The sequence below is a fragment of the Pseudomonas sp. H1_A03 genome, assembly GCF_054685145.1.
The window spans coordinates 2,177,400-2,291,780 of record NZ_CP162829.1 but is presented as its reverse complement, the minus strand read 5'-3'; the positions used below and the strand labels follow the sequence as shown (position 1 = coordinate 2,291,780).

Below are 114,381 nucleotides of genomic sequence, written 5' to 3'. Positions count from 1 at the left end.
GGCAGCCCTTTTTTGAGGTTCACGTCTTCAAAAGAGCGTGAAAAAACGGGTTTTCACAACTTCACAAGAGTGTGGCGAGCAAATGAATAGTTTGGCGTTTGTACAAGCACCATCAGCGTCTGGAACAGCCCAACCACACAGGACCGAGTACTCCTTGAAAATCGGAGCTTGAGCCTGTCCGCTACGGATTGATTGCACAGATCACACGTTTTGACCATAAGTCGAATTGCCACAGGCGCCCATGAATGCGTTCATAGGCAGATTAGCCCGGCAGGAAGCGTGTGCTGAAGTTGCAAAGAATTGCGAAACGGACATGGCGATCCTGGCCATGGGTAACCTGGGGCAACACGTGAACCGCCCCGTCACTCCTGGCAGCCATGCCGTCAATTTGGTGCTGCAGATTTTGGAGACGCGTTAAATGGCGCATAACGAAGCAGTCGACGTAGTATTGGTAGGGGCCGGCATCATGAGTGCCACCCTGGCCGTACTGCTCAAAGAGCTCGACCCCGGCCTCAAGCTGGAAGTCGTTGAGCTGATGGATTCGGGTGCCGCGGAGAGTTCCAACCCGTGGAACAACGCCGGTACCGGCCACGCCGGGCTGTGTGAGCTGAACTACACACCGCAGGCTGCCGATGGCTCCATCGACATCAAGAAAGCCGTGCACATCAACACCCAGTTCGAGGTGTCGAAACAGTTCTGGGCGTACCTGACCAAAAAGGGCACCTTTGGCTCGTCCAAATCTTTTATCAGTCCGGTGCCGCACCTGAGCTTCGTACAGGGCGAAAAAGGCGTGTCCTTCCTCAAGAAGCGCTTTGAAACCCTCAGCCAGCACCACGCGTTTTCGGACATGCACTACACCGAAGACCGTAGCGAGATGGCCAAGTGGATGCCGCTGATGATGCCGGGCCGCCCGCTCGACGAAAAAATCGCGGCGACCCGTGTCATGAACGGCACCGACGTCAACTTCGGCGCGCTGACCAACCAACTGCTCAGCCACCTGACCAGCTCGGCAGACGCCCAGGTCAAGTACAGCAAGCGTGTGACCGGCCTCAAGCGCAACGGCGCGGGCTGGACCGTCAGCATCAAGGACGTCAACAGCGGCAACAGCCGTGAAGTGGACGCCAAGTTCGTGTTCCTCGGCGCCGGTGGCGCGGCGCTGCCGCTGCTGCAAGCCTCGGGTATCGAAGAAAGCAAAGGTTTTGGCGGTTTCCCGGTCAGCGGCCAATGGCTGCGTTGCGACAACCCGGAAGTGGTCAAGCACCACGAGGCCAAGGTCTACAGCCAGGCCGCCGTGGGTTCGCCGCCGATGTCCGTGCCGCACTTGGACACTCGCGTAGTGGAAGGCAAAAAATCCCTGCTGTTTGGGCCCTATGCCGGCTTCACCACCAAGTTCCTCAAGCACGGCTCGTTCCTTGACCTGCCACTGTCGGTTCGCGCCGGCAACATTGGCCCGATGCTCGCCGTGGCCCGCGACAACATGGACCTGACCAAGTACCTGGTCAGCGAAGTGATGCAGTCCATGGAGCAGCGCCTGGAGTCCCTGCGCCGCTTCTACCCCGAAGCCAAAGCCGAAGACTGGCGCCTGGAAGTGGCCGGCCAACGGGTACAGATCATCAAGAAAGACCCGAAAAAAGGCGGCGTACTGCAATTCGGCACCGAACTGGTCGCGGCCAAAGACGGCTCGCTCGCGGCACTGCTGGGCGCATCTCCTGGCGCTTCGGTGACCGTTTCGATCATGCTCGACCTGATCGAACGCTGCTTCCCGGCCAAGGCTGCCGGAGAGTGGGCGGCCAAGCTGCACGAGATCTTCCCGGCTCGGGAAAAGGTCCTGGAAACGGATGCCGAGCTGTATCGCAAGATCAATGAGCAGAACAACATCAGCCTGGAACTGGTTGAGCCTGCTGCCGAGACCGAGAGCTACGCTTGAGGCCTTAAGGCAATAAAAAAACGCCCCGCTCTCGGCATGAGAACGGGGCGTTTTTTATTGCCTGGAGAATCAACCGCGAGCGTTGTTGATCAACTCGATGTACTCGTCTGCGTGACGCTGGTCCTTGATCAGGTCGACGAAGGTCTGGCCATGCTCATCCTTGCCGTCCAGGTCCAGGCCGGCTTCCTTGAAGAAACCCAGGAAGCGCTCAAAGTCGTCGATACGCAGGCCACGGTAGGCTTTGATCAGTTTGTGCAGGGACGGGGACGTCGCGTCAACCGGCTCGAAGTCGAGGAACAACTTGATCTGATCGTCGCCAATCTCGTCACCAATCACCTGTTTCTTATCTTTACGCATTACCGACTCCAGCCTGCAGACATTTACACGGGGTTTGAAGTCTACCTGTGAGACACCACCTTCGAAAACAACCAAACACTCATGTGGGAGCTGGCTTGCCTGCGATAGCGGTGGGTCAACTGGCCACTCTGTCACTGGTACAACAAGATCGCAGGCAAGCCAGCTCCCACATTAATTGCATCCACATAGCGGAATCTGTGTCGCCTGACTACTTCGCGCGAACGGCGCCAGTATGCAAATCCGCCCAGATATGCCCATTGGCATAACTCAGGAACTGCACGTACACCGCGTCATTGCGCAGCAGGTCGACGATCACTCGGTATTGGGCCACCGGGTAGGACAACGTCAGGGTCTTGCTCTTGTCGTCGTAGACCGGCTTCTTCAGGCTTTTGCTTTCGGCATCGAAGTTGAGCACCACCTGGCTGATGGTCGCGCCTTTGTTCAGGGATTTGCCCTTGAGACGGATCATCAGCGGCGAGGTCACCGGGATCGGTTGCTGGCTGGATTGGCGTTGGTTACCCACCACCACGGCGTACTCGGTGACTTGCAGCAATTGCTGCTGGTCCGGGGCTTCGGCGCGCAGGGTCAGGTCGTCGGAGGGCAGGAATTGGCTGTGCAACGGCGCAGGCGCGGCGGCCAGGGGCAAACTGAGGGTCAACGCCAGGGCGGCGCAAGTACGTATCAACAAGTTCATGGGCCGCTCCGTGCGAGATGGCCCAGCACTGTAGCTCAATCGAACTGGGCAAGCATCCAACGTTGATACGCGGCCACGCCAGCCTCGCCTTCACGCGGCGCCCAATCGGCCAGCTCACCCTCGCCTACCGGGCGATAAGGTCCGGCTTTGCACTCGAACATCACCGTGTCGGGCTCCAGCACCACCAAACCGTGAAACACACCGGGTGGCAGATCCACACCCGCGCATTCGCCCCCCGCCTGCATGACGCGCTTGGCCAGCACCTCGCCGGTTTCGCTGAACACCAGCAGACCCAGGCTGCCCTGAAGCACGAGCAAGGTTTCCGCCTTGTCCGCACTCAGGTGCCGATGCGGCGGCACATAGGTGCTGGACTGCAGGCCCACGGCCAGGCGATGGCAGGGCTCTTCCATCTGGTGGAAGTTGTGATGGTGCCGGCCACGGGGGCTGGCGCCCGCTTTCTCGGCCAATTCGGCAAACAGCGTCTGATCAAGAAAGCGGGTCATGGCTTACATCCCTTTGACGGCGTAGATCCCATTGGCGTTGCGCCAGTAGCCTTTGTAGTCCATGCCGTAACCGAAGATGTAGCGGTCGATGCACGGCAGGCCAACGAAATCGGCTTTCAGCTCTGGGCGGGCCTTGCGGTCGTGGTCTTTGTCGATCAGCACGGCAGTGTGCACTTTGCGCGCGCCAGCGTGCTTGCAGAAGTCAATGATCGCGCCGAGGGTGTGACCTTCGTCGAGGATGTCGTCGATGATCAGCACGTCGCGGTCGATGAACGAGACTTCCGGCTTGGCTTTCCAAAACAGGTCGCCGCCGCTGGTTTCGTTGCGATAGCGGGTGGCGTGCAGGTAGGACGCTTCGAGCGGGAATTGCAGGTGGGTGAGCAATTTGCCAGCGAAGATCAGACCACCGTTCATCACGCAGAAAACCACCGGGTTGGTTTCAGCCATTTCGCGGGTGATGTGCGCGCCGACCTTGGCGATTGCCTCTTCGACTTGCGCTTCGGTGTACAGGCAGTCAGCCTCGCGCATGATTTGACGGATATGCTCGAGATCAGCGGACATGGCGCTCTCCAAGGGGGTGCTGTGGCAAGAAAAGCGGGCGAAGGTACGCTTCTCGTGCGCTCCGGGCAAGCCTTAATGGACTAACGTACTAGATGTCTATAGGACAACACCCTCGGATAGATTAATCTAGGCCGGTTTTTTTGCCCGCCGCCGGAGCCATTCCCATGCCCACTCGCGAGATCCGCCATCCGCTGATCCGACACAAGCTCGGCCTTATGCGCCGCGCCGACATTAGCACGAAGAACTTCCGTGAGCTTGCTCAGGAAGTCGGAGCGTTGCTGACTTACGAAGCCACTAAAGATTTACCCCTGGAAACCTACGACATCGAAGGTTGGGCCGGTACCGTGCAGGTCGAGAAAATCGCCGGTAAGAAAATCACCGTCGTGCCGATCCTGCGCGCCGGTATCGGCATGCTCGAAGGCGTGCTCAGCCTGATCCCGGGCGCCAAGGTCAGCGCCGTGGGCGTGGCCCGCAATGAAGAAACCTTGCAGGCCCACACCTACCTGGAAAAACTCGTTCCGGAAATCAACGAGCGCCTGGCGATGATCATCGACCCGATGCTCGCCACCGGCAGTTCCATGGTCGCCACCATCGACTTGCTGAAAAAAGCCGGTTGCAAGGACATCCGCGCCATGGTGCTGGTGGCCGCGCCCGAAGGCATCGCCGCCGTCGAGAAAGCTCACCCGGACGTGCAGATCTACACCGCGTCCATCGATGAGCGCCTGAATGAACACGGCTACATCATCCCAGGCCTGGGCGATGCCGGTGACAAGATCTTCGGTACCAAGCAGAAGGACGGTTGAGCATGCAGGATGAATTCAACGACCCGCTTTGGCGCCAGATCCTGTCTGGCGCACAAATGCTCTTCGTGGCATTTGGCGCGCTGGTGTTGATGCCGCTGATCACAGGTCTTGATCCAAACGTTGCGCTGTTCACCGCGGGCCTGGGCACGTTGTTGTTCCAGGTGGTGACAGGGCGGCAGGTGCCGGTCTTTCTGGCGTCGAGCTTTGCCTTCATTACTCCGATCATTCTCGCCAAAAGCCAGTTCGGCCTCGCGGCGACCATGGGCGGGGTAATGGCGGCCGGTTTCGTCTATACCTTCCTCGGGCTCGCGGTGAAGATCAAGGGCACCGGTTTCATCGACCGGCTGCTGCCGCCCGTGGTGATCGGGCCGGTGATTATCTCCATCGGCCTGGCCATGGCACCGATTGCCGCCAACATGGCCATGGGTAAATCCGGCGATGGTGCCGAGCTGATTCATTACCAGACGGCAATGATGATCTCGATGCCGGCGCTGCTCACCACGTTGATTGTGGCGGTGTTCGGCAAGGGCATATTCCGCCTGGTGCCGATCATCTCCGGCGTATTGGTCGGTTTTGCCATGGCGTTCTATTTTGGTGTGGTCGACACAGCAAAGATCGCCGCCGCCCCCTGGTTCGCCCTGCCCCACTTCACCGCGCCTGAGTTCAACTGGCAGGCGATCCTGTTTATCGTCCCCGTGGCCCTGGCCCCGGCGATCGAGCATATCGGCGGTGTGATTGCAGTCGGCAGCGTGACCGGTCGCGACTACCTGAAAAAGCCGGGCCTGCACCGTACCCTGCTGGGTGACGGCATTGCCACCACGGCCGCCGGCCTGTTTGGCGGCCCGCCGAACACCACGTACGCCGAAGTGACCGGCGCGGTGATGCTGACCAAGAACTACAACCCGAAGATCATGACCTGGGCGGCGGTGTTTGCCATCAGCCTGGCGTTTATCGGTAAGTTCGGCGCATTGCTGCAGAGCATTCCGGTGCCAGTGATGGGCGGGATTCTGTGCCTGCTATTCGGCTCGATTGCCGCAGTGGGGATGAACACGCTGATCCGCCACAAAATCGACCTGGGCGAAGCGCGCAACCTAGTGATTGTGTCGGTGACGTTGGTGTTCGGGATTGGCGGTGTGCTGGTCGGCACCGGCACCGGCCCGGATGACTTCGGCCTCAAGGGCATCGCCCTGTGTGCGGTGGTAGCGATTGGTTTGAACCTGCTGCTGCCGGGCAATGATGGCTGGAAAAACAAGAAGCCGGATGAGCCGTTGCTCTAACTGACACAACGCAAATCAGTGTGGGAGCTGGCTTGCCTGCGATAGCGGAGTAACAGGCGACATAGTTGTCGTTTGATACACCGCTATCGCAGGCAAGCCAGCTCCCACATTTGATTTTCAGTGAACGTTAAAGCTCACCAAGCCCATCAATCAGCGCCTGGTTCTGCTCCGGCGTACCGATGCTGATCCGCAGGAACTGGGCAATCCGCGCCTGCTTGAAGTGCCGCACGATCACACCCTGCTCACGCAACTTGGCCGCCAGGCCAGCAGCGTCATGTTGAGGGTGGCGAGCAAAGATAAAGTTGGCCGCCGACGGCAACACTTCAAAACCTTTTGCCTCCAACTGCGCAACCACCTTGTCGCGGCTGTCGATGACCAACTGGCACGTCTTCTCGAAGTACTCACGGTCCTCGAACGCTGCCGCCGCGCCGACAATCGCCAGGCGATCCAGCGGATAAGAGTTGAAGCTGTTCTTGACCCGCTCCAGCGCCTCGATCAGGTCCGGGTGGCCCACGGCCAGGCCCACGCGCAAACCGGCCAGTGAGCGCGATTTGGACAGCGTCTGGGTCACCAGCAGGTTCGGGTAGCGATCCACCAGGCTGATCGCGGTTTCGCCGCCGAAGTCGATATAGGCTTCATCCACTACTACCACCGAGTCCGGGTTGGCCTTGAGGATCTGCTCCACCGCATCCAGTGCCAGCACGCAACCGGTAGGCGCGTTCGGGTTGGGGAAGATAATCCCGCCGTTGGGCCTGGCGTAATCCGCCACGCGAATCTGGAACTGTTCGTCCAGCGGCACCGGGTCGGACTTGATGCCGTAGAGGCCGCAGTAAACCGGGTAGAAGCTGTAGCTGATGTCCGGAAACAACAGCGGTAGTTCGTGCTGGAACAGGCCGTGGAAAATGTGTGCGAGGACTTCATCGGAACCGTTGCCGAGGAAGACCTTACTGGCGTCGATCGCGTAATACTTGGCCACGGCCTGCTTGAGCAGGTCGCTGTTGGGGTCCGGGTACAGGCGCAGGTTGTCGTTCAGCTCGGCCTGCATCGCGGCCAACGCCTTGGGCGACGGGCCGTAGGGGTTTTCATTGGTGTTGAGCTTGACCAGCTTGGTCAGCTTCGGTTGTTCGCCAGGCACGTAAGGCACGAGGTCTTTGACGAAGGGGCTCCAGAATTTGCTCATATCTCAGTTCCCCTCTTCAAGGATGCGGTATTCAGCGCTACGGGCGTGGGCACTCAGGGATTCACCACGGGCCAGTACCGAGGCGGTCTTGCCCAACTCGGAAGCGCCCTGCGGCGAGCAGAAGATGATCGACGAACGCTTCTGGAAGTCGTACACGCCCAGTGGCGAGGAGAAACGCGCGGTGCCGGAGGTCGGCAGCACGTGGTTCGGGCCTGCGCAATAGTCACCCAGGGCTTCGCTGGTGTGGCGGCCCATGAAGATCGCACCGGCGTGGCGAATCGATGGCAACCAGGCTTGTGGGTCGGCCACGGACAACTCCAAGTGCTCCGGCGCGATACGGTTGGCCACTTCGATGGCCTGCTCCATGTCACGCACCAGGATCAGCGCGCCACGGCCATTGATCGATTTCTCGATGATCTCGGCACGCTCCATGGTCGGCAGCAACTTATTGATGCTGGCCGCCACTTGGTCGAGGAACTCGGCGTCCGGGCTGACCAGGATCGCCTGGGCGTCTTCATCGTGCTCGGCCTGGGAGAACAGGTCCATGGCGATCCAGTCCGGATCGGTCTGGCCGTCGCATACCACGAGGATTTCCGATGGGCCGGCAATCATGTCGATACCGACCTGGCCAAACACGTGACGCTTGGCGGTGGCGACGTAGATGTTGCCGGGACCGACCACTTTGTCGACCTTCGGCACGCTTTCGGTGCCATAGGCCAGGGCGGCAACGGCTTGCGCGCCACCGATGGTGAAAACGCGGTCGACGCCGGCAATGCAGGCGGCGGCCAACACCAGCTCGTTGATTTCACCGCGCGGCGTCGGCACGACCATGACCACTTCGGTCACGCCCGCCACTTTGGCCGGGATCGCGTTCATCAACACCGACGATGGGTACGACGCCTTACCGCCCGGCACGTACAGGCCGGCGCGGTCCAGTGGCGTAACCTTCTGGCCCAGCACGGTACCGTCCGCCTCGGTGTAGCTCCAGGAGTCCTGTTTCTGCTTTTCGTGGTAGCTGCGCACCCGCGTCGCCGCCACTTCCAGGGCTTCGCGCTGCGGCGCGGTGATACGCGTCAGCGCCAGCTCCAGGCGTTCGCGCGGCAGGATCAGGTCGGACATGGATTTGACGTCCAGGCCGTCGAACTGGCGGGTGAAGTCCACCAGCGCCGCGTCACCACGCTCGCGCACGGCCTTGATGATGTCGAGCACCCGCTGGTTGACCGAATCGTCGGACACGCTTTCCCAGCTCAGCAGATGATCCAGATGATGGGCGAAATCCGGGTCGGCAGCGCTGAGTCGGGCAATTGCAGTGGACGTGGTCATAGCGAGGGCCTCATAGGATTGGCAAAAAACTCAGGCGCCCTAAACTACCGTTCGCTCCGCTTGGGCACCTGAGAATTCTGGCTATGAGGCGGATAGACGGGCGCAGCCTTTCAGCTACGCGGGTGAGTCAACCGCGGTGTCGCGACTCCACTGCCTTGCGCAGGGTGTCGATCAACGCCTGGATACGGGCGTGCTGCATCTTCATCGATGCTTTGTTGACAACCAGGCGAGAGCTGATGTCGGCAATGAATTCCTGGGGCTCGAGGCCGTTGGCACGCAGGGTGTTGCCGGTGTCGACCACGTCGATGATTTTGTCGGCCAGGCCGATCAGCGGCGCCAGCTCCATCGAGCCGTAGAGCTTGATGATGTCGACCTGACGGCCTTGTTCGGCGTAGTAACGCTTGGCAACGTTGACGAACTTGGTGGCCACGCGCAGGCGGCCCTTGGGCTCGACGTCACCGACGCGGCCGGCGGTCATCAGCTTGCACAGGGCGATACGCAGGTCCAACGGCTCGTAAAGGCCCTGGCCACCGTATTCCATCAGCACGTCTTTACCGGCGACGCCGAGGTCGGCCGCGCCATGCTCAACGTAGGTCGGCACGTCGGTAGCCCGCACGATCAACAGGCGAACATCGTCCTGGGTCGTGGGAATGATCAGCTTGCGGCTCTTGTCCGGATTCTCGGTCGGCACGATGCCCGCTTCAGCCAGAAGCGGCAACGTGTCGTCAAGGATGCGGCCCTTGGACAGTGCGATGGTCAACATGGAAGCGTCAGTCCTTCATCTGGCTATTGCTGTCCGGTCGCAAACGGCGCCAGACACAGATCGAGGCCATGACAGCCTCGATTTGAAACGAATTCAGCATACCGCTCATTTAACGGCAAACCTCATTGTAGTGAGCGGGCTTGCCCCGCGCTGGACTGCGCAGCAGTCCCATTTTTTGGGGTCGCTACGCAACCCAGCGCGGGGCAAGCCCGCTCACTACAAACAGCCCGGGACTAGCCCGGTACGCGGCGGATTTTAGCGCCGAGCATCTGCAGTTTTTCTTCGATGCACTCGTAGCCACGGTCTATGTGGTAGATGCGGTCGATCAGAGTGTCGCCTTCAGCGATCAACGCCGAGATCACCAGGCTCGCCGAAGCACGCAGGTCGGTGGCCATAACTGGCGCGCCCTTGAGTTTCTCGGTACCGGTAACGATGGCAGTGTTGCCCTCAACCTGAATCTTCGCGCCCATGCGGTGCAGTTCGTACACGTGCATGAAGCGGTTTTCGAAGATGGTCTCGATCACGGCACCGGTGCCTTCAGCAATGGCGTTCAAGGAAATGAACTGCGCTTGCATGTCGGTCGGGAACGCCGGGTACGGAGCGGTACGTACGTTGACGGCCTTAGGACGCTTGCCGTGCATGTTCAGCTCGATCCAGTCTTCACCGGTGGTGATTTCTGCGCCAGCTTCGCGCAGTTTTTCCAGGACCGCTTCCAGGATGGTCGGATCGGTGTCCTTGACCTTGACGCGGCCACCAGTAACGGCAGCGGCAACCAGGTAGGTACCGGTTTCGATGCGGTCCGGCATGACCTTGTAGGTGGCCGTGTGCAGACGCTCAACACCGTCAATGGTGATGGTGTCGGTGCCAGCACCGGAAACCTTGGCGCCCATAGCGTTCAGGAAGTTCGCCAGGTCGACGACTTCAGGCTCACGGGCGGCGTTTTGCAGCACGCTGCGGCCTTTGGCCAGGGCAGCGGCCATCATGATGTTCTCGGTACCGGTCACACTGACGGTATCAAAGAAGAAGCTGGCGCCACGCAGGCCGCCTTCCGGCGCCTTGGCCTTGATGTAACCGCCTTCGACGTCAATGGTCGCGCCCATGGCTTCAAGGCCACGGATGTGCAGGTCGACCGGACGCGAACCAATGGCGCAACCACCAGGCAATGCCACTTCAGCTTCGCCGAAACGGGCAACCATCGGGCCGAGCACCAGGATCGACGCACGCATGGTTTTCACCAACTCGTACGGGGCGATCAGGGTCTTGATGGTGCGTGGGTCGATTTCGACGGACAGCTTCTCGTCGATCACCGGCTCGATGCCCATGCGACCGAACAGTTCGATCATGGTGGTGATGTCGTGCAGGTGCGGCAGGTTGGCCACGGTGACCGGGCCATCGCACAGCAGGGTCGCTGCCAGGATCGGCAAGGCAGAGTTTTTTGCACCGGAGATGCGGATCTCGCCATCAAGGCGGGCACCGCCGGTAATAATCAATTTATCCATAAGAATCTCGACGCCTTGGGGGCTCAGGTGCGCTCGGCCCAGGCCGCGCGGCTGAAAAATTTCATAGTGACCGCATGGATGCTGCCATCGGTGATCCACGGGTTCAAATGGGCATAGATCTGCTGCTGACGCTTGACCGGGCTAAGTGCCGCCAGTTCATCGCTAATCACATTCAGCTGGAAGTTGCAGCCTTCGCCTTCGACTTCAACACTCGTTTCGGGCAGCTTTCCTTCAAGGAAGCTTTTAACTTCTAGGGCCTGCATGATCAACCTCTATCGGCGCCCAGTGCGCGCGGGTCGCACATCATACAAAAAAGCCCCGCGCCTGCGAACCCCGCTTAGCAGGACTCTGACGGGGGGCTTCTCTAATAATGTGTATTAAGGATGCGCCAACAGCTCGGTCAGCTCGGAAACTTCGGCAATTTCGCGCATGTCTTCGGGCATCGCACGGATGCTGACCGGCTTATTCGCCGCTTGGGCGTCACGCATAAAGCACAGCAGCAGTGACAAACCAACGCTGCTGGACTTGGTCACACCCGAACAATCCAGCACCAGTGCAGGCGCAGCGCTGGTGTTGATCAGTGCCTGGCCCTGCTTGCGCAGGTCAGGCCCGGTGCGGTAATCCAGCACGCCGCTGATGAACAGCTCGCCGGCGTCGCCGAGACGAACAGCCGACTCGGTCATTGTGCGGGTTTCCCCGGCAGCTTTATCGGTTTCTTCCTTGGCCTTGGCGACTTCACCGGCCCAACCATTGATGGTTTTGTCCAGGTCGTTGCCATTGCGTTGCATGGCATCAGCGAACTGATCACGGAATAGCTTGCCGATGTTGATGCCATTGATGATCACGTTACGCAGCTTCCACTCGCCGTTGACCTTCTCCAGCGTGTACTGCACAGGGTAGACAGCGCCATTGTTGCCCTTGACGCTCATGTTCACGCTGGTGCGATCACCTGATTCATCCCCGGCTGGAGCGACGGTAATCCCCTGGTTGTTGTACTCAAGCAGCGCGTTACCATAGAACTGAAACAGGCCTTTCTTGAAGTTTTCCTGAAAGGTCTGCATCTGCGCCGGGGTAGCCTTGCGCGAATACTTGACCGTCATGATGCTGCGGGAAATGCCTTCGGCATCTACAACAGGACCGACAATAGTATTGAGCGCGTTGTAGAACTGACTCGGATCTTGTTTGTACTTTTCTTTGTTGGCCGACAGGTCAGCCAACATCTTGTTGGTTGTGTCCTGCACCAATTCGTGGGCAGAACCTGCTGCGTTGGCCATCAACGGCAGCGCTGCAAGCAGTACCAGGAGGCCACGTCGCAAGGTAGAGATCATGTACAGATTCCTCATTTAGCGTCTTTATTGACCGTATTAAGCAGGAATTTACCGATCAGGTCTTCAAGCACCAGCGACGACTGTGTGTCGTGGATTGTCGAGCCATCCTTGAGCAGGGCCGTTTCCCCGCCCACGCTGACACCGATGTATTTCTCGCCCAGCAAACCCGCAGTGAGGATAGATGCAGTGGAGTCAGTTGGCAGATTATCTACCTTCTTATCCAGCTGCATGGTCACTCGCCCGGTGAAGCTGTCGCGGTCCAGATCGATTGCCGTGACCTTGCCGATGGTCACACCGGCCATGGTCACTTTAGCTCTGACAGTCAAACCGGCGATATTGTCGAAGTACGCGTAAAGTTTATAAGTATCGGCGGTGGGGCTGGCCGAAAGGCCACTGACTCGCAGGGCCAACAACAATAAAGCCAGGATGCCAGCCAGCAAGAAAAGGCCGACACCGATTTCCACAGTGCGGTTTTGCATCAGAAATCTCCAAACATCAAGGCGGTCAAAATGAAGTCAAGGCCCAGTACAGCCAGCGAGGCGTACACAACGGTCTTGGTGGTGGCGCGACTGATCCCTTCTGAAGTGGGCTCACAGTCGTAGCCTTGGAATACGGCGATCCAGGTCACTACAAAAGCGAAGACGATGCTCTTTATGATGCCGTTGAGCACGTCACCGCTGAAGGTGACGCTGTTTTGCATGTTGCCCCAGTAGGAGCCGTCATAGACGCCCAACCAGTCAACCGCGACCCACGAACCGCCCCAGATACCCACCACGCTGAAAATCATCGCCAGCAGAGGCAGTGAAATGAAGCCGGCCCACAGGCGCGGCGCAACGATGTACTTGAGCGGGTCCACACCGATCATTTCGAGACTGGACAATTGCTCGGTGGACTTCATGTTGCCGATTTCGGCGGTCAACGCAGAACCCGCGCGGCCCGCAAACAGCAAGGCAGTGACCACCGGCCCCAGTTCGCGCAAGAGCGTCAGCGCGACCATCTGCCCAACGGCCTGCTCCGAGCCGTAGCCGGAAAGGATATTGAACCCCTGCAACGCCAACACCATGCCGATGAAAATCCCGGAAACCACAATAATTACCAGGGACATCACGCCGACTGAATGCAGTTGCTTGATCAACAGGCCAAAACCGCCGCCAATGCCACCACGGCCGAGCAAGGCGTGGAACAGGAAGATTGTCGAACGCCCCAGCACTTCGATCATATCGATGCCGGAGCGACCGAAAAGGCGCACCTTCTCGAGTAAAGATGTCTTGCGCATCAACGCTTCCCCAGAAGATCTGAGCGGTAATCCGTTGCCGGAAAGTGAAAAGGCACAGGGCCATCAGGGTCGCCGGTCATGAATTGGCGAATACGCGGATTGTCTGCATTCATCAGTTCTTCAGGCGTGCCCTGCCCCAACACCTGGCCATCGCCTACTACATAGAGGTAATCGGCAATGCTCGCGGTTTCTGCAAGATCATGGGAAACCACGATGCTGGTGATACCCAGCGCATCGTTGAGCAGGCGGATCAGACGCACCAGCACGCCCATGGCGATAGGGTCCTGGCCGACGAAAGGTTCGTCGTACATGAGGATCTGCGGGTCGAGAGCAATGGCGCGCGCCAGGGCGACCCGACGCTTCATGCCACCGGACAGTTCGTCGGGCATCAGGTCGGTGGCACCGCGAAGGCCTACGGCCTGCAGTTTCAGCAACACGATGTCACGAATCATTTCGTCGGACAGCTGGGTGTGCACCCGCAGCGGAAAAGCCACATTCTCGAAAACATCGAGGTCGGTGAACAATGCACCGCTCTGGAACAGCACACCCATGTGCTTGCGTGCGTCGAACAGATCGCTGCGCGACAATGTCGGCAGGTTCTGGCCGTTGACCCACACTTCGCCGGCACTGGGCCGCAATTGCATGCCCATCAGGCGCAACAGGGTGGTCTTGCCACAACCGGAAGGCCCCATGATGCCCGTGACCTTGCCGCGCGGAATGCGGATATCGACGTTATTGAAGATGCTGCGCGTCCCGCGCTTGAAGGTCAGTCCCTTCAGCTCGACCGCGTAGGCGTTATCGGCACTCATCTAAACTCCTTGGGATGCAGCCTCTCACTCAGACACCACGCTTGCGACAAACGTTTGCAATGCTTGTGCAATAGTTGAACACATGGGCTGGGCGGACCGAACTGGCGGCGAACTATATCACTGCTGGTACGAGGCGCCCAAGGCCGGAACAGCGCTTGTTCAGATTGAGCACAGGGAAAAAACGTTGCTTCAGATGAATCTCAGGCGCGTCGCGCACAAACCCTGACGAACTTGCGTGAGGGAATTGATCATTACCGTTATAATCGCCGACTTTTCGTCAGGCTATACGATTCCAGACATGAGCCAATCCAGCGACCTTATCCAATCCGCACAACGCACCATCCGCCTCGAGCTTGAAGCCGTAGAAGGCTTACTGGCCCATATCGACGCAGATTTCGTACGCGCCTGCGAGATGATTCTGGCCAGCAAGGGCCGCGTCGTCGTGGTCGGCATGGGCAAGTCAGGCCACGTCGGCAACAAGATCGCCGCCACCCTGGCCAGCACCGGGACCACTGCGTTTTTCGTACACCCGGCCGAAGCCAGTCATGGCGACATGGGCATGATCACCAAGGATGACATCATCCTGGCACTGTCCAACTCCGGCACCACCAATGAAATCGTGACCCTGTTGCCACTGATCAAGCGCCTGGGCATCCAGATGATCAGCGTTACAGGCAACCCGGAATCAACGCTGGCCAAGGCCGCCGAAGTGAACCTCAACGTTCACGTGGCCCACGAGGCCTGCCCGCTGAACCTGGCACCAACCTCTTCCACCACCGCCGCGCTGGTCATGGGCGATGCCCTGGCCGTGGCACTGCTGGAAGCCCGCGGGTTTACCGCCGAAGACTTCGCGTTTTCCCACCCAGGTGGTGCCCTGGGCCGCCGCCTGCTATTGAAAGTGGAAAACGTCATGCACTCGGGCGACGAATTGCCCCATGTCCAGCGCGGCACTTTGCTGAAGGACGCGCTGATGGAAATGACCCGCAAGGGCCTGGGCATGACCGTTATCCTGGAAGCCGACGGGCGCCTGGCCGGGGTCTTCACCGACGGTGACTTGCGCCGCACCCTGGACCGCACCATCGACATCCACACCGCCACCATCGATGCGGTAATGACACCCCACGGCAAGACCGCCCGCCCTGAAATGCTGGCAGCCGAAGCCTTGAAGATCATGGAAGACCACAAGATCGGCGCGCTGGTGGTGGTCAATAGCGACGGCCACCCGATTGGCGCCTTGAACATGCACGACTTGCTGCGTGCGGGAGTGATGTAAATGACCGACGACCTGTTGCAACGCGGCAAAAACATCAAACTGGCGATTTTCGACGTTGACGGCGTGCTGACCGATGGCCGCTTGTACTTCCTCGAAGACGGCAGCGAATTCAAGACGTTCAACACCCTCGACGGCCAAGGCATCAAGATGCTGATGGCGTCGGGTGTGCAAACAGCGATTATCAGCGGCAGAAAAACCCCCGTTGTGGAACGCCGCGCACAAAACCTGGGGATTCCTCACCTGTATCAGGGCCGCGAGGATAAACTGGTGGTTCTGGACGAGCTTCTTGGCCAACTCAACCTAAGCTATGAGCAGGTCGCCTACTTGGGCGATGACCTGCCCGACCTGCCGGTGATTCGTCGAGTGGGCCTGGGCATGGCCGTTGCCAATGCGGCAGCCTTTGTTCGCGAGCATGCCCATGGCATCACCACCGCCCGTGGCGGTGAAGGTGCCGCCCGCGAATTCTGCGAGCTGATCCTGCGTGCCCAAGGCAGCCTTGAAGCGGCCCACGCCGCCTACTTATAGAGCGTTTTATGCTGAGCAAAAAGATTCGCAACTTCCTGCTATTCGCAGTCATCGCCGCACTGTTCCTGGCGGTGGGCTACTGGAATATCAGCCCGGAGCGCTTTCTCGACCAGCCTGCTGCGCAGGTTGACGAGGGGGTTATCGACTATTACGCCACCAATGCCAAAAGCGTGCAGTTCCTGCCCGACGGCAAGGTGCAGTACGAGATGACCTCGGACAAGGTCGAGCACGTGAAAGCCAGCGAAGTGACCCTGCTGACCAACCCGGACATGAACATTTACCGCGGTACCGAGTTCCCATGGCACGTCACCAGCAAGCGTGGCGAGGTCAACCCGGACGGTACCGAGGTAGAACTGATCGACTCGGTGCGCGTTGCGCGCACTGACGATAAAAAACGTGAGACCGTGATTACCACCAGTCGCATGACCGTATTCCCGCAGAAGCAATATGCGCAGACCGAGCAAGACGTTAGAATCGACGGCGCTGGCGGTGTATCGACTGGCAAGGGAATGAAAGCGTATTTGAAAGAAAGCAGGATACACCTGCTATCGAACGTAAGAGGACAGTATGAGGCTCGTTAAAACTCTCCCTATTTTGCTCGGCCTGGGCGCAGCACTGGGAAGCGTGAGCGCCTGGGCTCTGCCGAACGATAGCCAGCAGCCGATCCACATTTCGGCTGACGATGCGCAACTGGATGACAAGCAAGGCGTCGCCACCTACACAGGCGGCGTGATCATCACCCAGGGCTCGATGAAGATCACCGGCAACACGGTGACCCTGACTCGCACCCAGGCTGGCGATATTGACGTGGTCACTTCGGTGGGCAACCTGGCTTACTTCGAACAGAAGCAGTCCGCTACCGACACCGGCCCGATGAAGGGTTACGGCAAGACCATCCAGTATCACGCCCAGCAGAACCGCATCGTGCTGATCGACCAAGCCAAGGTGCTCAGCCCCGACGGCAACTCCACGGAAGGTGAGAAGATCACCTACGACACCGTGAAACAGATCGCTAACGCCGGTCGTGCCAATGGCAACAAGGTCACCGCACCGCGCCCACGCATCGACATGGTTATCCAGCCGAAGAAGAAGGCCGAGTAATGGCAACCCTGAAAGCCCAGCATCTGGCCAAGGCCTATAAAGGCCGTCAGGTCGTGCGCGACGTCAGCCTGTCGATCGACAGCGGCCAGATCGTCGGCTTGCTCGGCCCCAACGGCGCCGGCAAGACCACCTGCTTCTACATGATCGTCGGGCTGGTCCAGGCGGATCAGGGTCGCGTACTGATCGATGACTTGGACGTGAGCCACCAGCCGATGCACGGCCGTGCCCGCGCCGGTATCGGCTATCTTCCGCAGGAAGCGTCGATCTTCCGCAAACTGTCGGTGGCCGATAACATCATGGCCATCCTCGAGACCCGCAAGGAACTCGACCGTGACGGTCGTCGCAAGGAGCTGGAAAGCCTGCTGCAGGAATTCCACATCAACCATATCCGCGACAACCTCGGCATGAGCCTGTCCGGTGGTGAGCGCCGCCGCGTAGAAATCGCTCGTGCCCTGGCCACTGCACCGAAGTTCATCCTGTTGGACGAACCGTTTGCCGGCGTCGACCCAATATCGGTCGGCGACATCAAGCAGATCATTCACCACCTCAAGGCTAAGGGCATTGGCGTGCTGATCACCGACCACAACGTCCGTGAGACGCTCGATATCTGCGAAACCGCGTATATCGTCAACGATGGTCAACTGATCGCTGAAGGCGACTCCGCCACCATCCTGGCCAATGAACTGGTCAAGGAAGTGTACCTGGGTCACGAGTTCCGCCTGTAAACACCGTGGTGTCACGGCCGATTGCCAAGGTGCGCGGGAGTCAATGAAAACCTCTGGATTTTTATTGTTACCGCGCTCTAGGCAAAGCCCCCGATATCAGGCATATAATTTGCTTATGTTTGGCGCTCACGCGCCCTGTCGTGGATGGCGCATTGCGCCGGCGAATAAGGTGTTAAGCCCCTGCCATGAAACCATCGCTAGTCCTGAGAATGGGCCAGCAGCTGACGATGACACCGCAGCTGCAACAGGCCATCCGCCTGCTCCAATTGTCGACCCTGGACCTGCAACAGGAAATCCAGGAGGCCCTGGAGTCCAATCCGATGCTCGAACGCCAGGAAGAAGGCGACGACTTCGATAATGCAGACCCGCTGGCCGATAACATCGAGCAAAAACCCAACCCCGATGCGCAGGAACCCTCCTATCAGGAAACCGCCCCAACGGTGGATAACCTCGAGGAAGGCGACTGGAACGAACGCATTCCCAACGAGCTTCCCGTCGACACCGCCTGGGAAGACGTCTACCAGACCAGCGCCAGCAGCCTGCCCAGCAATGACGATGACGAGTGGGATTTCACCACCCGCACCTCCGCCGGCGAAAGCCTGCAGAGCCACCTGCTGTGGCAACTGAACCTGGCGCCGATGTCGGACACCGATCGCCTGATCGCCGTGACCCTGATCGACTGCATCAATAACCAGGGCTACTTGGACGAGACGCTTGAGGAAATTCTCGAAGCATTCGACCCTGAACTGGATATCGAGCTGGACGAGATCGAAGCCGTCCTGCACCGCATCCAGCAGTTCGAACCCGCTGGCATCGGTGCGCGCTCCCTCAGCGAATGCCTGCTGCTGCAATTGCGCCAACTGCCCGCCAAGACCCCCTGGCTCGCCGAGGCCCAGCGCCTGGTCACCGATTACATCGACATGCTGGGCAGCCGCGACTACAGCCAACTGATGCGCCGCATGAAGCTCAAGGAAGACGACCTGCGCCAGGTCATTGAGCTGGTACAAAGTCTCAACCCGCGTCCTGGCTCGCAAATCGAGTCCAGCGAAGCCGAATACGTGGTTCCCGACGTGATCGTGCGCAAGGATAACGAGCGCTGGCTGGTTGAACTGAACCAGGAGTCGGTGCCACGCCTGCGGGTCAACCCGCAATACGCCGGTTTTGTGCGTCGCGCTGACACCAGCGCCGATAACACCTTCATGCGCAACCAATTGCAGGAAGCTCGCTGGTTTATCAAGAGCCTGCAAAGCCGCAACGAAACCCTGATGAAAGTGGCCACCCAGATCGTCGAGCACCAGCGCGGCTTCCTGGAATACGGCGACGAGGCGATGAAACCGTTGGTACTGCATGACATCGCCGAGGCGGTTGGCATGCATGAATCGACGATTTCTCGGGTAACCACGCAAAAATTCATGCATACCCCACGGGGTATTTATGAACTGAAATACTTTTTCTCCAGCCACGTCAGCACCTCCGAAGGCGGTGAATGCTCGTCCACGGCGATTCGCGCGATCATCAAAAAACTGGTTGCCGCGGAAAATCAGAAAAAGCCATTGAGTGACAGTAAGATCGCTGGTTTACTGGAGGCACAAGGCATTCAGGTCGCCCGTCGAACCGTCGCCAAGTACCGCGAGTCCCTCGGGATCGCGCCTTCCAGCGAGCGTAAGCGTTTGATGTGACGGGCGGGCCACAGCGTTCCAGTGGCAGGCGCTTTCGCCTGTCGCTTTATGCACTGGCAACGAAGGAGAAGCTGTATGCAAGTCAACATCAGTGGACACCAGCTGGAAGTCACCAAACCCCTGCGTGAATACACCGAAAGCAAGCTGAACAAGCTTGCGGGGCATTTTGACAAGATCACCAACGTGCAGGTCATCATGGAGGTCGATAAGCTCAAGCAGAAAATCGAGGCCACCCTGCACGTACCGAATGCCAAGCTCGTCGCCAATGCGGAACATGAGGACATGTACGCGGCGATCGACTCGCTCTACGACAAGCTGGACCGCCAACTCATAAAGCATAAGGAAAAGAATCTGCACCTGATGCAAGGTACAGGTCGTTAACTCTCCCCCCATGATCCGACTTGAAACCATCCTGACCCCCGGCCGTTCCCTTGTGAACGTGCCGGGCGGCAGTAAAAAACGCGCCCTCGAACAAATTGCCAACCTGATCGGCCGTGAAGTGCCTGAACTGGAAACGCAAACTGTGTACGAGGCACTGATTGCTCGTGAAAAACTTGGCTCGACCGGTTTTGGTAACGGCATCGCTATTCCCCACTGCCGCCTCAAAGGCTGCGAGACGCCTGTCAGCGCCCTGCTGCACTTGGACCATCCCATCGATTTCGACGCTATCGATGGCGCCCCGGTCGACCTGCTGTTTGTTTTGCTGGTCCCGGAAGCTGCCACCGATGCACACCTGGAACTGCTTCGGCAGATCGCCAGCATGCTCGACCGCAAGGAAGTACGCGACAAACTGCGCAGTGCCAGCAGTAATGAGGCGCTGTATCAGGTTGTCGTGGACGAACAGAACGGGCAGTAATCATGCGCTTGATCATCGTCAGCGGCCGTTCCGGCTCAGGTAAAAGCACCGCCCTCAATGTCCTTGAGGACAGCGGTTTCTACTGCATCGACAATTTGCCCGCCGGCCTGCTGCCGGAATTGGCGGAACGCGCGCTGATCCATACTGAACTGGCGCAACCCCTGGTCGCCGTTTCGATAGATGCCCGCAACCTGCCCAGCCATCTTGAGCGATTTCCACAATTGCTCGAGGAAGTGCGGGCCAAGCACATTCATTGCGATGTGCTGTACCTGGATGCCGACGAAGAGACGCTGCTCAAGCGTTTCTCCGAAACACGCCGACGCCACCCCCTCAGCAGCCCTCACCGCTCCTTGGCCGAAGCCATCGAGGACGAAACCAAGCTGCTGGGACCGATCATTGACCTCGCCGACCTCAAGATCAACACCACCAGCCTTAACCTCTACCAGCTGCGCGATGCCATCAAGCTGCGCCTGTTGAACCAGCCGGAGCCAGGCACGGCGTTTCTCGTGGAGTCGTTTGGTTTCAAGCGCGGAATGCCGGTAGATGCAGACTTGGTGTTTGATGTGCGCTGCCTGCCGAACCCCTATTGGAAGCCGGAACTGCGCGAACAATCCGGGCTGGATCAACCTGTTGCCGACTACCTGGCTGCGCAACCGGATGTTGAGGAGATGTTCCAGGACATTTCCAGCTACTTGCTCAAATGGTTGCCACGCTTTGCCGCAAGCAATCGGGCCTATGTCACCATTGCCATTGGCTGCACCGGCGGCCACCACCGCTCCGTCTACCTGACCGAACGCTTGGGCCAGGTGCTGCAACAAACCCTCAAGAACGTCCAGGTCCGCCACCGCGACCTTAGCTGAAAGGAACACCCCCGCGATGCCCGCTCTGGAAATTGAAATCATCAACAAGCTGGGCCTTCACGCCCGCGCTTCGGCCAAATTCGTGGGTGTGGCTGGGCAGTTTCCCTGCCAGATTCGGGCCGGGCGCACGCCGGAATCCATGGTCGATGGCAAAAGCATCATGGCAATGATGATGTTGGCGGCCGGCAAAGGCACCAAGATTCACTTGAAGACAGAAGGCGAGCAAGAGCAGGAAGCGATGGACGCACTGGTTGCGCTAATCAACAACTACTTTGATGAAGGCGAATAACCCTTCGTAGCAGCCCGGCTTGCCGGCAATGACGTCATTGCGTTCGATGTAAGACTGGAGCCAATCACCGGCAAGCAGGCGCCTACAGAAAAGCGTGTTTATCCTAAAGCCGTGTCCATCACCATCATCAAGCAAAAACCGGTGCACAATCCCAAACTGGCGAGTTTTTCGTGACCATTGCGTCGCGATTCAGGGATGACTTCGTGAGTCACCACCAATAGCATCGCGCCAGCAGCCAAGGCCAGGCCCAAAGGCAACAGCACCTCAGCCAGGCTCACCAACCAGGCGCAGAGCACAGCAAACACCGGCTCCACCAAGCCTGACGCAGCACCGATCATAAACGCCTTGACCCGCGACATCCCTGCCCCGGCCAACACCAGCGCGATCACAAGGCCTTCAGGCACATCCTGCAAAGCAATGCCCATGGCCAGGCTATCGGCCTCTGGCATGCCGCCTCCGGCAGAAACGCCGACCGCCATGCCTTCGGGGATGTTGTGAGCGATGATGGCAAACACGAACAGCCAGATGCGCGGCGGGATCACCGGCTTATCCGGCGTGCCGACGAGCATTTCCGGGCTTGCGCCGGAAACCTTGCGGTCAACCAGGTATAGCCCGAACGCCCCAAGCATAATGCCGAAGCTGATCAAGCCACTGGCGCCCCAGGGCGACAATCCCAGGCTTTCAGCCGCGGCAATGCCTGGCACGATCAGCGAAAACGCCGTCGCCGCCAGCATCACCCCTGCCCCAAAGCCCAGCAGTGTATCGCTCAATGCCACCGGCATCCGCCGAATGACCAAGACTGGGACCGCACCGAGCGCCGTGCCGAGCGCGCAGATGGACCCGCCCTGCAGGGCACGCAGAATTCGCGGTTCCAGGTCAAGCCAGGCCAGCCCGTGGGCCACCAGCAATGCAGTACCTGCCAATAGCAGCAGCGAGCCAAGTGCATAACGAAACATCCGCCCGCTGCTGATCGCCAGTGTGTCAGTGCCCATAGTCGGCCTTAGATCTTGTTATAGAGGTGGATATCAGGCCACAGCGGCCTGATAGCGTGCGGCGACTTCAGGCCAGTTAATGACACTGTAGAACGCATTGATGTATTCCGGGCGACGGTTCTGATAAAGCAGGTAGTAGGCGTGCTCCCAGACGTCGAGGCCGAGGATCGGCGTATTACCGCTCATCAGGGGGCTGTCCTGATTGCCGCTGCTTTCCACCACCAGGGTCTTTTGCGGGGTGACGCTCAGCCAGGCCCATCCACTACCGAAGCGCGTCAACGCGGCTTTGGTGAAAGCATCCTTGAAGCTGTCGAAACCGCCCAATTGTTCCTCGATCGCCTTGCCCAGTGCGCCCTCGGGCTTACCGCCACCTTTGGGCGACATCACGGCCCAGAACAGCGAGTGGTTGGCGTGGCCGCCGCCTTGGTTAATCACGGCTGCACGAAGTTTTTCCGGCAACTGCTGCACGCTGGATACCAGTTTTTCCACCGGCCAGCCCGCAAACTCAGTGCCCTCAACAGCGGCATTAAGGTTGTTGATATAGGTTTGGTGGTGCTTGGTGTAATGGATCTCCATGGTTTGCGCATCGATATGCGGTTCCAAGGCGTCATAGGCGTAAGGCAAGGCAGGCAAGGTGTAGGTCATATCAATGTGCTCCGTAATGAGGAGTGGTCGGCTGCGCCGCAGTACCGCCCAGCAAGCGATGGGTACGCGGGTACTCGCCGTGATCGCTGATGAAATTCAGTAGCTCGACGTAGGTTTTGCTGCTCTGGCGCAAGGCCGCTTCCCGCAATTGCGGGCTCAGCCGCGAGTCCTGCAGGGTCTGTAAAAGACGCTGGTGAATAGCGCAAAGGTATTCCGCGCTTTCTTCCGGCTGGTTCAGGCGCAGGTGCAAGTCCGCCAGGTTATGATGAGAAATGACGCACGCCGCCACTGCTTCGTCGGCATCCGCCCAGCGCTCGAACAGCACCTGAGCCAGGGCCAGGGCTTGCAAATAGGCCTCGCGAGCGTCAACCAACTCGCCCGCCATAAAGCAGCGATTGGCCCGTTCGATCGTGCGTTTCCAGTGCTCCATGGTGAGCCTCCAAAGCAGGGTCGGTGATTACACGCCGCCGGCCGTCAGCTTTTCCGGATCCAGCAGGACTTCCAGCTGGCTGCGCGGCAGGTCGGTGTGCTCGAGGGCGACATCAATCACCGGACGGCCTTGCTGATACGCCTTCTTGGCAATTTCAGCGGCCTTTTGGTAACCGATAATCGGGTTGAGTGCGGTCACCAAAATCGGGTTGCGCGACAGCGCTTCCTTGAGCTTGGCTTCATTGACCTTGAAGCTGGCGATGGCCTTGTCCGCCAGCAGGCGGCTGGAGTTGGCCAGCAACTCAAGGCTGCTGAGCAGGTTCTGGGCGATGATTGGCAGCATCACATTCAACTCAAAGTTGCCCGATTGACCGGCGATAGTGATCACGGTGTCATTGCCGATGACCTGCGCGGCGACCATGGCCGTCGCTTCCGGGATCACCGGGTTGACCTTGCCAGGCATGATCGAAGAGCCAGGCTGCAGGCCTTCCAGTTCTATTTCACCAAGGCCTGCGAGCGGGCCGGAGTTCATCCAGCGCAGGTCGTTGGCGATTTTCATCAACGACACGGCGGTGGTTTTCAACTGGCCGGAAACGGCGACGGCGGTGTCCTGGGAGCCGATCAGCGCGAACAGGTTTTTGCCTGGGGTGAATTTGACACCGGTCAGGCTGCTCAACTGCTGGCTGAATCGCGCAGCGAATTCCGGGTGTGCGTTGATCCCGGTGCCAACCGCTGTGCCACCCTGGGCCAGCGCTTGCAGACTTGGCAGAAGGTCCTGCAAATGCGCGATATTGGCCTTGAGTTGCTGCGCCCAGCCATTGAGCACCTGGCTCATGCGTACCGGCATGGCATCCATCAAGTGAGTGCGGCCGGTCTTGATGAACGGGTGAACCTCTTCGGCCTTCTGCTCGATGACTTGAACGAGGTGCAACAGGGCCGGCAGTGTTTGCTCATGCAAAACCAGCGCGGCGCTGACATGGATAGTGGTCGGGATGATGTCGTTGCTGCTCTGGCCGCAGTTCACGTGGTCGTTAGGATTGACCGCCTCGCCCAGCAAACGGCTGGCGAGGGTGGCAATCACCTCGTTGGCATTCATGTTGGAACTGGTGCCGGAACCGGTCTGGAAGATATCCACCGGGAAGTGCGGCATGAAATCGCCTTCCAGCAGGCCTTGGGCGGCATCGACAATAGCCTTGCCCTGCCCCGCGCTGATTTGTTCGAGGTCGACGTTAACCTTGGCCGCCGCAACCTTGGCCAAGATCAGGGCGCGAATGAATTGCGCCGGCATGCGTTGATGGCTGATCGGGAAGTTGTTCACCGCACGCTGGGTTTGAGCGCCATACAAGGCTTCGGCAGGCACTTGCAGCTCGCCCATGCTGTCGCGTTCGATACGGGTGTTACTCATCGTTAGATCCTTGCACGAGGTCGGAGTGAGAAATAGACGGCAGCAATTCGCAGGTCGCCAATTGCCAGGCAAAGGTCTGCCAGCGCTTGAGACGGCAGGGACATTGAGAAAGCTGTTCCAGGTCACGCAGTGGACGCCAAGCCTGGTCCAGGCATACGGAACGCCAGTGCCACGGCAGCGCTATATCGCTGGCGGTGTCGAGCAGTAAACGCAATGAGGTCTCAGCGATCGTCCACGGATGGGTCGCGGTGCAGCACGCCAGGTATCGACCTTCGTTGAGGTAATGCTCGATCAGGCGAGGCTCATTTGGATCGAGTGCGCAGCGGATTTGACGACTCATCCAGCGCCAGCTTTCCAGATAAGGATCCTCATGCAGGACAGAACTCATGATCTACACTCGCTCGATAATGATATTCATTATTAAATGATATTAAGAATCAAAACAAGAGCACCAAAGGATTCGTCCCACGTCGTAGTTACAAAAAAAGGCGCGCCATCCGTGGGATGGCGCGCCTTTTTCAGGGAGCGTTGAAGGGTTAGCTGCCGGCGACGGTCATCCGCTCGATCAGCACAGAACCTGTGCGAATGTTGCTGCGCAGTTCCAAGTCATTACCCACGGCAACGATCTGCTTGAACATATCGCGCATGTTGCCAGCGATAGTCACTTCCTGAACGGCAAACTGAATCTCGCCGTTTTCTACCCAGAACCCCGCCGCGCCACGGGAGTAATCACCGGTGACCATGTTCAAGCCATGGCCCATCAATTCGGTGACTAGCAAGCCACGGCCCATGCGCCGCAGCAACGCCGCCTGGTCTTCATTGCCATGGGTGACAAACAGGTTATGCACGCCACCGGAGTTCGCCGTGCTTGGCAGGCCGAGTTTGCGACCGGAGTACGTGCCCAATATGTAGGAGACCAATTCACCTTTCTCGACGAATGGCTTGGCATAAGTCGCCAGGCCATCACCATCGAACGACGTGCTGCCCATGGCACGCATCAGGTGCGGGCGTTCATCGATGGTCAGCCACTCGGGAAACAGTTTCTGGCCAATCGCACCTTCCAGGAACGAGGACTTACGGTACAAGTTGCCACCGGAAATCGCCCCCAGGAAGCTGCCGAACAACCCACCGGCAAGTTCTGCCGAAAACAGCACAGGCACTTCGCACGTCGGCACCGGGCGCGCGCCCAGGCGGCTCGCGGCACGCTGCGCAGCACGCTGGCCAATGCTCACCGGGTCCGCCAGCAAGTCGCCCTGGCGATTCACGTCGTACCAGTAATCGCGCTGCATCTGCCCATTGGCTTCGGCAATCATCACGCAGCTCAGGCTATGACGAGTGGACGCATAACCGCCGATAAAACCATGACTGTTGCCATACACGCGGCAGCCCTGATGCGTACTCAACGTGGTGCCATCAGCATTCTTGATGCGCGCATCGGCGTCGAACGCCGCCGCTTCACAGATCAATGCCTGTTCGATGGCTTGCTCGGGCGTGATGTCCCAGGCGTGGAACAGATCGAAATCCTTAAGGTCCTTGGCCATCAGCGCCTTATCGGCCAAACCCGAGCTTTCATCCTCCGAGGTGTGCTTGGCAATCGCCAACGCCGCCGCCACCGTTTCGCGAATCGCTTCCGAGCCACTGGCCGACGTACTGGCCGAGCCTTTGCGCTGCCCGACATACAAGGTGATGCCAAACCCTTGGTCGCGATTGAACTCAACGGTTTCCACTTCACGCTGGCGTACCGACGTCGACAGCCCCTGCTCCAGCGACACCGCCACCTCACAGGCACTGGCCCCCTGGCGCTTGGCCTCGGCAAGGATCTGCTCGACTTGTTCCTGCAGTGCCGGTAACGCTTGCGGACCGACGCTTTGGGCTGCACTCATGGTTTTCTCCACTCAAATTCTGCTTTCGGTTAAGGCCATCGAGCGACCGGGCCGGACAAGCGGCCCCCGACTGGTTATCATGGCAGCGTTTCTTTGCGGACTGCCACCATGGTTGATTCTTACGACGACTCCCTCGATGGGGAGAAAAGCAAAACCCAGGTCAAACGCGAGCTGCATGCTCTGGTTGACCTTGGCGAGCGCCTTACAACGCTCAAGAAAGATTTGATTGCAAAACTGCCTTTGACCGACGAAATGCGCCGGGCCTTGGCCGATGCGCCCAAGCACACCGCGAATATCGCGCGTAAACGGCACATCATGTTTATCGGCAAACTCATGCGCGATCAGGACACTGACGCCATTCTGGCTTTGCTTGATCAAACCGATGCCTCCACTCGCCAGTACAACGAACGCTTCCATAACCTGGAGCGTTGGCGTGACCGCTTGATCGCGGGCGATGACGCCGTGCTGGAGAAATTCGTGCTGGACTACCCGGACGCGGACCGCCAGCAACTGCGCTCCCTGATCCGTCAGGCCCAGCACGAGCAGGCGCATAACAAAGCGCCGGCCACCAGCCGTAAAATCTTCAAGTACATCCGAGAGCTGGACGAGACTCAACGCGGCCTGCGCTGATCCTCTTCACCGGGTGGCGGTTTTCGCCACCCGAAGCTCCACCTTTCTTACGAGCCCGTGCCACCCACGGTGATCGCATCAATTTTCAGCGTTGGCTGCCCGACACCCACCGGCACCGACTGCCCGTCCTTCCCGCACGTGCCCACGCCGCTGTCGAGCGACAGGTCGTTACCGACCATCGACACCTTGCTCATGGCTTCCGGACCGTTACCAATCAACGTTGCTCCTTTGACCGGCGCAGTAATCTTGCCGTCTTCGATCAGGTACGCCTCGCTGGTGGAGAACACGAACTTGCCGCTGGTGATGTCCACTTGGCCGCCACCGAGGTTGGCGCAGTAGATGCCGCGCTTCACCGAAGCGATGATTTCCGCCGGGTCGCTTTCGCCACCGAGCATGTAGGTATTGGTCATGCGTGGCATCGGCAAGTGCGCATAGGATTCGCGACGGCCGTTACCGGTGCGCGCCACGCCCATCAAGCGGGCGTTGAGCTTGTCTTGCATGTAGCCCTTGAGCACGCCGTTTTCGATCAGGGTGGTGCACTCGGTAGGCGTACCTTCGTCATCGACGCTCAGCGAGCCACGACGCCCGGTCAGGGTGCCGTCATCGACGATGGTGCAGAGCTTGGACGCGACCATCTCGCCCATACGACCGCTGTAGGCTGAACTGCCCTTGCGGTTGAAGTCACCTTCCAGGCCATGGCCGACCGCTTCGTGCAGCAGTACGCCGGACCAGCCCGATCCCAGCACCACAGGCAAGGTACCCGCCGGCGCCGGAATGGCTTCCAGGTTGACCAGCGCCTGGCGCAGGGCCTCACGGGCATAGCCCATGGCACGGTCGTCGGTGAGGAAGTAGCGGTAGTCGGTACGCCCGCCGCCACCATGGCCACCGCGCTCGCGGCGACCATTCTGTTCGACGATTACACTGACATTGAAGCGCACCAGCGGCCGTACATCCGCCGCCAGGCCGCCGTCGGTGGACGCCACCAGAATGCGCTCCCACACACCGGCCATGCTCACGGTGACCTGCTGGATACGCGGGTCGAGGGCGCGGGTGGCCACGTCGATACGCTTGAGCAGCTCGACCTTTTCCGCACGACTGATGACTTCCAACGGGTTATCCGGTGCGTACAACTGCGCCACATCTTGAGTACTGAACGCCTGAACCGTGCCATTTTGGCCGGCGCGGGAGATTGAGCGCGCAGCACGCGCCGCGAGGCCCAAGGCTTCCAGGGTGATCGCGTTGCTGTAGGCAAAGCCGGTTTTTTCACCGGATTGCGCACGCACGCCGACACCCTGGTCCAGATTGAAACTGCCTTCCTTGACGATCCCGTCTTCCAGGGACCAGGACTCGGAGATCTGGCCCTGGAAATACAGGTCAGCCGCATCAATGCCCGGTCCGGCCAGATCGCCGAGCACGGTTTGCAAGCTTTCGATGGTCACGCCACCGGGTGCCAGGAGGTGTTCACTGACTGAGGACAACAACTCGCTCATAGGTATGACCTTAAATTCATCGTTCCGAAGCAGGCCGCTGTGCGCCCTGCGAGAAAAAGCGCCGATGGTTGACCACCGGCATGCGCGCCCGTATCGACGCCTGTTCACTGCTATCGCGCTCGGCCAGCAACACCGCTTCGCCTGTATCCTGTTGTGTCAGCACGCGCCCCCAGGGGTCGACAATGGCTGCGTGGCCATGGGTTTCCCGGGGGCCCGGGTGTACACCACCTTGCGCCGCCGCCAGCAGGTAGCACTGGGTCTCGATGGCCCGTGCGCGAATCAGCACGTCCCAATGAGCGGCGCCGGTCACTGCCGTAAACGCCGAAGGCGCCGTAATCAATTCAGCCCCCGCCGCGCGCAACTCGCTGTAGAGCTCGGGGAAGCGCAAGTCGTAACACACCGTCAAGCCCAAACGGCCGACGGGCGTATCTGCCACCACCACATTACCCCCGAAAGCATAGTCGTCGGATTCACGGTAACGACCGCGAGCATCAGCGACATCCACATCGAAAAGGTGCAGCTTGTCGTAACGAGCCACGATTTCGCCGCGATCATCAACCAGCAGCGAGCAGGCGTTGGACTTGGCGTGCGGTTGGTCCTCTGGCGGCAACGGCAACGTGCCGGCCACTATCCATAAGGTGAGGTCGCGGGCGGTCTGTTTCAACCACGGCAGGATCGGACCTTCGCCCAGCGCCTCGGCGCGGCCGATATCAGCCACATCGCGACGCCCCATGGCAGCGAAGTTTTCCGGCAGCACCGCCAACTTCGCCCCACCCGCAGCCGCCCGCTCCAGCAAGCGCCGGGCCTGGGCCAGGTTAGCCAGCACATCGCTCTGGCTGACCATTTGAATTACCGCAAAGGACATGGGCCGACACTCCATAAAAGGCATGCGGCCATGCTACTCCACAGGCCCTCAGTTTGGTTTTTCAAATGGCTTGTCGAAGGTGATTTTCGGGTCCTTCCACGGCCCTTCGACCTTGTATTGCACGCTCGCGAAGCGTGCAACACGATCACCAATCAGCTTGTCGATCAGGAACAGCGCGCCACCAATGGCGGGCGCCCCCACGATCAGCGCTGCGATCGGAAGGTTGTTGGTAACCGGCAGGGTGACCAGCAGCTTGGCGTCGACACGGTCTGCTACCAGGTCCAGGGTGCCGTTGAGCTCCAGGTTGGTAGAAGGCCCGGTCATGGTGATCGGTTCACGGGTTACAAATACACCGCTACTCGCCGCCAACAAGCCTTTGACTCGGTCATAGCTCAAGCCCTTGCCGAGCAAGTCCGAGAAGTCCAGACGCAACCGGCGCCCGATGGAGTTGAAGTTCAGCAGGCCAAATACCCGCAGGGCCTGGGCGCCACCCTCCACTTCCACGAACTGGCCGTTGCGGAACGCGGCATCCAAGCTGCCGGAGAAGCGCTTAGGCCCGACATAGGCTGGCGAACCAGGCCAGCGACCATCCACATCCAAGTGGAAATCCTGGCTGGTGACGGTGGGGGCATAGCCCCAGCCCTTGAGCACATCGGCGATATTCTTACCGTCCAAACGGCCCTTGTACCAACTGCTGCTGTCGCCCGCCGCACCTTCCCAACCACCGGCGCCCTTGAGCTGCATGCCCTTGAGGCCCAGGTCCAGGTTATTGAAGACCAGGCCTTTGGCGGTCGGGCGGATTTTCAGCGACCAGGCGCCCACCAGCTCCGGGCCCTGGAACAGCTGATCAATGGCGATATCCAGCGCCGGAATATCCTTGGGATCGATACTTGCCAAAGGGTCCGGCGCGTTTTCGTCCGCCTGCACCGTCGGATCCACCGCCGGCAGTTTCACATATTGCAGGTTGATCGCAATCGGCGCGCCCTTGGCGTCAGGCAGGTCGACTGTGCCCTTGGCCTGCTGGCTGTCGAGCTGCAAGCCCCAGGCCGCCTGTTTGCGGTTGAGTTGCAGGTTGACCTGATCGAACTGGGTGCCCAGACCGGTGAGTTTGCCGATTTTGAAGTCGGCACTGCTCAGCAGTTGCTTGGCACTCCCCCCCGGGTCATTGCCGGCGTACTGGTTCACCAGCTTTTTCCACGGATCGATGTCCAGCTCCGAGAGCACACCACGAATGCGCAAACCCTTGGCGCCCGGCAGCACGGCGTCCCCATCCCCGAGGAACAGTTCACCGCGGCCATCATTGAATCTGTCCGGCGGCGCAGCAAAGGTGAAGTTCGCCAGTTCGCCGTAATCGAACCAATAACGGCGCTCGGCGCCCTGCAAGGTCATGCGAAACACACTGTCACGCCCCTGGCTGGCTGGCATCCCGAACGGCGCGGGCAAATCCACCGCCACACCCTTGAGGTTGGAGCTGACCATCAGTTGGCTGTCGGCACCGTCCAGGGTCAATTGCAGTTGGTAGGGAATATCGCCAGACACCGGCAGCGGTTGGCTGACGTTCAACCAGTCCGTCAGCCGCTTGACCGTCACCTGACCCTTGGCAGCCACGCGGGTGCTGATGCTGCCCGGCTTGCCATCGGCGAAAATCTGCGCGGTGATCGGCCGGTCAAACGCTTGGGCCGTGATGTTCTGGCCACTGAGGCCTTTGGTGCTGTCAAAACGGAAATCACCCTTGAGCTGGGTCAGGTCCAGGGTCGGCTCAGCCAGTTGCAAGCGCGACTTATCGGTTTTGAAGTCCACCACGATTTTTGGATCGGCACCCTTGGTCAACGGAATATCCAGGTCAAGGCTGCCTTGCAAGTCGCCCTCACCCTTCCATCCGGCGAACGTCGATGCGGTGCCAATCGGCGCTTCCTGGAGGATTTTCAGACCATCGCCCAAGCCGCCGGCAAAATTACCGGTGAGCAACAGGTGACTGTCCTTGCCGGCAGGTGCGTGAGGGATATTGACGTAGATGTCCTTGACCTTCGTGTCGAGCAACTGGCCTTTGCTGGCCAGGATGCGCACACCGCTTTCCTCGACAAACACTTCGCCATTGACCTTGCTCACATGCGGCCAGCCCGGTTGAAAGGCCAGTTCAGCGTCATGCACCTTGAAAAACAGGCTGATATTGCGCGAAGCCGGCAGCGCGTCGTGGTTCAGCGAACCCTGGTACTGGAAGAACCCTTGATCCACCGCGCCCTTGAGAATCGCCGTGCGCAGCCATTCATCCAGTGCGGGGCTCAATACCGCCGGCAAGTACTTGGGAGTGAAGCGCCCATCACCCTCGACCAAGCCGACGCGCAGGTCCATGTAGTCTTCCTGGCTGTGGTCAAAATGCAGGCGAATCAGAAAGTCAGCAGCCACCTTGCCCTCTTCGCCCAGCACCTTGATATACGGGGCGATCAGGGTGAAGCCTTCTTTGTCCAGCTTCCACGTCAGGCGCGCATTGGCCTGGATGTACTGCCACGGCTTGGCAAAGATCGGATCGAGGTGCAGGGAAAAATCCTTGCTGTCCATGCGCAACTCGCCCTGGCCCAAGTCGCCGCTGATGCTGCCGGAAACGTTACGCGCGGCCGGGGCGCCAGAGTAGGCATCAAAACCGACGCGATCGAGGTTGGCAGCGAAGCTGAGTTTTTGATCGGTAGTGTCTTGAGGGCGAAAATCCACCAGCACGTTACGCAACAGGCCAGTGGCCTTGAGGTGCTCTACAGTCTTGGCGAACCCTTCCGGCAGCGGTGCCAGGGCGTTGAGCAGTGGCGTGATTGGCGTCAGGTCAAGGCGGTCGGCCTGCAGCTTCCAGACTTCCTGAGCCTTGTCGGTGGCCAGGGTTTGTTGCAGTTGCACGCGCGACTCCCAGCGCGTTTCCCCCAGGTTCATCGCCAGTGAGTCGAACAGCACCTTGAGGCCCGTGTCACTGCGTTGCAGGTAGGCGGTGAGCGCAAGGTTTTCGATATGCACGGGCTTACGATCGGCGTAGCTGCCCTTGACCTGCGGCGAGTTCAGACGCACCACCGCACTCTGTACGGTACCTTTGGCCCAGTTCAGCCAGAATTCGCCACCGGCCTTGAACTGAGTGAGTTTCCACTGCTGGGTCAGCTTGGCAGGAATCCATTTGGCCCAGTCGCTTTGCGGCAGGCTCAGATAGGCCTGGACTTCAGCGTCTTTCCACTGGCTGGCACGAATACGCGTGCGCAGGCTCATGGCAAGGGGCTGGCCGTCCGGCAAGGTCAAGCGCGCGTCCAAGCGTTGGCGGGTGATGCCGGTATGCAAGCTGAGGCCGACATACGTCAGGGTCACTGGCGCATGGTCAAACGGTTGCAACGTCACCTGGCTGTCGAGCAGCGACACACGCTTGACCAACTGCATGCGCTTGAGCAACTGCTCCGGGTCCAGCGGCTGGTCGTCCTGCACCGGCAGACCTTGCAGGACCCATTTCCCGTCCTTGTCTTCCTTGGCACTGAGCTGCAGGCCACTGACTTGCAAATGCGCAATGCGCACTTCGCGGGCCATCACGCTTGCCCAGATGTCCGGTACCACTTCGACCTGGTCCAGGCGCAAGCCACTGTTGCCCTCGCCCACCATCACATCATGGGCCAGCAATACCGGCGCGAAGCCGCTCCAGCGGCCTTCCAGGCTGCCGATGTGCACAGGCATGACCACCGCAGCCTGGGCCTTGGCCTCGACTTCCGCACGGTACTCGGCCACCAGCGGCGTCAATTCACGCCCCAGACTCACATACACCGCCGCCAATACCAGCAGCAAGGCACAAAGGCCAAGGCCCCAACGGGTCAAAGCGGCAAAAAAGCGTATCAGACGCTCCATGTCAGGCGACCCTCAAGGCGGTAGTCGGACGGCAGATCAAGGTCTGCCAGTCTCATAAAAAGAAAACGATTGGGGATCAGAGCAGCACCACGTCGTATTGTTCCTGGGAATACATGGTTTCAACCTGGAAGCGTATCGTGCGCCCGATAAACCCTTCCAGTTCGGCAACGTTGCCGGACTCTTCGTCCAACAGCCGGTCCACCACTTTTTGGTTGGCCAGCACTCTATAACCTTCGGCCTGGTAAGCACGTGCCTCTCGTAGGATTTCGCGGAAAATCTCGTAGCAAACCGTTTCCGGGGTCTTCAATTTACCGCGTCCCTGGCAGCTGCTGCACGGCTCGCACAGCACCTGCTCAAGGCTTTCGCGGGTGCGCTTGCGGGTCATTTGCACCAGGCCCAACTCGGTAATGCCGATGATGTTGGTCTTGGCGTGATCGCGCTCCAGCTGCTTCTCGAGGGTACGCAGCACCTGGCGCTGGTGCTCTTCATCTTCCATGTCGATGAAATCGATGATGATGATCCCGCCCAGGTTTCGCAGACGCAGCTGGCGGGCAATCGCGGTGGCCGCTTCGAGGTTGGTCTTGAAAATGGTTTCTTCAAGGTTGCGATGACCAACAAATGCGCCGGTGTTGACGTCGATGGTGGTCATGGCTTCTGCCGGGTCCACCACCAGGTAGCCGCCGGATTTGAGCGGCACCTTGCGTTCCAGGGCTTTCTGGATTTCGTCTTCGACGCCATACAGGTCGAAGATCGGCCGTTCGCCGGGGTAGTGTTCCAGGCGGTCGGCAATTTCCGGCATCAATTCGGCAACGAATTGCGTGGTGCGCTGGAAAGTTTCCCGCGAGTCGATGCGAATTTTCTCAATCTTGGGGCTGACCAAGTCGCGCAACGTGCGCAGGGCCAGGCCCAAGTCTTCATAAATAACGCTGGGTGCACTGATGGTCTTGATCTGGGCATCGATCTGGTCCCACAGGCGCCGCAGGTAGCGGATGTCCATGAGGATCTCATCGGCACCAGCACCTTCAGCGGCGGTGCGCAGGATAAACCCACCGGCTTCCTTGATGCCCTCGGCCGCCACGCAGTCGCTGACCACCTTCTTCAGGCGCTCGCGCTCGGCTTCGTCCTCGATCTTCAGGGAAATGCCGACATGCGCGGTACGCGGCATGTACACCAGGTAACGCGACGGAATCGACAGCTGAGTGGTCAGGCGTGCGCCCTTGGAGCCGATGGGGTCCTTGGTGACTTGCACCACCAGGCTCTGCCCTTCATGCACCAGGGCGCTGATACTTTCGACCGCCGGGCCTTCGCGCAGGGAAATCTCGGAGGCATGGATAAACGCAGCTCGGTCCAGGCCAATATCGACAAATGCCGCCTGCATCCCCGGCAATACCCGCACTACCTTGCCTTTGTAGATATTGCCGACGATCCCGCGCTTCTGGGTGCGCTCCACGTGCACTTCTTGCAGAACACCGTTCTCTACCACCGCCACGCGCGATTCCATCGGCGTGATATTGATCAGAATCTCTTCACTCATGGCTGGGTCTCGTTCAGGCGTTTTCACAATAGTGACCGGTCGCTTAAGGCTGGGCGCGCCAATAACGGCGTTCAGCGCGCGGTAAGGTTTTGCCAACAGGGTATGCCGAATTGGTCGAGCAGTTGCGCGGTTTCGCACACCGGCAGCCCTACCACGGCGGAATAACTGCCATTGAGGCCGGCGACAAACACCGAACCCAACCCTTGGATAGCATAGCTGCCTGCTTTGTCCTGAGGTTCACCACTGTGCCAGTAGGTTGTAGCCTCCTCGACAGAAATCCCACGAAAAAGCACACGACTGCTGACACATCGGGTTTCGCAACGCTGGCCGTCGGTAAGGGATATGGCGGTGAGCACTTCGTGTTCACGCCCCGACAGGGCCATCAACATCGCCAAGGCATCGGCCTGGTCCACAGGTTTGCCGAGGATCTGGCCATCGACGATCACGGCAGTGTCGGCCCCCAGCACACAGGCGCCAGCAGGGTGTTCAAGCGCAGCAAAACCCGCCGCTGCCTTGCCCCGCGCTAAACGCTCGACGTAGGAAACAGCAGATTCGTTTGTGAGAGGGGTTTCATCAATGGCGGCGCTGACCACGGTGAAAGGCACACCGATCTGGGTCAGCAGTTCACGCCGCCTCGGTGAGCCCGAGGCCAGGTAAAGCGAATTCATTGCAGACTCTCCCTGTAGGGTTCGATAACCAGGCAGAGCCTCGCAATCCATTCAATTGATCTTATAGCGACGACGCAACCCACGCAGGCCAAAACTGATCCACGGCCACAGCAAGGCGCTGACCAGGGCCGGCAATACCAGCGCCAAGGTCGGCTGCCGGTTACCGGTCAAGGCGCTGAGCCACAGCTGAACAAGCTGCGCCAGGCCGAAAATCACCAGGATCACCAGGCACTGCTGCCACATCGGGAACATGCGCAGACGCTGCTGCAACGACAGCACCAGGAAAGTGATCAGGGTCAGGATCAATGCGTTCTGGCCCAGCAAGGTGCCATAGAGCACATCTTCCGCCAAGCCCAGGAACATGGCGGTGACCATGCCGACTTTATGCGGCAGGTTCAGCGACCAGAAAGCCAGCAGCAACGCCAGCCAGAGCGGGCGCAGGATTTCCATGAACTGTGGCAGCGGCGAAACGCTGAGCAGCAGGCCGATGGCGAAGGTCAGCCAGACGATCCAGCCGTTTTGCGAATGAGTACCGGCCATTATTCTTCCCTCTGCCGCGTGGTTGCCGGGGCGGTAGCTGCCGGGCGCGTGGCCGGGGCAGCAGCAGGCGGTTTAGTCGCGGGTGTTGCGGCGGCCGGCGTCGACGCGGGTGGTTTGGTCGCGGCCGGTTTGACCGGGTGCGCAGCAGGCTTGACTGAGGTAGCAACAGGCGCCGCCACTGCCGGGGCCACCGCAGGCGTAGCCGGAGCAGGCTTGGGCACGGTGGCCGGAATGATCGGCGCAGTGCCGTTCTTTTGGTCTTCCGCTTCCTGAGCCTGGGCGGCGTCGTTGGCGCGCTCTTCCGGGGTGCGATTGTCGCTGAACACCAGCAGCAGGTAGCGGCTGCGGTTCAAGGCGGCAGTCGGCACGGCACGCACAATGGCGAACGGCTGACCGGAATCGTGGATGACTTCCTTGACCGTCGCCACCGGATAACCCGCTGGGAACCGCTGACCCAGGCCGGAGCTGACCAACAGGTCGCCTTCCTTGATGTCGGCGGTATCGGCCACATGGCGCAGTTCCAGGCGCTCGGGGTTGCCGGTGCCGCTGGCAATCGCACGCAGGCCGTTGCGGTTGACCTGCACCGGAATGCTGTGGGTGGTGTCCGTCAGCAGCAATACCCGCGAGGTGTAGGGCATCAGCTCAACCACCTGGCCCATCAGGCCACGTGCATCAAGCACCGGCTGGCCGAGGACCACACCGTCGCGCTCACCCTTGTTGATGATGATGCGGTGGGTGAAGGGGTTGGGGTCCATGCCGATCAACTCGGCCACTTCGACCTTTTCGTTGACCAGCGCGGAGGAATTGAGCAACTCGCGCAGCCGAACGTTCTGCTCGGTGAGGGCCGCGAGCTTTTGCATGCGCCCCTGCAACAGCAGGTTTTCGGTCTTGAGTTTTTCATTTTCGGCAACCAGCTCAGTGCGGCTGCCAAATTGGCTGGCCACGCCCTGGTACAGACGTTGCGGCAGGTCGGTGATCCAGTAGGTCTGCATCAACACCAGCGACATTTGGCTGCGCACGGGCTTAAGCAGTGCAAAGCGAGCATCGACCACCATCAGCGCGACCGAAAGCACGACCAGCACCAACAGGCGCACGCCCAATGAGGGGCCTTTGGCGAAAAGCGGTTTAATAGGCCGCTCCTCCCAGGCAAATGTTCTCTTTATTCATACGGCATCTAACCGGCCTGGATGCAGATTGAAGAAGATAAACGCCAACAGGCAGCACTGCAAAGTGCTGCCTGCGGGCGAAACATGGGCTTACCAGCAACGACTCATTCGCTGGAGAGCAGGTCCATGGTGTGTTTATCCATCATTTCCAGTGCACGGCCACCGCCACGGGCGACGCAGGTCAGCGGGTCTTCGGCGACGATCACCGGCAGGCCGGTTTCCTGGGCCAGCAGTTTGTCGAGGTCGCGCAGCAAGGCGCCACCACCGGTCAACACCAGGCCACGCTCGGCGATGTCGGAAGCCAGTTCCGGCGGCGATTGCTCCAGGGCGCTCTTCACAGCCTGAACGATGGTGGCCAGGGACTCTTGCAGAGCTTCCAGCACTTCATTGGAGTTCAGGGTGAAAGCACGTGGAACGCCTTCGGCCAGGTTGCGACCGCGAACATCAACTTCGCGCACTTCGCCGCCCGGGTAAGCGGTACCGATTTCCTGCTTGATGCGCTCAGCGGTGGATTCGCCGATCAGGCTGCCGTAGTTACGACGCACATAGGTGATGATCGCTTCGTCGAAGCGGTCGCCGCCTACACGTACGGATTCGGCATACACCACACCGTTCAGGGAAATCAGGGCGATTTCAGTGGTACCACCACCGATATCCACCACCATCGAACCGCGGGCTTCTTCAACCGGCAGGCCGGCACCGATCGCAGCAGCCATTGGCTCTTCGATCAGGAACACTTCCCGGGCACCGGCGCCGAGGGCCGATTCACGGATGGCTCGACGCTCAACCTGGGTGGACTTGCACGGCACGCAGATCAGCACACGAGGGCTGGGCTGCAGGAAACTGTTTTCGTGAACCTTGTTGATGAAGTACTGCAGCATCTTCTCGCAGACACTGAAGTCAGCGATCACGCCGTCTTTCATCGGACGAATGGCGGCAATATTGCCTGGTGTGCGGCCGAGCATGCGCTTGGCCTCGGTGCCGACGGCAACGACACTTTTCTGATTACCATGGGTCCGAATGGCCACAACTGATGGCTCATTCAGGACGATACCGCGCTCGCGCACGTAAATAAGGGTGTTGGCAGTGCCCAGGTCAATGGAAAGATCGCTGGAAAACATGCCACGCAGTTTCTTGAACATGGGAAAGGGACCCTAGGCAACGCGTGGGTAAAAAAGTGCGGCAAACTCTAACAACGACAGGGATTTTGGGCAAGGCGCCAATGTGCTAAATTGGCCGACTTTCTGTGCACCAACCCCCACAATCGCGGCCGTAAGACCGTAGAAATGCGGTAGTGTTCCGACAATCTAACACACGGACAGCCTCCGTTCTGTTTTCCACTGGAGATTCCCATGACACTTGAACGCTCCGACGTGGAAAAAATCGCGCATCTGGCCTCGCTTGGCCTTAATGATGCCGATCTTCCACAGACCACCGCAGCCCTGAACAGTATTCTCGGGCTGGTCGACCAAATGCAGGCCGTGAATACCGACGGCATCGAGCCCCTGGCTCATCCACTGGAAGCCAGCCAGCGCCTGCGCGCAGACGTCGTGACCGAGCGTAATAATCGCGAGGCTTACCAGTCCATTGCGCCAGCGGTCGAAAACGGCCTGTACCTGGTTCCGAAAGTCATCGACTAAAGGGAAAGAGCCTGCAATGCATCACATGACTCTGGCCGAGATCGCCCGCGGTCTCGCCGAAAAAAAGTTTTCTTCCGAAGAGCTGACCAAGACCCTGCTTGCGCGTATCGCCGAGCTTGATCCAAAGGTTAACAGCTTCATCAGCCTCACCGAAGAGCTGGCCTTGAGCCAGGCAAAGGCTGCCGACGCACGTCGCGCCAACGGTGAAAATGGCGCGCTGCTGGGCGCACCTATTGCCCACAAGGACTTGTTCTGCACCCAGGGCATTCGCACCAGCTGCGGCTCGAAGATGCTCGACAACTTCAAGGCGCCCTACGACGCTACCGTGGTGTCCAAGCTGGCCGCCGCCGGCGCCGTGACCCTGGGCAAGACCAACATGGACGAATTCGCCATGGGTTCGGCCAACGAGTCGAGCTACTACGGCGCAGTGAAAAACCCCTGGAACCTGGACCACGTGCCCGGCGGTTCCTCCGGTGGTTCGGCTGCCGCAGTGGCTGCGCGCTTCCTGCCCGCCGCCACCGCCACCGACACCGGCGGCTCGATTCGCCAGCCGGCCGCGTTCACCAACCTCACCGGTTTGAAGCCGACGTACGGTCGCGTTTCCCGCTGGGGCATGATCGCCTACGCGTCCAGCCTCGATCAGGGTGGCCCTCTGGCACGCACGGCCGAAGACTGCGCGATTTTGTTACAAGGCATGGCAGGCTTCGATAAACAGGACTCCACCAGCATCGATGAGCCCGTGCCGGACTACAGCGCCAGCCTTAACACCTCGCTCAAAGGCCTGCGCATCGGTGTGCCAAAGGAATACTTCAGCGCTGGCCTCGACCCGCGTATCGCGGAGCTGGTGCACAACAGCGTCAAGACGCTGGAAAGCCTCGGTGCTGTGATCAAGGAAATCAGCCTGCCGAACAACCAGCACGCGATTCCTGCGTACTACGTAATCGCCCCGGCAGAAGCGTCATCCAACCTGTCGCGCTTCGATGGCGTGCGCTTCGGCTACCGCTGCGAAAACCCGAAAGACCTCACCGACCTTTATAAGCGCTCACGTGGCGAAGGCTTCGGTGCCGAAGTGCAACGCCGCATCATGGTCGGCGCCTACGCCCTGTCGGCTGGCTACTACGACGCTTACTACCTGAAGGCGCAGAAAATCCGTCGCCTGATCAAGAACGACTTCATGGCTGCCTTTGAAGACGTCGACGTGATCCTCGGTCCAACCACGCCGAACCCGGCCTGGAAGATCGGTGCCAAGACCGGCGACCCGATCGCCGAGTACCTGGAAGACCTGTACACCATCACCGCCAACCTCGCGGGCTTGCCGGGCTTGTCCATGCCTGCCGGTTTCGTCGATGGCCTGCCGGTGGGCGTGCAATTGCTCGCCCCGTATTTCCAGGAAGGCCGCCTGCTCAATGTGGCGCACCAGTACCAGTTGAACACCGACTGGCACACCCGCACCCCTACCGGCTTCTGAGGACAACACTATGCAATGGGAAGTTGTGATCGGGCTGGAGATTCATACCCAGCTCGCCACCCAATCGAAGATTTTCTCCGGTAGCGCCACCACGTTCGGCTCCGAGCCCAACACCCAGGCCAGCCTGGTAGACCTGGGCATGCCCGGTGTACTGCCGGTGCTGAACCAGGAAGCGGTGCGCATGGCGGTGATGTTCGGCCTGGCGATTGACGCCGAGATCGGCCAGCACAACGTGTTCGCGCGCAAGAACTACTTTTACCCGGACCTGCCCAAGGGCTACCAGATCAGCCAGATGGAATTGCCGATCGTCGGCAAGGGCCACCTGGACATTCCTCTGGAAGACGGCACCATCAAGCGCGTCGGCGTCACCCGCGCCCACCTGGAAGAAGATGCTGGCAAGAGCCTGCACGAAGAATTCCCGGGCGCGACCGGTATCGACCTGAACCGCGCCGGCACGCCGCTGCTGGAAATCGTCTCCGAGCCGGACATGCGCAGCGCCAAGGAAGCCGTGGCCTACGTCAAGACGATCCACGCGCTGGTGCGCTACCTGGGCATCTGCGACGGCAACATGGCCGAAGGCTCGCTGCGCTGCGACTGCAACGTGTCGATCCGTCCCAAGGGCCAATCCGAGTACGGCACCCGCTGCGAGATCAAGAACGTCAACTCGTTCCGCTTCATCGAGAAGGCGATCAACAGCGAAGTGCGTCGCCAGATCGAACTGATCGAAGACGGCGGCAAGGTCATCCAGCAAACCCGCCTGTACGACCCGAACAAAGACGAAACCCGCGCCATGCGCAGCAAAGAGGAAGCCAACGACTACCGTTACTTCCCCGATCCGGACCTGTTGCCGGTGGTCATCGAAGACTCGTTCCTCAATGACGTGCGCGCCACCCTGCCGGAGCTGCCGCAGCAAAAACGCGAGCGCTTCCAGGAGCAGTTCGGCCTATCGGTCTACGATGCCAGCGTTTTGGCCTCCAGCCGCGAACAAGCCAACTACTTTGAAAAAGTCGTGAGCATTGCCGGTGACGCCAAGCTGGCGGCCAACTGGGTGATGGTTGAGCTGGGCAGCCTGCTGAACAAGCAGGGCCTGGAAATAGACGAAGCGCCAGTCACCGCCGAGCAACTGGGCGGCATGCTGCTGCGCATCAAGGACAACACCATCTCCGGCAAAATCGCCAAGACCGTGTTTGAAGCCATGGCCAGCGGTGAAGGCAGCGCGGACGAGATCATCGAGAAGCGTGGCCTCAAGCAAGTCACCGACAGCGGCGCGATTTCGGCCGTTCTGGATGAAATGCTCGCGGCCAATGCCGAGCAGGTCGAGCAATACCGTGCGGCAGACGAAGCCAAGCGCGGCAAGATGTTCGGCTTCTTTGTGGGCCAGGCGATGAAAGCCTCCAAAGGCAAGGCCAACCCGCAACAAGTGAACGAGCTGCTGAAAAGCAAGCTTGAAGGCTGATAGCAATGAATGGTCCGGGGGAGATTTCATGCTCTACTCGGACCCCCTGTGGGAGCGGGCTTGCTCGCGAATGCGGTGGATCAGTAAATGAATATTTAGCTGACACACCGCATTCGCGAGCAAGCCCGCTCCCACATTTGTGACGGGGGCATCTTGAAAATGAAGCGTCTACTCGGCCTACTGGCCTTGTTCTCTCTACTGGCCGGCTGCGCCAACGGCGTCATCAACCCCAACGGCTATGACGAAACCGGCACCGCCTCCTATTACGGCGCCAAACACCACGGCAATAAGACTGCCAGCGGTGAACCCTTCAACCAATACGGCCTGACCGCCGCCCACCGGCGCTTACCGTTCGGTACCCAGGTCAAGGTCACCAATCTCGACAACGACAAATCCGTGGTTGTCCGCATCAATGATCGCGGCCCGCACACCCGTGGGCGCTTGATCGATCTTTCACGCAAGGCTGCCGAGCAGCTAGGCATGATCAGCAGCGGTACGGCGCGAGTGCGCGTACAAGCCTTGAGCAACTGACGATGGAGCCCTGGCCATTTTTGGATTAACCGCCCTCTCGCCCTGGAGCCTGCTGGAATTGGTCAGCGGCCTGCTGCTACTGATCATCGGCGCCGAAATCCTGGTGCGCGCGGCCGTGCGCCTGGCCGCAAGCCTCAAGGTACGGCCGCTGATCATCGGCCTGACGATCGTCTCCTTCGGCAGCAGCGCGCCACAGATGACCGTCAGCCTGCAGGCCACCCTGGCGGGCAATACAGACATCGCCGTGGGCAGCGTAATCGGCAGCAGCATCTTCAACATCCTGGTGACCCTGGGCCTGTCGGCGCTGATCATTCCGCTGCGAGTCTCGCGCCAGCTGGTGCGCCTGGACATCCCAGTGATGATCCTGGCCGGGCTGCTGGTGTTTACCCTGGCGGCCAATGAAGAGCTTACGCCCACCGACGGCCTGTTGCTGCTCGTGGCCCTGGCTGCTTACCTCGGCGTTTTGCACTACCAGACCCGTCACTCTCGCCGCCCACGTACGCTGGACACAGTGGCCCGCGCACCCTGGCTGAGCAGCGTGCTGCAGATGCTCAGCGGGTTGTTGATCCTGGTGCTGGCTGGGCATTTGCTGCTGGGCGCGGCGGTGGATGTGGCGGGCGATCTGGGCCTGTCGGAGCGTGTGATTGGCCTGACACTGATCGGCGTCGGCACCTCGCTGCCGTGCCTGGCGACTTCGCTGATTGCCGCCCTGCGCGGGCAGCGGGAAATTGCCGTGGGCAATGTGATCGGCAGCAACCTGTTCAATCTGCTTGGCGTCTTGGGCTTGACCGCCATGCTCGCCCCTTCGCCGCTGTCAGTATCGCCCAACGCCCTGGACTTCGACCTGCCGGTGATGCTCGCTGTCGTGGTGCTGTGCCTGCCGATGTTCTATACCGGCTACCGCCTGACCCGCGCCGAAGGCTTGGTGCTGCTGGGCCTGTACCTGGCGTACGGGCTGCACGTGATGGCGTTCACCACCGGAATGCCCCTGGCCAACAAGCTCGAGCAACTGATGTTGTTTTATGTCCTGCCAGTGCTGGTGGCTTTTCTGTTGTTCAGCACGCTGCGAGCCTGGCGCCGCCAACACAAGAGGGAATCGCAATGACCGATCAGAAAAAGCCCGGGGTTGAAATGCGTCGCCAGGTCATGGGCGATGTGTTCGTCGACCGCGCCCTGGGCAATGCCACCGAGTTCACCCAGCCGCTGCAGGACTTCGTCAACGAACATGCCTGGGGCAGTGTATGGAACCGCGAAGGGTTGCCGCTGAAAACCCGCAGCCTGATCACCCTCGCCGCCCTGACCGCACTCAAGTGCCCGCAGGAACTCAAGGGCCATGTGCGGGGCGCTCTGAATAATGGTTGCACCGTGGAAGAGATCCGCGAGGCGCTGCTGCATTGCGCGGTGTATGCCGGTGTGCCGGCGGCGATTGATGCGTTTCGGGCGGCACAGGAAGTGATTGAGGCGTATCAGGCCGATAAGCAGTGACTTTTAAATAGCTATCGCAGGCAAGCCAGCTCCCACATTCTGATTTGTGAATACATTGAAAGTGTGGGAGCTGGCTTGCCTGCGATTGGCCCTGAACCACACCGCCACTCTCAGATCCAACCACCCGCCTGCAACACAAAAATCCCGATATTCGTAGTCACCGCCGCCATCAAGGTGGTGATCACGATAATCGCCGCCGCCAATTCATGGTTACCGTCAGCCGCCCTGGCCATCACGAAGCTTGCAGCGGCGGTTGGTGCGCCGAAGTACAGGAACAAAATCCCCAACTCTGGCCCTCGGAAGCCAAGCAACCATGCCCCCAGAGTGGCGACGACCGGGAGCCAGACCATTTTCATCAAGCTCGCGCTCAACGCCATGTTGCCGCTCTTGCGCAATGCCGCCAGGGACAACGTGCCGCCAATGCAGATCAACGCCAGTGGCAACGTAGTGTCTGCCAGGTACTGCAGGGATTTTTCCAGCCAGCCCGGCAGGCCGATTTGAAAATAGGCGAACGGCGCAGCCACGATCACACTGATGATCAGCGGGTTGGCCACCACACTTTTGAAAATGCTCCACGGGTCGGACTTGATCACCGGGCTGTACACCGCCAGCACAATGGTCGACAGCGTGTTGTAGAACAGGATCACCAGCGCCGCGAGGATCGCGCCGAGGGAGATACCGTAGTCGCCGTACATACTGGCCGCGAGCGCCAGGCCGATCACCCCGTTGTTGCCGCGAAACGCGCCTTGGGTGTAGATGCCTCGGTCTTCACGCTTGCATCGAAAGATCGCCCAGCCCCAGGCCAGGGCAAAGCTGAGCAAGGTGGCGACGGAAAAGTAAATCAGCAAGCCCGGCTTGAGCGCCGAATGCAGGTCGGCATGCAGGATGCCGAGGAACAGCAACGCCGGCATGGTGACGTTGAACACCAGGGACGAAGCCGTGTGGATAAAGTTGTCGTTGATCCAGTTGATGCGCTTGAGCAGCACACCGAGGAACAGCATGGCAAACACCGGCGCGGTGATGGTGAGGGTGGTGAGGAAAATTGCCAGCATGCCGGGGAAAACCTTGGTGACCGTCGTTAGGTGGCTAATGATAAGCCAGTGCGGGCCGCTTCGTCTGGTCCAGATACCTGTAGTGAGCGGGCTTGCCCCGCGCTGGGGGGCGAAACCGCCCCATCTCCGGCACTGAGTTTCTCCAGTTGGAACTCAGTCGCCTGGGTTTGGGGCGGCTTCGCCCCCCAGCGCGGGGCAAGCCCGCTCACTACAGTCAAGTAATCGGCGCAGGGTTAAACAAGGTGATGTCGTTATGCAGCTTGTGATGCTCCGCCCACGTCTGCTTTTTGCCGCTGGCCACATCCAGGTAGAAGTGAAACAACTCCCAACCCAACTCCTCGATGCTCGCGCGCCCGGTCGCAATACGCCCGGCGTCGATATCAATCAGGTCCGGCCAGCGCTGCGCCAGCTCCGTGCGGGTCGACACCTTTACCACCGGCGCCATCGCCAGCCCATAAGGCGTGCCACGCCCGGTGGTGAACACGTGCAGGTTCATCCCCGCCGCCAGTTGCAAGGTGCCGCACACAAAGTCACTGGCCGGCGTGGCGCAAAAGATCAGGCCCTTGCCCTTGAAACGCTCGCCCGGGCCCAGCACACCATTAATTGCGCTGCTGCCGGATTTGACGATAGAGCCCAAGGACTTCTCGACAATGTTCGACAAGCCGCCCTTCTTGTTGCCCGGCGTGGTGTTGGCGCTGCGATCCGCTTCGCCCTTGGCCAGGTAACGGTCGTACCAGTCCATTTCCCTGACCAGTTCCTGGGCAACTTCCTTGCTCTCGGCACGCGAAGTCAGCAGGTAGATGGCATCACGCACCTCAGTGACTTCGGAAAACATCACCGTCGCCCCCGCCCGCAACAGCAAATCCGAGGCATAGCCCAACGCCGGGTTGGCGGTGATGCCGGAGAATGCATCACTGCCGCCACACTGCATGCCCAGGATCAGCTCGGACGCCGGCACGGTTTCCCGGCGACGCTGGTCGAGCTTCTTCAAGCGCGTCTCGGCCAGCGCCATGATCTGCTCGATCATTTCGGTGAAGCCGTGGCTGGAGTCCTGCAGTCGATACAGCCACGGCTCGCTAAGGTCGACGGAGCTGTCGTTATCGTGCATGACCTGCCCGGCCTGCAATTTCTCGCAGCCCAGGCTGATCACGAGTGCTTCGCCGCCCAGGTTCGGGTTGCGCGCCAGGTTACGCACGGTACGGATCGGGATGTAGGCATCCGTCGCCGTGATCGCCACCCCGCAGCCGTAGCTGTGGGTCAGCGCCACTACGTCGTCGACGTGCGGGTACTTGGGCAGCAACTCATCCTTGATGCGCTTGACCGCATGGTCCAGCACCCCGGTGACGCACTGCACCGTAGTGGTGATCCCGAGGATATTGCGCGTGCCCACGGTGCCGTCGGCATTGCGGTATCCCTCGAACGTAAACCCTTCAAGCGGCGCCTGGGTCTCAGGCACCTCAGTGGACAGCGGCAAGCTGTCCAGCGGCGGCGCGGTCGGCATGCGCAGTTGATCTTCCTGCACCCAACTGCCGCGCGGAATCGGCGCCAAGGCGTAACCGATGGTCTGGCCGTAGCGAATTATCTGACCGCCTTCAGGGATATCTTCCAGGGTCACCTTGTGGCTCTGGGGGATGAAATCCACGGTCACCAGGCCGTCCGGGAACTCCGTCCCGGCCGGTACGCCCTGGTCATTGACCACGATCACCACGTTGTCGCGCTCGTGCAAACGAATCGAGCGCGGCGAGTCGGCATGTTCAATCAACTGCATTACATCGCCCCTCAGGAATGCGCTTCGGTAAGGTTGGTCAGCTCTGGGCCTTTGGCTGGCGGCTCTTTGAGCACCACACGCTTGATCGGACCGACGATGACCAGATAGCTGAATACCGCCACCAGTGCGTTGGCGCCGACGAACACCAGGGCCCACTTGAACGAACCAGTGGTGGCGATGATGTAGCCGATGACAATCGGCGTGGTGATCGACGCCAGGTTACCGAAGGTGTTGAACAAGCCGCCACTGAGGCCGGCGATTTGTTTCGGCGAAGTGTCGGACACTACCGCCCAACCCAGTGCGCCAACGCCTTTGCCGAAGAAGGCCAACGCCATGAAGCCCACGACCATCCACTCAACGTCAACGTAGTTACACGCGATGATGCTGCTGGAGACCAACAGGCCGGCAATGATCGGTGCTTTGCGCGCGAACGTCAGGGAATGGCCCTTGCGCAGCAGGTAGTCGGAAATCACCCCACCGAGCACGCCACCGATAAACCCGCAGATCGCTGGCAACGAGGCGATGAAACCCGCCTTGAGGATGGTCATGCCACGGTCCTGCACTAGGTACACCGGGAACCACGTCAGGAAGAAATAAGTGATGCCATTGATGCAGTACTGGCCCAAGTAGACGCCGAGCATCATGCGGTTGGTCAGCAACTGGCGGATGTAATCCCACTTCGGACCGTCGGTTTTCTTGCCCTTGCCTTTGTCCTGATCCATATCGACCATCGCGCCGTTGGCGGCGATGTGATTGAGCTCAGCTTCGTTGATCAGCGGGTGCTGGCGCGGGCTGTGGATAACTTTCAGCCAAATCAGCGAGAAGATAATGCCGATCACGCCCATCACGATAAACACGTGCTGCCAGCCGAAGCGGTAGACGATCCAGCCCATCAGTGGCGCGAACAACACGGTGGCGAAGTATTGCGCCGAGTTGAAGATCGCCGAGGCGGTACCGCGCTCAGCGGTAGGGAACCACGCTGCCACGATACGTGCGTTACCGGGGAACGATGGCGCTTCGGCCAGGCCCACCATGAAGCGCAGCATAAACAGCGCAACAACAGCGGTGGAGACACCGAACTCACCGACATAGCCTTGCAGCACAGTGAACAGTGACCAGGTGAAGATGCTCAGGGCATAGACTTTTTTCGAGCCGAAGCGGTCCAGCAGCCAGCCGCCGGGGATTTGCCCGGCCACGTAGGCCCAACCGAATGCGGAGAAAATGTAACCGAGGGTGACCGCGTCGATGCCGAGGTCTTTTTGCAGGCTGGAACCTGCGATGGCGATGGTGGCCCGGTCGGCGTAGTTGATCGTGGTCACCAGGAACAGCATGAGCAGGATCAAATAGCGGACGTGGGTCGGCTTGGTCGCTTGCATGTAGAAGTACTCCCACTAATTATTTTTTTTGCGGGTAATGGTTTTCTGTTTTTTTGTTGGGGGAGCCAGCAGGCATCTGGCCCCCACCTGGTGTCGCTGTTACGAACCGATGTAGCTGGTCTTCACCACGGTGTAGAACTCTTGCGCATAGCGACCTTGCTCACGCGAACCATAGGATGAGCCCTTACGGCCACCGAATGGAACGTGATAATCCACACCCGCGGTTGGCAGGTTGACCATCACCATCCCGGCCTGGGAGTGGCGTTTGAAGTGGTTGGCGTACTTCAAGGAAGTGGTGGCAATGCCCGCCGACAAACCGAACTCGGTGTCGTTGGCCATGGCCAGCGCCGCGTCGTAGTCCGCCACGCGCACAACGTTGGCGACTGGGCCAAAGATTTCTTCACGGCTGATGCGCATGGCGGCTTCGCTGTCGGCAAACAGCGTCGGCGCCAGGTAATAGCCTTCGGTATCACAGGTCACCAGGCCGCCACCGCTGACCAGCCGCGCACCTTCGCTTTGGCCGATGTCGATGTACTTGAGGTCCTGGTCCAACTGGGCCTGGGAAACGACCGGGCCGATATCGGTGCCGCTTTTCAAGGCGTGGCCGACTTTGATCGACTTCATGCGTTCAGCCATGGCCGCGACGAACTGGTCGTGAATACCGGCGGTGACGATCAAGCGGCTGGAGGCGGTGCAACGCTGGCCGGTGGAGTAGAACGCGCTCTGTACCGAAAGCTCGACGGCCTGCTTGAGGTCGGCATCGTCGAGGATGATCTGCGGGTTCTTGCCGCCCATTTCCAACTGCACTTTGGCCTGGCGCGAGACACAGCTGACAGCGATCTGGCGACCTACACCCACAGAACCGGTGAAGCTGATGCCATCGACTTTCGGGCTGTTGACCAGCACATCGCCCACTACGCGACCGCTGCCCATCACCAAGTTGAATACACCGGCAGGGAAACCGGCGCGCGAGATGATTTCGGCCAGGGCCCAGGCGCAGCCCGGTACCAGTTCAGCAGGCTTGATCACTACGCAGTTGCCGTAGGCCAGGGCTGGGGCGATCTTCCACGCGGGGATGGCAATCGGGAAGTTCCACGGGGTGATCAGGCCGACCACACCCAAGGCTTCGCGAGTGACTTCAACGTTGACGCCCGGGCGTACCGACGGCACGTAGTCACCGGACAAGCGCAGGCATTCGCCGGCGAAGAACTTGAAAATGTTACCGGCGCGAGTCACTTCGCCGATGGCCTCGGGCAGGGTCTTGCCCTCTTCACGAGCCAGCAAGGTGCCGAGCTCTTCGCGGCGCGCGAGAATTTCGCTGCCGACTTTATCCAAGGCATCGTGGCGCGCTTGAATGCCGGAAGTGGACCAGGCCGGGAACGCCGCGCGAGCAGCATCGATGGCGGCGTTGACTTGGGCAACATCAGCCTTGGCGTATTCACCAATGACATCGGACAACTCCGACGGGTTGAGGTTGACGCAATAGTCAGCGCCGGCCACCCATTGGCCGTTGATGTAGTTGTCAAAACGTTGGGCTTGGGACACGAATCTTCTCCTGACGCAAAAGGCCGCTGATTGCTCAGCGGCCTTATAGATAGGTTATTGCGGGCCTTGCTTGTCGATCAGCGCGGCCAGGGCTTCGTATTCTTCCGGCAACAGGTCGGTCAGCGGCGTACGCACCGGGCCGGCGTCATAGCCTGCGATTTTTGCACCGGCCTTGACGATACTCACGGCATAACCGGATTTGCGGTTACGGATGTCCAGGTATGGCAGGAAGAAGTCGTCGATGATTTTGCCAACGGTAGCGTGATCTTCGCGGGCAATCGCGTGATAGAAATCCATCGCGGTTTTCGGGATGAAGTTGAACACCGCCGAGGAGTACACCGGCACGCCCAAGGCCTTGTAGGCAGCGGCGTAAACCTCTGCAGTCGGCAGGCCGCCAAGGTAGCTGAAACGGTCACCGAGGCGACGGCGGATCGACACCATCAACTCAATGTCACCCAGGCCGTCTTTGTAGCCGATCAGGTTCGGACAGCGCTCGGCCAAGCGTTCCAGCAATGGCGCGGTCAGGCGGCAAACGTTGCGGTTGTAGACCACCACACCGATCTTGACCGATTTGCACACCGCTTCAACGTGGGCGGCAACGCCGTCCTGGCTGGCTTCGGTGAGGTAGTGCGGCAGCAACAGCAGGCCTTTGGCCCCCAGACGCTCGGCCTCTTGAGCGTACTCGATAGCTTGGCGAGTCGAACCGCCCACGCCGGCGAGGATCGGCACGCTGGTCGCGCAGGTATCAACGGCGGTTTTCACCACCTGGGAATATTCGCTGGCCGCGAGGGAGAAAAACTCACCCGTGCCGCCGGCGGCGAACAAGGCGGTCGCGCCATACGGGGCCAGCCACTCTAGACGCTTGATGTAGCCCGCCTGGTGAAAGTCACCCTGGGCATTGAAATCGGTCACCGGAAAAGAGAGCAGACCGTGGGAGAGGATGGACTTCAGTTCTTGTGGATTCATTATTCGAACACCCTGGGTAAAGACTTTCTGTCGAAAGGTTATTGTTGGTTTTGGTGATGTCGTACGTCATCGTACAACTATAAAAATATTCGTCAACTGCAATTCATCAAACTTCATCCGCAAGGTGTTTAGAGCCGCCTCCTTGACGTAGGAAATTTTTCCTCTAAGCTCGCTGTTGCTGTATGCATATACAGTCATCACGGAAGATTCCTACGACATAGCAAGGAGCTAACATGTCAGGTCTTGAACTCGCAGCACCCGAAAAAAACCCGCCTACCCTACGTTTCGAGGGCGGTGAACACACTGCCATCGGCGATGACACCCTGTTGCGCTTCGTCAAGGACGCACCGGCGATCCCCGCGCGCCAAGTCGAACTGCACCTGCCCAACGGCTTGGCGCTCACCTATGGCCAAGTGATCGCCCTGGGCGGCGACTTCTATGGCATCCCCGGCCAGCCCATCAGCGATGGCGCGTCGCCGGCCGAGCGCGTGCAGCGCTTCACTGCCGCTTTCAACTCGCTGGCCGTGCTGCCCGCTTCGCGAGAAGAAGCACACAAGATCCTGGCGGTGATGCAAAAGGAGATCACTGCGGTCAAGCAGGTGATAAAGGACGGCAAGCAAGCCCATGAGGCCTACGACGCCCTGGGCGATACGTTGTCTGAGGAATGGAACCGCATCACTGGCGGTGGCAGCGCGGTGTCGGCGCTTGTTCCGTTGGGCCGCTACCTGAAACTGGCGGCGGACAATGCCGACCACTTTGGCGAATGGGCGCTGTCGGCCTATTTGGCGGGGCATACGGCGGCGCTGCAACAAGCCGTGGCGGCTCACCAAACCGGCACCGACCAGGCCTTGGAACTGGCGTATGCCATGAACAGCTTTGCTGATCACTTTTTGACCGATCTGTTTTCCGCAGGCCACTTGCGGGTTCCGCGCAAGCAGTTGGCGGCAGTGGTAACGCCCGGTGAATTGGGCTCGCTGATCAGCCGTTTCATGCACGATGAAGACAGCAAGCTCGGGCTCAAGGTGCGCAATGCCCTGGGAGATCAGTGGCACGCTTATGGGGATAAACGCTACTTCGACGCCATCGACGCGGACAACCGGGGGCAGGTTAAACGCGCAGTGCAGGCTTCGGCGGATGAGGTCTTCGACACCTTTATCAGTGGTGTGGCGCCCTCCCCGGCCAACTTCAAGGCGCCGCTGTATGTGCCGGACCTGAATGCCGCGCAGAACCCGGCGAACAACTTCTCACCGCTGTTCAAGATGGAGGGGGACAAGGTGCTGCGTCGTAAGGATGTAAATGACTTGAACGACAAGCACTGGACGAATGATTGGTGGGGGTGGAGTACGTATTTGTTGTTGAAGGACTACACGCCGAACGCACCGCAGCCTTGAGTTAACAGAAATCCCATGTGTGTGTGCAGACGCGCGCATGGGACCGCTCGTCGCCACTGTCATTTCTGACAGTATCGCAGGTGAATCAACTGCCAGTAGCTTGCATTCGACCGCCGGGTTACCTCTTTCGCGAAAAGAGGCGCAAACACCTTGGAGGCCATTCACTCATCCTAAAATCAGTGAGGCATATCATGGCTACTAAAAAGTGCACCTTTAAATCCCGTTCCAACAAATCTAAATCGGCGACTCATAACGTTGACGCTACCGACCTGCCCAACATCGGGGACACGATTGAACTTGATGGTGATCCAGCTCTGGAGGTCGTAGCCAAGAACTTCGTAATCAACGGAGGCAATGTCGACCAAATCGACTTCACCCTCGCCTGAATAGTTAATTCACCGTTACCAGAATTACCCCCGCTGCGCCTCCGCCTCTTCATGAGCATGGCGCAGCCGCTCCCGACTATTCGTCAAATGCAACCGCATCGCCGCCCGCGCCGCATCTGAATCCCGGCGCGCAATCGCCTCATAAATCTCTTCGTGTTCGCGGCTCAAACGCCCCATGTAATGTTGCTGGTCATCATGGGCCAGGCGCGCAGAATTCAAACGGGTCCGCGGAATGATGCTGGTGCCCAAGTGGGTCATGATATCGGTGAAGTAGCGGTTGCCGGTCGACAGCGCAATTTCGAGGTGGAACGCAAAATCAGACGCCACCGCATCTCCAGCGTGGGCCGCGCTTTCATTCAGGGCATCGAGTGCCGCACGCATGGCTGCCAGCTGTTCATCGCTGCGGCGCAAGGCGGCCAAACCAGCGGATTCGACTTCCAGGCTGATCCGCAATTCCAGAATCGCCAGCACATCACGCAGGGTTACCACGGTGGCCGGGTCGATACGGAAGCCGCTTGGGCTCGGCGTATCCAGCACAAACGTGCCGATACCATGACGGGTCTCGACCTGCCCCGCCGCTTGCAAGCGTGAGATGGCCTCACGCACCACGGTGCGGCTGACCCCATGGGCCTCCATGATCGCCGACTCGGTGGGCAGTTTATCGCCACGTTTGAGCTGACCGTCGCGGATCTGCTCGGACAACACCGTGACCAATTCCTGGGCAAGGCTGCGACGCTTGCGGGGAAGACGAGGGGCGGTGGCGGCGTTATCCATGATGATCCATTTTTCTCGGCGAACTTGAACACGCATCATAGCCCATGGCGGTTGTACGATCACTGCCCGGGCACGACTTTCATTTATATCCTGCGCGCAAAAAAATGCCCCGACACAGGTCGAGGCATTTTTGAGGCTTACCCGAGGGTGAAAACCGGTTACTTCACGACTTTCAGGCTTGGCCGGCCGCTAGGGCGCGGCGGCTCGGAATCCGGTGGCGGCAGATCGTCGCCATCTTCTGCTTCGATCGCTTCGTCATCCTCGAAAGGCGACTCCAGATCGAACACCATGCCTTGGCCGTTCTCCCGGGCATAAATGCCGAGGATGGCGCCAATCGGCACGTACAGCGTATGCGGCACGCCGCCGAAACGCCCTTCGAAGCTCACGGCTTCGTTGTCCATGTGCAGGTGGCGCACTGCACTCGGCGATACATTCAGCACAATCTGCCCGTCGCTGGCAAAACCCTGCGGTACCTGAACCGCAGCAAATTCAGAATTGACCAGCATGTGCGGGGTGCAATCGTTGTCCACAATCCACTCATAGAGCGCGCGGACCAGGTAGGGTCGACTGGAGTTCATCAGCGGCTCCTTAAGCCTTAGCGCATATCGCGTTCGACACCAGACAGACTCGCCTGGAAAGCCTCACGCGCAAACTGGCGCTCCATATAATCAAGCAGCGGCTTGGCCGGCCGCGGCAGTTCAATACCGAGAATCGGCAAGCGCCAGAGTATCGGTAATAGGCAGCAATCCACCAAGCTTTGTTCCTCGCTGAGGAAAAAAGGTTTGTCGGCGAACAACGGCGAAACACCGGTGAGGCTCTCGCGCAATTCCTTACGCGCCTGCACGCGTGCCGGCTCTTTGCTGCGTGTGTCCAGAATCACATCCACCAGCCCGCACCAGTCACGCTGGATCCGATGGATCAGCAGGCGGCTGTTGGCACGCGCCACCGGGTACACCGGCAGCAAAGGTGGATGCGGGTAACGCTCATCCAGGTATTCCATCACCACGGTTGACTCCCACAACGCCAGGTCACGATCGACCAGGGTGGGCAAGCTGCCGTAAGGGTTCACTTCGATCAGTTTCGGTGGGTGACGACCTGCCTCCACACTGATGATCTCGGCGCTGACACCCTTCTCTGCGAGCACGATGCGTACTCGGTGGGAATAGTGGTCGGCGGGGTCGGAGTAACAGGCCAACCGGTTGGTCACGCCCATGGCGGTCCTCCTCGCTTGTTGAAATTATCGAAAGCTCAAAAACGAGCGCGCCCAGAGAGCATCTCTATAACGCCTGGTACAACCAGATCGCTACGTGTTCAGAGATGCCGCTGGGCGCGCAAGATTAACAGCAATTGCTTACGGTTGGATCAATGCACATCCTTCCAGTATTCGCGTTTGAGCAGATAGGCGAATACGAAGAAGAAAGCCAGGTACAGCAACACATACGTACCGATGCGCTGATGCTGCAATTTGACCGGGTTGGCAGAGTAGGCCAGGAAGGTCACGAGGTTCTTGACCGTCCCGTCGAACTGCTCCTCAGTCTGGGAACCTGGAGTCTCTATCGTCAGTTGATCGCACGCTTCATGAGTCAACGGCGTGCCGGTCAACGGATCGTATTGCTTCTTGCCGTCTTCAACGACCTGAATCTGCTTGCATCCTACCACTTGCTTGCCTTGCAGGCCGACCAGAACGTTAGGCATGCCGACGTTCGGGAACACGCGGTTGTTGACCTGGTAAGGACGCGCCGGGTCTTCATAGAAGGATTTCAGGTAGCCATACAGCCAATCGGTACCGCGCACGCGCGCCACCAGGGTCAGGTCAGGCGGTGCAGCACCGAACCAGGCCTTGGCATCCGCAGGCTTCATGCCGATGTTCATGTGGTCGCCGATCTTGGCCCCGGTGAACACCAGCTTCTCCAGCATCGTTTCATGAGGAATGCCAAGGTCATCGGCGACACGCTCATAACGCTGGAACTTGGCGCTGTGACAGCCCATGCAGTAGTTGGCGAACGTCCGCGCGCCGTCCTGCAGGGCGGCTTTGTCCGACACGTCGATATCGACTTTTTCCAGTTCCGGGCCGCCGTGTTCGGCAGCGAAGGACAGTAGCGGCAAGGCCGCAAGCATCAATGCAACAAATAACTTTTTCATCAGCCAGTCACCCTTTCCGGAACCGGTTTGGTCTTCTCGAGCCGGGTATAGAACGGCATCAGAATGAAGTAGGCGAAGTACAGGAAGGTGCAGACCTGCGACAGCAACGTACGCTCAGGCGTCGGCGCCAATACGCCCAGCACACCCAGGATCACGAACGAAATGCAGAACACCCACAGCCAGATCTTGCTCAGCCAGCCCTTGTAGCGCATGGACTTGACCGGGCTGCGGTCGAGCCAAGGCAACACGAAGAGCACCGCAATGGCCGCGCCCATGGCGATCACGCCCATGAGTTTGTCGGGGATTGCGCGCAAGATTGCGTAGAACGGTGTGAAGTACCAAACCGGGGCAATGTGCTCAGGCGTCTTGAAGGCGTTGGCCTGTTCGAAGTTAGGTTTCTCCAGGAAATAACCACCCATCTCCGGGAAAAAGAACACGATCGAGCAGAACACGAACAGGAACACCACGACGCCGACAATGTCTTTGACGGTGTAGTAAGGGTGGAACGGGATGCCGTCCAGCGGGATGCCGTTTTCGTCCTTGTGCTTCTTGATGTCCACGCCGTCCGGGTTGTTGGAACCCACTTCGTGCAGCGCCAGGATGTGCAGCACCACCAAGCCCAGAATCACGATGGGCAATGCCACCACGTGCAGGGCGAAGAAGCGGTTCAGGGTGATGCCGGAGATCAGGTAGTCACCACGGATCCACTGCGTCAGGTCGTTGCCAATTACTGGAATTGCCCCAAACAGCGAGATGATCACCTGGGCGCCCCAATACGACATCTGACCCCAAGGCAGCAGGTAACCCATGAAGGCTTCGGCCATCAGCGCCAGGTAGATCAGCATGCCGAAGACCCACACCAGCTCGCGAGGTTTCTGGTACGAGCCGTAGAGCAGGCCACGGAACATATGCAGGTAGACGACGATGAAGAACATCGACGCACCGACCGCATGCAGCAAACGCAGGATGGCGCCGTGGTTGACGTCTCGCATGATGCCTTCAACGGAAGCAAACGCCTCCTCCGCCGACGGCGTGTAGCTCATCGTCAGCCAGACGCCAGTGATGATCTGGTTGACCAGCACCAGCAGGGCCAGGGAGCCGAAGAAGTAGAAGAAGTTGAAGTTTTTCGGCGCGTAATACTTGCTGAGATGGTCTTCCCACATTTTAGTGGCGGGGAAGCGCGCATCCACCCAATCCATGAACTTACTCATGACGCGTTCTCCTTATCGAGGCCAATGACAATGATGTCGTCAGATTCGTACTCGTGCGGAGGAACCGGCAAGTTCAAAGGCGCAGGCTGGGATTTGTAGACACGGCCGGCGAGGTCGTAGTGGGAACCGTGGCAGGGGCAGAAATAACCACCGACCCAATCCTTGCCCAGGTCCACAGGAGCGACTTCCGGGCGGAAGGTTGGCGAGCATCCCAAATGGGTGCACAGACCAACCAGCAGCAGAATCTCTGGCTTGATCGAACGTGCTTCGTTCTTGGCGTAGGCGGGTTGGTCGGACTTCTCGGACTTGGGGTCAGACAACTGGCCCTCGATCTTCTTGAGATTCCCCAGGATTTCCTCGGTACGACGAACAATGAAGACCGGTTGGCCGCGCCATTCAGCAATCATCTGCTGGCCTGGCTCGATCTTGCTGATATTCACCTTCACCGGTGCACCTGCGGCTTTCGCCTTGGCACTGGGAAACCATGACCCCACGAACGGGACCGCAGCCCCCACCGCTCCTGCAGCACCCACCACGGATGTGGCTGCTACCAAGAAGCGACGCCGGCCTGCATTCACGCCGTCATTGCTCATTCAGTCCTCTCCCATCAGCTTTTTGGCCTGTTAAATCAGGCGTCTACTAAGTATTAAATCTGAACTTATAAAAATTTTGCCGAATGGTAATGAAAAGCCCCACGTATGACAAGGGAATTGCCCGGGGCTCCGCCTCCAGGCCTTGTAGTATAGGGGGTCTACGGATGTGGCAAGTTGTCACGGCGATTTTTATGCATAAATCGCAGGCAATAAAAAACGCCCAGCTCCGTGAGGAGGCTGGGCGCTTTTGTGGAACGTAAAGCGAATTAACGCTTCGAGTACTGCGGACGCTTACGCGCTTTACGCAGACCGACTTTCTTACGTTCAACTTCACGGGCATCGCGAGTCACGAAGCCAGCTTTGCGCAGAGCGCCACGCAGGGTTTCGTCGTACTGCATCAGAGCGCGAGTGATACCGTGGCGGATTGCGCCAGCTTGACCACTTACACCGCCACCGATAACGGTGACGTAGATGTCGAACTTTTCAACGGTCTCGGTCAGTTCCAGCGGCTGACGAACTACCATGCGGGCAGTTTCGCGACCGAAGAAATTTTCCAGAGTGCGGTTGTTGATCGAGATGTTACCAGTGCCCGGACGCAGGAAAACGCGTGCGGTTGCGGTTTTGCGACGGCCAGTGCCGTAATTTTGAGTCGCCGACATAATGAACTATTCCGTTAAAACTTCAGTTCTTGGGGCTGCTGAGCAGCATGAGGGTGTACAGCGCCCGCATAGACTTTCAGCTTGCGAAACATATCGCGACCCAGTGGGCCCTTCGGCAGCATGCCTTTGACCGCGATTTCGATCGGGGCTTCAGGCTTCTTGGAAATCAGACCTTCGAAGTTCGAAGACTTGATACCGCCTGGGAAACCGGAGTGACGGTAGTACATTTTGTCTTGCGCTTTGTTGCCGGTAACACGTACCTGCTCAGCGTTGATGATCACGATGTAGTCACCGGTGTCAACGTGAGGGGTGTACTCAGGCTTGTGCTTGCCACGCAGACGGCTGGCGACTTCAGTGGCCAGACGACCCAGGGTCTGACCAGCGGCGTCGACGACAAACCAGTCGCGCTGAACTGTTTCCGGTTTTGCAGTAAAAGTTGTCATTCTTTAATAGCCTCAGGGGCCGCCCTGTAAATTAGACGGCGGATCTTACTGAATAGTGCGTACTTTGACAAGTCAAAGGCAGCCGGATACAGACGCTATCGGGGGCTCGGGTCGGCGCGTCCGTTCAACGGCAAGATTCTTCGGCAGACGGCGCATCACTTCCACTGCAGAAAGAGGTGGGCAATTATGCAGATTGCGAAAAAAAATTCAACCTGCTTTTATGATTGTTTTCCCTGAAGGAGTACCCGATGGATTATCGACAGCTGGGCCGTACGGATCTGAACGTGAGCGCGATAGCCTTGGGCACCATGACCTGGGGCGAGCAGAACAGCGAGGCAGAGGCCTTCGCACAGATCGAACGGGCCAAGGCCGCGGGGATCAACTTCCTCGACACCGCAGAAATGTACCCGGTGCCGCCCAAGGCCGACACCTATGCCACCACCGAGCGCTATATCGGTAATTACTTCAAAAGCCGTGGCGACCGGGCCGACTGGATCCTTGCCAGCAAGATTGCCGGCCCCGGCAACACCATTGATTACATCCGCGACGGCCACCTGCGCCACAACCGCAAGCACATCGTCGAAGCCCTGGATGCCAGCCTCAAGCGCCTGCAAACCGATTGGATCGACCTTTACCAACTGCACTGGCCGGAGCGCAGCACCAACTTCTTCGGCCAACTGAGCTACAAGCACAAGGACGAAGACGACCTCACCCCTCTGGAGGAAACCCTCGAAGCGCTGGACGAGCAAGTGAAGGCCGGCAAGATCCGCCACATCGGCCTGTCCAATGAAACGCCGTGGGGCACCATGAAATTCCTCGCCCTGGCCGAAGCCCGTGGCTGGAGCCGCGCGGTGTCGATCCAGAACCCGTACAACCTGCTCAACCGCAGTTTCGAGGTGGGTTTGGCGGAAGTCGCGATTCGTGAACAGTGCGGTTTGCTGGCGTATTCGCCACTGGCGTTCGGCATGCTCAGCGGCAAGTACGAGAACGGCGCGCGCCCTGCAAAAGCGCGCCTGACGGAATACAGCCGCTTCAGCCGCTACTTCAACCCGCAGTCGGAAGCAGCGTGCAGCCGTTATGTGGCGCTGGCTCGGGAGCATGGTCTGGACCCGGCGCAGATGGCCTTGGCGTTTGTCACGCAGCAGCCGTTTGTGACCAGCAACATCATCGGGGCGACAAGCCTGGAGCAGCTGGACAGCAACATTGCCAGTGCTGATCTGAAGCTGTCGAAAGAGGTGCTGGAGGGGATTGAGGCGATTCAGAAGGATCATCCGAATCCAGCGCCTTGATTGATCGTTAGATCGCTATCGCAGGCAAGCCAGCTCCCACATTTTGATTTGTGAACACCGTCAAATGTGGGAGCTGGCTTGCCTGCGATGGCGACGTCAAAAGCACCACAAGATCAAAGCGCCCGCGCAATAATCTCCTTCATGATCTCATTGGTCCCCGCATAAATCCGCTGCACCCGCGCATCCGCCCAGGCCCGGGCGATCGGGTATTCCCACATGAAGCCGTAGCCGCCGTGCAGCTGCACGCACTCATCGAGCACCTTGCACTGCAAGTCCGTGGCCCAGTACTTGGCCATCGCTGCCGTAGGCACATCCAGCTTGCCTTCCAGGTGCAACGCCATGCACTTGTCCACAAACACGCGGCCGATCTGAATCTCGGTGGCCATCTCCGCCAGCTTGAAGCGGGTGTTCTGGAAATCCGCAATTGCCTTGCCGAACGCCTTGCGTTCGCGGGTGTATTCCAGCGTCCACTGCAAAGCGGCCTCAGCAGATGACAGGGCACCAATCGCCACGGTCAATCGCTCCTGAGGCAACTCCTGCATCAAGTACGCGAAGCCCATGCCCGCCTGGCCCAACAGGTTTTCCTTGGGCACACGCACGTCCTGGAAGAACAGCTCCGATGTGTCCTGGGCCTTCATGCCCACCTTCTCCAGGCGCTTGCCCTTGGCGAAGCCCGGTGTGTCGGCGTCCACCAGGAACAGGCTGGTGCCCTTGGCACCGGCCTTGGGGTCGGTCTTGGCGACGACGATGACCAACTCGGCCAGGTAGCCATTGGTAATAAACGTCTTGGAGCCGTTGATCACATACTCATCGCCCTCCAGCACCGCCGTGGTCTTGACCCCTTGCAGGTCGGAACCCGCCCCCGGTTCAGTCATGGCAATAGCCGTGACCCTCTCGCCGGAGATCAACTTGGGCAGGTATTTGTGCTTCAGCGCCTCGCTGCCGTAATGCAGGATGTAGGGCGCCACAATATCCGAGTGCAGGGAAAAACCGATGCCAGTGAGGCCCAGCCGGCTGATCTCCTCGATCACCACCGCGCTGTACAAAAAGTCCGCGCCCAGCCCGCCGTATTCCTCCGGCAGATGGGAACACAGCATCCCCGCCTCCCCCGCCTTGCTCCACAAGTTGCGGTCGATGTAGCCCTGTTTCTCCCATTGCCCATGGAACGGCGCGGCGTCTTTTTCAAGGAAGGTACGCACGCTTTCGCGGAAGAGTTCGTGTTCCGGGCTGAACAAGGTTCTGGGAATCATGGGTCACCTGCGTGGATTGTCGGACAAAGACGAACCCACAGAGACTATGCCGCGAAGGCATCACGGGACACTGGACACATGCGACAAAAAATAAGACGATCCAGCCGTCTGGTGACCACTTTCCCCTATAAGAATAAATGAAATTATGTCTAACCAAATCTCCAAGCCGTTGCGGCGCGTCAGCATTTTGGCCATTGATCGGGTATTCGCTTCAACCCTCATGCAAGCCAAAGATTTCTTCCACCTCGCCAGCCTGCGTTACGGCAAGCAACTGGGCCAGGGCCTGACCCCTCCGTTCGAGACCCGACTGGTCAGCCCCGACGGGCAATCGGTGCGCAGCTTCAGTGATGTGATCATGCCGGTGGACGGCGGCCTGGAAGACGCCGACATCATCGTATTACCGGCCTTCTGGGATGACTTCGACGCCTTGTGCGCGCGCTACCCTCAAGTGCTGCCGTGGCTGCGCGAGCAACACGCCCGCGGTGCGGTGTTGTGCGGCGAAGCCACCGGGGTGTTCTGGCTGGCGGAAGCCGGCCTGCTCGACGGCAAGGAGGCGACTACCTACTGGCGTTTCTTCAACGCCTTCAGCGAGCGTTTCCCCAAGGTCCAGCTCAACCAGGACAAGCACCTCACCGACGCCGACAACCTGTATTGCGCTGGCGGCACCACCTCGGCGTGCGACCTCTACATCTACTTGATCGAGCGTTTCTGCGGCGCCAACATCGCCCAGGCCGTGGCCCGCGACATCCTCTACGAAGTGCAACGCAGCTATGCACCTGGACGCATCGGGTTTGGCGGGCAGAAGCTGCACCAGGACGTGATCATCCTGCAGATCCAGCATTGGCTCGAAGAGCATTTCGCCGACAAATTCCGCTTCGAAGATGTGGCACGGGAACACGGCATGAGCATCCGCAATTTCATGCGCCGCTTCCAGACCGCCACGGGTGACAAGCCGCTGCATTACCTGCAACGGTTACGGATTGAGACGGCGAAGGGACTGCTCTCGGGCAGCCGCAAGAGCATCAAGACTATCAGTTATGAGGTGGGTTATGACGATGCGAGTTTCTTTGCCAGGCTGTTCAGGCAGCACACCGAACTGTCGCCGAACCAGTATCGCCAGCAGTTCCAGCAGGCTGCGTAAGCCAAGACAAACACAACGCTAATGTGGGAGCTGGCTTGCCTGCGATAGCGGTACATCCGTCAGTAAATAAGTGACTGACACGCCGCCATCGCGGGCAAGCCCGGCTCCCACAGTTGATCTGCATTGCTCAGAAGATCGCATGAAAAAAGGCCCGCATCGCTGCGGGCCTTTTTCATTTCGAACTCTCGTTTACGGTTTGTGACCGCGCGACAGGAACTCGTGGGACTGCATTTCCAACAAACGACTCAGCGTGCGCTGGAACTCGAAGTTCAAACGTCCACCGGTGTACAGATCCTTCAGCTCGACTTCCGCCGAAATGATCAGCTTGACGTTACGGTCGTAGAACTCGTCGACCATGTTGATAAAGCGTCGCGCAATGTCGTCGGTGGTCACGCTCATCTGCTCCACGCCGCTCAAGATCACCGCGTGGAAGATCTTGCCCAGTTCGATGTAGTCGTTCTGGCTGCGCGGGCCGTCGCACAGTTGGCGGAACTCGAACCAAGCCACATCATCGCAGGTACGCAGCGCGATGATTTCGCGGTTCTCGATCATCAGCTTGTCGTTTTCCACCGCCTGGGTGCATTCCGGCGTCAGCGCACGGAAGCTTTTTTTCAGGCTTTCATGGGCCGCTTCGTTCAGCGGGAAGTGGAACAGCTCCGCTTGCTCCAGGTGGCGCAGGCGGTAGTCGACGCCGCTGTCGACGTTGACGATCTCGGTGTTCTGCTTGATCAACGCGATGGCCGGCAGGAAGCGTGCGCGTTGCAGGCCGTCCTTGTACAAACCGTCAGGCACGATGTTCGAGGTGGCGACCAGCGTCACGCCATTCTTGAACAGTTCTTCCATCAGCGTGCCAAGGATCATGGCATCAGTGATGTCGGAGACGAAAAATTCATCGAAGCAAATCACCCGCGCCTCGTCAGAGAAACGCTTGGCGATGATGGTCAACGGGTTTTTCTCGCCCGGCAGGGTCTTCATCTCTTCGTGCACACGCTTCATGAAGCGGTGGAAGTGCGTCCGCACCTTTTCCTTGAACGGCAGCGCTTCGAAGAACGTATCCACCAGGTAGGTCTTGCCACGGCCCACGCCACCCCAGAAATACAGGCCCTTGACCGGCGTGTGGTCTTTTTTGCCAAACAGCTTGCTGAACATCCCTGGCTTGCTTTGCGAGGCCGCGACCAGGTCGTCGTACAGGCGCTGCAAATGACGCACTGCCGTTTCCTGGGCCGCGTCATGGAAGAACTCAGGGCGTTTCAAATCAGCTTGATATCGTTCTAGGGGCGTCATAATTTCGTTAGCAAGGCAACAAAAACGGGCCGTCACTGTAACGACGGCCCTGGATAATGGCAATCAACCCTTGGTCGGGTTAATCCTCGAGGGGGGTCAACGCGACGCGCAGCGCGGCGATGGCGGCATCGCGGGACGCTTCGTCGGCGAACTCGGCGCTGTCCGCCACCACGCTACCGTCCAGCCATACGCTGAAGCTCAGGGCCTCAGGGCGCACATCCAGCGCGTCACCGTTTTGCAGTTGCTTGGTCACGGCACCTGCGGCTTTACCGTCGGCGAAATGACGCGAAAGCAATAATTGCTCGCCATCGGCGGCCAACAGGCGGAAGCGGAAGCTGCCGTCGTCTTCGCGAAAGCTCACGAAGCGCGCGGCTTTTGCGGCTTTCTTCTTCGCAGCGACCGGCGCCGCAGCTTGCTCGACAAACGAACGCAGGCCAACGGCTTCACGCAGCTCGGCGAGGAACGGCGCTGCCACGGCACGGGCCTTTTTGGCGCCGACCAGCAGCAGGTCTTCCATGTCCGATGGGCGCGACATCAGCGCGTGGTAGCGCTCGCGCGCTTCGCCCAACTGGCCATCCAGCAGCTGGAACAGACGGCTTTTCGCCTCGCCCCAGCCCAGGCCTTGCTGCAGCTCGGCACGGAATTCCTCTTCCTGGGCCTTGCTGGCAAACGCCTGATACAAGGTGAACAGGTGCGAATTGTCCGGATCCTTGGCTTCGCCTGGCGCGCGGGAGTCGGTGACGATCCGCGAGATGGCGTCTTTCATGTCCTTGGCGCTGGTGAACAACGGGATGGTGTTGTCGTAGCTTTTCGACATCTTGCGGCCGTCCAGGCCCGGCAAGGTGGCGACGCTTTCTTCGATCAACGCCTCAGGCATGGTGAAGAATTCTTTGCCGTTGCCAAACAGGTGGTTGAAGCGCTGGCCGATGTCGCGGGCCATTTCCACGTGCTGGATCTGGTCACGGCCGACCGGCACCTTGTGCGCATTGAACATCAGGATGTCCGCCGCCATCAGCACCGGGTAGCTGTACAGGCCCATGGTGATGCCGGCGTCCGGGTCTTCGCCGGTTTCCACGTTCTTGTCCACCGAGGCCTTGTAGGCGTGGGCGCGGTTGAGCAGGCCCTTGGCGGCCACGCAGGTCAGCAGCCACGTCAGCTCGGGGATTTCCGGGATGTCGGACTGGCGATAGAACGTCACCCGGTTTACATCCAGGCCACCGGCCAGCCAGGTCGCGGCGATTTCCATACGCGAACGCTGGATGCGCTGCGGGTCATCGCATTTGATCAGGGCGTGGTAGTCGGCCAGGAAGTAGAAGGAATCGGCATTGGCGTCCTGGCTGGCAAGGATCGCCGGGCGGATTGCACCGGCGTAGTTGCCCAGGTGCGGCGTGCCGGTGGTGGTGATGCCGGTGAGAATACGGGTACGAGTCGTCATGGGTTATCGCTTATCAGACTGCTATCAATTCGAGAGGCGCGGCAGGACCAGATCCTTGAGATCGGTGAGCTTGCCATGAAAAAAGTGTCCGCATTCTGCCACTTTCAGCAGCTCATGGGGGCGTTTCAGGGCGGCAGACCAGTCGTAGACGAGTTGTGGGTCGACCACTTCGTCGGTTTCAGGCTGGATCAGGGTCAATGGGCATCCCTGGGGCAGCAGGTCGTTGTCGCTCAAGCGCATCACCGCAGCAGCCACCATGAACAGATGTGACAGTTTTTCGCCCTTGGCTTCCAGGCGACCGCCGAGGCTGGCAGCGACGTAGCCACCGAAGGAAAAACCAAGCAAGGTGATCGGCAGCTCGGGGTGTTTTTCCCGCAGCCAGTTGGCAGCCGCTTCGGCATCGTCCACTTCACCGGTGCTCATGTCGTGGGTGCCGGCACTTGCGCCGACACCACGGTAATTGAAACGCAAAGTAATCAATCCAGCATCGCGGGCAGTGCGCTGCAGGGTCGACACAACTTTATTAAGCATGGTCCCACCCTGCACCGGGTTAGGGTGACAGATCAGCGCTAGGCCACGCGGCTCGGGGTGATCCAGGTACAGGGCTTCCAATTGGCCTACCGGGCCATCGATCAAAACGGGGGTTTCACGCATGAGCAAGAGATGAACTCCGTGACCTCTCAATGGGTCGACTCGTCTAGCTAAAAGTCTGTGCATGGCATCATTGCGAGCTTAATCGCGGTATACAGCGCAGGTTTGAGCCGTTAACGTAAAGCAAAGCCGTTTATAGAGGAAGGACTCGTGGAACACTCGCTCTTAGTTTGGTTGTTGCCGACTCTTGCCCTGGTTGCCGGTGTCGCCATTGGATTCCTGGTTGCTCGCCTGCTGCCGAATGCCGCGCCTAACCGCACGCAGCGTCAGTTGGATGACATTCAGGAACGTTTTGACAGTTATCAGAATGAGGTGGTTACCCACTTCAACAGCACCGCGACCTTGGTCAAGAAGCTCACCCAGAGCTACCAGGAAGTACAGGACCACCTCGCCGATGGTGCCAACCGCCTGGCTCTCGACGACATTACCCGTCAGCGTCTGCTGGCCGCGTTGCATTCCGATGCACCGCAAGCGCCACGGGAGCGCCTGACCCCGCCGCGGGAAAACCAGGAGCCTCCACGGGACTACGCGCCAAAAACGCCGAACGCCCCTGGCATGCTGGATGAGCATTACGGTCTGAAGAAGTAACTCGTCTTCAAACAATAAAAAGCCCGGCTGATCGATGATCAGCCGGGCTTTTTTGTGAGTCTCACAAACAACATCAAATCAAATGTGAAAAGTGCAAGACCTTACGCCAATGGTTGTTCTTGCAAGCGCCCGCTTTCGATCCGCACATGCCGCCCATGGAAACGCTTGAGGCTGCTGCGATGCCCCACGCTGACAATGCTCAGCCCCGGCAGCTCATCAATCAACGTTTGGTACAGCGTTGCCTCATCCTCTTCATCCATAGCCGACGTCGCTTCGTCCATGTACAGCCATTGCGGCGCATACAACAACGCACGGGCGAAGGCCAGGCGCTGCTGCTCGCCCGGGGAGAGCATGCGCTGCCAGTGGTTGGCTTCGTCCAGACGACCCACCAGATGGGGTAAACGGCACGTCTCGAGGACCTGTGCATAACGTTCTGCCGGGTAGGCGCTGTCGTCCTGTGGATAACTCAACACCGCCTTCAGCGTGCCAATCGGCAAGTACGGTTTTTGCGGCAGGAACAAAGAGCGCTCGGCCGGCAGGCGAATATTACCGTGGCCGTTGGGCCACAGGTTGCCCATAGCCCGCAGCAAGGTCGACTTGCCGCTGCCGGAACGACCGCTGAGCATCACGCGCTCACCTTCGGCGACGACCAGGTCGGCGCTCTGCAGCAGATGGCGGCCGTCTGCGAGGTCCAGGCTCAGGTCCTTGACCTGCAAATCCCCGCCTTGATGTTGCAAGCCAATGCCCATGGTGCGGTTTTCGTTGTCGTGCATGGCCTGGCCGAAACTCAGCAGACGATCACAGGTGGCGCGCCAACTGGCCAGCATCGTATAGGCGTCGACAAACCAGCTGAGGCTGCCCTGCACACTGCCAAACGCCTGGGCCACCTGCATCAGTACGCCCAGTTCGATTTTGCCGGAAAAATAACGCGGCGCCGCGACCACAAAGGGAAAGATAATCGCGATCTGGGAGTAACCACTGGTAAAAAAATTCAGGCGCTTCTTGAGCTGCATGATGCTCCAGAAATTGCTCCACACCCGCCCGAAACGCGCACTCAATTGCTGGTGTTCGTTGCGCTCGCCATTGATCAGCGCGATGCTTTCCGCGTTTTCGCGCACCCGCACCAGGCTGAAACGCAAGTCGGCCTCAAACCGTTGTTGACGGTTGCTCAGGCCGATCAGTTTTCGACCAATCAAGTGGGTCAACCAACTGCCGACCACCGCATAAACCAGCGCCGCCCAGAACATGTAGCCGGGAATGGTGATGCCCCACACTTCGATACTGCCGGACACGCCCCACAGAATCACCGAGAACGACACCAGGCTCACCAGGTTGCTGATAAAACCCAGCCCCAAGTTGAGGGTGCTGCTGGTAAAAGCGTTGAGGTCTTCGGAGATACGCTGGTCGGGGTTATCGGTGTAGCCGCCGTATTCCAGGTGGTAGTAATTCTTGTGGCTCAACCATTGGGCAAAGTAGGTTTCCGTCAGCCAGCGGCGCCAGCGGATGGTGAGCATCTGTTGCAAATAGGAGGTGAACACACCGGTCACGATTGCCACCACCGCAATCACGCTGAAGTACATCAGTAGATGGGTGAAGGCGTCGTAGTCCTTGTGCTCCAGGGCGTTGTAGAAGTCGCGGTTCCAACTGTTGAACCATACCGACACAGCGACGCTGAACAGCGAAAGCCCCAGTACCACCAACAGCAGCAGCCAGGCCTTGCCCTTCTCTTCGCTACGCCAATAAGGCGTGATCAGCCCCCACACCCGCCGTAAAAATTGCCCACGCACCGCGTCGTTGACCGCGGAGTACTCAGCGTTCTGATTCATCGTTCAGGCTCGGTAGGGATTAGGTCACAGGCGTATGAACCGATCATAGGTGATCGGTTCATACGCCTGTGCGGCCTGAAGCAGACTGTTCAGCTTAGGTTCAGCGACGTACCGGGCGCTTCTGCAACTTACGCTGCAAGGTGCGGCGATGCATGCCCAGGGCACGGGCAGTGGCGGATATATTGCCTTCGTGCTCGGTCAGCACGCGCTGGATGTGCTCCCACTGCAAGCGGTCCACCGACATCGGGTTTTCCGGCACCAGGGTGTCGAGGTCAGCGTGCTCGGACAGCAAGGCGGCCAGTACGTCGTCGGCGTCTGCCGGCTTGCACAGGTAGTTGCACGCGCCGCGCTTGATGGCTTCGACCGCAGTGGCAATGCTGGAGTAACCGGTGAGGATCACCACACGCATTTCCGGGTCGAGTTCCAGCAACCTGGGCAACAGCACCAGGCCGGAGTCGCCGTCCATTTTCAGGTCGAGCGCAGCGTAGTCCGGCAGGTCGGCCTGGGCGATGGTCAGGCCCTCTTCGGCGGAACCTGCGGTGCTGACGCGGAAACCACGACGGCTCATGGCACGCGCCATCACGCGGGTAAACGTGGCGTCGTCATCTACCAGCAACAGGTGCGGCAGTTCTTCGCCTTCGACTTGGATCTCGTCACTCATCGATATCTCCTCGTGCGACACGGGGCAGGCGCAGCTCGGTGAGCGTACCGCCTTCCTCATGACTATAGAGTTTCACTGAGCCGCCCGCGCGGGTCACGCTGGCCTTGCTCAAAAACAGGCCGAGGCCGAAGCCTTTGCCCTTGGTGGTAAAGAACGGTTTACCGATCTGCTCGGCAATCGCCAGCGGCACACCCGCGCCGTGGTCACGAATGCTGATAGTCACGTTTTCGGCATCCCAGTCCAACTGTACGCCCAGGCCTTCGGGGCAGGCGTCAGCGGCGTTGTTCAGCAGGTTGAGCAGGGCCTGGGTCAAATCCGGTGGCGGCGCCATGCGCGGCACGCTGCCCTGCCCCAGCAGATGAAAACGGTAACTGGCTTCGGGGCGCATCAGGTGCCAGCGGTTCAGGGCTTCGTCGAGCCACTGGGTCACGTCCTGCATCTCCACCGCCAGGCGGCGATTGGCTTCGGCGGCGCGTACCAACTGCTGAAGGGTCTGCTTGCACTGCTTGACCTGCTCACGCAGCACGCCGAGATCTTCTTGCAACGCCGGGTCGTGATGGTCCTGGGTCATTTCGTTGAGCAGCACGCTCATGGTGGCCAAGGGTGTGCCCAGCTCATGGGCGGCGCCGGCTGCCTGGGTGGCAACGGCCAACAACTGCTGGTCGCGCAAGCCTTCTTCACGGCGAATGGCGCGCAGTTCTTCCTGGCGGCGCAGTTCTTCGGCCATGCGGGCAGCGAAGAACGTAATGACCGCAGCGGACAGAGCAAAGCTCAGCCACATCCCGTAGATCTGCAGGTTTTCCCGCGCGATCGGGAACGTTTGCAGCGGATAGAAGCGCGCCAACAGCAAGGTGTACAGCGTCAACGCGATGCCCGACAGCACCACCGAATAGCGCCACGGCAGGGTCACGGCGGCGATGGTCAGTGGCACCAGGTAATAAGAAACAAACGGATTGGTGGAACCACCGGAGAAATACAGCAACACACTGTGGATAAACAGGTCGCACGCCAATTGCAGGGCGTATTCCAGCTCGGTCACCGGCCACGTGGTGCGCAACCGGATGGCGGTAAACACACAGAGCACGATGGAGAAACCCAGGGTCACGCCCAATTGCAGCCATGGCAGCGGCAACAGGTCGAACCAATAGGCGAGCCCGACAGAGCCGGCCTGTGCGGCCAGTACCAGGGTACGGATGAACGTCAGGCGCCAGAGGTTCTGGCGGGTGGCGGAAGTCAGTTTTACGGCGGCGAGCATGAGCTCTCCCGGTGAGCGCTGCAGGCGGATCGGCAGGAGTATAAACGAAGCCGGCAGGCTGGCACGGCGCGTGTGGCTCTTTGCCGCAGGCCGGGCAAATGACCGTTCGTCGGCGTCGCCGCAACTTGTAGCTAATGTGTAAACCCGAAGAACCCAACGCCATCGTCTACAGTCTTACCGAACACGAACATCCCAAGGAGCTTTCATGTCTCGTTTCACTCGCAGTGCAGCCGTTATCACGCTCAGCGTCAGCGCCCTGGCCAGCCTTCCGGCCCTGGCCGCCGATGAGCTGCATTACAACCAGATTTCCCTGCGCGCCGAGGCCAGCCAGGAAGTGGCCCGCGACAAGATGATCGTCACGCTGTACACCGAATCCCAGAACAGCGACCCGGCCAAGCTCGCCGCCGAAATCACTGAAACGATGAACAAGGCCCTCGGCCAGGCCCGCGAAGTCAAAGCCGTGACCCTGCGCCAAGGCAGCCGCAACAGCTACCCGATCTACGACAACAAGAACCAGAAGATCACTGGCTGGCGTGAGCGTGCCGAACTGCGCCTGGAAAGCGCGGACTTCCCGGCGCTGTCCAAGCTCACCGGCGAACTGCTGACCACCCTGAAGATGGACAACATGGACTTCGCCATCGCCGACGCCACGCGCAAGTCCAGTGAAGATGCGCTGCTCAAGGATGCGGTTGCCGCCTTCAAGGCACGCGCGCAACTGGCCACCGATGCGTTGGGCGGCAAGGGCTACAAGATCGTCAACCTGAACTTCAACACCAACGGTTACCCAATGCCTTATGCCCGTGGCGGCATGATGATGAAGGCAGCGATGGCCGATTCGGCACCGACACCGGAAGTAGAAGCCGGCACCAGCCAAGTCACCATGAGTGCCGATGGCGTGATCGAAGTGCAGATGCAGTGACCCCTACCTGACAAACCTGAACGGCGTTACCCTCGGTGACGTCGTTTTCGTTTGGGCAGCTTATGTATGCCTGCCACTTCAGGGGGTCTCCATGGAAAGAATCGCCTTAAAACCGCTCCTCCTCGCCGCAGGCCTGCTGGCCTTTATGCCGTTGGCCCAGGCGGCCAGCACCCTGGTCTACTGCTCCGAAGCCAGCCCCGCCGGTTTCGACCCCAGCCAGTACACCAGCGGCACCGATTTTGATGCATCTGCCGAAACCGTGTTCAACCGGCTGACCCAGTTCAAGCGCGGCGGCACCGAAGTCGAACCTGGCCTGGCGACAAGCTGGGATGTTTCCAAGGACGGCCTGACGTATACCTTCCACCTGCGCGATGGCGTCAAGTTCCACACCACGGATTTCTTCACGCCTACTCGCGACTTCAACGCGGATGACGTGCTGTTCACCTTCAATCGCCTGCTGGATGCCGAAAGCCCGTTTCGCAAAGCCTACCCTTCCGAGTCGCCGTACTTCACCGACATGGGCTTGAACACCACGATCAAGAGCGTCGACAAACTCGACGAACACACCGTGCGCTTCAACCTGAACAACGTCGATGCGTCGTTCGTGCAGAACCTGGCCATGAGCTTCGCTTCGGTGCAATCCGCCGAGTACGCCGCGCAACTGCTCAAACAAGGCACAGCCTCCGACATCAACCAGAAGCCGGTGGGCACCGGGCCGTTTGTGTTCAAGCGCTACCAGAAGGATTCGCAGATCCGCTACGTGGCCAACAAACAGTATTGGAAGCCCGAAGAGGTGAAACTCGACAACCTGGTGTTCGCCATTACCCCGGATGCCGCGTCACGCCTGCAAAAGCTCAAGGCCGGCGAATGCCAGGTCAGCGGCTACCCGCGCCCCGCCGATATCGAAGTGATGAAGCGGGACCCGAATCTGCGCGTGCTGCAGCAAGCCGGTTTCAACCTGGGCTTTCTGGCCTACAACGTGACCCACCCGCCGCTGGACCAGCTCAAGGTGCGCCAGGCGCTGGATATGGCGATCGACAAGCCGGCGATCATCAAGGCCGTGTACCAGGGCGCCGGGCAATTGGCGCAGAACGCTCTGCCCCCTGCGCAGTGGTCTTATGACCCGACCATCAAAGACGCGCCGCACGACCCGACCAAGGCTCGGGCGCTACTAAAAGAAGCAGGGGTTGCACCCGGTACCACCATCAACCTGTGGGCGATGACCGTACAACGCGCGTCCAACCCAAACGCGCGCATGTCCGCGCAGATGATCCAGCAGGATTGGGAAAAGGTGGGCATCAAGGCCAACATCGTCAGCTATGAATGGGGCGAATACATCAAGCGCGCCAAAAACGGCGAGCACGATGCGATGATTTATGGCTGGACCGGCGACAACGGCGACCCGGATAACTGGCTTGGCGTGCTCTACAGTTGTGCTGCGGTCAAGGGCAGCAACTACGCTAAATGGTGTAACCCGGCGTACGACAAACTCGTGCAACAAGCCAAGATCAGCAATGACCGCGAGCAGCGCATCAAGTGGTATCAACAGGCGCAGAAAATCCTTAAGGAACAGGTACCTATAACGCCTATCGCAAACTCGACGATTTTCCAACCCATGCGCAAGGAAGTCAAAGACTTCAAGATCAGCCCCTTCGGGTTGACGCCGTTCTATGGCGTGAGTCTAGATAAGTAACAGCAACGCCCCAACCGAGTGCGCCAGACGCCTCGGTTGGTCTTTTTTAGTGCGCTGCTTGCACCGAAAAAACCCTCGAAATATGCGCAAATATGTACAAACTTTCATAATTGCGACATTCCTGTACGTTCGTACCACTGTTTCACCCTCGTAACGGTTCAGCATCTTGCAATGGGTATGGCGCCTGCATAAGTATCCGCAGGCCGACTCACGAGGTCGCCCTCACCATCAAAAATGACAACAAATCATGAGGCCAACATGCTTAGAAACGCAGTCATTCCGTTAATTGTTAGCGCTGGCCTAATGGCCGCGGCGCCTTTCGCCCAAGCGGCGACTAACCTGGTGTTCTGCTCCGAAGGGAGCCCGGCCGGTTTTGATCCAGGCCAGTACACCACCGGAACAGACTTCGATGCCTCGGCCGAAACCATGTTCAACCGCCTGACCCAGTTCGAACGCGGCGGCACCGCCGTGATTCCTGGGTTGGCCACCAGCTGGGACGTGTCTTCGGATGGCTTGACCTACACCTTTCACCTGCGTGATGGCGTCAAGTTCCACACCACCTCGTACTTCAAGCCGACCCGTACCTTCAATGCCGATGACGTGCTGTTCACGTTCAACCGCATGATCAACAAGGACGATCCGTTCCGCAAAGCCTACCCCACTGAGTTCCCGTACTTCACGGACATGGGGATGGACACCAACATCAAGAACATCGAGAAAGTCGATGAGCACACCGTCAAGTTCACCCTTGGCACTGTGGACGCCGCGTTCATCCAGAACCTGGCAATGAGCTTCGCCTCGATCCAGTCGGCTGAATACGCCGCTCAACTGCTCAAGGAAGGCAAGCCTGCGGACATCAACCAGAAGCCAATCGGCACTGGCCCGTTCGTGTTCAAGAGCTACCAGAAAGACTCGAACATTCGTTACACCGGCAACAAGGACTACTGGAAACCTGAAGATGTGAAGATCGACAACCTGATCTTCGCCATCACCACCGACCCGTCGGTGCGTATCCAGAAACTCAAGAAAAACGAATGCCAGATCACCTTGTTCCCACGCCCGGCCGACCTCAAGGCGCTGGGTGAAGACAAGGACCTGAAACTGCCGCACCAGGCCGGTTTCAACCTGGGCTACATCGCCTACAACGTCATGGACAAGGTCAAGGGCAGCGACCAGCCAAACCCGCTGGCCGACCTGCGTGTGCGCCAGGCGCTGGACATGTCGGTGAACAAGCAGCAGATCATCGACTCCGTGTACCAGGGCGCTGGCCAATTGGCCGTGAACGCCATGCCACCGACCCAATGGTCATATGACACCACCATCAAGGACGCCAAGTTCGACCCAGAGAAAGCCAAGGCGCTGCTCAAGGAAGCCGGCGTCAAGGAAGGGACCGAAATCGTTCTGTGGGCCATGCCGGTTCAGCGTCCGTACAACCCGAACGCCAAGCTGATGGCTGAAATGCTGCAAAACGACTGGAAGAAGATCGGTCTGAACGTGAAAATCACCAGCTACGAGTGGGGCGAGTACATCAAGCGCTCCAAAGGTGGCGAGAACCAGGCCATGATCATTGGCTGGAGCGGTGACAATGGTGACCCGGACAACTGGCTGAACGTGCTGTTCGGCTGCGACTCGCTGTCGGGTAACAACTTCTCCAAATGGTGCGACAAGAAATTCGACGGCATCGTGAAAGAAGCCAAGGCCACATCGGACGTCGCCAAACGCACCGAGCTGTACAAGCAGGCGCAACATGTCCTCAAAGATGCAGTCCCGATGACACCTATCGCGCACTCGACGGTGTATCAACCCATGCGCACCACCGTGCAGGACTTCAAGATCAGCCCGTTTGGCTTGAACTCCTTCTACGGCGTGAGCGTCAGCGGCAAGTAAGAAGCCTTGGCGGCGACGTTGCATAACGTCGCCGTTATTGCATCCGCCCGACCCGTAGGAAACAGACCACGCTTGCAATCGTTGCGTCCTACAGCAGCGAACTGCGATGCGTGACTCCGTTGCCTACAAGGTCAATCCGATTTGGTGCATTTACTGCCAGGTCCGCGACCCATAACGTCGTAGGACAGCAGAAGCACCAACCTCGGAAGGGTACTTGCTGCGTGTGGGATCAGTGATGTCCCCCTGGCCGAACGCCAGGGTGATTGCTCGCTGATGACAACTACAAACAAGGATCGGGATCGTCATGCGCCATACCACCGTTCTATCCGCAATTTTTGGCACCAGCCTTCTGGCCGTGGCCACGATGGGCCAAGCCGCCGACAAGAAGAGCCTGGTGTTCTGCTCGGAAGGCAGCCCGGCAGGTTTTGACACCGCGCAGTACACCACCGCCACCGATAACGATGCGGCCGAGCCGCTGTACAACCGCCTGGTTGAGTTTGAAAAAGGTGAGACCAATGTGGTGCCGGGGTTGGCAACCAAGTGGGATATTTCCGAAGACGGCCTGACGTACACCTTCCACCTGCGTGAAGGGGTGAAATTCCATAGCAACAAAGAATTCAAGCCAACGCGGGACTTCAACGCCGACGACGTGCTGTTCACCTTCAACCGCATGCTTGACCCTGAGCACCCGTTTCGCAAGGCCTACCCCACCGAGTTTCCGTACTTCAACGGAATGAGCCTGAACAAGAACATTGCCAAGGTCGAGAAAACCGACCCGCACACCGTGGTGATGACCTTGAACACGGTCGACGCTGCGTTCGTGCAGAACATTGCCATGAGTTTCGCTGCGATCCTGTCGGCCGAATACGCCGAGCAGTTGCTCAAGACCGGTAAGCCGAGCGATATCAACCAGAAGCCGATCGGCACTGGCCCCTTCGTGTTCCAGCGTTATCAGAAAGATTCGCAGATCCGTTACGTGGCCAACAAACAGTACTGGGACCCGAGCCGGGTCAAGCTCGACCAGTTGATCTTCGCCATCAACACCGACGCTTCGGTGCGGGTGCAAAAACTCAAGGCCGGCGAATGCCAGGTAACCCTGCATCCGCGCCCGGCTGACGTGGACGCCCTCAAGGCGGACCCGAACCTGCAACTGCTGACCAAGCCAGGCTTCAACCTCGGCTACATCGCCTACAACGTGCGCCACAAGCCATTCGACCAGCTCGAAGTGCGCCAGGCGCTGGACATGGCGGTGAACAAGCAGAGCATTCTGAATGCCGTGTACCAGGGCGCGGGGCAACTGGCGGTCAACGCGATGCCGCCGACGCAGTGGTCCTACGACGACAGCATCAAGGACGCCGCCTACAACCCGGAAAAAGCCAAGGAACTGCTCAAGGCCGCCGGCGTGAAGGAAGGTACCGAGATCACCCTGTGGGCAATGCCGGTACAACGGCCGTACAACCCCAACGCCAAGCTGATGGCCGAGATGCTGCAAAGCGACTGGGCCAAGATCGGCCTCAAGGTCAAGATCGTCAGCTACGAGTGGGGCGAGTACATCAAGCGCACCAAGAACGGTGAGCACGATATCAGCCTGATCGGCTGGACCGGCGACAATGGTGACCCGGACAACTGGCTGGGCACGCTTTATAGCTGCGACGCCATCGGCGGGAACAACTACTCCATGTGGTGTGACCCGGCGTACGACAAGTTGATCAAGCAAGCCAAGGTCGTGACTGACCGCGAACAAAGGACTGTTCTGTACAAACAGGCGCAGCAACTGCTCAAGCAGCAGGTGCCAATCACGCCAGTCGCCCACTCGACGGTCAACCAGCCGTTAAGCACCAAAGTCGAAGGTTTCAAAGTGAGCCCCTTCGGCCGCAACGTGTTCTCGGGCGTCAGTATCACCCCATAAGAAAATAACCGGATTGCGCAGGGCGAACATCGCCTTGCTGCAAACGCGCGGCCTTCTATTAGGATTTTTCCTACGGCAAACGTTTGCAATGGCTTGAACGAGTTACACACCCAATAGCCGGATCACCAAAAAAGACCGGCATTAAAAAGAGAACCAAAGGAGCTTCATTCATGAAACTGAGCAGCAAAGCGCTTCTGGCCCTGGCCATCAGCAGCATCACGGCCACCGCCTACGCTGAATCCGTCAGCCAGGACTTCGTTCCGACTACCCTGGCCGGCACCAGCGCGCAAAGCGAAGCCAAAGGCTTTATCGAAGACTTCAGCCTGGGCGGCACCACGCGTAACTGGTACTCCCACGAAAGCAAATACCGTGGCGGCACCTTCGAATACAAAAAGCATGGCCAGACGCTGACTGACCGTAACCGTACCAACTGGGTACAGGGCACGATCATCAACGCCAGCTCGGGTTTCACCCAGGGCACCGTAGGCGTCAAGACTGAATTGGCGGTGTACAACGCCGTGGTCCTGGACCGCAGCAAGCGTGATATCAAGGGCGGCTCCAACCGTACCCTGGCTGACTCCGACGGTGATGCAGTAGGCCAATGGAGCAAACTGGGCCTGGCCAACGTGCAGTTCCGTGTGTCGAACACCACATTGACTGCCGGTCGTCAGAACTTCAGCAGCGGCATCGTCGACACCATCGGCAACCGTGCCCTGCCATCGAGCTTTGAAGGTGTGAGTTTCAACAGCGAAGAGTTCAGCAACCTGTCGTTCCAAGGTGGCGTGTTTGACCGCGTTTCGCCACGTACCGAACAGAGCCTGTCGAAATTCCGCAGCGAATACGGCAATGGCGCGGAAACCGACAAGGTGTCCACCCTGGGCCTGAACTACCAGCCGCTGAAAAGCCTGAAAGTCAGCGTCTTCGGCGCCAACGTGAAGGACTTCTGGAACCAGTACTACTTCGGCGCAACCCACGAGCTGGGTGATGCCCAGCAACTGGCGCTGACCACCGGTTTCAACTACTACAAGACTGTCGATGAAGGCAAAAAAGAGATGGGGGAAATCGACAACGATACCTACTCCCTGTCCCTGGGCCTGGCTCACCAGGCACACAGCCTGACCTTCTCCTACCAGGCTGTGAACGGTAACGAATACTTCGACTACCTGCACGAAACCAACGGCATCTACCTGGCCAACTCCCTGACCTCTGACTTCAACGGCCCGAACGAGAAATCGTTCCAGGTTGCCTATGGCATCAACATGGCCGAATACGGCGTGCCAGGCTTGAAGTTCAACATCTACTCGGCGCGTGGCTGGGGCATCGACGGCACTCACTACACCGGCAACAACGGTCGGGCCAAGTTCGCCTACGACGGCATCCAGAACCAGGACGGCGAAAAACACCAGGAATACGGTGTTGGCGGCTCTTACGCCATCCAAAGCGGCCCACTCAAGGCCACCACCGTGCGCGCAACCTATGTTGAGCACCGTGGCAGCGAGTTCCAGGCAGATGGCAGCATCAAAGAGTTCCGTCTGGTGACCACTGTTCCATTCAACATCCTTTAATTAGCGCCAGGTAGACGGCGGGCTCAGGACGAGCCCGCCGTCTACGTTTGTCTGGTCCCATCGATTGCAGAGGGCTCTGAATGAAAATGCTTCCACTACAAGCCGCCATGGCTGCCGCGCTGTTGAGCGTGGCGATCGGCGTTTCGGCCAAACCGCTGGTGGTCTGCACCGAAGCCAGCCCGGAGGGTTTCGACCCGGTCCTGTACACCACGGCCGTGACCGCTGACGCTGCTGCTGAAACCATGTTCAACCGCCTGGTGGATTTCAAGCCCGGCACCACTGAAGTGATCCCCGCGCTGGCCAAAGACCTGCCCGAGATCAGCGCCGATGGCCTGACCTACACCTTTCACCTGCGTGACGACATCAAGTTCCACACCACCGACTACTTCAAACCCACGCGCAACATGAACGCCGACGACGTGCTTTGGAGCTTCCAGCGCCAGCTGGACCCGAATCACCCGTGGCATAAAAAGTCCCTCGTGGGCTACCCGTACTTTGAAAGCATGGGCTTCAAGGAACTGCTCAAGAGCGTAGAGAAGACGGACGATCATACCGTCGTCTTTACCCTGACCCGTCCTGAAGCACCGTTCCTGGCCGACCTGGGCATGGCATTTTCTTCAATCCATTCGAAGGAATACGCCGACCAGTTGCTCAAATCCGGCAAGACCGAAGACCTGAACGCCAAGCCCATCGGCACTGGCCCGTTCATCTTCACCCGTTATCAGAAAGACGCCCAGGCGCGGTTCAAGGCCAACCCCGACTATTTCCGCGGCAAACCGGCAGTAGACCCGCTGATCCTGGCGGTCACCACCGATAACAACGTGCGCCTGCAGAAGCTCAAGGCCAACGAATGTCAGATCGCGTTATTCCCCAAGCCGGATGACATTCCAAGCATCAAGAAAGACCCTAACCTGAAAGTCGATGAGCTGGCAGCGATGACCACCAGTTACACGGCGTTGAACACCACCCACAAATACATGAGCGATGCGCGGGTCCGTCACGCGATCAACATCGCGTTCGACAAGGCCGGCTATACAGAAGCCCTGTTCGGCAAAGGCAATGCGGTGGTGGGCACCGGCCCTTATCCGCCGACCTTGCTGGGCTTCAGCGACAAGCTGAAGAATCCGCCCCGCGACCTGGACAAGGCCCGCGCCCTGCTCAAGGAAGCCGGCGTACCGGAAGGCACCGAATTCACCCTGTTCACCCGTAACGGCGGCGGCCCGACCAACCCTAACCCGATGCTCGGCGCACAGCGCATGCAGGCGGATCTGGCGCAGATTGGCTTGAAGGTCAATATCAAAGTTATGGAATGGGGCGAGATGCTCAAGCGTGCTAAAAACGGCGAGCACGACATGGTTTCGGCTGGCTGGGTAGGTGATAACGGCGACCCGGACAATTTCCTTACGCCAAACCTGAGTTGCGATGCTGCGAAAAACGGCGAAAACTACGCACGTTGGTGTAACAAAGAGTTTCAAGACTTGATCGATAAGGCACGTGCCGTCGCTGAACCCGGCCAGCGCGCTGCACTCTATGAACAAGCACAGGACGTTTTCGACAAGGACCAACCATGGCTTCCCATGGCTTACCCGAAACTGTTCACCGCCATGCGCAAGAACGTAGAAGGCTTCACCCAAAGCCCTCTGGGTACAAATAACTTCGCCACCACCCAGGTGAAGTAAATAAGAAAAACGCTCGGCGCCGTCGCTATTGACGGCGCCGGACCTGCCTAACCGGCTGATTGAGGTACACAACAAGATGTTTAGTTTTATTGCCCGCCGACTGGGGTTACTGATCCCCACGTTCTTCGGCATCACGTTGCTGACGTTTGCGTTGATTCGCATGATCCCTGGCGACCCCGTCGAAGTCATGATGGGCGAACGACGAGTCGACCCCGAGATGCACGCACAGGCAATGGAACGCCTTGGCCTTAACAAGCCGTTGTATGCGCAATATCTGGACTATGTCGGCAAGCTCGCCCAAGGCGACCTTGGCGAATCGCTGCGGACCCGGACCAGCGTGTGGACCGAATTCACCGCCCTCTTCCCGGCGACCCTGGAACTGTCCATGGCCGCCCTGTTGTTCGCCGGTATCCTGGGCCTGCTGGCCGGGGTGATCGCGGCACTTAAACGAGGATCCCTGTTCGACCACGGGGTGATGGGCATCTCCCTGGCGGGATATTCGATGCCGATCTTCTGGTGGGGCCTGATCCTGATCATGTTCTTCTCGGTGAGCCTGGGCTGGACCCCGGTTTCCGGGCGTATCGACCTGCTCTACGACATCGAGCCGCGCACCGGCTTCATGCTGATCGACACCCTGCTGGCTGACGAGCCAGACGCGTTCTGGGATGCACTGCACCACCTGATCCTGCCGGCCATCGTGCTTGGCACCATCCCGCTGGCAGTGATCGCGCGGATGACCCGGTCGTCGATGCTCGAAGTACTGCGCGAAGACTACATCCGCACCGCCAAGGCCAAGGGCCTGTCGCCGGCGCGCGTGGTATTCGTACACGGCCTGCGTAACGCGTTGATCCCGGTATTGACCGTGGTCGGCCTGCAAGTCGGCACGCTGCTGGCCGGTGCGGTTTTGACCGAAACCATCTTCTCGTGGCCCGGCATCGGCAAATGGCTGATCGAAGCCATTGGCGCGCGGGACTACCCGGTGGTGCAAAACGGCATTCTGCTGATCGCCTGCCTGGTGATCCTGGTGAACTTCGTGGTGGATATCCTCTACGGCTTCGCCAACCCACGCATCCGTCACCAGCGCTGAGATCAAGACCATGACCACACCTACTCCAGTGTCAGCAGTCGATCAAAGCCTGCTGTACCCGTCCCCGTACAAAGAATTCTGGCAAGCCTTCTCCAAGAACAAGGGCGCGGTTGCCGGCCTGTTGTTCATGTTGCTGATTGTGTTCTGCGCGATCTTCGCGCCCTGGGTTGCGCCGCATAACCCAAGCGAGCAATACCGCGACTTCCTGCTGACCCCGCCGGCCTGGCTGGAAGGCGGGCAGATGCAGTTCCTGTTGGGCACCGACGAATTGGGCCGTGATTTGCTCTCGCGCCTGATTCAGGGCTCGCGTCTGTCGTTGCTGATCGGTTTGTCGTCGGTGGTGATGTCGCTGATCCCGGGGATCCTGCTGGGTCTGTTCGCCGGATTCTTCCCACGCTTGCTCGGCCCGACCATCATGCGTTTGATGGACATCATGCTGGCCTTGCCCTCGCTGCTGCTGGCCGTTGCCATTGTCGCGATCCTCGGCCCTGGCCTGATCAACACCGTGATCGCCATCGCTATCGTCTCGTTGCCGTCCTACGTGCGTCTGACCCGCGCGGCGGTGATGGGCGAACTGAACCGTGACTACGTGACCGCCGCCCGCCTCGCCGGCGCCGGCCTGCCACGCCTGATGTTCATCACCGTGCTGCCCAACTGCATGGCGCCACTGATCGTACAGGCCACCTTGAGTTTCTCTTCGGCGATCCTCGATGCCGCGGCCCTGGGCTTCCTTGGCCTCGGCGTACAACCGCCAACCCCAGAGTGGGGGACCATGCTGGCGTCGGCCCGTGACTACATCGAACGCGCCTGGTGGGTGGTGAGCCTGCCTGGTTTGACCATTTTGCTCAGCGTGCTGGCAATCAACTTGATGGGTGACGGCCTGCGCGATGCGCTGGACCCGAAACTCAAGAACGCCGCCTGAGGAGATTCCCATGTCACTGTTAGAAATCAAGAATCTCAACGTCCGCTTCGGCGACAAGACCGCCGTGCCGGTGGTCGATGGCCTCGACATTTCGGTCGACAAAGGCGAAGTACTGGCGATCGTTGGCGAGTCGGGCTCGGGTAAATCCGTGACCATGATGGCGCTGATGGGCCTGATCGAGCATCCCGGCATCGTCACCGCCGACGCGCTGAACTTCGACGGCAAGGACATGCTCAAGCTGAGCAACCGCCAGCGTCGCCAGATCGTCGGCAAAGACCTGGCGATGGTGTTCCAGGACCCGATGACCGCGCTGAACCCCAGCTACACCGTGGGTTTCCAGATCGAAGAAGTACTGCGCCTGCATTTGAAGATGTCCGGCAAGCAAGCGCGCAAGCGTGCCATCGAACTGTTGGAAAAGGTTGAAATCCCAGGCGCCGCCAGCCGTATGGATGCCTACCCGCACCAACTGTCGGGTGGTATGAGCCAGCGTGTAGCCATCGCGATGGCGATTGCCGGCGAGCCGAAACTGCTGATCGCCGACGAACCGACCACCGCGCTGGACGTGACCATCCAGGCGCAGATCATGGAACTGCTGCTGGCCCTGCAGAAAGAACAGAACATGGGCCTGGTGCTGATCACCCACGACCTCGCGGTCGTGGCGGAAACCGCCCAGCGCGTGTGCGTGATGTACGCCGGCCAAGCCGTGGAAGTCGGCCAGGTGCCGCAGTTGTTCGACATTCCGGCGCACCCGTACAGCGAAGCGCTGCTCAAGGCGATCCCCGAGCACAGCCTCGGCGCCACGCGCCTGGCCACGCTGCCGGGTATCGTTCCTGGTCGTTATGACCGCCCGCAAGGTTGCCTGCTGTCACCCCGTTGCCCGTACGTGCAGGAATCCTGCCGCACCCAGCGGCCCGGACTTGACCCGAAAAGCCACAGCCTTGCACGTTGCTTCTACCCCTTGAACCAGGAGGTGGCGTAATGGCCGTCGTTCTTACCGCCCGCGACCTTACCCGTCACTATGAAGTGTCCCGTGGCCTGTTCAAGGGCCATGCCTTGGTACGGGCGCTGAATGGCGTGTCCTTTGAGCTGGAGGCCGGCAAGACCCTCGCCGTTGTTGGCGAGTCGGGTTGCGGCAAATCCACCCTGGCCCGTGCGCTGACGCTGATTGAAGAGCCGTCTTCCGGGTCCTTGAAAATCGCCGGCCAGGAAGTCGCCGGCGCCGACAAGGCCCAGCGCAAGCAATTGCGCAAAGACGTGCAGATGGTGTTCCAAAGCCCCTACGCCTCGTTGAACCCGCGGCAGAAAGTCGGCGATCAACTCGGCGAGCCGCTGCTGATCAACACCAACCTGTCCGCCGCCGAACGCCGCGAGAAAGTGCAGGCGATGATGAAGCAAGTGGGCCTGCGCCCTGAGCATTATCAGCGTTACCCGCACATGTTCTCCGGTGGTCAGCGCCAGCGTATCGCCCTCGCCCGCGCGATGATGCTGCAACCGAAAGTGCTGGTGGCGGATGAGCCAACCTCTGCACTCGACGTGTCAATCCAGGCCCAGGTGCTGAACCTGTTCATGGACCTGCAGCAGGAATTCAACACGGCCTACGTGTTCATTTCCCACAACCTAGCCGTGGTGCAACACGTTGCCGATGACGTGATGGTGATGTACCTCGGTCGCCCGGTGGAAGTCGGCCCCAAGGAAGACATCTACGCCCGCCCGCTGCACCCGTACACCCAGGCGTTGCTGTCGGCGACCCCGACCATTCACCCGGACCCGAACAAGCCGAAGATCAAGATCGTCGGCGAACTGCCCAACCCGCTGAACCCGCCGCCCGGCTGCGCTTTCCACAAGCGCTGCCCGTACGCGACCGCGCGGTGCAGCACCGAGGAGCCGCAACTGCGCGCCTTGGATAACCGCCAGGTGGCTTGCCACTATGCGGAGCAATTTGTCGCCTGACCCTGCAACAAAAATGCCCTGAGTCTTGAGCCCAGGGCATTGCACGTGTTCTACAGCCCTTCCCACCAGGTTGCGCATCAGCTTGGCGGGAGGGGCTTTCTTTTTGGCGATGCCTACGTTTGGCTGTCGCCTTCATCGTCAGGGGCATCGCTGTCGGGGCCGTCTGTGGTGGAGTCGTCGTCACCCTCGCTGCCGCCCTGGTCCTGATCGCCGGGTTCAGCTTCGGATTTGGCCAACTGCAGATCTTGGCTATGCCCCGAAGACACAAGACCGCTGTGCACCGGATTTTTCGCCCAGGCCGTCGACGTCCCTAACGACAACAGCACCAGCACCTTTATCAACAGCACGACTCGTTGAAAAATACTCATGGTTGATTCCGCCCAGTCAGTAGGTAAATCCCACGCGACAGCCGCTCACCGTCGCCAGCGTTGACGCTAGTCCCAATGCCGGGTTTACGCCAGGACTCAGGTGTCGCCGTCGTCGTAGGTTTCGCTGTCTTCGCCTTCGTTGTAGGGGTTTTCCTGGTCCTCCTTCGGGGCGGGCTGGGCTTGGGGCTGCCAGCTGCCGGAGTTGACTTCTTGTTGCTTACGCTTGCTGACAGGGCCGGTGTCTTTCCATGCAGGCGTTCCAGCGTCTGCGAGTGCCGTGGTGTGGGCCCAGGCGATGGAAAGTCCCAAGCCCCCCAAAAACATCAGACGGAGGGTGCGTCGAACACTTGGCAAGGAGGTCTCCTTTTCAGTCGTGGGTAAGGCCGCATCCGAAACGCTAGACCTGATGCACGGGTTGTGCAAATGGATACGTTCTCCCAGCCGAGCCTTTCAGGCGAAAATGGCGACTTAAGCAACCACACAGGTTCATCCGTTGGAGGAAGGATTCTGCGCCCCGGTGAAGCGGTCACAGTATACCCCCCCCTCAATGTCACGGGTTTCCGTCGGTGAGCCATCACGATGAACCGTGACCTTGAAACTGACGATTGCCAAGGCCCCTGAGTGGCTGATGACACCATTCAGAACACCCGCTCTCCCATTCCATTTACGCCCATTATCAACTCTTGGCATGTACTCAAATCTCAGCTCGGTACTCAATGGGCTACCGGATAACCATAGCTCCAACCCTGTCCAGAACAACTGAATAGAACCCGCGTTCTGATCGGGAGAACCGGCCGTTATTACACCGCCGCCCCCTGCGTCATACATATTAGACGCACCTTGAAATATCAGGTTTGCATGGCTGCTATCTTTGAACCTGACTTGCCCTGCATCTAATTGAACCGTCATGACCTTTCTCCTGTTGAAATGACCTGCGGAACGCGGGAACACATGTCTGTGAGTTCACAAACTAGTTCACCCCAAATCCAGCGTCTACTGTCAACTCTGACAGCGGACAGCCATGTCAACAGGCTCTTGCGCAGCCGAAAAAAAACCTCACAGACTCGCGCCTGTGAGGTTTTTTAGTCCACCCGATAAGAACTCAGTGGTGTTCGCGGGTCGCACGGAATTTCACATCCGGCCAACGCTCTTCCATCAGCGCCAGGTTGACCCGCGTCGGCGCCAGGTAGGTCAGGTGACCACCGCCGTCGATCGCCAGGTTTTCCACGGCTTTGTTGGAGAACTCTTCCAGCTTCTTCTTATCGCTGCAATCGATCCAGCGCGCGGAGTACACGGTGATCGGCTCGTAGGAGCATTCGACCTTGTATTCCTCTTTCAAGCGGCTGGCGACCACATCGAACTGCAGCACACCGACGGCACCAAGGATGATGTCGTTGCTGCGCTCGGGGAAGAACACCTGGGTGGCGCCCTCTTCCGCCAGTTGCTGCAAGCCTTGGCGCAGTTGCTTGGATTTCAGCGGGTCGCGCAGGCGCACGCGGCGGAACAGTTCCGGGGCGAAGTGCGGGATACCGGTGAAGCCCAGCGCTTCGCCTTCGGTGAAGGTGTCGCCGATCTGGATAGTGCCGTGGTTGTGCAGACCGATAATGTCGCCGGCGTAGGCTTCTTCGAGCTGTTCACGCTCGGAGGAGAAGAACGTCAGGGCGTCGCCGATGCGCACGTCCTTGCCGGTGCGCACGTGGCGCATCTTCATGCCTTTTTCGTATCGGCCGGAGCAGATGCGCATGAAGGCAATGCGGTCACGGTGTTTCGGGTCCATGTTCGCCTGGATCTTGAACACGAAGCCGGTGAATTTCTCTTCCACAGGCTCAACGGTGCGCTCGTTGGCGACGCGGGCCAAAGGCTTCGGCGCCCAATCGACGACGGCGTCGAGCACGTGGTCGACACCGAAGTTGCCCAAGGCCGTCCCGAAGAACACCGGGGTCAGTTGGCCGTCGAGGAATTCTTGCTGATTGAACTCATGGCAGGCGCCCTGCACCAGTTCCAGCTGGTCGACGAAGCGGTCGTACTCGTCACCCAGGTGGGCGCGGGCTTCGTCCGAATCGAGTTTCTCGATGATCTTGACGTCGGTGCGCTCGTGACCGTGGCCGGCGGTGTAGACAATGATGTAGTCGTCGGCCAGGTGGTACACGCCCTTGAAGTCGCGGTAGCAACCAATCGGCCAGGTGATCGGCGCGGCCTTGATCTTCAAGACGGCTTCGATTTCATCCAACAGCTCGATCGGGTCGCGGATGTCGCGGTCGAGTTTGTTGATGAAGCTGACGATCGGCGTGTCACGCAGACGGCACACGTCCATCAGCGCGATGGTCCGTGGCTCGACACCTTTACCGCCGTCGAGGACCATCAGCGCGGAGTCGACCGCGGTCAGGGTGCGATAGGTGTCTTCGGAGAAGTCTTCGTGGCCCGGGGTGTCGAGCAGGTTGACCATGTGGTCGCGATACGGGAATTGCATGACCGACGTGGTAATGGAAATACCCCGTTGTTTTTCCATTTCCATCCAGTCAGAGGTGGCATGGCGGTCGGACTTGCGGGATTTCACCGTGCCGGCCACCGCGATTGCCTTGCCCATCAGCAACAGCTTCTCGGTGATGGTGGTTTTACCGGCATCGGGGTGGGAAATAATGGCGAAAGTGCGGCGTTTCGCGACTTCGGCGGCCTGGTGGGTCATGGGAAATCGCCTGGCAGGTGAGTCAAAAAAGGGCGGCGAGTATAGCGCAAACCCGGGCGGCCAGACCACCGTTCAGCCCATTGGGGGTGGCTAAATGCTGCCAAGTGTGGAACCTTTTAAAAGGTAGAGACGTCCACTCCCCTGCTATCGCACTCGGAACAGGGGCTGATAAATCAGCAAGTTAGCCTGACGAGGCTGCGCTCATGGCTCGATCGCATACCGCGTTGCCGGTATCGGCGAGCTGCATTTCGCGACCACATTCAGAGGCAGCCAGGAATGGCATTGCCGCCGGAGAATGTGGGCGCCGACAGAAGAAAAAAGGAGTCCGCCTGTGGCTATTCGCTATGGCAAAGGGCTTATGGGAGGAGCGGTTGTCGTCGCTCTCCTGGCCCTGCTGATCCACTGGATCGGCATCAACACGATCGAACTGTACCGCGACGATTTGTTGTTTTACCTGCAAGCTCATTTGATCCTGGTTCTAGTCTCCATGCTGGCCGCCCTGATTGTGGGCATCCCCGCCGGTATCCTGCTCAGCCGACCGAACATGGTCGGGCGCGCAGAACGCTTCATGCAGATCTTCAACATCGGTAACACCGTCCCGCCCCTGGCCGTACTGGCCATCGCCCTCGGCGTCCTTGGCATCGGCAGCGGCCCGGCCATTTTTGCGCTGTTCCTCGCCTCCCTCCTGCCTATCGTGCGCAACACCTACGAAGGCCTGAAAAACGTTCAAGGCTCGCTGAAAGAAGCCGCCACCGGCATCGGCATGACGCCGCGCCAGGTGCTGTTTCGCGTGGAATTGCCCAACGCCGTGCCGATCATCATCGGCGGCGTGCGCGTGGCCCTGGCGATCAACGTCGGCACCGCACCGCTGGCGTTCCTGATTGGTGCCAACAGCCTGGGCAGCCTGATCTTCCCCGGTATCGCCCTGAACAATCAGCCGCAATTGCTGCTCGGCGCCGCGTGCACCGCGTTGCTGGCGTTGCTGCTTGACGGTCTGGTGACCATGGCCAGCCGCCTCTGGCTGGAACGCGGGTTGCGTCCGTCTTAAGGCTTGGCAAAGGAAATCACATGAAAAGACTGACTCTGATATTGAGCTGCGTGCTGCTGTTTGCAGGCATTGCGCAAGCCGCTGAAAAACCGTTGATCCGCATCGGCGCCCGGGTGTTCACCGAACAGACCCTGCTGGCCGAAATCACCTCCCAGTACCTGCGCACCAAGGGCTATAAAACCCAGGTGACCGGCGGCCTGGGCAGCAACCTGGCGCGCAGTGCCCAGGAAAGCGGGCAACTGGACCTGCTGTGGGAATACACCGGCGTGTCGCTGGTGGCCTACAACCATATCGACGAGAAACTCGACAGCGAACAGTCCTACGCTCGGGTGAAAGAACTCGACGCGAAAAAAGGCCTGGTCTGGCTCTCGCCGTCGCGCTTCAGCAACACCTATGCGCTGGCGTTGCCCGAGAACGTGGCCAAGGAATTCCCGCAGATCAATAACATCAGCGACCTGACCCAAGCCCTGGCGGAAAAAACCAAAGGCACGCGCCTGGTGGCCCTGGACACCGAGTTCGCCAACCGTTCCGACGGCATGGGTGGCATGGTCAAGCTGTACGACATGAACCTGACCCGCAAAAACACCCGGCAGATGGACGCCGGCCTGGTCTACACCGCGCTGCGAAATGGCCAAGTGTTTGCCGGCTTGGTCTACACCACCGACGGTCGCCTGAATGCCTTCAAATTGAAGCTGCTGGAAGACGACAAGCACTACTTCCCGGACTACACCGCCGCGCCGGTGATCCGTCAGGACTATCTCGACAAGCATCCGCAATTGGCCGCTGAACTCAAGCCGTTGGCCGATCTGTTCGACGATAAAACCATGCGCGAGCTGAACGCGCGGGTCGACGTCGGCCATGAAAGCCCATCCGCTGTTGCCGCCGATTTCCTGCGCCAACACCCCATCAACTAAAGAGGAGAAGACATGGAATTCCTGAACGCCTTTTCCCATCTTGATTGGGCCCAGGTCCTGCACCTGACCTGGCAGCACATCACCCTGGTTGGCATCGCCGTGATCCTGGCAATCGTCGTAGGCGTGCCGCTGGGCGTGCTGATGACACGCTTCCCGACGCTGGCCGGCCCATTGCAAGCCAGTGCCACGGTTTTGCTGACGGTGCCGTCTATCGCCCTGTTCGGCCTGTTGTTGCCGTTCTACTCCAAGTTCGGCCAGGGCCTGGGGCCAATGCCGGCGATCACCGCCGTGTTCCTCTACTCCCTGTTGCCGATCATGCGTAACACCTACCTCGCCCTCACCGGTGTGGAACCGGGCATCCGTGAAGCCGCCAAAGGCATCGGCATGACCTTCGGCCAGCGCCTGCGCATGGTCGAGCTGCCTATCGCCGTGCCGGTGATCCTCGCCGGTGTACGCACCGCCGTGGTGATGAACATTGGTGTAATGACCATCGCCGCCACCATCGGCGCCGGTGGCCTGGGTGTACTTATTCTGGCTTCCATCAGCCGCAGCGACATGTCGATGCTGATCGTTGGCGCCGTGCTGGTCAGTCTCCTGGCCATCTTCGCCGACCTGCTTTTGCAATGGCTGCAACGCTCGCTGACTCCAAAAGGACTGCTCAAATGATCGAACTTCAAAACCTGACCAAGACTTTTCAAAGCAACGGCAAGACTGTTTCCGCCGTCAACGACGTAAGCCTGACCGTCAACGAAGGCGAGATTTGCGTATTCCTCGGCCCTTCGGGCTGCGGCAAGAGCACCACACTGAAAATGATCAACCGCCTGATCAAGCCGACCTCGGGCAAGATTCTGATCAACGGCGAAGACACCACCGACCTCGACGAAGTGACCCTGCGCCGCAACATCGGTTATGTGATCCAGCAGATCGGCCTGTTCCCGAACATGACCATCGAGGAAAATATCGTGGTCGTGCCCAAATTGCTGGGCTGGGACAAGCAGAAATGCCACGACCGCGCCCGCGAGTTGATGAGCATGATCAAGCTGGAACCCAAGCAATACCTGCATCGCTACCCGCGCGAATTGTCGGGCGGCCAGCAACAGCGTATCGGCGTGATCCGCGCACTGGCGGCCGATGCGCCGCTGCTGCTGATGGATGAGCCGTTCGGCGCGGTCGACCCGATCAACCGCGAGATGATCCAGAACGAATTCTTCGAGATGCAACGCGCGCTGAACAAGACCGTGATCATGGTCAGCCACGACATCGACGAAGCCATCAAGCTGGGCGACAAGATCGCGATCTTCCGCGCCGGCAAGCTGCTGCAGATCGATCACCCGGACACTTTGCTGGCGCACCCGGCCGACGAGTTCGTCAGCAACTTCGTGGGCCAGGACAGCACCCTCAAGCGCCTGTTGCTGGTGAAAGCCGAAGACGCGGCGGATAACGCGCCGTCTGTGAGCCCGGAAACACCGGTGGCCGAAGCATTGGAATTGATGGATGAAACTGACCGCCGCTATGTGGTGGTCACCTGTGCCGAGAACAAGGCGCTGGGGTATGTACGACGTCGCGACCTTCACCGTCAGACCGGTACTTGCGGCCAATACCTGCGCGAATTCAACGCCACGGCGGCGTATGACGAGCATTTGCGCATCCTGCTGTCGCGCATGTACGAGTTCAACCGCTCGTGGTTGCCGGTGATGGATGCGGAGCGGGTGTTCCTGGGCGAGGTGACGCAGGAGTCGATTGCCGAGTACCTGAGTTCGGGTAAGTCGCGTGGGGGCAAGACCAGTATCGTTTCGCCTGCTGAAACTGCGCTGGCCTGATCAATCGCTATCGCAGGCAAGCCAGCTCCCACATTTGATCGCGTTGTCATGAATAACGCCGATCCCTGTGGAAGCCGGGCTTGCCCGCGATGAAGGCATCACAATTCACGCTGATTTACGCCATTCGGGGAACATCATTCCGTCACACCTGTCGGTTACATAAGTAGCTGTACCGGTCCTCACGACGAACGCGTGCAAAAACGCGACATTTTTAGTTGATCCCACGCCCATCAAGCCCTAAAGTTCGCGCCGAACGTCCATGCTGGAAACGATCCATCCGGCTCAAGTACTGACGACGAGACAGCAAGGCCAAGGGAAGCGGTTACGCCCATGGCCTTTTTGCTTTCGGCGACAAGCCTTGGGAAGTAGGCGAACCAAAGTGGGGATACGGAGGACGTTCATTTGCACCCATTGATCAAACCAGTTTGCCCTTAGGAGTTCCCAGCATGTCGATCAACGTCGAAGATTATTTCGCGCGCGCCACCTTTGACAAAATGAAGGCGTTCGCCGACAAACAGGAAACCCCATTCGTGGTGATCGACACCGCGATGATCAGCCAGGCCTACGATGACCTGCGCGCCGGTTTCGAATTCGCCAAGGTCTACTACGCAGTCAAGGCCAACCCGGCCGTCGAGATCATCGACCTGCTCAAGGACAAAGGTTCGAGCTTCGACATCGCCTCGATCTACGAGCTGGACAAAGTGATGGACCGTGGCGTCAGCGCCGACCGTATCAGCTACGGCAACACCATCAAGAAATCCAAGGACATACGCTACTTCTACGAGAAGGGCGTGCGCCTGTTCTCTACCGACTCCGAAGCCGACCTGCGCAACATCGCCAAGGCCGCGCCGGGTTCGAAAGTGTATGTGCGTATCCTCACCGAAGGCTCGACCACGGCTGACTGGCCTTTGTCACGCAAATTCGGCTGCCAGACCGACATGGCCATGGACCTGCTGATCCTCGCCCGCGACCTGGGCCTGGTGCCTTACGGCATCTCGTTCCACGTTGGCTCGCAACAGCGCGACATCAGCGTATGGGACGCGGCGATCGCCAAGGTCAAGGTGATCTTCGAACGCCTGAAAGAAGAAGACGGCATTCACCTCAAGCTGATCAACATGGGCGGTGGCTTCCCGGCCAACTACATCACCCGCACCAACAGCCTGGAAACCTACGCCGAAGAAATCATCCGTTTCCTCAAGGAAGACTTTGGCGATGAACTGCCGGAAATCATCCTTGAGCCGGGCCGTTCGTTGATTGCCAACGCCGGTATCCTGGTCAGCGAAGTGGTGCTGGTCGCGCGTAAATCGCGCACCGCCGTCGAGCGTTGGGTTTACACGGACGTGGGCAAGTTCTCCGGCCTGATCGAAACCATGGACGAAGCCATCAAGTTCCCGATCTGGACCGAGAAGAAAGGCGAGATGGAAGAAGTGGTCATCGCCGGCCCGACCTGCGACAGCGCCGACATCATGTACGAAAACTACAAGTACGGCTTGCCGCTGAACCTGGCGATTGGTGATCGTTTGTACTGGTTGTCGACCGGCGCTTACACCACCAGCTACAGCGCGGTTGAGTTCAATGGGTTCCCGCCGTTGAAGTCGTTCTACGTGTAAGCGTACTGCCAATAAAAAACCCATGACGTGTCATGGGTTTTTTTATGAGTAAAAATCATCGAGCTTCGCGGACGCGCCACAAGCGCAAGATATAGATTGTGGATTCTTGAATCTCATACCTCATCTCGTACCGGCCCACTAAAAGCCCTCTTACATCGCGTGGTTCGAATTCTTCGACTCGCTCACCTAGACTTGGATTAGTCAGCAAACTCGTAGGTGCTTGGGACAGAGACTGCACGGTGCGTGCCGCAGCCTGTCGATTGACCACAGCGAGGAAGTCGAAAAGCCGAGCCAGGTCTGATAAGGCTCTACTAGTCCACTTCAACTCCATCAACGCGGCACCGGCAACGGCGTATCGGTGCTCAAACTGTCAACCCAAGCTTGCACTGCCTGCTGGTCAATCACACGACCAGCGTCAACATCGGCCATAGCCTCCCGCGTGAGCCGGCTGCGCTCCTCTTCAAGATCAACCCAATCGGCGAGGGCTTGCTTGACGAGCCAACCTCAAGAACGATCCATTCGCGCCGCCATCTGATCGACCTTTTGCGCCAGCGCCGTGGGGACGTGAGCTGTCAGTACTTTGGTGTCCGCCCCCATAAACCCTCTCTCCGCATCGATGCGAGATACATGATTAAAACTGAATCACACCTAATCATAGTGATTTACGCTCGGACAACAACCTCAATGCTCGGCCGCTCATCGTTTAATCGAGCAATTTGCACCTCAAACTCCTCTGCTACGGAGTGGATCTCTGGTTGCTTTGCTTTTAAAAGCGCTTTATGCGCCACCCGCAAAAACCTCAGATTCCCGCCCGCCAACGCCTTGCGCAACCACACTAACGCCGCATCGATCTGGCCTCTGTCCGCCAGCACCGCCGCGTAGCTGAACTGCCCGCGAAAATCCCCGCCTTCGGCTGAGCGTCGGTACCAGCCCACGGCGTATACGTACCGTCCTACACCCGCTACGACGTTCTTGGCCAGCTACGAGCTGACCAAGAACGTCGACCTTCAATTGAACGTGCAAAACCTGACCGACAAGGTTTACTACGACAAGGCATTCTCGACCCACTTCGCCAACCAGGCGGCCGGTCGTACGGCACTGTTGACCACCAGCTTCCACTTTTAAACAGCAGCGCCACGCAGCAAAAAGCCCCACGCATCAGATGCGTGGGGCTTTTGCGTGTTACACAGAATGTTTCTCGACAAGCCACGGCATAATGCGCGCCGTGCCCTACATATTCAGATAGACGAGGCGGTCAGACGTGTTGAAGAAAACCCTGTTCCAGTTGCACTGGTTCTTTGGCATTACTGCCGGGCTGGTGCTGGCCTTGATGGGGACCACCGGAGCTGCGGTCTCGTTTCAGGATGAGATTCTGCGGGCGCTCAACCCCACGGTACTGAGCGTCGAGAAACGCGAAGCGGGTGTGCTGCCGCCCGCCGAGCTGGTGCGCAAGCTGGAGGCCACTGAAGGCAAGACCGTGTCCATGCTCTGGGTGGAAAGCGAAAGCGGTAACGCTGCACGCGTGTTCTTCACCCCGCCGCCCGGCGAGCGCCGTGGCCAGATGCGCTACTTCGACCCCTACACCGGCGACTACATGGGCGACGCCGTCGGCCAGGACGCGTTCGGTTTTATCCTGCAACTGCACCGTTTCCTGGTCATGGGCGAAACCGGCCGGCAGATCACCGGCGCCTGCACGCTGATCCTGGTGTTCTTCTGCCTCTCCGGCTTGTACCTGCGCTGGCCGCGCCAAGTGGCGAGCTGGAGGGCCTGGCTGATGTTGGACTGGCGCAAAAAGGGGCGCAGCTTCAACTGGGACCTGCACTCGGTATTCGGCACCTGGTGCTTGCTGGCCTATCTGCTGTCGGCGCTGACCGGGCTGACCTGGTCCTACGACTGGTACAGCCAGGGCCTGACCAAACTGTTGTCCGACGCGCCTCACAATGAAAGGGTTCGCAAGCGCGGCCCGGCGCCCGACGGTGCGGCGCCAGTGGCCAACTACGACGCAATCTGGAGCAGTATCTACAGCAACGCCGGCCCAGGTTTGAGCGCCTATAACATCCGCATGCCAGCGGTCGCGGGGCAACCCGCCACGGTCTACTACCTGCTGAGCAACTCGCCCCATGACCGCGCGCTGAACCAGATCAACCTGGACCCGGCCACCGGCGAGGTTAAATCCCACGACCAATACGCCAGCAAGACGCTCGGCGCCCAATTGCTGACCAGCGTTTATGCGCTGCACACCGGCAGCTACTTTGGCCTGACAGGGCGGATTATCCTCACGGTCAGCTCATTGCTGATGCCGTTGTTCTTCATCACCGGCTGGCTGCTCTACCTGGACCGTCGTCGCAAAAAACGCCAGGTGCGCGATGCACGGCAAGGGCTCACGGCCAATACCAGCGATGCCCCGGCCTGGCTGATCGGCTTTGCCAGCCAGAGCGGTTTTGCCGAACAACTGGCCTGGCAGACCGCCGGGCAACTACAAGCGGCAGGCTTGCCGGTGAAGGTGCAGCCCCTGGGCAGCGTCAGCCAGGATGACCTGCGTCAGTCAGAAAATGCGTTGTTCGTGGTCAGCACCTTCGGTGACGGCGAAGCCCCCGACAGCGCCCGTGGTTTCGAGCGCAGCGTGCTCGGCCAGGACCTGTCCCTCAAAGGCCTGAACTACTCGGTACTGGCCTTGGGTGACCGCCAATACGAACACTTCTGCGGTTTTGCACGGCGCCTGAGTTTCTGGCTGACCAACCAGGGCGGCAACCCCCTGTTCGCGCCCGTGGAAGTGGACAACGGCGACACCACCGCCCTGCTGCACTGGCAACAACAGCTTGGACAACTCACAGGCCACGCCCCCGTGGCAGCCTGGCCGACCGCCCAGTACGAAAACTGGACGCTCAGCCAACGCACCCTGCTCAACCGCGACAGCAGCGGCTCGAACGTGTATTTGCTGGGCCTCACCTCGCCTTCGCCGCAAAGCTGGCAAGCCGGTGATCTGGTGGAAGTGCTGCCACGCAATTGCCCCTGGGCCATCGAACACTTCCTCGCCGGCCTCGGCCTGGCCGGCAGCGATGGCGTATTGATCGACGGCATGCCGCAGTCCCTCAACCAAGCGCTCGCCACGCGCCAACTGCCGGACAACCGCACCCACTTGGTCGGCCTGCACGCCCAGGCCCTGGTGAACGCGCTGGTGCCCCTGGGCATGCGCGAATACTCCATCGCCTCGATTGCCAGCGAGGGCGTGCTGGAGTTGATCGTGCGCCAGGAACGCCACCCCGACGGCAGCCTGGGGTTGGCCAGTGGCTGGCTCACCGAGCACGCCGCCATCGGATCAAGCGTCAGCCTGCGCCTGCGTCGCAACAGTGGCTTCCACCTGCCGGAGGCACCGGTGCCACTGATCCTGCTGGGCAACGGCACCGGCCTGGCAGGCCTGCGCAGCTTGCTCAAGGCGCGGATTGCCGATGGGCAGCAACGCAACTGGCTGCTGTTCGGCGAACGTAATATCGCCCACGACTTCCTCTGCCAGGACGAATTGCAGGGCTGGTTGGCCAGTGGTGATCTGGCGTTGCTGGACCTGGCGTTTTCCCGCGATCAGGCAGAGAAAATCTATGTGCAGGATCGCCTGCGTGAATCGGACGATGTGCTGCGTAAGTGGCTGGCGGATGGCGCGGCGATTTATGTGTGCGGGAGTTTGCAGGGGATGGCGGCTGGGGTGGATCAGGCGCTGGTGGATATTCTCGGCAGTGAAGCTGTAGAGCGGTTGATCGAGCAAGGTCGCTACCGCCGGGATGTCTACTGATCCCTCATAGACAATGAGATCAATGTGGGAGCTGGCTTGCCTGCGATAGCGATAGTGAATTCACGACCGCTATCGCAGGCAAGCCAGCTCCCACAGTTTTGATTGCATTCCACGTCAGGCTGGTTGGAGTTTTTGCTCGAACACTGATACGCCATCCAAATCACGAAGGATGACCGTCAATTCCGCCGTCCGCCCATCAATCTGCACCTCGCCAAAAAACTGGAACCCGGCAAACGGTGAGGTGTTTTGCGCCGGTGGTGCCTTCTCGAACACCACCTCGGGCCCAAAGGTTTTATCCAGTGGATTAGGCCCGAAACTCCCTGCGTTCAGTGGCCCGGCGACAAACTCCCAGAACGGCTCGAAATCCTGGAACGCCGCGCGATCCGGGTGGTAATGATGCGCGGCGCAGTAGTGCACATCCGCTGTCAACCACACATGGTTGCGCACCTTCTGAGCCCTTAAAAAGCCCAGTAATTCGGCGACTTCCAACTCGCGACCTTGCGGCGCACCCGGGTCGTTGTTGGCGATGGCTTCCCAACGCGCTACACCGGGGTTCAATTCACCGTCAGGCACGCCAAGACCGATGGGCATGTCGGCGGCGATCACTTTCCACTGCGCCTTGGACGCCTTGAGTTCGCCCTTGAGCCAGTCCAATTGCTCACGACCGAGGAAGGGTTTTTCGCCGCCCAGGTTGTCATCGTTGGGGCCACGATAGCTGCGCATATCCAGCACGAACACATCCAGCAACGGACCATAACTGAGCTTGCGATAAATCCGCCCACCGCCATCTGCGCTTTGCCGGCGCATCGGGGAATATTCCAGCCAGGCCTGGCGTGCGCGGCCGACCAAGGTGTTGATGTCCTTGGTCTGGTAACGCTCATCGAGCTGCTTGCTCGGCGACCAGTTGTTCACCACTTCGTGGTCGTCCCATTGCCAGATCTGCGGCACCTCGGCGTTGAAGCGCCGCACGTTTTCGTCCATCAGGTTGTAGCGGTAATTACCGCGATACTCATCCAGGGTTTCGGCGACTTTGCTCTTGGCTTCGGTGGTGATATTGCGCCAGATACGCCCATCTTCAACCTTAAGCTGCGCCGGTACCGGGCCGTCGGCGTAGATGGTGTCGCCGCTGTGGATAAAGAAATCCGGCAGGCGCAGGCGCATGGCTTCGTAGATGCGCATGCCGCCGATGTCCGGGTTGATGCCGAAGCCTTGGCCGACGGTGTCGCCGCTCCACACAAAACGGATATCGCGGCGCTGTTGCGGCACGCTGCGCAAGTGGCCGAACCAGGGTTCGCTGGCAACACCGGTCTGGGCGTCTTCGAAATGCACACGGTAGAAAATCGCCTGGTCGGCGGGCAACCCGGTGAGTTCGACGCGGGCGGTAAAGTCTGTGCGGTTGTCGGCAAGCGGCGAGATGAATTTGCGCGGGTTGCTGAATACGCTGCGGGTGTCCCACTCCACCACCATGCGCGCGGGGCGGTCGCTGCGGCTCCAGATCATCGCGCGGTCGCCGAGCAGGTCGCCGGACTGCACACCGTCAGTGAGTTGCGGGCGGTCCTTCACGGAGGCGATCACTGCCGGGGCCAGGCCCGGTAATAACAGCCCGGCACCGACAGCTTGCATCACGCGGCGGCGGCCGAGATCGAAGTGGCTCATGCAGGTGCCCTCTTGAGGATCAAAAGGGAAACTAAACCACGGCGGCATGAAGCAGATATGACACCAGCCCCACAGACAATGAAGATCAAATGTGGGAGCTGGCTTGCCTGCGATAGCGGTGTATCAGTAACAAATTTGCAAGCTGACCCACCGCTATCGCAGGCAAGCCAGCTCCCACACTTTTAAACCGAGTCAGGCCTTGGTAGGTGTCATCTCCAGTTCGACCGCTTCAGGGCGCTTGATCAACGCGTAGACCAAACCGGTCAACAAACTACCCGCAACAATCGCCAGCAGATACAGCAGCGCATGGTTCATCGCATTCGGGATGATCAGCACAAACAACCCACCATGGGGCGCCGCCAGTTTGCAGCCGAAGTACATCGACAGCGCGCCGGTCAGGGCGCCGCCGGCGATGCTGGCCGGGATCACGCGCAGCGGGTCCTTGGCGGCAAACGGGATCGCGCCTTCAGAAATAAAGCACATGCCGAGGATCATCGCCGCCTTGCCGGCTTCGCGTTCGGCCTGGGCGAACTTGCGTCGCGCCAGGAACGTAGCGATGCCCATGCCAATGGGCGGCACCATGCCGGCGGCCATGGTCGCGGCCATCGGCGCACCGCTGGACGCCGCCAGCAAGCCGACCGAAAACGCATACGCCGCCTTGTTGATCGGCCCGCCGAGGTCGACGCACATCATGCCGCCCAGCAGGATGCCCAGCAGCACCGCATTGGTGGTGCCCATGGTGCTGAGGAAGTCAGTAAGGCCCGTGAGCAGACGCGCCACCGGTGGGCCCACCAGGTAGATCATCGCCAGGCCGGTGAACAGGCTTGCCAGCAACGGGATGATCAGGATCGGCTTGAGCGCTTCCAGGCTTTGCGGCAATTGCACCGCACGCGAGATGAACTTGACGCAGTAGCCTGCGAGGAAACCGGCGAGGATGCCGCCGATAAAACCCGCGCCCAGGGTGCCCGCCAACAGGCCGCCGATCATCCCCGGCGCAATACCAGGACGGTCGGCAATCGAGTAGGCGATGTAGCCCGCCAGCAGCGGCACCATCAGCATGAAGGCGCGATCGCCGACGGTTTTCAGCGCAGCGGCGAGGGTGCCCTCTTGTTCAAACGCGTGAATACCGAACACGAACGACAACGCAATCAACAACCCGCCCGCCACCACCATCGGCAACATGAACGACACGCCGGTCAGCAGGTGTTTGTACACACCGGTTTTTTCTTTCTTGGCCACCGCGCCGCTGGCGGCGCTTTCCACGGCACCTTCGGCGAGGGCCTTGTTGAGGGTGGCTTCGGATTGCTTGAGGGCAATACCGGTGCCGCAGCGGTAGATCTTCTTGCCGGCGAAGCGCTCGGTGGCCACTTCAATATCGGCCGCCAGCAGCACCACGTCGGCATTGGCAATAGCTTTCGGACTCAATGGCGTGCGTGCGCCGACCGAACCCTGGGTTTCGACCTGCAAGTCATAGCCCAAACGCTTGGCCGTCTGCTGCAAGGCTTCGGCGGCCATGAAGGTGTGGGCGACGCCCGTTGGGCAGGCAGTAATCGCGACGATGCGCGGTGTATTTTTGGCTACAGGTGCAGCCGCAACGTAGACCTGCGCCTCTTCGGCGCCGCGACGCAACACGGCGTCGACATCCGCCAGCGCCTGGGCCGGGGTACTCTGGAACACGCGCTTGCCGACAAACCGTTGCATGTCGACAGGGGTGCTGCTGACCAGCAACACCCACTCAGCGTCGTCGATTGTGGCCTGGGACAACTGGCGTTCCGGGCGCTGCACATCCACCACCTCAACGCTGGTGCTCCAGCCCTGGCGCTGCGCGGCAGCGTCCAACAAGCGGGCGCACAGCACACTGGTGACCATGCCGTTCGGGCAGGCAGTAACAATGGCTAACTTCATCACAAACCCTCTTATTGTTCTGTCAGCGGGCGTACGTGTACGCCGCTTTCGAGACGCGCCAACTGCGCGTCATCGTTGATGCCAAAACCAATCTGCGTAACCGCCATGGCGGCAATCGCCGTGGCCCGGCGCAGGGTGTGCTCCGGCGTGTCGCCACTGAGCACACCGTGCAGCATCCCGGCCAGCAGCGAGTCGCCGGCGCCGACGGTACTGGCGACCGTCACCTGTGGCGGCGTGGCATGCAGCGCCCCGGCCGGGCTGTACCAGGTCACGCCGGCGGCGCCGTCGGAAACCACCACATGCTCCACGCCCTGTTGATGCAACTGGTTGATGGCGTCCGTGGCATTACCCAAGGCTTCGGCCAGCTCTTCGGTGTTGGGTTTGACCATCCATGGGCCAGCCTTCAAGCCGGCGCGCAGCGCCTCGCCGCTGGTGTCCAGGGCCACTTTCAAACCGAGCGCCTTGAGCTCCTCGAGCAAGCCCTGAAACCATTGCGGGCTGACGCCGCGCGGCAAGCTGCCGGCCACCACGACCGCATCGAATTCAGGGCCGATCATCGCCACCCTCTTGAGCAGTTCTCGTTGCGCCTGCTCACTCACCACAGGCCCAGGCGCATTGATGTCGGTAACGCGGCCGTCCTGTTCGGCAATCTTGATGTTGCTCCGGGTTTCGCCCGGCACGCGAATGAACGCGTCGCCAAACCCACGGCTGGCAATCAGTGCATCAAACGCCGCGGGGTTTGCCGCACCGAGAAAACCACCCACGCTCACGTGATGGCCCAAATCCGCCAGCACCTGCGCCACATTCACGCCCTTGCCGGCGGCATGGGTGAGCACGGTTTCGCTGCGGTTTACTTCACCCGGTTCCAGGCGCGCCAGGCGTATCGTCAGGTCCAACGCCGGGTTCAGCGTCAGGGTCAGAATCCTTGCCATCTACACGGCCTCCACTAGGGCACGCACTTCGGCGGGCGAGCCCACCGCGAGTGCTTTTTGCGCCAGGCCCTGGGCCTCGCTCAGACTGAATTCGCGCACGCGCGCCTTCACTTCAGGAATGCTGCGGGCCGACACGCTCAACTCATCCACCCCCAGGCCGATCAACACCGGCACCGCCAGCGGGTCCGCCGCCAACTCACCGCACACCCCCACCCATTTGCCATGGGCATGGGCGGCGCGCACGGTGATATCGATCAGTTGCAACACCGCCGGATGCAGGCCGTCGGCCTGAGCCGACAAGGTCGGGTGGCCGCGGTCGATGGCCAGGGTGTACTGGGTCAGGTCGTTGGTGCCGACGCTGAAGAAGTCGACTTCCTTGGCCAATACCGGCGCAAGCAAAGCGGCCGATGGCACTTCGATCATGATGCCCAGTTGCAGGTCGGCCACCGGGATTTCAAGGCGCAGGCGCTCGGTCATGTCGCGGGCCGCGCGCCATTCGTCAACGCTGCCGACCATGGGGAACATGATGCGCAGCGGGCGGTTGTCCGCCGAGCGCAGCAATGCGCGCAATTGCGCTTCCATGATCTGCGGGCGTTGCAAGGTGAGGCGAATGCCGCGCACGCCAAGGAAAGGGTTTTCTTCCTGGGCAATCGGCCAATACGGCAGCGGCTTGTCACCGCCTACATCAAGGGTACGAACGACCAATGGGCGACCACCGAGGCCATCGAGCACGCGGCGGTACTCGGCTTCCTGGGTGGCTTCGTCCGGCGCTTGCGGGTGGGCCATGAAAATCAGTTCGGTACGCAGCAAACCGATGCCTTCGGCGCCCTGCTCCACCGCGCTGGCAACGCCGGCGCTTTCGCCGATGTTGGCGAATACTTCAACGGCGTGGCCGTCACGGGTCAATGCAGGTTCATGACGCTGCGCCGAAGCGGCTTGCAGGCGTTGCTCACGGGTGTCGCGCTCAACCGTGGCGCGCTGCAGGGTGGCAGCGTCGGCGTCGACATGCAGGCGACCGCGTTGGCCATCCAGCAGCAACGGCGTACCGGAGGCCAGCAGCAATACGGCGGGACCCGCACCGACGAGCGCGGGAATACCGAGGGCACGGGCGACGATGGCGCTGTGGGCGGTAGCCCCACCACGGGCGGTGAGGATACCGGCGACGCGCGAGGGATCAAGCCGTGCAACGTCGGACGGGCCGACTTCGTCCATGACCAGAATGTAAGGTTCACTTGGCGCCTGAACCGTCTCAACGCCGCACAATTGCGCCAGCACTCGGCGGCCGACATCACGCAGGTCAGCCGCACGTTCGGCGAGCAAAGCATCCTGCAACGACTCCTGCTGCTTGGCGGCGGCTTCGATCACGCTCATCCACGCCGCTTCGGCGCTCTCGCCTTGCTTGAGGCGGGTGTCGACTTCGTCGGTCAGTTCCGGGTCGTCGAGCATCTCCTGGTGAGTGATGAAAATCTCGCGGATAGCCTTGGATTGGCTGCGTTCGATCAGGCCGTGGATATCACCGCGCACCTCGGCCAGGGCGCTTTGCAGGCGCTGGCGCTCAATGGCCGAGGATTCGCCGCGCAGCGGGTAATCGAACGTCTGCTGAACCTGGATATGCGCAGGGCCGATGGCGATGCCGGGCGCGGCGGCGATGGCCTGGACCTGGCTGCCGGCCAGCGGCGCGCTGAGCACCGGCTCAATGTCGAGGACTTCGGGCTGGGCGCTCAGGGTCGGCAGCGGCTCAACGTCTTCGCCGAGACCCTCTTCCACCGCCGCCAACAGCGCAGGCAGTGCATCGCCAGCAATCGTCGGCTCGGCGACAAACTCCAGCACCTGGCCGCGACGCGCGCCGAGGCTGAGCAGTTTGCTCAGGCTTTTCACCGACACGGCGCCCACCGGGCCACCGACGATACGCACGCGAATATCGCCTTCAAAACTTTTCGCCAATTGCGCGAGGATCTTCGCCGGGCGTGCATGCAAGCCGTGGGCGTTGGCCAAGGTGATGCGCGCGCTTGGCCAGTCTGGCGGCAGTTCGCCGCCGAGCACTTCAAGCACCGCGCGGCTGCTGGTGGCGCGGCCGAGTTCCTGGCCGCGACCTTCAATCAGCAAGGCACACAAGCGCTCAAGCAGCGTCTGGTGGGCTTCACCCAGGCTGGCCAGGCAAAACAGGCCATTGAGCGGCTGGCCGAGGTAACGCATGGGTTTATCCGGCGTGACAAACGCCAGGCCCGGGCGCTTGACCGTTTGCTCGCTGTGCAACCACCACAGGCCATCGCCCAGGGGCAGTGCGTCGACCTGCTGCAGGACGGCGGCGAAACCGTTGCTGACACAATCGGCCTGGCGCAACAGGCGGGCGCCGCGCCACACCAACTCTTCGAAATCATCGGCGGACACGCCCAGGCCGATCATCTGCGCATCCAGTGCCAACTCCTGCGGCGCACCTTGCAGCAGCTTCAGCAAGGCTTCGGCTGTGCCGGCACGGCGCAGTGCCTGGCCCAGATCGGTTTCGCCAAGGGCCCGGGTGAGCAGTTGCAACAGGCGCAGGTGTTCGTCGGATTTAGCGGCAATGCCGATCGCCAGGTACACGATCTGGCCGTCACCCCAGTCCACCCCTTCGGGGAACTGCAGCAGGCGCACACCGGTAGAAAATACGTGGTCACGGGTTTCGGGGGTGCCATGGGGGATGGCAATACCTTGGCCGAGGAAGGTCGAGCCCTGGGCTTCACGGGCTTGCAAACCGCTGAGGTAACCCTCGGCGACCAGGCCATCGGCCACCAGTTTTTCAGCGAGCAGGTGCAAGGCAGCAGATTTATCCACAGCCACCTGGCCCATGGAAATCTGCTCTACAGTGAGCTCAAGCATGCCGTTCTCCTAGTTAGTGCGGTGGCGCACTAGGTATTGTTTTAAACAAACAGTGTAAGGGGTGTTCATCAATACTGACTGAGCAGTCAATTGGCAGTAGCTACTCAGACGCGATCTTCGTAAAAATACGCTGGCTGAAACGTTTAATCTAGACTTTATGGAAGACTACGCGTTAATTGCTTGTCCTTGAAGAACCGCTCGGCGCTTGAGCCAGGACATTGGTCGTGTACAGGAATCGGTTACGATTGGACAAAATGTCGGGGCAAGCGCCAAAAAACAAGGAAATCCCGGTTTGAAACTCAGTGATATCGCACGTCTCGCCGGTGTGTCCGTGACCACCGCCAGCTACGTCATCAATGGCAAGGCCGAACAGCAACGCATCAGCAACGCCACCGTCGAACGGGTGCGTGCTGTCGTCGAAGCCCATGGCTTTACCCCCAACCCCCAGGCCGCCGGGCTGCGCAGTCGGCACACGCGCACCTTGGGTTTTATCCTGCCCGACCTGGAAAACCCCAGTTACGCACGCATCGCCAAGCTCCTGGAGCAAGGCGCACGGGCGCGAGGCTATCAGTTGCTGATCGCCAGCTCCGACGATGACGCCGACAGCGAGCGCCAATTACTGCAACTGTTCCGCGCCCGCCGCTGTGATGCGTTGTTTGTGGCCAGTTGCCTGCCGGCCAGCGATGACAGTTATCGCGAGCTGCAAGCCAAAGGGTTGCCGGTGATTGCCATCGACCGGGTGATGGGCGCGGATCAATTCTGCTCGGTGGTCAGCGACGATCGCCAGGCGTGCCAGCAATTGACCAGCAGCCTGCTGCAACCGCTGCCCAAGCAGATCGTGCTGATCGGCGCACGGCCCGAGCTGAGCATCAGCCAGGAGCGTGCCGCTGGTTTCCGTGAAGCACTCGAAGGTTTCACCGGCGAGGTCATCGTCGAACACGGCGAAGCGTTCAGCCGCGACTGTGGCCGACAGTTGATGGAGCAACTTCTGCGTCAACTGGGGCATTTGCCTGACGCGCTGGTGACCACGTCCTACGTGCTGCTGCAAGGCGTGTTCGACGCGTTGCATGACTTCCCACTCAAATCACGCCCGCTGCGCCTGGGCACGTTTGGTGACACCCAGTTGCTGGACTTCCTGCCGCTGCCGGTCAACGCCATGGCCCAACAACATCAGCAGATCGCCGAAACCGCCCTGCGCCTGGCCCTGGCCGCTATCGAAGAAGAGCAGTACCAACCTGGCGTGCACGCCATTGGCCGGACGTTCAAGCAGCGTATTCACGAGGCCTGAGCGTGGAGCTGATCGACACCCACACCCACCTGGACTTTGCGGATTTCGACAGCGACCGCCGGGACGTCCTCAGTCGTAGCCGGGCATTGGGTGTGCGCCGCATGGTGGTGCTGGGGGTGTATCAGCAGAATTGGCAGCGCCTGTGGGATCTGGTGCAAGCGGACGAAGGTTTGTTCGCCGCCTTTGGCCTGCACCCGGTGTACCTCGATGAGCATCGCCCCGCCGACCTGACGGAATTGGGCGACTGGCTGACTCGCCTGCACGGCCACCGGCAACTGTGTGCGGTCGGTGAGATCGGCCTGGATTACTTTCTCGAGCAACTGGACCGCGAACGCCAGCAGAGCCTGTTTGAAGCTCAACTGAAGCTGGCGGTGGACTTCCAATTGCCAGCGTTACTGCATGTACGTCGCAGCCACGCCGCGGTGATCGCCACCCTCAAGCGCATCCGCCTACCCCGTGGCGGCATCATCCATGCGTTTGCCGGCAGCCAAGAAGAGGCCCGCGAGTACATCAAGCTCGGCTTCAAGCTGGGTTTGGGCGGCGCACCTACCTGGCCCCAGGCCCTGCGTATGCACAAGGTATTGGCGCAACTGCCGCTCGACGCGGTGGTGCTGGAAACCGACTCGCCCGATATGGCACCGGCCATGTTCCCCGGCCAACGCAACAGCCCCGAGCACCTGCCAGCCATCTGCACCGCCCTTGCCGAGCGCATGGGTATCAGCTCCCTATTGCTGGCTGAGGCGAGCACACGCAATGCGTGCGAGCTGTTCAATTGGTAGGTTCGGCGTGATCCCTTGCAGGTCCAGCGTTATCTGCTGGCGGTAACGGGCATAACGCAACGCCAGGAAATGCACCAGCAGCACCACCAGCGAGACGTTGAACTGGCCAATCACACTGATCAGCCCCAGCCACTCCGCGACCAGCACCACAATCAACACAATACAGGTCAAGACCACCATGCTTGGGCGCACCAGTGCCCAATGGTCCAGGGACTTGAACTGACGCAATTGCCGGGGGCAGTTCAATCGCAAGATCCACTGGCAGTACGGGCAATCGAATGGCTCTTCGATAGCAATGGCATTTAATTGCCAAGGCTTGAGTTCAAAGGTGATGTTGCAATGGGCGCAGTGCCCTTTGATGCCGATTGCAGCGGTCATCGCTGTGCCTCCCCAGAACTTGAAATCGAGTGAAAGAATTTTCACCCATTCAGGGGGCCAGAAAAGGGACGCCGGAAAATCAGGACAAGCACCACGCCATCCAGCGATAAATCCTACGTCCAGGTCTTACACGCGAAACGCACCGATCAATTGCTTCAACTCGATCACCTGCATCGATAACTGCCGGCTCGCCGCTTCGGTCTGATGCGCGCCTTCGGCGGCATATTCGCCGGCCCGATTGATTGCGACGATATTCTGGTCAATATCGTGGGCGACGGCCGTCTGTTGTTCCACGGCGGCAGCGATCTGCTGGTTCTGATCGACGATCATGCCCACGGCACCGAGGATATTTTCCAAGGCCTGCTGGACCCTTTCCGACTGCTCCACGGTGCCATTGGCCATTTCATGGCTGCTGCCCATGGCCTTCACGGCGGCCGACACACCGCTGTGCAAGCGGCTGATCATCTGTTCGATTTCTTCTGTGGAGTCCTGCGTGCGCCGGGCCAGGGTGCGCACCTCGTCGGCCACCACAGCAAAACCACGCCCCTGCTCACCGGCCCGCGCGGCCTCGATGGCGGCGTTGAGTGCCAGCAGGTTGGTTTGCTCGGCAATGCTCTTGATCACTTCCAACACACTGCTGATGGACTGGCTGTCGGTGGCCAATTGGTTAATCACCCGCACCGACTGATCGATCTCCGAGGCCAACCGCGCGATGCTGCCCTGCTGGGATTGCACCAGGCTACGGCCACTGACAGTTTCATCGTTGACGCTGTGGGCACTGCTGACCGCCGCCGCCGCACTGCGTGCGACTTCCTGGGCTGTGGACGACATCTGGTTCATGGCCGTCGCGACTTGCTCGATCTGCGTGCGCTGCCCGGACACCGCCTGATTGCTCTGGGCTGAGACCGTTTCCACCTGGCCGGCCTGGAGTTCGACCTGGCCGACGGTGTGCCCGACACGTTCAATCAAGTCATGGATCTTCGCTACGGTGCCATTGAACACCTGGCCCAGGTCGCCCAACTCATCGCGGCTATCCGCGACAAAGGTGACCGTCATATCGCCGGCCGCCACCTTGTCCATCATCGTCCCCAGGCGCCGCAGGGTTGTGCGCGTGGAGGCGTAAAACCCTGCGTACAAATAGAAGATCAGCAGGAACACGACCGTCAGGGCCAGGACCAGCACCACCATGTGCGTGCGGTTCTGCGCCAGGCGTTGCTCCAACTGCTGTCCGAGAAAGGCCAGGGTGGCGTCGTCCAACTGGTAGGTCTGGGCCATCAGCTGGCTGATATCGTCGTAGAAACCCTGCCAAGGCGCGTCAAGGGTTTCGGCCATCACCACCTGCTCCTCAAACAACTCACTGCCTTGCTTCAAGCTGGCGTTACTCGCCTTGGCCAGGCCATCGAGTGCAGTGTGCGCGGCTATGCTGGCGCCCAAGGCATCCTGCAACTTCAAGCCATATTCAGCCTGGAGTTTTTCCAATTGCTGCAACAGTTCGTCAAAGCGCGTACTGGACGACGAATTGAGAAAACCTTGGCCCAGGGAATACGCGCCGATTGCCCGACCTTCACCCAGGGTCTGCGTGACTTGCGGGGTCACGCTGGTGATCAATTCGCTGAGCTGGCGCAGATCGCTCTGGGGGTCGCGGCTCAAACCGGATTGGCTGGCGATGATCTGGCTGAGCATCTGTGCCTTGTTAAGCAACTTGCCGATCAGTGCACTTTTGCTCAGCAGCGATGTTTCCTGCTGCTGGGCCTTGAAGGCCGCGATCAACTCGTCGCGCTTGCCGTCAAAGGCGGCAATTTGCTCGGGATCGGTCGCCATGGCGCTGAGGCTCTGCAGGCGGCTCAGGACACTGCTTTCCAATGCGCTGATCTTGCCCTCAAGGTCGCCGGCCTTGCCGGACTGGCCAAGGGTGGCGTTGATTTGGACTTGGTTGTTGAGGGTTTCCAAGTCGCGGCGCAAGGCCAGGCTGCTGCCGAGCAAGTCGAGGCTTTGCAATTCCACGCGTGTGCCCTGGAATTCACGCCAAGAATCGCGCACCAGGTAATAGTTGGTCGCCAGCATGGGCAGCAGGAACAGCACGCTGATCAAGCTGAACTTCATGCCGAAGCTCAGGCGGTTCATCAGCGCGACGGCGGGATAGAGCAAGCTCTTCACAGGTGAACTCCCTTTCTTTTATTTTTATTGAGGCCCAGGGCGGCAGTTAGCCAGCATCTGTATAGCTCAATTTGAAAGGGAGTTTTGTAACTTAAGGTTAACGGCAGCGGGGCTGCCGAAAAATAATTTGCCCGCATTCACTCGGCTAGGGCAATACCGTCCAGATTGCAAACCCGGCGTACCACAGCACGGCGGCGCGCAGCAGCAGTTCCCATATGCGATCCAGGCTGTTGATGCCATCGGCGCCCACCGCTGGTGGCGGGATTTCGGCGGCGACCAGGCCGACTTTTTCCACCAATTGGGCAGCGCTGATGTCCCAGCTCAGCAGTTCGTGCAGCATCACGCGGCCAACCGCGACGAAGTTGCCCACCAAGGCAAAGCTGGCCGCCAACAGGCGCACCGGCAGCCAGTCAAACGCGTGGCGCAGTTGCCCGGCGCGCTCGGCGACCCGTGGGTTCTTGCTGTTCTCACTGGCCAGGGCAAGTAGGCGATAGGCCAAGGCAGCCACCGGGCCCAGCAGGAAGTACCAGAAAATCACCGCAAAGAAGCTCTGGTACGCCTGCCACAACAGATGGCCCTGAACGCGTTCGAGCAGCTGTTCGCCACTGTCGGCGCTGAGGTTCAGGTCACGTTCGGCCACGTGCTCGGCAGCTTGCAGGTCGCCACGGCGCCAGGCATCGCGAAACGGACCGAGCCCGGCGAGCAGATCACCACGGCCCAGGCTGTAGATCACCACCACCAGGTGCACCGGCAGCGCCAACAGACCGTAGGCCACCGGCTCCAGCACCAGCAGCAACAACGCCAGCAATGCCACCGGCAACAACACCAGTACTACCAGAATCAGCCAGGGACGCTTGCCCATGCTCGGGCTCGATTCCAGCTTGACCAGTTCGCGCAGCCAACCACCATCGCGCTGCAACCGCTGGCGCAGGGCCGAGAACTTCTCGATCCATACGGCCAGCACCAACACCAGAAAACTCATCGTGCGTGTCCTCCATCCTGCAGGGCGCTGCGAAAGCGCGTCCAATCAAAAGCGGGGCCGGGATCGGTCTTGCGTCCCGGCGCGATATCGCTGTGACCACAAATGCGCTGGGGGGTGATGCCCGGGTAAGCCGCCAGCAATTGGCGGGTCAGGTCGGTCAGCGCCACATATTGTGCGTCGGTAAACGGCTGATCATCCGTGCCTTCCAGCTCTATCCCCAGGGAAAAGTCATTACAGGTTTCCCGGCCCTCGAAATATGAGACCCCGGCATGCCAGGCGCGGTCGAGGCAGGAGACAAACTGCGTCACCGTGCCATCGCGCTCAATCAGAAAATGCGCAGACACCCGTAGGTCGGCAATCCCTTCAAAGTAGGGATGTTCCGTGACATCCAGGCGGTTCTGGAAAAATTCCTGCACTTTACCGGTGGCGAACTGCGCCGGTGGCAAGCTGATGTTATGCACCACCAACAGTGAGATTTCGCCTGCGGGGCGCTCGTTGAAGTTGGGCGAAGGGCAATGACGAATGCCCTGGCACCAACCGCTGGTGGGGTCCAACTGCATACAGGTTCCTTGAACGAGACAACGTATGACCAGTATGCCGCGTTCGACCCTCTGGTTGCGATCACTTGCCGCGATTGAGTTGACGCAGTTTATTCAACACCGCGGCCAGCGCGCGCTCGAACAGGGGGGCGTCGTCCAAGGAATGCAGCGTGCCGCGCTTGAACGCCAGCGCCAACTGGCCGGTACTCTTCTCCAACACCTTGAGCCCCGTGCGGCTGGTGAAGATATACGTGTTGGCCGGTGCCATGATCGCCGTCAGCTTGCACCGCAGAGTGCTGGTCGCGTCCGCTTGGAACACCACCCAGCTACCCACCTTTAGTTCTTGAGCCTTGAGCAAGTCCGGGTCGTTGCTCGGCAGGTCGATGACCGGGGCGGGCGACGCCGCGCTGAGGACAAACGGCTCGCGCACTTCGATCAGATCTTCCATGCCTTCGGGCGCCTGGACGTGCAAGGCCTGCAAGCGCAGAAAGAATTCACGGGTGCTGAACGGGTCGAACGCGGCACTGGTCAACCCATCGCGCAAGGCCTTGAGCAAGCCAGGCAGTTGCTCCAGCAAATGGCGCCCGGCTTCAGTGTCTTGCTGCAGGCTGACACTCCAGATCAGCTCGTCCATGGTGCGCAACGCCGCTTGCCATTGCACCGACTGCTCACCGTGCTTGAGGCTGGTCAGCAACAACACTTGGCTCCATGCCTGCTGCAGGAACTGCACCACCGGACGCGGCAGGACCTTGCCCAACAACCGTCGATTAAGCACATCGGCCACGCGCTGGCGTACGGCTTCGGTGCGCACGCGTCCAGCTTCGGCATCGCGGGTGTGTTGTTCAAGCAGGTCGCTGCGTCGCCGTTCATCGGCGGTAAACACGCTGAACTCTGCGAGCAATTGGGGAAAAATCGCCGGGTCTTCGACGAACTCATTGAGCAAACGCTGCACGACTTGCTCGATGCGCAGATAAAGATGGTCGCGCTGGCAGTCTTCAGGCGGACTGCTGCCCATGACGGCGGCCGCGATTTCATTGAGTAAGCGTCGCGCCGGGTGACTGGCGCGGCTGAAAAAGCTCTTGTCGAGCAACGCGACTTTCAGCATCGGGATCTGCAGGCGACCGATCAAAGCCTTGAAGGCACCGGGCACGGTAAGGTCGTTGAGGATAAATTCGAATAACAGCGCGACCAGGTTGATCACGTCTTCGTCCGCATCCTCTACCACCCGCGACTTACCACTCTTGACGCTGACACGGGTGAGCAACTGTTCAAGCTGGTTACACAGGTCGAAATCGTCTTCGGCCTCAGGCTCCGGCACGTACTGCTGCAAGTGGGACAGCAGGCGTAACAGATCACGGGTGGAAATAGGCAGCGGTTCGGCACTGGCCTCAAGCGTTGGCGCCACGCTGCCGCGTACCGCTGTGAGTAAGTTCTGGAGCGCGGCGAAGGCTTCCTGGCCATTGTCGTCGGCGGGCTGATCGGCGGCCGACGGGGCCTCTTCGTGCGGGTGTTCGCGGGCCGCACGCGCCTCAAGCCGACGGGACGGTACGGCCTTGAGTTCCGGCAATACGCCGGTCGCGACCAGCAATTGATTGGCTTCGCCATACAACTGGTCGGCGTCACTGAGCACGTACTTTTCAAAGAGCTTGAGCATGATCAGTTTGACGCGGATCTCCACCCCCAGGCTGCGCCCCGCCCGCAGGAAAAACTCACACAACAGCGCGGGGCCCAGCGGGTTGTCACGCTCATCCAGGCGATTGCCCAGTAATGCGCTCAACCGCGCAGTGAGTTGACCAAGGGCCAGGCCGTCACGATGTCGTACCCGGCCGAGCATGGCTTCAAGCGCCACGGCTTTTTCCAGGGCATCCTTGGATGAACCGGGCGGCGCGTCATAGGAAACCACCGGCACCAGTTGCAGCTCTCCCTGCCCCGCCTGGCCCAGGCTGGCGAAGGCTTCAAACAGTTGCTCCAGGAACACGCGCTCAAAATTCTTGCGCTTAAGGCGCAGGTCGCGCATGGCTTCAAAGAAAATATGGTGGTCAAGCGTGTTGCGCGACCTGTCGGCCATTTCGAACAACGTGTCGTCGGCGTTATCGAACAGTTCCTGCAGCCCTTGCTGCAACTGTTGCACCGCCTTGTCGCGGACCTGCAGCAACACCACCGGAAGTCGGGCGAGCGGCGATGGCGTGGCGTGTGCCTTTTTGATTGGCACCACCTTTCCGTCATTGTGCATCCTGGCCTCCTGAAACGGCGCTATCTGTCTAAACGTCAAAGCTATGACGCCAATTGCAAGGCGCAAGATTATCTTGCAAATGAGGTGGGTTGCGCCAGCAAACTCTGCCATCGCACGGTAAATGAGGGGTGAGCCTGGGTTCAGAAGCGCACTGCCCCTATAATCGGGGCACTTTGTTTGTGGAGCCTGTTATGCCGAATCTCCGTCTTGCCGACCTCACCGCCGAAATCGAAGCCAACGTGCGCCGCGCACTGCTGGAAGACGTCGGCAGCGGCGACATCACTGCTCAGTTGATCCCGGCCGAACGGCTGGCCACCGCCACCATCATCACGCGCGACGCCGCTGTTATCGCGGGTACGGCTTGGGTCGACGCGGTATTCCGTCAGTTGGACCCACGGGTCGCCGTGCATTGGCAGGTCGCCGACGGTGAACGCGTCAGCCCCAACCAAGCGCTGTTCCACCTGGAAGGTCCGGCACGCTCGCTGCTCAGCGGCGAACGTAGCGCGTTGAATTTTCTGCAGTTGCTGTCCGGGGTCGCGACCCGCGCCCAATTCCTGGCAGATTTTGTCGCCAGTACCCAGGTCAAGCTGCTCGATACCCGCAAAACCCTGCCGGGCCTACGCCTTGCGCAGAAGTACGCAGTAACCTGCGGCGGCTGCCACAACCACCGTATCGGTTTATATGACGCGTTCCTGATCAAGGAAAACCATATCGCCGCCTGCGGGGGCATTGCCCAGGCGATCACGGCCGCCCACAAGATCGCACCCGGCAAGCCGGTGGAAATCGAAGTGGAAAGCCTGCATGAACTGCGCGAAGCCCTGGCAGTGGGCGCGGATATCATCATGCTCGATGAGTTGAGCCTGGACGATATGCGTGAAGCCGTGCGCCTGAACGGCGGCAAGGCGAAGCTGGAGGCCAGCGGCGGGATCAATGAAAGCACCCTGCTGCCTATCGCAGAGACCGGGGTGGACTACATCTCAATCGGCGCCATGACCAAGGATGTGAAGGCGGTGGATTTGTCGATGCGGCTGAGTATCTAAGCTTTCAAATTAAGAGCGAGCTCACTGTGGCGAGGGAGCTTGCTCCCGCTGGAGCGCGGAGCACTCCCTTTCCGACACAGCCGGTGTATCTGATACACCTCACCACCCGCTATCAGGGCTGCTTCGCAGCCCAGCGGGAGCAAGCTCCCTCGCCACAACAAGCCCGCCCATTTAAAACGCTCAGACCACCAGATTATTCATCTCGCAGTACTCTTCCCAATCGACACCCAGCACCTCGGCCGCCTCTTTGTGCAAGACCAGCCGTGCCGCTTCGAATTCTTCCGGTGTCGAGGTGTACTTGAGGGTCAGCTCCCAAGGCTGGAGGCCCTGGCTCTCGGCCTCGTCCTCGAATGCCCACTGAATCTGATCGCGCTGATCGTCGGCGCTCAGGTCCTTGATTTCTTCTTTAAGCTGCGGCGTGTCCTCAAGGTATTTATTGAGTGCTTCTTCGTGCCGAGCTTCCTGGGTCATTTCAGTCGTGGTCATGTGTGTTCTCTTAGATCGAGGAATGGGGATGCATCTGGGTCATCAAGGGTTGCGCAGATACAAATGAGCGGGCGCGAATGCCGGCTCGTCTGGCCTTCAGAACCATTCTGGGATCAACTGAAAACGTGCTGCCTTTGTTGCCTTTTTGCCCGAGACAGGAATCGAACCTGCGACCTTCGCGTTACGAGTGCGCTGCTCTACCGGCTGAGCTACACGGGCGGTGGGCTAAAGCTAGCACTGCATCGGAAGTCCGGCAACTTACCGGCGTCAACGGGCAATCACACCTTGGGCCCAGAAGCGCGGTTGCAGGAAGGTGTCATGGCCGTCCAGGTACTGCTGCTGCGCTTGCTTGATGTGAGGTACATCGCGCGCGACAATAAAAATCAACAGACCAACGGCCAGCACACTGAGCGTTTTCCAAGCACCCCGGGCCAATGGCAGTTCAGCGGTCGGCGGCATTCGCCACACATGCAGCGCCATCAGCCAGCCCACCACCAGCGCCAGCCAAACCTGGGAGTTGGGCATCACAATCACGCCATCGACCATGGACTGCACCAACGCGCCAACCACCGATGCAAACAGGCACAGCCGCAGCAGGTCTGCACGCTCGGCGCTCAGCGCACGCTCACGCAATATACCGAATGTGGCCCAGCCGCCTCGCCACGCCAACACCGCGACGCACAGAGCCGATGGCACACCCCATTCACTGGCCCATTGCAGGATGGCCTGGTGGGGGTGAGCGGCAATCCTGTTGGTGATATCGGCAAAATGCATAGGCCCGAAACCCAGCCCTGGCCGTTCGGTGAGCATGTGCCATCCCTGCCACCAGATCGGCCCGCGCCCCGACAACGAGGTGGTGAGGCGATCGCTGGCGCCACTGGTGAGTTCGATCCCCAGGTAATCCGCTAACACCGTAAACACCAGCCAGTACAGCAACAGCCCGCCACACACTGCGGCCAGCTGCCACCCCAGCCAGCGCCGGCCCCAAGGCCCCAACACCGCCAACACCACACCCGCCGCGCCCATGCCAAGCCAGGTGCCGCGTGTGCCGCCACCAATTGCGATCAGCCACCACACGCACAGCAACGCAAACACCGCAACTTTGAGCGAGCGCGAGAGCGTCGGGATCAACAAGGGAAGCGCCAGCAATGGCAGGGTGAACGTCTGGAACTGGCCGTAGAATCGCTTGTTGGAAAAGCCAGAGAGCAGCAAGTCAGGGTCCAGCGTCCGCTCGGCGCTGGCGAACGCGAGTGCGCCCGCATACACGTATTGAATCGACTTGATCAGGCACAGCAGCACCACCACCATGATCAAGGCG

107 protein-coding genes, 1 tRNA gene and 4 pseudogenes (1 of these 112 cut by a window edge) are annotated in these 114,381 nt (G+C 59.8%); 45 read left to right on the top strand and 67 right to left on the bottom strand.

Annotated features, from left to right (window positions below; translation table 11 throughout):
- Positions 1-418: 418 nt before the first annotated feature.
- Positions 419-1,927 (top strand): malate dehydrogenase (quinone), encoded by a 1,509-nt coding sequence (mqo, locus tag AB4O35_RS10545; RefSeq protein ID WP_065879603.1) that lies wholly within the window; start codon positions 419-421, stop codon positions 1,925-1,927.
- A 69-nt stretch (positions 1,928-1,996) separates the two neighbouring features.
- Here the strand turns inward: mqo and AB4O35_RS10540 are convergent, their stop codons facing one another.
- The 4 genes from AB4O35_RS10540 to AB4O35_RS10525 all read right to left on the bottom strand — a co-directional run bounded on the left by AB4O35_RS10540 (position 1,997) and on the right by AB4O35_RS10525 (position 4,042).
- The gene (locus AB4O35_RS10540) at positions 1,997-2,284 is read right to left on the bottom strand and encodes a PA4642 family protein (RefSeq protein WP_065875078.1); all 288 of its coding nucleotides are present in this window, start codon (positions 2,282-2,284) and stop codon (positions 1,997-1,999) included.
- A 208-nt stretch (positions 2,285-2,492) separates the two neighbouring features.
- A complete protein-coding gene (locus AB4O35_RS10535) occupies positions 2,493-2,978 on the bottom strand; it encodes a hypothetical protein (protein ID WP_065879604.1) in 486 nt (161 codons plus the stop codon).
- 35 nt (positions 2,979-3,013) lie between these two features.
- A complete protein-coding gene (locus tag AB4O35_RS10530) occupies positions 3,014-3,481 on the bottom strand; it encodes a WbuC family cupin fold metalloprotein (protein ID WP_065879605.1) in 468 nt (155 codons plus the stop codon).
- Between the two features lie 3 nt (positions 3,482-3,484).
- Positions 3,485-4,042, bottom strand: a complete 558-nt coding sequence (locus AB4O35_RS10525; RefSeq protein WP_065945266.1) for a hypoxanthine-guanine phosphoribosyltransferase — start codon at positions 4,040-4,042, stop codon at positions 3,485-3,487.
- 164 nt (positions 4,043-4,206) lie between these two features.
- Between AB4O35_RS10525 and upp the strand changes: the two genes are divergently transcribed.
- Entirely contained in the window at positions 4,207-4,845 is a 639-nt protein-coding gene (gene upp, locus AB4O35_RS10520) for a uracil phosphoribosyltransferase (RefSeq protein ID WP_049709966.1), read from the top strand.
- A gap of 2 nt (positions 4,846-4,847) precedes the next feature.
- Positions 4,848-6,122, top strand: coding sequence for a uracil-xanthine permease family protein (locus tag AB4O35_RS10515; RefSeq protein WP_065875081.1), 1,275 nt, complete (start codon positions 4,848-4,850; stop codon positions 6,120-6,122).
- A gap of 127 nt (positions 6,123-6,249) precedes the next feature.
- Here the strand turns inward: AB4O35_RS10515 and hisC are convergent, their stop codons facing one another.
- The 10 genes and pseudogenes from hisC to AB4O35_RS10465 all read right to left on the bottom strand — a co-directional run bounded on the left by hisC (position 6,250) and on the right by AB4O35_RS10465 (position 14,300).
- The gene (gene hisC, locus AB4O35_RS10510) at positions 6,250-7,302 is read right to left on the bottom strand and encodes a histidinol-phosphate transaminase (protein WP_065890513.1); all 1,053 of its coding nucleotides are present in this window, start codon (positions 7,300-7,302) and stop codon (positions 6,250-6,252) included.
- 3 nt (positions 7,303-7,305) lie between these two features.
- Positions 7,306-8,625, bottom strand: a complete 1,320-nt coding sequence (gene hisD, locus AB4O35_RS10505) for a histidinol dehydrogenase (RefSeq protein WP_065879607.1) — start codon at positions 8,623-8,625, stop codon at positions 7,306-7,308.
- Positions 8,626-8,752: 127 nt separating this feature from the next.
- A complete protein-coding gene (gene hisG / locus AB4O35_RS10500; protein ID WP_049709970.1) occupies positions 8,753-9,388 on the bottom strand; it encodes an ATP phosphoribosyltransferase in 636 nt (211 codons plus the stop codon).
- Positions 9,389-9,621: 233 nt separating this feature from the next.
- On the bottom strand, positions 9,622-10,887 hold the full coding sequence (gene murA, locus AB4O35_RS10495; protein WP_049709971.1) for a UDP-N-acetylglucosamine 1-carboxyvinyltransferase: 1,266 nt from the start codon (positions 10,885-10,887) through the stop codon (positions 9,622-9,624).
- 23 nt (positions 10,888-10,910) lie between these two features.
- Positions 10,911-11,150: a BolA family protein gene (locus tag AB4O35_RS10490; RefSeq protein WP_049709972.1), complete on the bottom strand. Its 240-nt coding sequence runs from the start codon at positions 11,148-11,150 to the stop codon at positions 10,911-10,913.
- A 114-nt stretch (positions 11,151-11,264) separates the two neighbouring features.
- The gene (locus tag AB4O35_RS10485; protein ID WP_065879608.1) at positions 11,265-11,570 is read right to left on the bottom strand and encodes an STAS domain-containing protein; all 306 of its coding nucleotides are present in this window, start codon (positions 11,568-11,570) and stop codon (positions 11,265-11,267) included.
- Between the two features lie 9 nt (positions 11,571-11,579).
- Positions 11,580-12,215 (bottom strand): annotated as a pseudogene (locus AB4O35_RS10480) (MlaC/ttg2D family ABC transporter substrate-binding protein); the annotation flags it as partial.
- Between the two features lie 11 nt (positions 12,216-12,226).
- Positions 12,227-12,694, bottom strand: a complete 468-nt coding sequence (gene mlaD / locus AB4O35_RS10475; RefSeq protein WP_003171814.1) for an outer membrane lipid asymmetry maintenance protein MlaD — start codon at positions 12,692-12,694, stop codon at positions 12,227-12,229.
- A complete protein-coding gene (mlaE, locus tag AB4O35_RS10470) occupies positions 12,694-13,491 on the bottom strand; it encodes a lipid asymmetry maintenance ABC transporter permease subunit MlaE (protein ID WP_065875086.1) in 798 nt (265 codons plus the stop codon). Before mlaE ends, mlaD begins: the two co-directional genes overlap by 1 nt.
- The gene (locus AB4O35_RS10465; RefSeq protein WP_065875087.1) at positions 13,491-14,300 is read right to left on the bottom strand and encodes an ATP-binding cassette domain-containing protein; all 810 of its coding nucleotides are present in this window, start codon (positions 14,298-14,300) and stop codon (positions 13,491-13,493) included. Before AB4O35_RS10465 ends, mlaE begins: the two co-directional genes overlap by 1 nt.
- A gap of 298 nt (positions 14,301-14,598) precedes the next feature.
- Between AB4O35_RS10465 and AB4O35_RS10460 the strand changes: the two genes are divergently transcribed.
- From AB4O35_RS10460 to AB4O35_RS10415, 10 genes are all read left to right on the top strand, one after another.
- Positions 14,599-15,573: a KpsF/GutQ family sugar-phosphate isomerase gene (locus tag AB4O35_RS10460; RefSeq protein ID WP_065875088.1), complete on the top strand. Its 975-nt coding sequence runs from the start codon at positions 14,599-14,601 to the stop codon at positions 15,571-15,573.
- The gene (locus AB4O35_RS10455; protein ID WP_049709977.1) at positions 15,574-16,098 is read left to right on the top strand and encodes a KdsC family phosphatase; all 525 of its coding nucleotides are present in this window, start codon (positions 15,574-15,576) and stop codon (positions 16,096-16,098) included.
- 8 nt (positions 16,099-16,106) lie between these two features.
- Positions 16,107-16,679, top strand: a complete 573-nt coding sequence (gene lptC, locus AB4O35_RS10450) for an LPS export ABC transporter periplasmic protein LptC (RefSeq protein ID WP_065875089.1) — start codon at positions 16,107-16,109, stop codon at positions 16,677-16,679.
- Positions 16,666-17,199, top strand: coding sequence for a lipopolysaccharide transport periplasmic protein LptA (gene lptA / locus AB4O35_RS10445; RefSeq protein ID WP_025856312.1), 534 nt, complete (start codon positions 16,666-16,668; stop codon positions 17,197-17,199). Before lptC ends, lptA begins: the two co-directional genes overlap by 14 nt.
- Positions 17,199-17,924 (top strand): LPS export ABC transporter ATP-binding protein, encoded by a 726-nt coding sequence (lptB, locus tag AB4O35_RS10440; protein ID WP_049709979.1) that lies wholly within the window; start codon positions 17,199-17,201, stop codon positions 17,922-17,924. The genes lptA and lptB overlap by 1 nt, the downstream gene beginning before the upstream one ends.
- Positions 17,925-18,109: 185 nt before the next feature.
- A complete protein-coding gene (locus tag AB4O35_RS10435; RefSeq protein WP_460149584.1) occupies positions 18,110-19,603 on the top strand; it encodes an RNA polymerase factor sigma-54 in 1,494 nt (497 codons plus the stop codon).
- A gap of 75 nt (positions 19,604-19,678) precedes the next feature.
- Entirely contained in the window at positions 19,679-19,984 is a 306-nt protein-coding gene (gene hpf / locus AB4O35_RS10430; RefSeq protein WP_003171804.1) for a ribosome hibernation-promoting factor, HPF/YfiA family, read from the top strand.
- Between the two features lie 10 nt (positions 19,985-19,994).
- The gene (gene ptsN, locus AB4O35_RS10425; protein WP_065875091.1) at positions 19,995-20,459 is read left to right on the top strand and encodes a PTS IIA-like nitrogen regulatory protein PtsN; all 465 of its coding nucleotides are present in this window, start codon (positions 19,995-19,997) and stop codon (positions 20,457-20,459) included.
- 2 nt (positions 20,460-20,461) lie between these two features.
- Entirely contained in the window at positions 20,462-21,319 is an 858-nt protein-coding gene (gene rapZ / locus AB4O35_RS10420) for an RNase adapter RapZ (protein ID WP_049709982.1), read from the top strand.
- A gap of 16 nt (positions 21,320-21,335) precedes the next feature.
- Positions 21,336-21,608 carry an HPr family phosphocarrier protein gene (locus AB4O35_RS10415; RefSeq protein WP_012722237.1) on the top strand — a complete coding sequence of 91 codons (273 nt, stop codon included), beginning with the start codon at positions 21,336-21,338 and terminating at the stop codon, positions 21,606-21,608.
- Positions 21,609-21,706: 98 nt separating this feature from the next.
- Here AB4O35_RS10415 and AB4O35_RS10410 read toward each other — a convergent pair whose 3' ends face one another.
- From AB4O35_RS10410 to pmbA, 6 genes are all read right to left on the bottom strand, one after another.
- Positions 21,707-22,600: a ZIP family metal transporter gene (locus AB4O35_RS10410; protein ID WP_065879609.1), complete on the bottom strand. Its 894-nt coding sequence runs from the start codon at positions 22,598-22,600 to the stop codon at positions 21,707-21,709.
- A gap of 33 nt (positions 22,601-22,633) precedes the next feature.
- A complete protein-coding gene (locus tag AB4O35_RS10405) occupies positions 22,634-23,245 on the bottom strand; it encodes a superoxide dismutase (protein WP_065875093.1) in 612 nt (203 codons plus the stop codon).
- 1 nt (position 23,246) lies between these two features.
- Complete coding sequence (locus tag AB4O35_RS10400) at positions 23,247-23,675, bottom strand: hypothetical protein (protein WP_065875094.1); 429 nt, start codon at positions 23,673-23,675, stop codon at positions 23,247-23,249.
- Between the two features lie 27 nt (positions 23,676-23,702).
- Positions 23,703-25,079, bottom strand: coding sequence for a class II fumarate hydratase (locus tag AB4O35_RS10395; RefSeq protein WP_065945267.1), 1,377 nt, complete (start codon positions 25,077-25,079; stop codon positions 23,703-23,705).
- On the bottom strand, positions 25,072-25,467 hold the full coding sequence (locus AB4O35_RS10390; protein WP_065875096.1) for a FagA protein: 396 nt from the start codon (positions 25,465-25,467) through the stop codon (positions 25,072-25,074). Before AB4O35_RS10390 ends, AB4O35_RS10395 begins: the two co-directional genes overlap by 8 nt.
- A 148-nt stretch (positions 25,468-25,615) precedes the next feature.
- A complete protein-coding gene (pmbA, locus tag AB4O35_RS10385) occupies positions 25,616-26,962 on the bottom strand; it encodes a metalloprotease PmbA (protein WP_065879612.1) in 1,347 nt (448 codons plus the stop codon).
- A gap of 108 nt (positions 26,963-27,070) precedes the next feature.
- Between pmbA and yjgA the strand changes: the two genes are divergently transcribed.
- Positions 27,071-27,592, top strand: a complete 522-nt coding sequence (gene yjgA, locus AB4O35_RS10380; RefSeq protein ID WP_017738766.1) for a ribosome biogenesis factor YjgA — start codon at positions 27,071-27,073, stop codon at positions 27,590-27,592.
- Between the two features lie 47 nt (positions 27,593-27,639).
- Here yjgA and tldD read toward each other — a convergent pair whose 3' ends face one another.
- From tldD to mreB, 8 genes are all read right to left on the bottom strand, one after another.
- A complete protein-coding gene (gene tldD, locus AB4O35_RS10375; protein ID WP_065875098.1) occupies positions 27,640-29,082 on the bottom strand; it encodes a metalloprotease TldD in 1,443 nt (480 codons plus the stop codon).
- Between the two features lie 16 nt (positions 29,083-29,098).
- Positions 29,099-29,947 (bottom strand): carbon-nitrogen hydrolase family protein, encoded by an 849-nt coding sequence (locus AB4O35_RS10370; RefSeq protein ID WP_065875099.1) that lies wholly within the window; start codon positions 29,945-29,947, stop codon positions 29,099-29,101.
- 48 nt (positions 29,948-29,995) lie between these two features.
- A complete protein-coding gene (locus tag AB4O35_RS10365) occupies positions 29,996-33,811 on the bottom strand; it encodes a YhdP family protein (RefSeq protein ID WP_065875100.1) in 3,816 nt (1,271 codons plus the stop codon).
- A gap of 76 nt (positions 33,812-33,887) precedes the next feature.
- Positions 33,888-35,345 (bottom strand): ribonuclease G, encoded by a 1,458-nt coding sequence (rng, locus tag AB4O35_RS10360; protein WP_012722226.1) that lies wholly within the window; start codon positions 35,343-35,345, stop codon positions 33,888-33,890.
- A 71-nt stretch (positions 35,346-35,416) separates the two neighbouring features.
- Positions 35,417-36,013, bottom strand: coding sequence for a Maf family protein (locus tag AB4O35_RS10355; RefSeq protein WP_065875101.1), 597 nt, complete (start codon positions 36,011-36,013; stop codon positions 35,417-35,419).
- Between the two features lie 51 nt (positions 36,014-36,064).
- Entirely contained in the window at positions 36,065-36,553 is a 489-nt protein-coding gene (gene mreD, locus AB4O35_RS10350) for a rod shape-determining protein MreD (RefSeq protein ID WP_049709993.1), read from the bottom strand.
- Positions 36,553-37,683 carry a rod shape-determining protein MreC gene (mreC, locus tag AB4O35_RS10345; RefSeq protein ID WP_083213962.1) on the bottom strand — a complete coding sequence of 377 codons (1,131 nt, stop codon included), beginning with the start codon at positions 37,681-37,683 and terminating at the stop codon, positions 36,553-36,555. Before mreC ends, mreD begins: the two co-directional genes overlap by 1 nt.
- 140 nt (positions 37,684-37,823) lie before the next feature.
- Positions 37,824-38,861, bottom strand: a complete 1,038-nt coding sequence (gene mreB / locus AB4O35_RS10340) for a rod shape-determining protein MreB (RefSeq protein ID WP_002555108.1) — start codon at positions 38,859-38,861, stop codon at positions 37,824-37,826.
- 210 nt (positions 38,862-39,071) lie between these two features.
- Between mreB and gatC the strand changes: the two genes are divergently transcribed.
- The 6 genes from gatC to AB4O35_RS10310 all read left to right on the top strand — a co-directional run bounded on the left by gatC (position 39,072) and on the right by AB4O35_RS10310 (position 44,299).
- A complete protein-coding gene (gatC, locus tag AB4O35_RS10335; protein ID WP_065875103.1) occupies positions 39,072-39,359 on the top strand; it encodes an Asp-tRNA(Asn)/Glu-tRNA(Gln) amidotransferase subunit GatC in 288 nt (95 codons plus the stop codon).
- A gap of 16 nt (positions 39,360-39,375) precedes the next feature.
- Positions 39,376-40,827, top strand: a complete 1,452-nt coding sequence (gatA, locus tag AB4O35_RS10330; protein WP_065875104.1) for an Asp-tRNA(Asn)/Glu-tRNA(Gln) amidotransferase subunit GatA — start codon at positions 39,376-39,378, stop codon at positions 40,825-40,827.
- A 10-nt stretch (positions 40,828-40,837) separates the two neighbouring features.
- Positions 40,838-42,283 carry an Asp-tRNA(Asn)/Glu-tRNA(Gln) amidotransferase subunit GatB gene (gatB, locus tag AB4O35_RS10325; protein ID WP_065875105.1) on the top strand — a complete coding sequence of 482 codons (1,446 nt, stop codon included), beginning with the start codon at positions 40,838-40,840 and terminating at the stop codon, positions 42,281-42,283.
- Between the two features lie 159 nt (positions 42,284-42,442).
- Positions 42,443-42,814 (top strand): septal ring lytic transglycosylase RlpA family protein, encoded by a 372-nt coding sequence (locus tag AB4O35_RS10320; RefSeq protein ID WP_065875106.1) that lies wholly within the window; start codon positions 42,443-42,445, stop codon positions 42,812-42,814.
- 58 nt (positions 42,815-42,872) lie between these two features.
- The gene (locus AB4O35_RS10315) at positions 42,873-43,919 is read left to right on the top strand and encodes a calcium/sodium antiporter (RefSeq protein WP_065875107.1); all 1,047 of its coding nucleotides are present in this window, start codon (positions 42,873-42,875) and stop codon (positions 43,917-43,919) included.
- Complete coding sequence (locus tag AB4O35_RS10310; RefSeq protein ID WP_065875108.1) at positions 43,916-44,299, top strand: carboxymuconolactone decarboxylase family protein; 384 nt, start codon at positions 43,916-43,918, stop codon at positions 44,297-44,299. The genes AB4O35_RS10315 and AB4O35_RS10310 overlap by 4 nt, the downstream gene beginning before the upstream one ends.
- A gap of 110 nt (positions 44,300-44,409) precedes the next feature.
- Here the strand turns inward: AB4O35_RS10310 and AB4O35_RS10305 are convergent, their stop codons facing one another.
- From AB4O35_RS10305 to kdgD, 5 genes are all read right to left on the bottom strand, one after another.
- Positions 44,410-45,351 (bottom strand): AEC family transporter, encoded by a 942-nt coding sequence (locus AB4O35_RS10305; protein WP_049710001.1) that lies wholly within the window; start codon positions 45,349-45,351, stop codon positions 44,410-44,412.
- A gap of 214 nt (positions 45,352-45,565) precedes the next feature.
- A complete protein-coding gene (gene garD, locus AB4O35_RS10300) occupies positions 45,566-47,119 on the bottom strand; it encodes a galactarate dehydratase (protein ID WP_065875109.1) in 1,554 nt (517 codons plus the stop codon).
- A gap of 11 nt (positions 47,120-47,130) precedes the next feature.
- Complete coding sequence (locus tag AB4O35_RS10295) at positions 47,131-48,495, bottom strand: MFS transporter (RefSeq protein ID WP_065875110.1); 1,365 nt, start codon at positions 48,493-48,495, stop codon at positions 47,131-47,133.
- A gap of 99 nt (positions 48,496-48,594) precedes the next feature.
- On the bottom strand, positions 48,595-50,040 hold the full coding sequence (locus AB4O35_RS10290) for an aldehyde dehydrogenase family protein (RefSeq protein WP_065875111.1): 1,446 nt from the start codon (positions 50,038-50,040) through the stop codon (positions 48,595-48,597).
- A 54-nt stretch (positions 50,041-50,094) separates the two neighbouring features.
- Positions 50,095-51,006 carry a 5-dehydro-4-deoxyglucarate dehydratase gene (gene kdgD, locus AB4O35_RS10285; protein WP_049710004.1) on the bottom strand — a complete coding sequence of 304 codons (912 nt, stop codon included), beginning with the start codon at positions 51,004-51,006 and terminating at the stop codon, positions 50,095-50,097.
- A 233-nt stretch (positions 51,007-51,239) separates the two neighbouring features.
- On the opposite strand from kdgD, the gene AB4O35_RS10280 reads away from it, so the two are divergent.
- Both AB4O35_RS10280 and AB4O35_RS10275 read left to right on the top strand, forming a co-directional pair.
- Positions 51,240-52,397 (top strand): phospholipase, encoded by a 1,158-nt coding sequence (locus tag AB4O35_RS10280; protein WP_065946178.1) that lies wholly within the window; start codon positions 51,240-51,242, stop codon positions 52,395-52,397.
- A gap of 191 nt (positions 52,398-52,588) precedes the next feature.
- Positions 52,589-52,783: a hypothetical protein gene (locus AB4O35_RS10275; RefSeq protein WP_065875113.1), complete on the top strand. Its 195-nt coding sequence runs from the start codon at positions 52,589-52,591 to the stop codon at positions 52,781-52,783.
- A 24-nt stretch (positions 52,784-52,807) separates the two neighbouring features.
- On the opposite strand, the gene AB4O35_RS10270 is transcribed toward AB4O35_RS10275, so the two are convergent.
- The 8 genes from AB4O35_RS10270 to rplM form a co-directional block, all read right to left on the bottom strand.
- A complete protein-coding gene (locus tag AB4O35_RS10270) occupies positions 52,808-53,557 on the bottom strand; it encodes a FadR/GntR family transcriptional regulator (protein ID WP_065875114.1) in 750 nt (249 codons plus the stop codon).
- 158 nt (positions 53,558-53,715) lie between these two features.
- Entirely contained in the window at positions 53,716-54,135 is a 420-nt protein-coding gene (locus tag AB4O35_RS10265) for a ClpXP protease specificity-enhancing factor (protein WP_065875115.1), read from the bottom strand.
- Between the two features lie 17 nt (positions 54,136-54,152).
- Positions 54,153-54,770, bottom strand: coding sequence for a glutathione S-transferase N-terminal domain-containing protein (locus tag AB4O35_RS10260; RefSeq protein WP_065875116.1), 618 nt, complete (start codon positions 54,768-54,770; stop codon positions 54,153-54,155).
- 149 nt (positions 54,771-54,919) lie between these two features.
- Positions 54,920-55,699, bottom strand: a complete 780-nt coding sequence (locus AB4O35_RS10255; RefSeq protein WP_065879619.1) for a cytochrome c1 — start codon at positions 55,697-55,699, stop codon at positions 54,920-54,922.
- The gene (locus AB4O35_RS10250; RefSeq protein ID WP_065875118.1) at positions 55,699-56,910 is read right to left on the bottom strand and encodes a cytochrome b; all 1,212 of its coding nucleotides are present in this window, start codon (positions 56,908-56,910) and stop codon (positions 55,699-55,701) included. The genes AB4O35_RS10255 and AB4O35_RS10250 overlap by 1 nt, the downstream gene beginning before the upstream one ends.
- Entirely contained in the window at positions 56,907-57,503 is a 597-nt protein-coding gene (gene petA, locus AB4O35_RS10245) for a ubiquinol-cytochrome c reductase iron-sulfur subunit (RefSeq protein WP_065875119.1), read from the bottom strand. The genes AB4O35_RS10250 and petA overlap by 4 nt, the downstream gene beginning before the upstream one ends.
- Positions 57,504-57,769: 266 nt before the next feature.
- Entirely contained in the window at positions 57,770-58,162 is a 393-nt protein-coding gene (gene rpsI, locus AB4O35_RS10240; protein ID WP_003216038.1) for a 30S ribosomal protein S9, read from the bottom strand.
- Positions 58,163-58,176: 14 nt separating this feature from the next.
- Positions 58,177-58,605 (bottom strand): 50S ribosomal protein L13, encoded by a 429-nt coding sequence (gene rplM / locus AB4O35_RS10235; RefSeq protein ID WP_003171742.1) that lies wholly within the window; start codon positions 58,603-58,605, stop codon positions 58,177-58,179.
- A gap of 248 nt (positions 58,606-58,853) precedes the next feature.
- On the opposite strand from rplM, the gene AB4O35_RS10230 reads away from it, so the two are divergent.
- Positions 58,854-59,894: an NADP(H)-dependent aldo-keto reductase gene (locus AB4O35_RS10230; RefSeq protein ID WP_065879620.1), complete on the top strand. Its 1,041-nt coding sequence runs from the start codon at positions 58,854-58,856 to the stop codon at positions 59,892-59,894.
- Positions 59,895-60,007: 113 nt separating this feature from the next.
- Here AB4O35_RS10230 and AB4O35_RS10225 read toward each other — a convergent pair whose 3' ends face one another.
- A complete protein-coding gene (locus tag AB4O35_RS10225; protein WP_065875121.1) occupies positions 60,008-61,144 on the bottom strand; it encodes an acyl-CoA dehydrogenase family protein in 1,137 nt (378 codons plus the stop codon).
- Between the two features lie 220 nt (positions 61,145-61,364).
- Here AB4O35_RS10225 and AB4O35_RS10220 point away from each other — a divergent pair, with 220 nt between their 5' ends.
- Positions 61,365-62,285 carry a GlxA family transcriptional regulator gene (locus AB4O35_RS10220; RefSeq protein ID WP_175403050.1) on the top strand — a complete coding sequence of 307 codons (921 nt, stop codon included), beginning with the start codon at positions 61,365-61,367 and terminating at the stop codon, positions 62,283-62,285.
- Between the two features lie 189 nt (positions 62,286-62,474).
- Here the strand turns inward: AB4O35_RS10220 and zapE are convergent, their stop codons facing one another.
- From zapE to AB4O35_RS10205, 3 genes are all read right to left on the bottom strand, one after another.
- On the bottom strand, positions 62,475-63,569 hold the full coding sequence (gene zapE / locus AB4O35_RS10215; RefSeq protein ID WP_012722199.1) for a cell division protein ZapE: 1,095 nt from the start codon (positions 63,567-63,569) through the stop codon (positions 62,475-62,477).
- A gap of 79 nt (positions 63,570-63,648) precedes the next feature.
- A complete protein-coding gene (locus AB4O35_RS10210; protein ID WP_065875122.1) occupies positions 63,649-65,004 on the bottom strand; it encodes a tryptophan--tRNA ligase in 1,356 nt (451 codons plus the stop codon).
- 24 nt (positions 65,005-65,028) lie between these two features.
- Positions 65,029-65,658, bottom strand: coding sequence for an alpha/beta hydrolase (locus AB4O35_RS10205; protein ID WP_065875123.1), 630 nt, complete (start codon positions 65,656-65,658; stop codon positions 65,029-65,031).
- A gap of 147 nt (positions 65,659-65,805) precedes the next feature.
- Between AB4O35_RS10205 and AB4O35_RS10200 the strand changes: the two genes are divergently transcribed.
- A complete protein-coding gene (locus tag AB4O35_RS10200; RefSeq protein ID WP_017138275.1) occupies positions 65,806-66,243 on the top strand; it encodes a Z-ring associated ZapG family protein in 438 nt (145 codons plus the stop codon).
- Between the two features lie 101 nt (positions 66,244-66,344).
- Here AB4O35_RS10200 and AB4O35_RS10195 read toward each other — a convergent pair whose 3' ends face one another.
- From AB4O35_RS10195 to AB4O35_RS10185, 3 genes are all read right to left on the bottom strand, one after another.
- Positions 66,345-68,069, bottom strand: a complete 1,725-nt coding sequence (locus tag AB4O35_RS10195) for an ABC transporter ATP-binding protein/permease (protein ID WP_065946180.1) — start codon at positions 68,067-68,069, stop codon at positions 66,345-66,347.
- A gap of 100 nt (positions 68,070-68,169) precedes the next feature.
- On the bottom strand, positions 68,170-68,730 hold the full coding sequence (locus AB4O35_RS10190) for a response regulator transcription factor (RefSeq protein WP_043048539.1): 561 nt from the start codon (positions 68,728-68,730) through the stop codon (positions 68,170-68,172).
- Positions 68,723-69,985, bottom strand: coding sequence for an ATP-binding protein (locus AB4O35_RS10185; protein WP_065875125.1), 1,263 nt, complete (start codon positions 69,983-69,985; stop codon positions 68,723-68,725). Before AB4O35_RS10185 ends, AB4O35_RS10190 begins: the two co-directional genes overlap by 8 nt.
- Positions 69,986-70,190: 205 nt before the next feature.
- On the opposite strand from AB4O35_RS10185, the gene AB4O35_RS10180 reads away from it, so the two are divergent.
- The 10 genes from AB4O35_RS10180 to AB4O35_RS10135 all read left to right on the top strand — a co-directional run bounded on the left by AB4O35_RS10180 (position 70,191) and on the right by AB4O35_RS10135 (position 83,596).
- Positions 70,191-70,904, top strand: coding sequence for an SIMPL domain-containing protein (locus tag AB4O35_RS10180; protein ID WP_049710019.1), 714 nt, complete (start codon positions 70,191-70,193; stop codon positions 70,902-70,904).
- Between the two features lie 91 nt (positions 70,905-70,995).
- A complete protein-coding gene (locus tag AB4O35_RS10175; protein WP_460149583.1) occupies positions 70,996-72,597 on the top strand; it encodes an ABC transporter substrate-binding protein in 1,602 nt (533 codons plus the stop codon).
- A gap of 258 nt (positions 72,598-72,855) precedes the next feature.
- Positions 72,856-74,484: an ABC transporter substrate-binding protein gene (locus AB4O35_RS10170; protein WP_065875127.1), complete on the top strand. Its 1,629-nt coding sequence runs from the start codon at positions 72,856-72,858 to the stop codon at positions 74,482-74,484.
- Between the two features lie 364 nt (positions 74,485-74,848).
- Positions 74,849-76,393: an ABC transporter substrate-binding protein gene (locus tag AB4O35_RS10165; RefSeq protein ID WP_371905303.1), complete on the top strand. Its 1,545-nt coding sequence runs from the start codon at positions 74,849-74,851 to the stop codon at positions 76,391-76,393.
- A 170-nt stretch (positions 76,394-76,563) separates the two neighbouring features.
- On the top strand, positions 76,564-77,958 hold the full coding sequence (locus AB4O35_RS10160; protein WP_065875129.1) for an OprD family outer membrane porin: 1,395 nt from the start codon (positions 76,564-76,566) through the stop codon (positions 77,956-77,958).
- Between the two features lie 80 nt (positions 77,959-78,038).
- Complete coding sequence (locus AB4O35_RS10155) at positions 78,039-79,637, top strand: ABC transporter substrate-binding protein (protein ID WP_065879624.1); 1,599 nt, start codon at positions 78,039-78,041, stop codon at positions 79,635-79,637.
- 76 nt (positions 79,638-79,713) lie between these two features.
- Positions 79,714-80,724 (top strand): ABC transporter permease subunit, encoded by a 1,011-nt coding sequence (locus AB4O35_RS10150; protein ID WP_003171721.1) that lies wholly within the window; start codon positions 79,714-79,716, stop codon positions 80,722-80,724.
- A gap of 10 nt (positions 80,725-80,734) precedes the next feature.
- Positions 80,735-81,646, top strand: a complete 912-nt coding sequence (locus AB4O35_RS10145) for an ABC transporter permease subunit (RefSeq protein WP_010213191.1) — start codon at positions 80,735-80,737, stop codon at positions 81,644-81,646.
- Positions 81,647-81,656: 10 nt separating this feature from the next.
- Complete coding sequence (locus AB4O35_RS10140; RefSeq protein ID WP_065875131.1) at positions 81,657-82,625, top strand: ABC transporter ATP-binding protein; 969 nt, start codon at positions 81,657-81,659, stop codon at positions 82,623-82,625.
- The gene (locus tag AB4O35_RS10135; RefSeq protein WP_016976250.1) at positions 82,625-83,596 is read left to right on the top strand and encodes a peptide ABC transporter ATP-binding protein; all 972 of its coding nucleotides are present in this window, start codon (positions 82,625-82,627) and stop codon (positions 83,594-83,596) included. The genes AB4O35_RS10140 and AB4O35_RS10135 overlap by 1 nt, the downstream gene beginning before the upstream one ends.
- A 113-nt stretch (positions 83,597-83,709) precedes the next feature.
- On the opposite strand, the gene AB4O35_RS10130 is transcribed toward AB4O35_RS10135, so the two are convergent.
- From AB4O35_RS10130 to AB4O35_RS10115, 4 genes are all read right to left on the bottom strand, one after another.
- Positions 83,710-83,964 (bottom strand): hypothetical protein, encoded by a 255-nt coding sequence (locus tag AB4O35_RS10130; RefSeq protein WP_065890523.1) that lies wholly within the window; start codon positions 83,962-83,964, stop codon positions 83,710-83,712.
- Positions 83,965-84,060: 96 nt separating this feature from the next.
- Positions 84,061-84,318, bottom strand: coding sequence for a hypothetical protein (locus AB4O35_RS10125; protein ID WP_139114547.1), 258 nt, complete (start codon positions 84,316-84,318; stop codon positions 84,061-84,063).
- A 132-nt stretch (positions 84,319-84,450) separates the two neighbouring features.
- Positions 84,451-84,873 carry a hypothetical protein gene (locus tag AB4O35_RS10120; protein ID WP_065890526.1) on the bottom strand — a complete coding sequence of 141 codons (423 nt, stop codon included), beginning with the start codon at positions 84,871-84,873 and terminating at the stop codon, positions 84,451-84,453.
- A gap of 193 nt (positions 84,874-85,066) precedes the next feature.
- Complete coding sequence (locus AB4O35_RS10115) at positions 85,067-86,650, bottom strand: peptide chain release factor 3 (RefSeq protein WP_049710031.1); 1,584 nt, start codon at positions 86,648-86,650, stop codon at positions 85,067-85,069.
- A gap of 295 nt (positions 86,651-86,945) precedes the next feature.
- Between AB4O35_RS10115 and AB4O35_RS10110 the strand changes: the two genes are divergently transcribed.
- The 5 genes from AB4O35_RS10110 (at position 86,946) to AB4O35_RS10090 (ending at position 92,042) form a co-directional block, all read left to right on the top strand.
- The gene (locus tag AB4O35_RS10110) at positions 86,946-87,698 is read left to right on the top strand and encodes an ABC transporter permease (RefSeq protein WP_371905293.1); all 753 of its coding nucleotides are present in this window, start codon (positions 86,946-86,948) and stop codon (positions 87,696-87,698) included.
- Positions 87,699-87,718: 20 nt separating this feature from the next.
- The gene (locus AB4O35_RS10105) at positions 87,719-88,612 is read left to right on the top strand and encodes a glycine betaine ABC transporter substrate-binding protein (protein ID WP_065879626.1); all 894 of its coding nucleotides are present in this window, start codon (positions 87,719-87,721) and stop codon (positions 88,610-88,612) included.
- 12 nt (positions 88,613-88,624) lie between these two features.
- Complete coding sequence (locus AB4O35_RS10100; RefSeq protein ID WP_027604864.1) at positions 88,625-89,278, top strand: ABC transporter permease; 654 nt, start codon at positions 88,625-88,627, stop codon at positions 89,276-89,278.
- Positions 89,275-90,432, top strand: coding sequence for an osmoprotectant ABC transporter ATP-binding protein OsmV (locus AB4O35_RS10095; protein WP_053131666.1), 1,158 nt, complete (start codon positions 89,275-89,277; stop codon positions 90,430-90,432). The genes AB4O35_RS10100 and AB4O35_RS10095 overlap by 4 nt, the downstream gene beginning before the upstream one ends.
- Positions 90,433-90,878: 446 nt before the next feature.
- Positions 90,879-92,042 (top strand): type III PLP-dependent enzyme, encoded by a 1,164-nt coding sequence (locus AB4O35_RS10090; protein ID WP_032861941.1) that lies wholly within the window; start codon positions 90,879-90,881, stop codon positions 92,040-92,042.
- A 55-nt stretch (positions 92,043-92,097) separates the two neighbouring features.
- Here AB4O35_RS10090 and AB4O35_RS10085 read toward each other — a convergent pair whose 3' ends face one another.
- From AB4O35_RS10085 to AB4O35_RS10075, 3 genes and pseudogenes are all read right to left on the bottom strand, one after another.
- Positions 92,098-92,373, bottom strand: coding sequence for a type II toxin-antitoxin system RelE/ParE family toxin (locus AB4O35_RS10085; RefSeq protein ID WP_083207170.1), 276 nt, complete (start codon positions 92,371-92,373; stop codon positions 92,098-92,100).
- Positions 92,373-92,639: pseudogene (locus AB4O35_RS10080) on the bottom strand (CopG family ribbon-helix-helix protein). The gene AB4O35_RS10085 and the pseudogene AB4O35_RS10080 overlap by 1 nt, the downstream one beginning before the upstream one ends.
- Positions 92,640-92,704: 65 nt before the next feature.
- A pseudogene (locus tag AB4O35_RS10075) lies at positions 92,705-92,980 on the bottom strand (sel1 repeat family protein); the annotation flags it as partial.
- Between AB4O35_RS10075 and AB4O35_RS10070 the strand changes: the two are divergent.
- Both AB4O35_RS10070 and AB4O35_RS10065 read left to right on the top strand, forming a co-directional pair.
- Positions 92,981-93,167, top strand: a pseudogene (locus AB4O35_RS10070) (hypothetical protein); the annotation flags it as partial.
- Between the two features lie 136 nt (positions 93,168-93,303).
- Complete coding sequence (locus AB4O35_RS10065) at positions 93,304-95,829, top strand: PepSY domain-containing protein (protein WP_065946181.1); 2,526 nt, start codon at positions 93,304-93,306, stop codon at positions 95,827-95,829.
- Positions 95,830-95,943: 114 nt separating this feature from the next.
- Here the strand turns inward: AB4O35_RS10065 and AB4O35_RS10060 are convergent, their stop codons facing one another.
- From AB4O35_RS10060 to ptsP, 4 genes are all read right to left on the bottom strand, one after another.
- Positions 95,944-97,485, bottom strand: coding sequence for an alkaline phosphatase D family protein (locus tag AB4O35_RS10060; protein ID WP_065946182.1), 1,542 nt, complete (start codon positions 97,483-97,485; stop codon positions 95,944-95,946).
- A 192-nt stretch (positions 97,486-97,677) separates the two neighbouring features.
- Positions 97,678-99,390: a PTS fructose-like transporter subunit IIB gene (locus AB4O35_RS10055; protein WP_065946183.1), complete on the bottom strand. Its 1,713-nt coding sequence runs from the start codon at positions 99,388-99,390 to the stop codon at positions 97,678-97,680.
- An 11-nt stretch (positions 99,391-99,401) separates the two neighbouring features.
- A complete protein-coding gene (gene pfkB, locus AB4O35_RS10050) occupies positions 99,402-100,322 on the bottom strand; it encodes a 1-phosphofructokinase (protein WP_065946184.1) in 921 nt (306 codons plus the stop codon).
- Complete coding sequence (gene ptsP / locus AB4O35_RS10045) at positions 100,323-103,181, bottom strand: phosphoenolpyruvate--protein phosphotransferase (protein ID WP_065946185.1); 2,859 nt, start codon at positions 103,179-103,181, stop codon at positions 100,323-100,325.
- A gap of 292 nt (positions 103,182-103,473) precedes the next feature.
- On the opposite strand from ptsP, the gene cra reads away from it, so the two are divergent.
- A complete protein-coding gene (gene cra, locus AB4O35_RS10040) occupies positions 103,474-104,469 on the top strand; it encodes a catabolite repressor/activator (protein WP_065875144.1) in 996 nt (331 codons plus the stop codon).
- A gap of 2 nt (positions 104,470-104,471) precedes the next feature.
- The gene (locus AB4O35_RS10035; protein WP_065910608.1) at positions 104,472-105,248 is read left to right on the top strand and encodes a TatD family hydrolase; all 777 of its coding nucleotides are present in this window, start codon (positions 104,472-104,474) and stop codon (positions 105,246-105,248) included.
- Here AB4O35_RS10035 and AB4O35_RS10030 read toward each other — a convergent pair.
- From AB4O35_RS10030 to AB4O35_RS10010, 5 genes are all read right to left on the bottom strand, one after another.
- Entirely contained in the window at positions 105,195-105,626 is a 432-nt protein-coding gene (locus AB4O35_RS10030) for a hypothetical protein (protein WP_065875146.1), read from the bottom strand. The genes AB4O35_RS10035 and AB4O35_RS10030 overlap by 54 nt on opposite strands.
- A 126-nt stretch (positions 105,627-105,752) precedes the next feature.
- Positions 105,753-106,457: a methyl-accepting chemotaxis protein gene (locus AB4O35_RS10025; RefSeq protein ID WP_460149650.1), complete on the bottom strand. Its 705-nt coding sequence runs from the start codon at positions 106,455-106,457 to the stop codon at positions 105,753-105,755.
- Between the two features lie 1,471 nt (positions 106,458-107,928).
- Positions 107,929-108,765 (bottom strand): regulatory signaling modulator protein AmpE, encoded by an 837-nt coding sequence (gene ampE / locus AB4O35_RS10020; protein WP_065875148.1) that lies wholly within the window; start codon positions 108,763-108,765, stop codon positions 107,929-107,931.
- Positions 108,762-109,325 (bottom strand): 1,6-anhydro-N-acetylmuramyl-L-alanine amidase AmpD, encoded by a 564-nt coding sequence (gene ampD, locus AB4O35_RS10015; protein WP_065875149.1) that lies wholly within the window; start codon positions 109,323-109,325, stop codon positions 108,762-108,764. Before ampD ends, ampE begins: the two co-directional genes overlap by 4 nt.
- Positions 109,326-109,386: 61 nt before the next feature.
- A complete protein-coding gene (locus tag AB4O35_RS10010; RefSeq protein ID WP_065875150.1) occupies positions 109,387-111,537 on the bottom strand; it encodes a DUF1631 domain-containing protein in 2,151 nt (716 codons plus the stop codon).
- Between the two features lie 191 nt (positions 111,538-111,728).
- Here AB4O35_RS10010 and nadC point away from each other — a divergent pair, with 191 nt between their 5' ends.
- Positions 111,729-112,577 carry a carboxylating nicotinate-nucleotide diphosphorylase gene (gene nadC, locus AB4O35_RS10005; RefSeq protein WP_065946186.1) on the top strand — a complete coding sequence of 283 codons (849 nt, stop codon included), beginning with the start codon at positions 111,729-111,731 and terminating at the stop codon, positions 112,575-112,577.
- Positions 112,578-112,757: 180 nt separating this feature from the next.
- Here nadC and AB4O35_RS10000 read toward each other — a convergent pair whose 3' ends face one another.
- From AB4O35_RS10000 to AB4O35_RS09990, 3 genes are all read right to left on the bottom strand, one after another.
- Positions 112,758-113,063, bottom strand: a complete 306-nt coding sequence (locus AB4O35_RS10000; RefSeq protein ID WP_065875152.1) for a DUF6388 family protein — start codon at positions 113,061-113,063, stop codon at positions 112,758-112,760.
- Between the two features lie 146 nt (positions 113,064-113,209).
- Positions 113,210-113,282, bottom strand: a tRNA-Thr gene (locus AB4O35_RS09995).
- A 48-nt stretch (positions 113,283-113,330) separates the two neighbouring features.
- Positions 113,331-114,381: the 3' portion of an O-antigen ligase family protein gene (locus tag AB4O35_RS09990; protein WP_065875153.1), read on the bottom strand. Its footprint extends 350 nt past the window's final position; 1,051 of the gene's 1,401 nt are visible here — the last part of the coding sequence; its start codon lies off the right edge, out of view; the stop codon is at positions 113,331-113,333.

Bases quoted from the DNA above. Each gene is read 5' to 3' on its own strand.
- AB4O35_RS10525 (WP_065945266.1), bottom strand. From the start codon at position 4,042: ATGTCCGCTGATCTCGAGCATATCCGTCAAATCATGCGCGAGGCTGAC.
- AB4O35_RS10170 (WP_065875127.1), top strand. From the start codon at position 72,856: ATGCTTAGAAACGCAGTCATTCCGTTAATTGTTAGCGCTGGCCTAATG.
- AB4O35_RS10275 (WP_065875113.1), top strand. From the start codon at position 52,589: ATGGCTACTAAAAAGTGCACCTTTAAATCCCGTTCCAACAAATCTAAA.
- tldD (WP_065875098.1), bottom strand. From the start codon at position 29,082: ATGAGCGAGTTGTTGTCCTCAGTCAGTGAACACCTCCTGGCACCCGGT.
- AB4O35_RS10000 (WP_065875152.1), bottom strand. From the start codon at position 113,063: ATGACCACGACTGAAATGACCCAGGAAGCTCGGCACGAAGAAGCACTC.
- garD (WP_065875109.1), bottom strand. From the start codon at position 47,119: ATGCAGTTGATTGAACATGCCGACTCGCCGCGCTCGATTCGTTTGCAC.
- AB4O35_RS10390 (WP_065875096.1), bottom strand. From the start codon at position 25,467: ATGAGTTCTGTCCTGCATGAGGATCCTTATCTGGAAAGCTGGCGCTGG.
- AB4O35_RS10090 (WP_032861941.1), top strand. From the start codon at position 90,879: ATGTCGATCAACGTCGAAGATTATTTCGCGCGCGCCACCTTTGACAAA.
- gatC (WP_065875103.1), top strand. From the start codon at position 39,072: ATGACACTTGAACGCTCCGACGTGGAAAAAATCGCGCATCTGGCCTCG.
- pfkB (WP_065946184.1), bottom strand. From the start codon at position 100,322: ATGGCAAGGATTCTGACCCTGACGCTGAACCCGGCGTTGGACCTGACG.
- AB4O35_RS10180 (WP_049710019.1), top strand. From the start codon at position 70,191: ATGTCTCGTTTCACTCGCAGTGCAGCCGTTATCACGCTCAGCGTCAGC.
- AB4O35_RS10310 (WP_065875108.1), top strand. From the start codon at position 43,916: ATGACCGATCAGAAAAAGCCCGGGGTTGAAATGCGTCGCCAGGTCATG.
- AB4O35_RS10135 (WP_016976250.1), top strand. From the start codon at position 82,625: ATGGCCGTCGTTCTTACCGCCCGCGACCTTACCCGTCACTATGAAGTG.
- AB4O35_RS10320 (WP_065875106.1), top strand. From the start codon at position 42,443: ATGAAGCGTCTACTCGGCCTACTGGCCTTGTTCTCTCTACTGGCCGGC.
- AB4O35_RS10160 (WP_065875129.1), top strand. From the start codon at position 76,564: ATGAAACTGAGCAGCAAAGCGCTTCTGGCCCTGGCCATCAGCAGCATC.
- AB4O35_RS10515 (WP_065875081.1), top strand. From the start codon at position 4,848: ATGCAGGATGAATTCAACGACCCGCTTTGGCGCCAGATCCTGTCTGGC.
- AB4O35_RS10010 (WP_065875150.1), bottom strand. From the start codon at position 111,537: ATGCACAATGACGGAAAGGTGGTGCCAATCAAAAAGGCACACGCCACG.
- AB4O35_RS10400 (WP_065875094.1), bottom strand. From the start codon at position 23,675: ATGGAGCACTGGAAACGCACGATCGAACGGGCCAATCGCTGCTTTATG.
- AB4O35_RS10095 (WP_053131666.1), top strand. From the start codon at position 89,275: ATGATCGAACTTCAAAACCTGACCAAGACTTTTCAAAGCAACGGCAAG.
- AB4O35_RS10195 (WP_065946180.1), bottom strand. From the start codon at position 68,069: ATGAATCAGAACGCTGAGTACTCCGCGGTCAACGACGCGGTGCGTGGG.
- AB4O35_RS10265 (WP_065875115.1), bottom strand. From the start codon at position 54,135: ATGAACTCCAGTCGACCCTACCTGGTCCGCGCGCTCTATGAGTGGATT.
- hisC (WP_065890513.1), bottom strand. From the start codon at position 7,302: ATGAGCAAATTCTGGAGCCCCTTCGTCAAAGACCTCGTGCCTTACGTG.
- AB4O35_RS10260 (WP_065875116.1), bottom strand. From the start codon at position 54,770: ATGGGCGTGACCAACCGGTTGGCCTGTTACTCCGACCCCGCCGACCAC.
- mlaE (WP_065875086.1), bottom strand. From the start codon at position 13,491: ATGCGCAAGACATCTTTACTCGAGAAGGTGCGCCTTTTCGGTCGCTCC.
- ptsN (WP_065875091.1), top strand. From the start codon at position 19,995: ATGATCCGACTTGAAACCATCCTGACCCCCGGCCGTTCCCTTGTGAAC.
- AB4O35_RS10405 (WP_065875093.1), bottom strand. From the start codon at position 23,245: ATGACCTACACCTTGCCTGCCTTGCCTTACGCCTATGACGCCTTGGAA.
- petA (WP_065875119.1), bottom strand. From the start codon at position 57,503: ATGAGCAATGACGGCGTGAATGCAGGCCGGCGTCGCTTCTTGGTAGCA.
- murA (WP_049709971.1), bottom strand. From the start codon at position 10,887: ATGGATAAATTGATTATTACCGGCGGTGCCCGCCTTGATGGCGAGATC.
- AB4O35_RS10060 (WP_065946182.1), bottom strand. From the start codon at position 97,485: ATGAGCCACTTCGATCTCGGCCGCCGCCGCGTGATGCAAGCTGTCGGT.
- AB4O35_RS10055 (WP_065946183.1), bottom strand. From the start codon at position 99,390: ATGAAGTTAGCCATTGTTACTGCCTGCCCGAACGGCATGGTCACCAGT.
- rapZ (WP_049709982.1), top strand. From the start codon at position 20,462: ATGCGCTTGATCATCGTCAGCGGCCGTTCCGGCTCAGGTAAAAGCACC.
- AB4O35_RS10085 (WP_083207170.1), bottom strand. From the start codon at position 92,373: ATGGAGTTGAAGTGGACTAGTAGAGCCTTATCAGACCTGGCTCGGCTT.
- AB4O35_RS10165 (WP_371905303.1), top strand. From the start codon at position 74,849: ATGGGCCAAGCCGCCGACAAGAAGAGCCTGGTGTTCTGCTCGGAAGGC.
- kdgD (WP_049710004.1), bottom strand. From the start codon at position 51,006: ATGAATCCACAAGAACTGAAGTCCATCCTCTCCCACGGTCTGCTCTCT.
- mqo (WP_065879603.1), top strand. From the start codon at position 419: ATGGCGCATAACGAAGCAGTCGACGTAGTATTGGTAGGGGCCGGCATC.
- AB4O35_RS10410 (WP_065879609.1), bottom strand. From the start codon at position 22,600: ATGGGCACTGACACACTGGCGATCAGCAGCGGGCGGATGTTTCGTTAT.
- ampE (WP_065875148.1), bottom strand. From the start codon at position 108,765: ATGAGTTTTCTGGTGTTGGTGCTGGCCGTATGGATCGAGAAGTTCTCG.
- pmbA (WP_065879612.1), bottom strand. From the start codon at position 26,962: ATGAGTGCAGCCCAAAGCGTCGGTCCGCAAGCGTTACCGGCACTGCAG.
- upp (WP_049709966.1), top strand. From the start codon at position 4,207: ATGCCCACTCGCGAGATCCGCCATCCGCTGATCCGACACAAGCTCGGC.
- rpsI (WP_003216038.1), bottom strand. From the start codon at position 58,162: ATGTCGGCGACTCAAAATTACGGCACTGGCCGTCGCAAAACCGCAACC.
- AB4O35_RS10295 (WP_065875110.1), bottom strand. From the start codon at position 48,495: ATGCAAGCGACCAAGCCGACCCACGTCCGCTATTTGATCCTGCTCATG.
- AB4O35_RS10530 (WP_065879605.1), bottom strand. From the start codon at position 3,481: ATGACCCGCTTTCTTGATCAGACGCTGTTTGCCGAATTGGCCGAGAAA.
- zapE (WP_012722199.1), bottom strand. From the start codon at position 63,569: ATGACGCCCCTAGAACGATATCAAGCTGATTTGAAACGCCCTGAGTTC.
- AB4O35_RS10465 (WP_065875087.1), bottom strand. From the start codon at position 14,300: ATGAGTGCCGATAACGCCTACGCGGTCGAGCTGAAGGGACTGACCTTC.
- lptA (WP_025856312.1), top strand. From the start codon at position 16,666: ATGAGGCTCGTTAAAACTCTCCCTATTTTGCTCGGCCTGGGCGCAGCA.
- AB4O35_RS10120 (WP_065890526.1), bottom strand. From the start codon at position 84,873: ATGACGGTTCAATTAGATGCAGGGCAAGTCAGGTTCAAAGATAGCAGC.
- AB4O35_RS10370 (WP_065875099.1), bottom strand. From the start codon at position 29,947: ATGTCCTTTGCGGTAATTCAAATGGTCAGCCAGAGCGATGTGCTGGCT.
- AB4O35_RS10190 (WP_043048539.1), bottom strand. From the start codon at position 68,730: ATGAGTGACGAGATCCAAGTCGAAGGCGAAGAACTGCCGCACCTGTTG.
- rplM (WP_003171742.1), bottom strand. From the start codon at position 58,605: ATGACAACTTTTACTGCAAAACCGGAAACAGTTCAGCGCGACTGGTTT.
- AB4O35_RS10355 (WP_065875101.1), bottom strand. From the start codon at position 36,013: ATGAATTCGCTTTACCTGGCCTCGGGCTCACCGAGGCGGCGTGAACTG.
- AB4O35_RS10270 (WP_065875114.1), bottom strand. From the start codon at position 53,557: ATGGATAACGCCGCCACCGCCCCTCGTCTTCCCCGCAAGCGTCGCAGC.
- AB4O35_RS10415 (WP_012722237.1), top strand. From the start codon at position 21,336: ATGCCCGCTCTGGAAATTGAAATCATCAACAAGCTGGGCCTTCACGCC.
- hisG (WP_049709970.1), bottom strand. From the start codon at position 9,388: ATGTTGACCATCGCACTGTCCAAGGGCCGCATCCTTGACGACACGTTG.
- rng (WP_012722226.1), bottom strand. From the start codon at position 35,345: ATGAGTGAAGAGATTCTGATCAATATCACGCCGATGGAATCGCGCGTG.
- mreD (WP_049709993.1), bottom strand. From the start codon at position 36,553: ATGGCCGGTACTCATTCGCAAAACGGCTGGATCGTCTGGCTGACCTTC.
- AB4O35_RS10250 (WP_065875118.1), bottom strand. From the start codon at position 56,910: ATGAGTAAGTTCATGGATTGGGTGGATGCGCGCTTCCCCGCCACTAAA.
- AB4O35_RS10025 (WP_460149650.1), bottom strand. From the start codon at position 106,457: ATGTCGTCCACAGCCCAGGAAGTCGCACGCAGTGCGGCGGCGGCGGTC.
- AB4O35_RS10460 (WP_065875088.1), top strand. From the start codon at position 14,599: ATGAGCCAATCCAGCGACCTTATCCAATCCGCACAACGCACCATCCGC.
- hpf (WP_003171804.1), top strand. From the start codon at position 19,679: ATGCAAGTCAACATCAGTGGACACCAGCTGGAAGTCACCAAACCCCTG.
- AB4O35_RS10490 (WP_049709972.1), bottom strand. From the start codon at position 11,150: ATGCAGGCCCTAGAAGTTAAAAGCTTCCTTGAAGGAAAGCTGCCCGAA.
- AB4O35_RS10150 (WP_003171721.1), top strand. From the start codon at position 79,714: ATGTTTAGTTTTATTGCCCGCCGACTGGGGTTACTGATCCCCACGTTC.
- AB4O35_RS10435 (WP_460149584.1), top strand. From the start codon at position 18,110: ATGAAACCATCGCTAGTCCTGAGAATGGGCCAGCAGCTGACGATGACA.
- AB4O35_RS10230 (WP_065879620.1), top strand. From the start codon at position 58,854: ATGGATTATCGACAGCTGGGCCGTACGGATCTGAACGTGAGCGCGATA.
- AB4O35_RS10485 (WP_065879608.1), bottom strand. From the start codon at position 11,570: ATGACCGAGTCGGCTGTTCGTCTCGGCGACGCCGGCGAGCTGTTCATC.
- gatA (WP_065875104.1), top strand. From the start codon at position 39,376: ATGCATCACATGACTCTGGCCGAGATCGCCCGCGGTCTCGCCGAAAAA.
- AB4O35_RS10105 (WP_065879626.1), top strand. From the start codon at position 87,719: ATGAAAAGACTGACTCTGATATTGAGCTGCGTGCTGCTGTTTGCAGGC.
- AB4O35_RS10210 (WP_065875122.1), bottom strand. From the start codon at position 65,004: ATGACGACTCGTACCCGTATTCTCACCGGCATCACCACCACCGGCACG.
- AB4O35_RS10205 (WP_065875123.1), bottom strand. From the start codon at position 65,658: ATGCGTGAAACCCCCGTTTTGATCGATGGCCCGGTAGGCCAATTGGAA.
- AB4O35_RS10185 (WP_065875125.1), bottom strand. From the start codon at position 69,985: ATGCTCGCCGCCGTAAAACTGACTTCCGCCACCCGCCAGAACCTCTGG.
- AB4O35_RS10110 (WP_371905293.1), top strand. From the start codon at position 86,946: ATGTGGGCGCCGACAGAAGAAAAAAGGAGTCCGCCTGTGGCTATTCGC.
- lptB (WP_049709979.1), top strand. From the start codon at position 17,199: ATGGCAACCCTGAAAGCCCAGCATCTGGCCAAGGCCTATAAAGGCCGT.
- gatB (WP_065875105.1), top strand. From the start codon at position 40,838: ATGCAATGGGAAGTTGTGATCGGGCTGGAGATTCATACCCAGCTCGCC.
- AB4O35_RS10220 (WP_175403050.1), top strand. From the start codon at position 61,365: ATGCAAGCCAAAGATTTCTTCCACCTCGCCAGCCTGCGTTACGGCAAG.
- AB4O35_RS10130 (WP_065890523.1), bottom strand. From the start codon at position 83,964: ATGAGTATTTTTCAACGAGTCGTGCTGTTGATAAAGGTGCTGGTGCTG.
- ampD (WP_065875149.1), bottom strand. From the start codon at position 109,325: ATGCAGTTGGACCCCACCAGCGGTTGGTGCCAGGGCATTCGTCATTGC.
- AB4O35_RS10455 (WP_049709977.1), top strand. From the start codon at position 15,574: ATGACCGACGACCTGTTGCAACGCGGCAAAAACATCAAACTGGCGATT.
- AB4O35_RS10175 (WP_460149583.1), top strand. From the start codon at position 70,996: ATGGAAAGAATCGCCTTAAAACCGCTCCTCCTCGCCGCAGGCCTGCTG.
- AB4O35_RS10030 (WP_065875146.1), bottom strand. From the start codon at position 105,626: ATGACCGCTGCAATCGGCATCAAAGGGCACTGCGCCCATTGCAACATC.
- AB4O35_RS10280 (WP_065946178.1), top strand. From the start codon at position 51,240: ATGTCAGGTCTTGAACTCGCAGCACCCGAAAAAAACCCGCCTACCCTA.
- lptC (WP_065875089.1), top strand. From the start codon at position 16,107: ATGCTGAGCAAAAAGATTCGCAACTTCCTGCTATTCGCAGTCATCGCC.
- AB4O35_RS10305 (WP_049710001.1), bottom strand. From the start codon at position 45,351: ATGCTGGCAATTTTCCTCACCACCCTCACCATCACCGCGCCGGTGTTT.
- AB4O35_RS10155 (WP_065879624.1), top strand. From the start codon at position 78,039: ATGAAAATGCTTCCACTACAAGCCGCCATGGCTGCCGCGCTGTTGAGC.
- AB4O35_RS10255 (WP_065879619.1), bottom strand. From the start codon at position 55,699: ATGAAAAAGTTATTTGTTGCATTGATGCTTGCGGCCTTGCCGCTACTG.
- AB4O35_RS10540 (WP_065875078.1), bottom strand. From the start codon at position 2,284: ATGCGTAAAGATAAGAAACAGGTGATTGGTGACGAGATTGGCGACGAT.
- AB4O35_RS10395 (WP_065945267.1), bottom strand. From the start codon at position 25,079: ATGAGTAACACCCGTATCGAACGCGACAGCATGGGCGAGCTGCAAGTG.
- hisD (WP_065879607.1), bottom strand. From the start codon at position 8,625: ATGACCACGTCCACTGCAATTGCCCGACTCAGCGCTGCCGACCCGGAT.
- AB4O35_RS10365 (WP_065875100.1), bottom strand. From the start codon at position 33,811: ATGGAGCGTCTGATACGCTTTTTTGCCGCTTTGACCCGTTGGGGCCTT.
- AB4O35_RS10100 (WP_027604864.1), top strand. From the start codon at position 88,625: ATGGAATTCCTGAACGCCTTTTCCCATCTTGATTGGGCCCAGGTCCTG.
- nadC (WP_065946186.1), top strand. From the start codon at position 111,729: ATGCCGAATCTCCGTCTTGCCGACCTCACCGCCGAAATCGAAGCCAAC.
- AB4O35_RS10145 (WP_010213191.1), top strand. From the start codon at position 80,735: ATGACCACACCTACTCCAGTGTCAGCAGTCGATCAAAGCCTGCTGTAC.
- AB4O35_RS10535 (WP_065879604.1), bottom strand. From the start codon at position 2,978: ATGAACTTGTTGATACGTACTTGCGCCGCCCTGGCGTTGACCCTCAGT.
- yjgA (WP_017738766.1), top strand. From the start codon at position 27,071: ATGGTTGATTCTTACGACGACTCCCTCGATGGGGAGAAAAGCAAAACC.
- mlaD (WP_003171814.1), bottom strand. From the start codon at position 12,694: ATGCAAAACCGCACTGTGGAAATCGGTGTCGGCCTTTTCTTGCTGGCT.
- AB4O35_RS10225 (WP_065875121.1), bottom strand. From the start codon at position 61,144: ATGATTCCCAGAACCTTGTTCAGCCCGGAACACGAACTCTTCCGCGAA.
- ptsP (WP_065946185.1), bottom strand. From the start codon at position 103,181: ATGCTTGAGCTCACTGTAGAGCAGATTTCCATGGGCCAGGTGGCTGTG.
- AB4O35_RS10115 (WP_049710031.1), bottom strand. From the start codon at position 86,650: ATGACCCACCAGGCCGCCGAAGTCGCGAAACGCCGCACTTTCGCCATT.
- mreB (WP_002555108.1), bottom strand. From the start codon at position 38,861: ATGTTCAAGAAACTGCGTGGCATGTTTTCCAGCGATCTTTCCATTGAC.
- AB4O35_RS10140 (WP_065875131.1), top strand. From the start codon at position 81,657: ATGTCACTGTTAGAAATCAAGAATCTCAACGTCCGCTTCGGCGACAAG.